Annotated in this window: 102 protein-coding genes, 2 tRNA genes, 1 pseudogene and 1 riboswitch (1 of these 106 only partly in view); of the genes and pseudogenes, 45 read left to right on the forward strand and 60 right to left on the reverse strand. The window is 68.5% G+C overall.

Going from position 1 to position 113457, the window contains the following annotated elements; all coding sequences use genetic code 11:
• The first annotated feature begins 351 nt into the window (after nucleotides 1-351).
• From ACFYRH_RS36130 to ACFYRH_RS36155, 6 genes are all read left to right on the forward strand, one after another.
• Nucleotides 352-1572 carry a PucR family transcriptional regulator gene (locus tag ACFYRH_RS36130; protein ID WP_387784569.1) on the forward strand — a complete coding sequence of 407 codons (1221 nt, stop codon included), beginning with the start codon at nucleotides 352-354 and terminating at the stop codon, nucleotides 1570-1572.
• Between the two features lie 78 nt (nucleotides 1573-1650).
• Complete coding sequence (locus ACFYRH_RS36135) at nucleotides 1651-2844, forward strand: acyltransferase domain-containing protein (RefSeq protein WP_387784571.1); 1194 nt, start codon at nucleotides 1651-1653, stop codon at nucleotides 2842-2844.
• A 121-nt stretch (nucleotides 2845-2965) separates the two neighbouring features.
• A complete protein-coding gene (locus tag ACFYRH_RS36140) occupies nucleotides 2966-3961 on the forward strand; it encodes a beta-ketoacyl-ACP synthase III (RefSeq protein ID WP_387784573.1) in 996 nt (331 codons plus the stop codon).
• Nucleotides 3962-4051: 90 nt separating this feature from the next.
• On the forward strand, nucleotides 4052-4300 hold the full coding sequence (locus ACFYRH_RS36145) for an acyl carrier protein (RefSeq protein ID WP_130446978.1): 249 nt from the start codon (nucleotides 4052-4054) through the stop codon (nucleotides 4298-4300).
• A gap of 136 nt (nucleotides 4301-4436) precedes the next feature.
• On the forward strand, nucleotides 4437-5672 hold the full coding sequence (locus tag ACFYRH_RS36150; protein WP_387784575.1) for a beta-ketoacyl-[acyl-carrier-protein] synthase family protein: 1236 nt from the start codon (nucleotides 4437-4439) through the stop codon (nucleotides 5670-5672).
• Between the two features lie 26 nt (nucleotides 5673-5698).
• Nucleotides 5699-7132 (forward strand): carboxyl transferase domain-containing protein, encoded by a 1434-nt coding sequence (locus ACFYRH_RS36155; protein WP_387784577.1) that lies wholly within the window; start codon nucleotides 5699-5701, stop codon nucleotides 7130-7132.
• 217 nt (nucleotides 7133-7349) lie between these two features.
• On the opposite strand, the gene ACFYRH_RS36160 is transcribed toward ACFYRH_RS36155, so the two are convergent.
• The 4 genes from ACFYRH_RS36160 to ACFYRH_RS36175 form a co-directional block, all read right to left on the reverse strand.
• On the reverse strand, nucleotides 7350-7847 hold the full coding sequence (locus ACFYRH_RS36160) for a DUF3145 domain-containing protein (protein ID WP_387784579.1): 498 nt from the start codon (nucleotides 7845-7847) through the stop codon (nucleotides 7350-7352).
• Nucleotides 7848-8066: 219 nt separating this feature from the next.
• On the reverse strand, nucleotides 8067-9020 hold the full coding sequence (locus ACFYRH_RS36165) for a VWA domain-containing protein (protein ID WP_387784581.1): 954 nt from the start codon (nucleotides 9018-9020) through the stop codon (nucleotides 8067-8069).
• Nucleotides 9020-9982 (reverse strand): DUF58 domain-containing protein, encoded by a 963-nt coding sequence (locus ACFYRH_RS36170; RefSeq protein ID WP_387784583.1) that lies wholly within the window; start codon nucleotides 9980-9982, stop codon nucleotides 9020-9022. The genes ACFYRH_RS36165 and ACFYRH_RS36170 overlap by 1 nt, the downstream gene beginning before the upstream one ends.
• A gap of 29 nt (nucleotides 9983-10011) precedes the next feature.
• Nucleotides 10012-11046, reverse strand: a complete 1035-nt coding sequence (locus ACFYRH_RS36175; protein ID WP_387784584.1) for an AAA family ATPase — start codon at nucleotides 11044-11046, stop codon at nucleotides 10012-10014.
• 273 nt (nucleotides 11047-11319) lie between these two features.
• Here ACFYRH_RS36175 and ACFYRH_RS36180 point away from each other — a divergent pair, with 273 nt between their 5' ends.
• Nucleotides 11320-12174 carry a hypothetical protein gene (locus tag ACFYRH_RS36180; RefSeq protein WP_387784586.1) on the forward strand — a complete coding sequence of 285 codons (855 nt, stop codon included), beginning with the start codon at nucleotides 11320-11322 and terminating at the stop codon, nucleotides 12172-12174.
• On the opposite strand, the gene ACFYRH_RS36185 is transcribed toward ACFYRH_RS36180, so the two are convergent.
• The 8 genes from ACFYRH_RS36185 to ACFYRH_RS36220 all read right to left on the reverse strand — a co-directional run bounded on the left by ACFYRH_RS36185 (nucleotide 12171) and on the right by ACFYRH_RS36220 (nucleotide 21727).
• Nucleotides 12171-12428, reverse strand: a complete 258-nt coding sequence (locus ACFYRH_RS36185) for a hypothetical protein (protein WP_387784587.1) — start codon at nucleotides 12426-12428, stop codon at nucleotides 12171-12173. The genes ACFYRH_RS36180 and ACFYRH_RS36185 overlap by 4 nt on opposite strands.
• Before the next feature lie 28 nt (nucleotides 12429-12456).
• Nucleotides 12457-12522: riboswitch (guanidine-III (ykkC-III) riboswitch) on the reverse strand.
• On the reverse strand, nucleotides 12522-13349 hold the full coding sequence (locus ACFYRH_RS36190; RefSeq protein ID WP_387784589.1) for an aldo/keto reductase: 828 nt from the start codon (nucleotides 13347-13349) through the stop codon (nucleotides 12522-12524). Its footprint overlaps the riboswitch before it by 1 nt.
• A gap of 70 nt (nucleotides 13350-13419) precedes the next feature.
• On the reverse strand, nucleotides 13420-15909 hold the full coding sequence (locus ACFYRH_RS36195) for a LamG-like jellyroll fold domain-containing protein (protein WP_387784591.1): 2490 nt from the start codon (nucleotides 15907-15909) through the stop codon (nucleotides 13420-13422).
• A gap of 82 nt (nucleotides 15910-15991) precedes the next feature.
• Nucleotides 15992-17068: a lactonase family protein gene (locus ACFYRH_RS36200; protein ID WP_387784592.1), complete on the reverse strand. Its 1077-nt coding sequence runs from the start codon at nucleotides 17066-17068 to the stop codon at nucleotides 15992-15994.
• Entirely contained in the window at nucleotides 17065-18654 is a 1590-nt protein-coding gene (locus tag ACFYRH_RS36205; RefSeq protein WP_387784594.1) for an alpha/beta fold hydrolase, read from the reverse strand. Before ACFYRH_RS36205 ends, ACFYRH_RS36200 begins: the two co-directional genes overlap by 4 nt.
• Nucleotides 18655-18711: 57 nt before the next feature.
• Nucleotides 18712-19647, reverse strand: a complete 936-nt coding sequence (locus tag ACFYRH_RS36210; RefSeq protein ID WP_387784596.1) for an oxidoreductase — start codon at nucleotides 19645-19647, stop codon at nucleotides 18712-18714.
• Between the two features lie 34 nt (nucleotides 19648-19681).
• Nucleotides 19682-21151 (reverse strand): M4 family metallopeptidase, encoded by a 1470-nt coding sequence (locus tag ACFYRH_RS36215; RefSeq protein WP_387784598.1) that lies wholly within the window; start codon nucleotides 21149-21151, stop codon nucleotides 19682-19684.
• Between the two features lie 120 nt (nucleotides 21152-21271).
• Complete coding sequence (locus tag ACFYRH_RS36220; protein WP_387784600.1) at nucleotides 21272-21727, reverse strand: Lrp/AsnC family transcriptional regulator; 456 nt, start codon at nucleotides 21725-21727, stop codon at nucleotides 21272-21274.
• An 82-nt stretch (nucleotides 21728-21809) separates the two neighbouring features.
• Here ACFYRH_RS36220 and ACFYRH_RS36225 point away from each other — a divergent pair, with 82 nt between their 5' ends.
• Nucleotides 21810-22361: an RBBP9/YdeN family alpha/beta hydrolase gene (locus ACFYRH_RS36225; RefSeq protein WP_387784601.1), complete on the forward strand. Its 552-nt coding sequence runs from the start codon at nucleotides 21810-21812 to the stop codon at nucleotides 22359-22361.
• A gap of 18 nt (nucleotides 22362-22379) precedes the next feature.
• A complete protein-coding gene (locus tag ACFYRH_RS36230) occupies nucleotides 22380-23495 on the forward strand; it encodes a winged helix DNA-binding domain-containing protein (RefSeq protein ID WP_387784603.1) in 1116 nt (371 codons plus the stop codon).
• Nucleotides 23496-23590: 95 nt separating this feature from the next.
• Here ACFYRH_RS36230 and ACFYRH_RS36235 read toward each other — a convergent pair whose 3' ends face one another.
• From ACFYRH_RS36235 to ACFYRH_RS36280, 10 genes are all read right to left on the reverse strand, one after another.
• The gene (locus ACFYRH_RS36235; RefSeq protein ID WP_387784605.1) at nucleotides 23591-23911 is read right to left on the reverse strand and encodes a hypothetical protein; all 321 of its coding nucleotides are present in this window, start codon (nucleotides 23909-23911) and stop codon (nucleotides 23591-23593) included.
• A 173-nt stretch (nucleotides 23912-24084) separates the two neighbouring features.
• Nucleotides 24085-25743, reverse strand: coding sequence for a type IV secretory system conjugative DNA transfer family protein (locus ACFYRH_RS36240; protein WP_387784607.1), 1659 nt, complete (start codon nucleotides 25741-25743; stop codon nucleotides 24085-24087).
• Nucleotides 25740-26624, reverse strand: coding sequence for a M48 family metalloprotease (locus tag ACFYRH_RS36245; RefSeq protein ID WP_387784609.1), 885 nt, complete (start codon nucleotides 26622-26624; stop codon nucleotides 25740-25742). The genes ACFYRH_RS36240 and ACFYRH_RS36245 overlap by 4 nt, the downstream gene beginning before the upstream one ends.
• 260 nt (nucleotides 26625-26884) lie before the next feature.
• Nucleotides 26885-27739 (reverse strand): hypothetical protein, encoded by an 855-nt coding sequence (locus tag ACFYRH_RS36250; protein ID WP_387784611.1) that lies wholly within the window; start codon nucleotides 27737-27739, stop codon nucleotides 26885-26887.
• A 315-nt stretch (nucleotides 27740-28054) separates the two neighbouring features.
• Nucleotides 28055-28447, reverse strand: coding sequence for a hypothetical protein (locus ACFYRH_RS36255; RefSeq protein ID WP_387784613.1), 393 nt, complete (start codon nucleotides 28445-28447; stop codon nucleotides 28055-28057).
• A gap of 417 nt (nucleotides 28448-28864) precedes the next feature.
• Nucleotides 28865-30883, reverse strand: coding sequence for a hypothetical protein (locus tag ACFYRH_RS36260; protein ID WP_387784614.1), 2019 nt, complete (start codon nucleotides 30881-30883; stop codon nucleotides 28865-28867).
• Nucleotides 30880-33960, reverse strand: coding sequence for an ATP-binding protein (locus tag ACFYRH_RS36265; protein WP_387784616.1), 3081 nt, complete (start codon nucleotides 33958-33960; stop codon nucleotides 30880-30882). The genes ACFYRH_RS36260 and ACFYRH_RS36265 overlap by 4 nt, the downstream gene beginning before the upstream one ends.
• Nucleotides 33957-34520 carry a hypothetical protein gene (locus ACFYRH_RS36270; protein WP_387784618.1) on the reverse strand — a complete coding sequence of 188 codons (564 nt, stop codon included), beginning with the start codon at nucleotides 34518-34520 and terminating at the stop codon, nucleotides 33957-33959. The genes ACFYRH_RS36265 and ACFYRH_RS36270 overlap by 4 nt, the downstream gene beginning before the upstream one ends.
• Nucleotides 34520-34807, reverse strand: coding sequence for a hypothetical protein (locus tag ACFYRH_RS36275; RefSeq protein WP_134118528.1), 288 nt, complete (start codon nucleotides 34805-34807; stop codon nucleotides 34520-34522). Before ACFYRH_RS36275 ends, ACFYRH_RS36270 begins: the two co-directional genes overlap by 1 nt.
• 49 nt (nucleotides 34808-34856) lie before the next feature.
• The gene (locus tag ACFYRH_RS36280) at nucleotides 34857-36122 is read right to left on the reverse strand and encodes a conjugal transfer protein (RefSeq protein WP_387784620.1); all 1266 of its coding nucleotides are present in this window, start codon (nucleotides 36120-36122) and stop codon (nucleotides 34857-34859) included.
• Nucleotides 36123-36566: 444 nt separating this feature from the next.
• On the opposite strand from ACFYRH_RS36280, the gene ACFYRH_RS36285 reads away from it, so the two are divergent.
• Both ACFYRH_RS36285 and trxA read left to right on the forward strand, forming a co-directional pair.
• Nucleotides 36567-37442 (forward strand): aldo/keto reductase, encoded by an 876-nt coding sequence (locus ACFYRH_RS36285; protein WP_387784622.1) that lies wholly within the window; start codon nucleotides 36567-36569, stop codon nucleotides 37440-37442.
• Nucleotides 37443-37637: 195 nt separating this feature from the next.
• Nucleotides 37638-38027 (forward strand): thioredoxin, encoded by a 390-nt coding sequence (gene trxA, locus ACFYRH_RS36290; protein ID WP_387784624.1) that lies wholly within the window; start codon nucleotides 37638-37640, stop codon nucleotides 38025-38027.
• 23 nt (nucleotides 38028-38050) lie between these two features.
• On the opposite strand, the gene ACFYRH_RS36295 is transcribed toward trxA, so the two are convergent.
• The 4 genes from ACFYRH_RS36295 to ACFYRH_RS36310 form a co-directional block, all read right to left on the reverse strand.
• Nucleotides 38051-38839, reverse strand: a complete 789-nt coding sequence (locus tag ACFYRH_RS36295; protein WP_387784626.1) for a hypothetical protein — start codon at nucleotides 38837-38839, stop codon at nucleotides 38051-38053.
• A 54-nt stretch (nucleotides 38840-38893) separates the two neighbouring features.
• A complete protein-coding gene (locus tag ACFYRH_RS36300) occupies nucleotides 38894-39346 on the reverse strand; it encodes a GNAT family N-acetyltransferase (RefSeq protein WP_387784628.1) in 453 nt (150 codons plus the stop codon).
• Nucleotides 39347-39748 (reverse strand): VOC family protein, encoded by a 402-nt coding sequence (locus tag ACFYRH_RS36305; RefSeq protein ID WP_387784629.1) that lies wholly within the window; start codon nucleotides 39746-39748, stop codon nucleotides 39347-39349. It abuts the gene before it with no gap.
• A 247-nt stretch (nucleotides 39749-39995) separates the two neighbouring features.
• Nucleotides 39996-41270, reverse strand: a complete 1275-nt coding sequence (locus ACFYRH_RS36310; RefSeq protein ID WP_387784631.1) for an NAD(P)/FAD-dependent oxidoreductase — start codon at nucleotides 41268-41270, stop codon at nucleotides 39996-39998.
• Between the two features lie 91 nt (nucleotides 41271-41361).
• On the opposite strand from ACFYRH_RS36310, the gene ACFYRH_RS36315 reads away from it, so the two are divergent.
• Nucleotides 41362-42900 carry a PucR family transcriptional regulator gene (locus ACFYRH_RS36315; RefSeq protein WP_387784632.1) on the forward strand — a complete coding sequence of 513 codons (1539 nt, stop codon included), beginning with the start codon at nucleotides 41362-41364 and terminating at the stop codon, nucleotides 42898-42900.
• A gap of 258 nt (nucleotides 42901-43158) precedes the next feature.
• Here ACFYRH_RS36315 and ACFYRH_RS36320 read toward each other — a convergent pair whose 3' ends face one another.
• From ACFYRH_RS36320 to ACFYRH_RS36330, 3 genes are read right to left on the reverse strand one after another with little or no spacing between them, the layout of a single operon-like run.
• Nucleotides 43159-44175, reverse strand: a complete 1017-nt coding sequence (locus ACFYRH_RS36320) for an NAD(P)/FAD-dependent oxidoreductase (protein WP_387784634.1) — start codon at nucleotides 44173-44175, stop codon at nucleotides 43159-43161.
• Nucleotides 44172-44684: an isoprenylcysteine carboxyl methyltransferase family protein gene (locus ACFYRH_RS36325; RefSeq protein WP_387784635.1), complete on the reverse strand. Its 513-nt coding sequence runs from the start codon at nucleotides 44682-44684 to the stop codon at nucleotides 44172-44174. The genes ACFYRH_RS36320 and ACFYRH_RS36325 overlap by 4 nt, the downstream gene beginning before the upstream one ends.
• Nucleotides 44684-45736: a type III polyketide synthase gene (locus tag ACFYRH_RS36330; protein WP_387784637.1), complete on the reverse strand. Its 1053-nt coding sequence runs from the start codon at nucleotides 45734-45736 to the stop codon at nucleotides 44684-44686. Before ACFYRH_RS36330 ends, ACFYRH_RS36325 begins: the two co-directional genes overlap by 1 nt.
• 18 nt (nucleotides 45737-45754) lie before the next feature.
• Here ACFYRH_RS36330 and ACFYRH_RS36335 point away from each other — a divergent pair, with 18 nt between their 5' ends.
• The gene (locus ACFYRH_RS36335; protein ID WP_387784638.1) at nucleotides 45755-46567 is read left to right on the forward strand and encodes a UbiA family prenyltransferase; all 813 of its coding nucleotides are present in this window, start codon (nucleotides 45755-45757) and stop codon (nucleotides 46565-46567) included.
• Between the two features lie 53 nt (nucleotides 46568-46620).
• Complete coding sequence (locus ACFYRH_RS36340) at nucleotides 46621-48105, forward strand: sulfatase (protein WP_387784640.1); 1485 nt, start codon at nucleotides 46621-46623, stop codon at nucleotides 48103-48105.
• On the opposite strand, the gene ACFYRH_RS36345 is transcribed toward ACFYRH_RS36340, so the two are convergent.
• Nucleotides 48102-48974, reverse strand: a complete 873-nt coding sequence (locus ACFYRH_RS36345) for a LysR family transcriptional regulator (protein WP_387784642.1) — start codon at nucleotides 48972-48974, stop codon at nucleotides 48102-48104. The two genes, ACFYRH_RS36340 and ACFYRH_RS36345, sit on opposite strands and share 4 nt — an antisense overlap.
• Before the next feature lie 124 nt (nucleotides 48975-49098).
• Here ACFYRH_RS36345 and ACFYRH_RS36350 point away from each other — a divergent pair, with 124 nt between their 5' ends.
• Nucleotides 49099-50628 carry an MFS transporter gene (locus ACFYRH_RS36350; protein WP_387784644.1) on the forward strand — a complete coding sequence of 510 codons (1530 nt, stop codon included), beginning with the start codon at nucleotides 49099-49101 and terminating at the stop codon, nucleotides 50626-50628.
• Nucleotides 50629-50774: 146 nt separating this feature from the next.
• Here the strand turns inward: ACFYRH_RS36350 and ACFYRH_RS36355 are convergent, their stop codons facing one another.
• From ACFYRH_RS36355 to ACFYRH_RS36365, 3 genes are all read right to left on the reverse strand, one after another.
• Nucleotides 50775-52184, reverse strand: a complete 1410-nt coding sequence (locus ACFYRH_RS36355; RefSeq protein WP_387784646.1) for a N,N-dimethylformamidase beta subunit family domain-containing protein — start codon at nucleotides 52182-52184, stop codon at nucleotides 50775-50777.
• Between the two features lie 181 nt (nucleotides 52185-52365).
• Nucleotides 52366-53928, reverse strand: coding sequence for a N,N-dimethylformamidase beta subunit family domain-containing protein (locus tag ACFYRH_RS36360; protein ID WP_387784648.1), 1563 nt, complete (start codon nucleotides 53926-53928; stop codon nucleotides 52366-52368).
• Between the two features lie 136 nt (nucleotides 53929-54064).
• Nucleotides 54065-55552, reverse strand: coding sequence for a lysyl oxidase family protein (locus tag ACFYRH_RS36365; RefSeq protein WP_387784650.1), 1488 nt, complete (start codon nucleotides 55550-55552; stop codon nucleotides 54065-54067).
• 207 nt (nucleotides 55553-55759) lie between these two features.
• On the opposite strand from ACFYRH_RS36365, the gene ACFYRH_RS36370 reads away from it, so the two are divergent.
• On the forward strand, nucleotides 55760-57805 hold the full coding sequence (locus tag ACFYRH_RS36370; RefSeq protein WP_387784652.1) for a fibronectin type III domain-containing protein: 2046 nt from the start codon (nucleotides 55760-55762) through the stop codon (nucleotides 57803-57805).
• A 60-nt stretch (nucleotides 57806-57865) separates the two neighbouring features.
• The gene (locus tag ACFYRH_RS36375; RefSeq protein ID WP_387784654.1) at nucleotides 57866-58633 is read left to right on the forward strand and encodes a DUF427 domain-containing protein; all 768 of its coding nucleotides are present in this window, start codon (nucleotides 57866-57868) and stop codon (nucleotides 58631-58633) included.
• Between the two features lie 4 nt (nucleotides 58634-58637).
• Here ACFYRH_RS36375 and ACFYRH_RS36380 read toward each other — a convergent pair whose 3' ends face one another.
• Entirely contained in the window at nucleotides 58638-59405 is a 768-nt protein-coding gene (locus tag ACFYRH_RS36380) for an SDR family oxidoreductase (RefSeq protein ID WP_387784656.1), read from the reverse strand.
• Between the two features lie 324 nt (nucleotides 59406-59729).
• On the opposite strand from ACFYRH_RS36380, the pseudogene ACFYRH_RS36385 reads away from it, so the two are divergent.
• Nucleotides 59730-61706: pseudogene (locus ACFYRH_RS36385) on the forward strand (SulP family inorganic anion transporter); the annotation flags it as partial.
• A gap of 14 nt (nucleotides 61707-61720) precedes the next feature.
• Here ACFYRH_RS36385 and ACFYRH_RS36390 read toward each other — a convergent pair.
• From ACFYRH_RS36390 to ACFYRH_RS36405, 4 genes are all read right to left on the reverse strand, one after another.
• Nucleotides 61721-62551, reverse strand: a complete 831-nt coding sequence (locus tag ACFYRH_RS36390; RefSeq protein WP_387784658.1) for a phosphatase PAP2 family protein — start codon at nucleotides 62549-62551, stop codon at nucleotides 61721-61723.
• A 251-nt stretch (nucleotides 62552-62802) separates the two neighbouring features.
• Nucleotides 62803-63204: an aconitase X swivel domain-containing protein gene (locus ACFYRH_RS36395; protein WP_387784660.1), complete on the reverse strand. Its 402-nt coding sequence runs from the start codon at nucleotides 63202-63204 to the stop codon at nucleotides 62803-62805.
• Entirely contained in the window at nucleotides 63201-64418 is a 1218-nt protein-coding gene (locus ACFYRH_RS36400) for an aconitase X (RefSeq protein ID WP_387784661.1), read from the reverse strand. Before ACFYRH_RS36400 ends, ACFYRH_RS36395 begins: the two co-directional genes overlap by 4 nt.
• 109 nt (nucleotides 64419-64527) lie before the next feature.
• A complete protein-coding gene (locus ACFYRH_RS36405; RefSeq protein ID WP_387784663.1) occupies nucleotides 64528-66564 on the reverse strand; it encodes a S41 family peptidase in 2037 nt (678 codons plus the stop codon).
• A gap of 134 nt (nucleotides 66565-66698) precedes the next feature.
• Between ACFYRH_RS36405 and ACFYRH_RS36410 the strand changes: the two genes are divergently transcribed.
• Genes ACFYRH_RS36410 through ACFYRH_RS36420 form a run of 3 tightly spaced genes read left to right on the forward strand, consistent with a single transcriptional unit; the run spans nucleotide 66699 to nucleotide 68606 of the window.
• Nucleotides 66699-67334 (forward strand): hypothetical protein, encoded by a 636-nt coding sequence (locus ACFYRH_RS36410; protein ID WP_387784664.1) that lies wholly within the window; start codon nucleotides 66699-66701, stop codon nucleotides 67332-67334.
• 26 nt (nucleotides 67335-67360) lie between these two features.
• Nucleotides 67361-67870, forward strand: coding sequence for a hypothetical protein (locus ACFYRH_RS36415; protein ID WP_387784665.1), 510 nt, complete (start codon nucleotides 67361-67363; stop codon nucleotides 67868-67870).
• A gap of 31 nt (nucleotides 67871-67901) precedes the next feature.
• A complete protein-coding gene (locus tag ACFYRH_RS36420) occupies nucleotides 67902-68606 on the forward strand; it encodes a M50 family metallopeptidase (protein WP_387784667.1) in 705 nt (234 codons plus the stop codon).
• On the opposite strand, the gene ACFYRH_RS36425 is transcribed toward ACFYRH_RS36420, so the two are convergent.
• Nucleotides 68603-69328 (reverse strand): DUF5995 family protein, encoded by a 726-nt coding sequence (locus tag ACFYRH_RS36425; protein ID WP_387784668.1) that lies wholly within the window; start codon nucleotides 69326-69328, stop codon nucleotides 68603-68605. The genes ACFYRH_RS36420 and ACFYRH_RS36425 overlap by 4 nt on opposite strands.
• A 25-nt stretch (nucleotides 69329-69353) precedes the next feature.
• Between ACFYRH_RS36425 and ACFYRH_RS36430 the strand changes: the two genes are divergently transcribed.
• Entirely contained in the window at nucleotides 69354-69941 is a 588-nt protein-coding gene (locus ACFYRH_RS36430; RefSeq protein ID WP_387784670.1) for a hypothetical protein, read from the forward strand.
• Nucleotides 69942-69945: 4 nt separating this feature from the next.
• Here ACFYRH_RS36430 and ACFYRH_RS36435 read toward each other — a convergent pair whose 3' ends face one another.
• Entirely contained in the window at nucleotides 69946-70977 is a 1032-nt protein-coding gene (locus ACFYRH_RS36435; protein ID WP_387784672.1) for an aldo/keto reductase, read from the reverse strand.
• 49 nt (nucleotides 70978-71026) lie between these two features.
• Between ACFYRH_RS36435 and ACFYRH_RS36440 the strand changes: the two genes are divergently transcribed.
• Entirely contained in the window at nucleotides 71027-71527 is a 501-nt protein-coding gene (locus ACFYRH_RS36440) for a DinB family protein (protein ID WP_387784674.1), read from the forward strand.
• Here ACFYRH_RS36440 and ACFYRH_RS36445 read toward each other — a convergent pair.
• From ACFYRH_RS36445 to ACFYRH_RS36455, 3 genes are read right to left on the reverse strand one after another with little or no spacing between them, the layout of a single operon-like run.
• Nucleotides 71520-72629 carry a hypothetical protein gene (locus tag ACFYRH_RS36445; RefSeq protein WP_387784676.1) on the reverse strand — a complete coding sequence of 370 codons (1110 nt, stop codon included), beginning with the start codon at nucleotides 72627-72629 and terminating at the stop codon, nucleotides 71520-71522. The genes ACFYRH_RS36440 and ACFYRH_RS36445 overlap by 8 nt on opposite strands.
• 1 nt (nucleotide 72630) lies before the next feature.
• Entirely contained in the window at nucleotides 72631-73500 is an 870-nt protein-coding gene (locus ACFYRH_RS36450; protein ID WP_387784677.1) for an exodeoxyribonuclease III, read from the reverse strand.
• A 31-nt stretch (nucleotides 73501-73531) separates the two neighbouring features.
• Complete coding sequence (locus ACFYRH_RS36455) at nucleotides 73532-74308, reverse strand: uracil-DNA glycosylase family protein (RefSeq protein WP_387784679.1); 777 nt, start codon at nucleotides 74306-74308, stop codon at nucleotides 73532-73534.
• 80 nt (nucleotides 74309-74388) lie between these two features.
• Between ACFYRH_RS36455 and ACFYRH_RS36460 the strand changes: the two genes are divergently transcribed.
• Nucleotides 74389-75951 (forward strand): amidohydrolase family protein, encoded by a 1563-nt coding sequence (locus ACFYRH_RS36460; RefSeq protein ID WP_387784681.1) that lies wholly within the window; start codon nucleotides 74389-74391, stop codon nucleotides 75949-75951.
• Nucleotides 75952-76022: 71 nt separating this feature from the next.
• Nucleotides 76023-76973 carry a hypothetical protein gene (locus tag ACFYRH_RS36465; protein ID WP_387784683.1) on the forward strand — a complete coding sequence of 317 codons (951 nt, stop codon included), beginning with the start codon at nucleotides 76023-76025 and terminating at the stop codon, nucleotides 76971-76973.
• A 39-nt stretch (nucleotides 76974-77012) separates the two neighbouring features.
• Here ACFYRH_RS36465 and ACFYRH_RS36470 read toward each other — a convergent pair whose 3' ends face one another.
• On the reverse strand, nucleotides 77013-80819 hold the full coding sequence (locus tag ACFYRH_RS36470; RefSeq protein WP_387784684.1) for a S8 family serine peptidase: 3807 nt from the start codon (nucleotides 80817-80819) through the stop codon (nucleotides 77013-77015).
• 241 nt (nucleotides 80820-81060) lie between these two features.
• On the opposite strand from ACFYRH_RS36470, the gene ACFYRH_RS36475 reads away from it, so the two are divergent.
• From ACFYRH_RS36475 to ACFYRH_RS36490, 4 genes are all read left to right on the forward strand, one after another.
• Nucleotides 81061-81945: an RNA polymerase sigma factor RpoD/SigA gene (locus ACFYRH_RS36475; RefSeq protein ID WP_387784686.1), complete on the forward strand. Its 885-nt coding sequence runs from the start codon at nucleotides 81061-81063 to the stop codon at nucleotides 81943-81945.
• A gap of 33 nt (nucleotides 81946-81978) precedes the next feature.
• Nucleotides 81979-82518 carry a hypothetical protein gene (locus ACFYRH_RS36480; RefSeq protein ID WP_387784687.1) on the forward strand — a complete coding sequence of 180 codons (540 nt, stop codon included), beginning with the start codon at nucleotides 81979-81981 and terminating at the stop codon, nucleotides 82516-82518.
• Nucleotides 82519-82610: 92 nt separating this feature from the next.
• A tRNA-Asn gene (locus ACFYRH_RS36485) sits at nucleotides 82611-82683 on the forward strand.
• A gap of 58 nt (nucleotides 82684-82741) precedes the next feature.
• A complete protein-coding gene (locus tag ACFYRH_RS36490) occupies nucleotides 82742-83335 on the forward strand; it encodes a DUF4232 domain-containing protein (protein WP_387784689.1) in 594 nt (197 codons plus the stop codon).
• 816 nt (nucleotides 83336-84151) lie between these two features.
• On the opposite strand, the gene ACFYRH_RS36495 is transcribed toward ACFYRH_RS36490, so the two are convergent.
• Nucleotides 84152-84289, reverse strand: a complete 138-nt coding sequence (locus ACFYRH_RS36495) for a hypothetical protein (protein ID WP_185759456.1) — start codon at nucleotides 84287-84289, stop codon at nucleotides 84152-84154.
• A gap of 128 nt (nucleotides 84290-84417) precedes the next feature.
• Here ACFYRH_RS36495 and ACFYRH_RS36500 point away from each other — a divergent pair.
• Nucleotides 84418-84491, forward strand: a tRNA-Ile gene (locus ACFYRH_RS36500).
• Between the two features lie 137 nt (nucleotides 84492-84628).
• On the opposite strand, the gene ACFYRH_RS36505 is transcribed toward ACFYRH_RS36500, so the two are convergent.
• The 4 genes from ACFYRH_RS36505 to ACFYRH_RS36520 all read right to left on the reverse strand — a co-directional run bounded on the left by ACFYRH_RS36505 (nucleotide 84629) and on the right by ACFYRH_RS36520 (nucleotide 88070).
• Nucleotides 84629-84955, reverse strand: coding sequence for a MerR family transcriptional regulator (locus ACFYRH_RS36505; protein ID WP_387784691.1), 327 nt, complete (start codon nucleotides 84953-84955; stop codon nucleotides 84629-84631).
• Nucleotides 84956-85631: 676 nt separating this feature from the next.
• Nucleotides 85632-85940, reverse strand: a complete 309-nt coding sequence (locus ACFYRH_RS36510) for a hypothetical protein (protein ID WP_387784693.1) — start codon at nucleotides 85938-85940, stop codon at nucleotides 85632-85634.
• A 37-nt stretch (nucleotides 85941-85977) separates the two neighbouring features.
• Nucleotides 85978-87483, reverse strand: a complete 1506-nt coding sequence (locus ACFYRH_RS36515) for a dihydrolipoyl dehydrogenase family protein (RefSeq protein ID WP_387784694.1) — start codon at nucleotides 87481-87483, stop codon at nucleotides 85978-85980.
• A 2-nt stretch (nucleotides 87484-87485) separates the two neighbouring features.
• Nucleotides 87486-88070: a hypothetical protein gene (locus ACFYRH_RS36520; protein WP_387784695.1), complete on the reverse strand. Its 585-nt coding sequence runs from the start codon at nucleotides 88068-88070 to the stop codon at nucleotides 87486-87488.
• A gap of 142 nt (nucleotides 88071-88212) precedes the next feature.
• Between ACFYRH_RS36520 and ACFYRH_RS36525 the strand changes: the two genes are divergently transcribed.
• Nucleotides 88213-88788, forward strand: coding sequence for a TetR/AcrR family transcriptional regulator (locus ACFYRH_RS36525; RefSeq protein ID WP_387784696.1), 576 nt, complete (start codon nucleotides 88213-88215; stop codon nucleotides 88786-88788).
• Between the two features lie 30 nt (nucleotides 88789-88818).
• Nucleotides 88819-90195 carry a DUF2252 domain-containing protein gene (locus tag ACFYRH_RS36530; protein ID WP_387784698.1) on the forward strand — a complete coding sequence of 459 codons (1377 nt, stop codon included), beginning with the start codon at nucleotides 88819-88821 and terminating at the stop codon, nucleotides 90193-90195.
• A 10-nt stretch (nucleotides 90196-90205) separates the two neighbouring features.
• Here ACFYRH_RS36530 and ACFYRH_RS36535 read toward each other — a convergent pair whose 3' ends face one another.
• The gene (locus ACFYRH_RS36535) at nucleotides 90206-90805 is read right to left on the reverse strand and encodes an HNH endonuclease family protein (RefSeq protein ID WP_387784699.1); all 600 of its coding nucleotides are present in this window, start codon (nucleotides 90803-90805) and stop codon (nucleotides 90206-90208) included.
• Between the two features lie 323 nt (nucleotides 90806-91128).
• On the opposite strand from ACFYRH_RS36535, the gene ACFYRH_RS36540 reads away from it, so the two are divergent.
• Together ACFYRH_RS36540 and ACFYRH_RS36545 are read left to right on the forward strand one after the other, a co-directional pair.
• On the forward strand, nucleotides 91129-93474 hold the full coding sequence (locus tag ACFYRH_RS36540; protein WP_387784701.1) for an arylsulfatase: 2346 nt from the start codon (nucleotides 91129-91131) through the stop codon (nucleotides 93472-93474).
• 36 nt (nucleotides 93475-93510) lie between these two features.
• Nucleotides 93511-94044, forward strand: coding sequence for a GNAT family N-acetyltransferase (locus ACFYRH_RS36545; protein WP_387784703.1), 534 nt, complete (start codon nucleotides 93511-93513; stop codon nucleotides 94042-94044).
• Here ACFYRH_RS36545 and ACFYRH_RS36550 read toward each other — a convergent pair.
• Nucleotides 93995-94276 carry a GNAT family N-acetyltransferase gene (locus ACFYRH_RS36550; RefSeq protein WP_387785110.1) on the reverse strand — a complete coding sequence of 94 codons (282 nt, stop codon included), beginning with the start codon at nucleotides 94274-94276 and terminating at the stop codon, nucleotides 93995-93997. The genes ACFYRH_RS36545 and ACFYRH_RS36550 overlap by 50 nt on opposite strands.
• Between ACFYRH_RS36550 and ACFYRH_RS36555 the strand changes: the two genes are divergently transcribed.
• Entirely contained in the window at nucleotides 94229-94399 is a 171-nt protein-coding gene (locus ACFYRH_RS36555) for a hypothetical protein (RefSeq protein ID WP_387785118.1), read from the forward strand. The genes ACFYRH_RS36550 and ACFYRH_RS36555 overlap by 48 nt on opposite strands.
• Nucleotides 94400-94556: 157 nt before the next feature.
• On the opposite strand, the gene ACFYRH_RS36560 is transcribed toward ACFYRH_RS36555, so the two are convergent.
• Entirely contained in the window at nucleotides 94557-94994 is a 438-nt protein-coding gene (locus ACFYRH_RS36560) for a MarR family winged helix-turn-helix transcriptional regulator (protein WP_387784705.1), read from the reverse strand.
• A gap of 100 nt (nucleotides 94995-95094) precedes the next feature.
• On the opposite strand from ACFYRH_RS36560, the gene ACFYRH_RS36565 reads away from it, so the two are divergent.
• The 3 genes from ACFYRH_RS36565 (at nucleotide 95095) to ACFYRH_RS36575 (ending at nucleotide 97211) form a co-directional block, all read left to right on the forward strand.
• A complete protein-coding gene (locus tag ACFYRH_RS36565; RefSeq protein WP_387784706.1) occupies nucleotides 95095-95538 on the forward strand; it encodes an OsmC family peroxiredoxin in 444 nt (147 codons plus the stop codon).
• Nucleotides 95539-95686: 148 nt separating this feature from the next.
• The gene (locus ACFYRH_RS36570; RefSeq protein ID WP_387784707.1) at nucleotides 95687-96223 is read left to right on the forward strand and encodes a DUF664 domain-containing protein; all 537 of its coding nucleotides are present in this window, start codon (nucleotides 95687-95689) and stop codon (nucleotides 96221-96223) included.
• 40 nt (nucleotides 96224-96263) lie between these two features.
• Entirely contained in the window at nucleotides 96264-97211 is a 948-nt protein-coding gene (locus ACFYRH_RS36575) for a phosphotransferase enzyme family protein (protein ID WP_387784709.1), read from the forward strand.
• On the opposite strand, the gene ACFYRH_RS36580 is transcribed toward ACFYRH_RS36575, so the two are convergent.
• Nucleotides 97156-98307: an FAD-dependent oxidoreductase gene (locus tag ACFYRH_RS36580; RefSeq protein ID WP_387784711.1), complete on the reverse strand. Its 1152-nt coding sequence runs from the start codon at nucleotides 98305-98307 to the stop codon at nucleotides 97156-97158. The genes ACFYRH_RS36575 and ACFYRH_RS36580 overlap by 56 nt on opposite strands.
• A gap of 90 nt (nucleotides 98308-98397) precedes the next feature.
• On the opposite strand from ACFYRH_RS36580, the gene ACFYRH_RS36585 reads away from it, so the two are divergent.
• Nucleotides 98398-98997 (forward strand): TetR/AcrR family transcriptional regulator, encoded by a 600-nt coding sequence (locus ACFYRH_RS36585; RefSeq protein ID WP_387784712.1) that lies wholly within the window; start codon nucleotides 98398-98400, stop codon nucleotides 98995-98997.
• On the opposite strand, the gene dnaG is transcribed toward ACFYRH_RS36585, so the two are convergent.
• On the reverse strand, nucleotides 98994-100877 hold the full coding sequence (gene dnaG, locus ACFYRH_RS36590; protein WP_387784714.1) for a DNA primase: 1884 nt from the start codon (nucleotides 100875-100877) through the stop codon (nucleotides 98994-98996). The two genes, ACFYRH_RS36585 and dnaG, sit on opposite strands and share 4 nt — an antisense overlap.
• A 61-nt stretch (nucleotides 100878-100938) precedes the next feature.
• On the opposite strand from dnaG, the gene ACFYRH_RS36595 reads away from it, so the two are divergent.
• Nucleotides 100939-101799 carry a TolB family protein gene (locus ACFYRH_RS36595; protein WP_387784715.1) on the forward strand — a complete coding sequence of 287 codons (861 nt, stop codon included), beginning with the start codon at nucleotides 100939-100941 and terminating at the stop codon, nucleotides 101797-101799.
• Between the two features lie 13 nt (nucleotides 101800-101812).
• Here ACFYRH_RS36595 and ACFYRH_RS36600 read toward each other — a convergent pair whose 3' ends face one another.
• Nucleotides 101813-103057: an NAD(P)/FAD-dependent oxidoreductase gene (locus ACFYRH_RS36600; RefSeq protein WP_387784716.1), complete on the reverse strand. Its 1245-nt coding sequence runs from the start codon at nucleotides 103055-103057 to the stop codon at nucleotides 101813-101815.
• 96 nt (nucleotides 103058-103153) lie between these two features.
• On the opposite strand from ACFYRH_RS36600, the gene ACFYRH_RS36605 reads away from it, so the two are divergent.
• Nucleotides 103154-105064 (forward strand): exo-alpha-sialidase, encoded by a 1911-nt coding sequence (locus ACFYRH_RS36605; RefSeq protein WP_387784717.1) that lies wholly within the window; start codon nucleotides 103154-103156, stop codon nucleotides 105062-105064.
• Here the strand turns inward: ACFYRH_RS36605 and ACFYRH_RS36610 are convergent.
• Together ACFYRH_RS36610 and ACFYRH_RS36615 are read right to left on the reverse strand one after the other, a co-directional pair.
• Entirely contained in the window at nucleotides 105020-106255 is a 1236-nt protein-coding gene (locus ACFYRH_RS36610) for a deoxyguanosinetriphosphate triphosphohydrolase (RefSeq protein WP_387784718.1), read from the reverse strand. The genes ACFYRH_RS36605 and ACFYRH_RS36610 overlap by 45 nt on opposite strands.
• Before the next feature lie 42 nt (nucleotides 106256-106297).
• Entirely contained in the window at nucleotides 106298-106972 is a 675-nt protein-coding gene (locus ACFYRH_RS36615) for a dihydrofolate reductase family protein (protein ID WP_387784719.1), read from the reverse strand.
• Between the two features lie 96 nt (nucleotides 106973-107068).
• Here ACFYRH_RS36615 and ACFYRH_RS36620 point away from each other — a divergent pair, with 96 nt between their 5' ends.
• Both ACFYRH_RS36620 and ACFYRH_RS36625 read left to right on the forward strand, forming a co-directional pair.
• Nucleotides 107069-107611 (forward strand): helix-turn-helix domain-containing protein, encoded by a 543-nt coding sequence (locus ACFYRH_RS36620; protein WP_387784720.1) that lies wholly within the window; start codon nucleotides 107069-107071, stop codon nucleotides 107609-107611.
• Complete coding sequence (locus tag ACFYRH_RS36625; protein WP_387784721.1) at nucleotides 107608-108861, forward strand: MFS transporter; 1254 nt, start codon at nucleotides 107608-107610, stop codon at nucleotides 108859-108861. Before ACFYRH_RS36620 ends, ACFYRH_RS36625 begins: the two co-directional genes overlap by 4 nt.
• On the opposite strand, the gene ACFYRH_RS36630 is transcribed toward ACFYRH_RS36625, so the two are convergent.
• A complete protein-coding gene (locus tag ACFYRH_RS36630; RefSeq protein WP_387784722.1) occupies nucleotides 108801-109427 on the reverse strand; it encodes a TetR/AcrR family transcriptional regulator in 627 nt (208 codons plus the stop codon). The genes ACFYRH_RS36625 and ACFYRH_RS36630 overlap by 61 nt on opposite strands.
• A gap of 85 nt (nucleotides 109428-109512) precedes the next feature.
• Here ACFYRH_RS36630 and ACFYRH_RS36635 point away from each other — a divergent pair, with 85 nt between their 5' ends.
• Nucleotides 109513-110385, forward strand: a complete 873-nt coding sequence (locus ACFYRH_RS36635; protein WP_387784723.1) for an alpha/beta hydrolase — start codon at nucleotides 109513-109515, stop codon at nucleotides 110383-110385.
• Here the strand turns inward: ACFYRH_RS36635 and ACFYRH_RS36640 are convergent.
• Entirely contained in the window at nucleotides 110350-111876 is a 1527-nt protein-coding gene (locus ACFYRH_RS36640; protein WP_387784724.1) for a helix-turn-helix domain-containing protein, read from the reverse strand. The two genes, ACFYRH_RS36635 and ACFYRH_RS36640, sit on opposite strands and share 36 nt — an antisense overlap.
• Nucleotides 111877-112050: 174 nt before the next feature.
• Here ACFYRH_RS36640 and ACFYRH_RS36645 point away from each other — a divergent pair, with 174 nt between their 5' ends.
• Nucleotides 112051-113271, forward strand: a complete 1221-nt coding sequence (locus tag ACFYRH_RS36645) for a hypothetical protein (protein ID WP_387784725.1) — start codon at nucleotides 112051-112053, stop codon at nucleotides 113269-113271.
• A gap of 27 nt (nucleotides 113272-113298) precedes the next feature.
• On the opposite strand, the gene ACFYRH_RS36650 is transcribed toward ACFYRH_RS36645, so the two are convergent.
• Nucleotides 113299-113457: the 3' portion of a YciI family protein gene (locus tag ACFYRH_RS36650; RefSeq protein WP_387784727.1), read on the reverse strand. Its footprint extends 123 nt past the window's final position; the window shows 159 of its 282 coding nt (coding positions 124-282); its start codon lies beyond the right edge, outside the window; its stop codon occupies nucleotides 113299-113301.

Consider the following 113457-nt stretch of genomic DNA (forward strand, 5'->3'; position numbering starts at 1 on the left):
GCGGGGCGCCCCCTCAGGTGCAAGGTTGCCCGTCCCGAATCTCGAGGGGCAACCCGCCACCTCGCGGGGCGCCCCCTCAGGTGCCGGGTTGCCCGACCCGAATCTCAAGGGGCAACCCGCCACCTCGCGGGGCGCCCCCTCAGGTGCCGGGTTGCCCGACCCGAATCTCAAGGGGCAACCCTCCAGCTCGCGGGGCGCCCCCTCAGGTGCCGGGTTGCCCGACCCGAATCTCAAGGGGCAACCCTCCAGCTCGCGGGGCGCCCCCTCAGGTGCCGGGTTGCCCGTCCCGAATCTCGAGGGGCAACCCTCCAGCTCGGGGGGCACCCCCGGAGGTGGGGTTAGGGTGCGAGCGTGGTCAAGGCGACGAGGGCGCATCTGGCGCGGGCGGAGCGGTTGCAGGGGGCGACCGGGGCGCTGGCGACGGCTGCGATGGCGGCGATGGACGCGGAACTGCCGTGGTTCGCCCAGCTGTCCGCGCAGGACCGGTCCTGGATCGGTCTGGTCGCGCAGTCCGGGATCTCGGCGTTCGTCGAGTGGTTCCGCGACCCCGAGGCGCATTCCTCGATGCCGACCCGGATCTTCGGTTCCGCGCCGCGTGAGTTCACCCGGGTGATCTCGCTGCACCAGACCGTCGACCTGGTCCGCACCACGATCGAGACCATCGAGAACACCATCGGCACTCTGCTGCCACCGGACGACGTACCGATCGTGCACGAGGCGATGCAGCGCTACGCCCGCGAGGTCGCGTTCGCCGCGGCGACCGTCTACGCGCAGGCCGCCGAGATGCGCGGCGCCTGGGACGCCCGCCTCGAAGCACTGCTCGTCGACTCGGTGATCCGCGGCGAGGCGGACGAGTCGGTCCGTTCGCGCGCCTCCGCCCTCGGCTGGACCGGAGCCGCCGGTACGACGGGATCCGCCGAAGTCGCCGTGGTGGTCGGGCGGGCCCCGGCCGCGGAAGGCCCGCAGATCGGCAACAACACCTCGAACGTGGCGGACATGGTCCGGCACGCCGCTCGCGAGGCGGGTGCTGACGCTCTGTGCGCGATCCAGGGCGATCGCCTGGTCGTGGTACTCGGTGGTACGAGCAAACCTGTCGAGATCGTACAAAAGCTCGCGCGCTGGTTCGGCCCCGGTCCGATCGTCGTCGGACCGGTCGTGAAGGACCTGATGTCGGCCGTGACGTCGGCGCGGGCCGCCGTCGCCGGCCTGCGCGCCGCAGCCGCGTGGCCAGGCGCGCCGCGACCGGTGCAGGCCGACGAGCTACTGCCCGAGCGGTCACTCTCCGGAGACGGCCACGCCCGCCGGCAGCTCGCGACAGAGGTCTACGGCCCCCTCACCGTGGGCGATGGGGTGCTCCTGGACACCGTCTCGGCGTACCTGGACTCCGGTGGCTCGATCGAGGCGACGGCCCGGGCGATGTTCATCCACGCCAATACCGTGCGGTACCGGCTGAAGCGTGTGGCGGACCTCACGGGGTACAACCCGCTGGATCCCCGCGACGCTTTCACAGTCCGTGTCGCACTGACCTTGGGTCGCCTGCTCAATCCCGAGCCGGGCAGCACCGTTTTGTAGGATCTCCACAAACCGGCCCCGAAGAATTCGTGCTCGCCTTTCCGCTCACGACGGGTCCGGCTGAGGGAGAGTTGTCACGTGCTCGTCATCGTCGCGCCCGGTCAGGGTGCCCAGACTCCAGGATTCCTCGAGCCGTGGCTGGCGGATCCCGTGTTCGAGAGCCGCTTGAACTGGCTCTCCGCGGTCGCCGGTCTCGACCTCGCCCACTACGGCACCCAGGCCGACGCGGACACGATCCGGGACACCGCGATCGCGCAGCCGCTGCTGGTCGCGTCCGGCATGCTGGCCGCGCTGGCGGTGTTCCCGCACCCGGCCGACGCCTTCGCCCAGGTCGGCGCGGTCGCCGGGCACAGCGTCGGTGAGCTCGCCGCCGCAGCCGGCACCGGTGTCCTGACCGCCGAGCAGGCGATGGTCCTGGTCCGTGAGCGCGGCAAGGCGATGGCCGCCGCGGCCGCGCTGACCCCGACCTCGATGACCGCCGTCCTGGGCGGCGACCGCGACGAGGTCCTCGCCAAGCTCGCCGAGCACGGCCTGACCCCGGCCAACGACAACGGCCCCGGCCAGATCGTTGCCGCCGGCACCGTCGAGCAGTTGGAGGCCTTGGCCGCCGACCCGCCGGCCAAGGCCCGGCTGATCCCGCTGTCGGTCGCGGGCGCCTTCCACACCAGCCACATGGAGCCCGCGGTCCAGACGCTCGCGAAGTACGCGACCGCGATCAGCACCCACGACCCGCGGACCCGCCTGATCTCGAACCGGGACGGCCACGTCGTGCACGACGGCCGCGAGGTCCTGCAGCGGCTCGTCAACCAGGTGAACGCCCCGGTCCGCTGGGACCTGTGCCTGCAGACGATGTCCGACCTCGAGGTCACCGGCATCCTCGAACTGCCGCCGGCGGGCACCCTGACCGGGATCGCGCGCCGCGCCCTGAAGGGTGTCGAGACGTTCGCGCTGAAGACACCGGACCAGCTCGACGACGCCCGCGCGTTCGTCGAGAAGCACGGCAGCCCGTCGGAGATCGACGCCTCCCCCACGTGGCGGCTGCTGGTTGCCCCGATCAAGGGCACCTTCACCCGCGAGGTCGCCGTACGCCGGGACTCCGGCGACACCGTCGCGGCCGGCGAGGTCGTGGCGAAGGTCGCGAGCCTGCGCGACGAGGTCGAGGTGACCGCCCCGCACGGCGGCATCGTCGTCGAGTGGCTCGCCGAGGAAGGCGACCCGGTCGCCCCCGGCCAGCCCCTGGTCCGCCTGCACCCCGCCGGGAGCTCATCATGATCACTGTGCTTTTGGCCGGGCCTTCGGCGCCGGCGGGGTCATGGGCCTCGACCTCCCGGTCTTCCCTCGTCGCTCCAGTCGCTTCGCTCCCTCCGCTCCTCAGTCCAGACCGGGAGGCCCGATGACCACGATCACTGCCTCGTCGGGGGCGACTCACGCCGGGATCCTCGGGATCGGCTCGTACCGGCCGCGGCGCGTCGTACCGAACTCGGAAATTCTCGAGCAGATCGATTCCAGCGACGAGTGGATCCAGACCCGGTCCGGGATCAAGGAACGCCGTTGGGCCGAGGACGACGAGACCGTGCTGATGATGTCGGTGCAGGCCGCGAAGGACGCCATCGCGGAGTCCGGGATCGACCCGGCCGACATCGGCTGCGTGATCGTCGCCACCGTCACGCACCTGTACCAGACGCCGGCGATCGCGACCCAGATCGCGGTCCAGGTCGGCGCCCCGACGGCGGCCGCGTTCGACATCTCGGCGGCCTGCGCGGGCTTCTGCTACGGGATCGCGATGGCCAACGACCTGGTCCGCGGCGGCAGCGCGAAATACGTGCTGGCGATCGGCGTCGAGCGACTCAGCGACATCACCGACCGGACCGACCGCGGTACGGCGTTCATCTTCGCCGACGGCGCCGGCGCGGCCGTGGTGGGCCCGGCCGACGAGCCGGGGATCGGGCCGGTGGTGTGGGGTTCGGACGGCACGCAGCACCAGGTGATCAGCCAGCGCGAGTCCTGGCAGGAGGTGTTCGGCAGCTACAACTGGCCGCACCTGACGATGGACGGCAACCCGGTGTTCCGCTGGGCGTCGTTCGAGATGGCCAAGACCGCGCAGCAGGCGCTGGACGTCGCCGGCGTGAAGGCGGAGCAGCTCGACCTGTTCGTGCCGCACCAGGCGAACATGCGGATCACCGACGCGATGCGCAAGGCGCTCAAACTGCCCGAACACGTCAAGGTCGCGCGCGACATCGAGCGCCAGGGGAACACCTCCGCGGCGTCGATCCCGCTCGCGATCACCGCGATGCGCGAGGCCGGCGAGGCGAACAGCGGCGACCTCGCCCTGATCATCGGCTTCGGCGCCGGGCTGGTGTACGCCGCCCAGGTGATCCGGCTGCCGTGAAGTAGCGATAGTCCATAGTTGTCCGGGGCAGCTCAGGTGGCTGCACCCGGCTGTCACGAGCCAGCAGAAATCCGAAAGGGAAGCAGAGAAATGGCCAGCACCGAAGAGATCCGTTCCAACCTCGCCGAGATCGTGAACGAGATCGCCGGCATCCCGGTCGAGGACGTCCAGCTGGACAAGTCCTTCACCGACGACCTCGACGTCGACTCGCTCTCCATGGTGGAGGTCGTGGTGGCCGCCGAGGAGAAGTTCGACGTGAAGATCCCCGACGACGAGGTCAAGAACCTGAAGACCGTCGGCGACGCGGTCGCGTTCATCGAGCGCGCCCAGAACGGCTGACGAACCCCGTCACCGTGCTGGCCGGTGCTCATCGGCCCCCGGCTCCGGTCGGGCCGGTGAGCACCACACCGGCAACCCGCAGTACCCACCCCTCGCTCCCAAACCGCAGATCGCAGATGTGAAGGATGAGGTAACCATGTCGAAGACCCGAGTCGTCATCACTGGGCTCGGAGCCACGACCCCGCTCGGGGGCGACGTGGCCAGCTCCTGGGAAGGGCTGCTGGCCGGGCGTTCCGGTGCCCGGCGGCTGACCGACGAGTGGGTGCAGAACCTGGCGGTCCAGATCGCCGCACCGGCCGCGGTCGACCCGACCGAGGTGATCGAGCGGGTGAAGGCCCGCCGCCTGGACCGTACGGCGCAACTCGCCGTGGTTGCCGCCCGCGAGGCCTGGGCCGACTCCGGCCTGGAGGACTCCGGGCTGGACAAGGAGCGGCTGGGTGTCGCGGTCGCTTCCGGTATCGGCGGCCTGCACACCACCCTGTCGAACTACGACGCCCTGCAGAGCAACCCGCGCCGGGTCTCGCCGCTGGCGATCCCGATGCTGATGCCGAACTCGTCGGCGGCGTACGTCGGCCTGGAGTTCGGCGCGAAGTCCGGCGTTCACACCCCGGTCTCGGCGTGTGCCTCCGGCAACGAAGCGATCTGGCTGGGTCTCGACCAGATCCGGCTCGGCCGCGCGGACGTGATCATCGCCGGCGGCGCCGAGGGCGCGATCATGGCGCTGCCGCTGGCCGCGTTCGGCATGATGCAGGCGCTCAGCCGCCGCAACGACGAGCCGGAGCGGGCGTCGCGTCCCTGGGACGTGGACCGGGACGGCTTCCTGCTCGGTGAGGGCGCCGGGATCCTGATCCTGGAGTCCTACGAGCACGCCAAGGCGCGCGGCGCGAAGATCTACGCCGAGCTCGCCGGTGCGGGCATCTCCGCCGACGGCCACGACATCGCGCAGCCCGACCCGACCGGTTCTGGTGCCCGGCGGGCGATGGAGCGGGCGCTGGCCGAGGGCGACCTCACCCCGGCCGACATCTTCCACATCAACGCGCACGCCACCTCGACCCCGCAGGGCGACATCGCCGAGTCGCTGGCGATCCGGCAGGCGCTCGGCAAGGACGCGGACCACGCGATCGCGACCGCGCCGAAGTCGATGATCGGCCACCTGCTCGGCGGCGCCGGCGCGGTCGAGTCGGTCGCGACGGTGCTCGCGATCCACAACCGGGTCTCACCGCCGACGATCAACGTGGACAAGCTCGACGACCAGATCGAGCTCGACGTCGCGACCGAGCAGCGCAAGCTGCCCGACGGCGACATCGCGGCCCTGAACAACTCGTTCGGATTCGGCGGCCACAACGCCGCCATCGCGTTCAAATCGGTGTAGTTCCTTCACCACCCCCGGAGGACACCATGACCGTCGCCCCGGCGAAACCCGCCAAGCTCCCCCGTGAGCACGACCCGCGCAACCCGGTCACCCGGCTGAGCAACCTGCTCGACCCGGACAGCCTGGAGCTGATCACCCCGGACAACCTGTCCGGGATGGTCGCGGCGCGGGGGCGGATCGCCGGCGCGGCGGTCGTCGCGTTCTGCTCCGACGCCACCGTGATGGGCGGCGCGATGGGCGACGAGGGCTGCAATGTCGTCGTCGAGGCGTACGACGTCGCACGCGCCGAACAGGTGCCGATCATCGGCCTGTGGCACTCCGGCGGCGCGCGACTGGCCGAGGGCGTGCTGAGCCTGCACGCGGTCGGCAAGATCTTCTACGCGATGACGCAGGCCTCCGGGAAGATCCCGCAGATCTCGGTCGTACTCGGGCCGGCGGCGGGCGGAGCGGCGTACGGTCCCGCACTGACCGACGTGGTCGTGCTCGGGCCGGAGGGCCGGATCTTCGTGACCGGGCCGGACGTGGTCCGCTCGGTCACCGGTGAGGACGTCGACATGCTGCGCCTGGGCGGCCCCGAGCCGCACGGCCGGCGGTCGGGCGTCGTCCACATCACCACCGACTCCGAAGCGGCCGCGCTCGAGCAGGCGCGCCGGCTGGCGGACCTGCTCGCCAACCAGGGCACGATCTCGACCGAGGTCCCGGACACCGATCTGTCCGGGTTCCTGCCGGAGTCGGCGAAACGCGCGTACGACGTACATCCGCTGGTCGGCGGTGTGCTCGACGCGGATGCTGGGTCTTCTGCCGTCGAGCTGCACCAGCGGTGGGCGCCGAACATCGTCACCACGCTCGGCCGGCTCGGCGGGCGTACGGTCGGCGTGATCGCGAACAACCCGCTCCGGCTCGGTGGTTGCCTGGACGCCCTGTCGGCGGAGAAGGCGTCCCGCTTCGTGCGGATGTGCGACGCGTTCGGCGTGCCCCTGGTCGTGCTGGTCGACGTACCGGGTTATCTGCCCGGAGTCGGTCAGGAATGGGACGGCGTCGTACGACGGGGCGCCAAGCTCCTGCACGCGTTCGCGGAGGCCGTCGTACCGCGGGTGACGCTGGTGACCCGGAAGACGTACGGCGGGGCGTACATCGCGATGAACGCCCGGTCGCTCGGCGCCACCCGGGTGTTCGCCTGGCCGCGCGCCGAGGTCGCCGTGATGGGCGCGGTCGCCGCCGTCCGCGTCCTGCACCGGCGCAAACTCGCCGAGGTCGACCCGGAGCTCCGCCCGCAGGTCGAGGCCGAGCTCGCCGCCGAACACGAGAAGATTGCCGGCGGCATCGATCGGGCCCGCGAGATCGGCGTCGTCGACGAGGTCGTCGAACCCACCCGCACCCGCACCGCGCTGGCCACCGCGCTCGCGAAGGCCGAGGCCGACGGCCCCGTCCGCGGCCGGCACGGAAACATCCCGCTGTAGACCCACAGCACGAAGGGCGCGAACCGCGAGGTTCGCGCCCTTCACGTGGTGCGGCCGCTGTTGTTCACAACCACCGGGGGTGTCCCGACACCCGGTGGCCCAGCGGCCACGGCCCCTCCCACCCTGTGCAACGTCTGATGCTCAGTCTCATCGAAAAGTTCGGGGAAGTCTGCGGACTTCACAGGTTTCTTCTGAAGTTCTCAGGATCGCCTCAGGCTCAGACGACTTGGTGCAGCCAGCGCACCGGGGCACCGTCACCGGCGTACCGGAACGGCTCCAGCTCGTCGTCCCACGGGCGGCCGAGCAGCCGCTCGACCTCCTCGGTCAGGTCCGCCTCGCCGCCGGCCGCCTTCAGCATCGCGGCCTTCAGCCGCTCCTCGGGGACCATGATGTCGCCGTGGACGCCGGTGGTCGCGTGGAAGACCCCGAGGTCGGGCGTGAACGAGTACCTCTCGCCCTCGGCGCCGTTGCTCGGCTCCTCGGTGACCTCGAACCGCAGCTTCTGCCATCCGCGCAGCGCGGACGCCAACTTGGCCGCGGTCCCGGCCTCGGCCTGCCAGGACAGCTCGGCCCGGTACGTGCCCTGGGCCGCGGGCTGCGGCGTCCAGTCCAGCTTCACGGGCACGCCAAGGATGCCGCCCGCGGCCCACTCGACATGCGGGCACAACGCTGACGGCACCGTGTGGACGTACAGAACGCCACGAGTTGTCGCCACCGGGACCTCCTGTGCTCGAGGGGCGCCTTCCCCAGCGTTCTCGAACAGTCCGTCGATCTCGGCGTACTCAGTACTTCAGTTCAGTCTCCCAGGGCACCACAAGGCGACCCGCGAAACACACGACCATCTTGCACCACCGCTACCACAAACACCAGCAGCCTCGCCGTTTCAACCCCATCACCGTCGTGTCGCGATCAGCATCACGCGACACGAGTGGGATCACGGGAACCGGGTGGCGAGAGCGATGCAGGCGCCGGCGGCCGCCAGCGTGAAGAGCATCGCGATGCCGGCGTACCGAGCGGTGACTTCCTTGTCCACCTCGTCGTACCCGACCGAGGAGCCGATGTCCTTGTAGACGTCCTCGAGCTCGCCGGCCGACTCCGCGGTGTACGCCTTGCCGCCGCTGATCTCGGCGACCGAGCGCAGCTCCGTGCGGTCCGGTGGGACGCGCTGGCGGATGCCGTCCATCTCGATGAAGCCCGAGTCGGTGCCGAAGCAGATCGTGTAGACCGGCGTGTTCTTCGCCTTCGCCGCCTGCGCGCCCTCCTGGGCGGTCCGGCCGACTGTCCGCTTCCCGTCGGACAGCAGCACGATCCGCGCCGGGGCGGGCTCGTTCGGGTGCTCGGGGTCCGGGGGGACCTGGGTGAGCGCCTGCAGCGAGGTGAAGATGCCCTCACCGGTCGCGGTCGACTCGGCCAGTTCGAGCCCGTCGATCGAGCGCAGTACCGTCGCCCGGTCGGTGGTCGGCGGCACGATGATGGAGGCCGTACCGGCGAAGTTGACCAGCGCGACGTTGAACTTGCCGGGCAGCTGGTTGACGAAGTTCTTCGCCGACTTCTTCGCCGCCTCCAGCCGGTTCGGGTCGATGTCGGTGGCCATCATCGACAGCGAGACGTCGATCGCGACCACGATCGTGGCCCGCTCGCGCGGCACCTTCACCTTGTCCTTCGGCTGCGCGAACGCCACGATGCAGGTGAACGCGGCCAGCAGCGCCAGCCCGACGGCGAGGTGCCGCCGCCACTGCGGCCGCCGTGGGGCGACCCGGTCCAGCAGCGCGATGTTGGTGAAGCGCAGCGCGTACTGCGAGCGCCGGTGCTGGAGAAAGATATATCCCGCGACGATCAGCGGGATGAGCAACAGGAACCACAACCGCCCCGGAGACAGGAACTCCATCAGCGAGCCACTCCCTTCGGCGGTTGGTGCAGGCGGGACGCCACGTGCCGGTAGGCGAGCACGAAGCGCACCGTGTCCGCGACCCAGTCACGGTCGGTGCGCAGCACGAGATGTCCCGCACCTACCCTACGCAGGGCGGCCCGGGTTCGTTCCCGCTGCGCCAGCGCGGCCACTCCGAACGCCTCCCGGACCTTGCGGCGCCGGGTGTCGATCTCACGGACCTCGCCGGTCTCCGGGTCGCCGATCGTGACCACACCGATGTTCGGCAGTTCGAGCTCGCGCGGGTCGACGATCTCGACCGCGAGCACCTGGTGCTGAGCGGTCAACTTGCGCATCGCGCGCTCCCAGGACGGCTCGATCCCGCTGGCCACCTCGCCGTCCTCGGGGGTGAGGAAGTCGGACACGATCACCCGGAGTCCACGCTTGCGCTGCGTCCGCGCCATCGACTCGAGCGCCGCGGCCAGGTCACTGCGGTGCGCTTCCTGGTCGGTGCCGAACTGCTCGGCGAGCAGCGCGCGCAGCAGTCCGTAGAGCGCCAGGCGTCCGGAGCGGGCCGGCCAGCGACGCAGCGCCGAGTCGCGCAGCATCAGCCCGCCGAAGCGGTCGCCGAGCCGATGGGTGAGGAACCCGACGGTCGCGACGGCCGCGACCGCCAACTCGCGCTTCTCGAGGGTCGACGTACCGAAGTCCATCGAGCCGGACAGGTCGACGAGCGCCCAGGTCTCCAGCTCACGGTCCGCGATCAGGTCGCGGACGTGCGGCACCGTGGTCCGGGCGGTGACCGCCCAGTCCATCCGCCGGACGTCGTCGCCGACCTGGTACTCGCGGGCCTCGGCGAGCTCGGTCCCGGGCCCGGGGAGCAGGCCGAGGTGTTCCCCGTGCAGGTAGCCCTCGAGCCGCCGTACGACGGTCAGCTCCAGCCGCCGCAACGCACGCTCGGGAGCGAGCTGCGAGATCGTCATCGCAGCTCGTGGATCGGGACGGTTGGGCACTAGACGAACTCCGGGCGGCCCGTGCCGTCGGTGCCGTCGCGCCAGACCGGCTGGGGCGGCGGGACGGTGGCCAGGATCCGCTCGATCACGGCCCGCGGGTCGATGTTGTCCGCGACCGCGTCGAAGGTCAGGCCGAGGCGGTGGCCCATCACGTCCAGCGCGACGGTCTGGATGTCGCTCGGCAGCAGGTAGTCGCGCCCGTGGATCAGCGCCAGCGCCCGGCCGGCCGAGATCAGGCCGAGGGTGGCCCGCGGGCTGACCCCGAGCTCGATGATCGGCTCCAGGTCGGGCAGGTGGAAGTCGGTCGGCGTCCGGGTCGCCATCACCAGGCGGACGGCGTACTCCGCGACGAGGTTGTGCACGAAGACCTGCTCGGCGGACCGCTGCAGCTCGAGGATCGTCTCCGGCTTCAGCACCTGTCGCGGCTCCGGGGGGTCCACGCTCATCCGGCGGAGGATCTCGAACTCCTCGTGCCCGCGCGGATGCGGTACGTCGATCTTCACCAGGAACCGGTCGCGCTGCGCCTCCGGCAGCGGGTACACGCCCTCGGACTCGATCGGGTTCTGGGTCGCGATCACGATGAACGGCTTCGGCATCGGGAACGTCTGGCCGCCGATCGACACCTGCCGCTCGGCCATCAGCTCCAGCATCGCCGACTGCACCTTGGCGGGCGCCCGGTTCACCTCGTCGGCGAGCACGAAGTTCACGAAGGTCGGGCCGAGCTCGATGTCGAACGTCTCGCGGGTCTGCCGGTAGATCCGGGTGCCGACGATGTCGGACGGGACCAGGTCGGGGGTGAACTGGATCCGGGCGAACGTGCCGCCGACCACGCTCGCGAAGGTGCGCACGGCGAGCGTCTTCGCGACGCCCGGAACACCCTCGAGCAGGCAGTGACCCTTGGCCAGCAGCGACACCATCAGCGTCTCGACCATGTGCTCCTGGCCGACGATCACCCGCTTGACCTCGCCGACGGCCTCGCCGATCAGCCGGGACTGCTGGGCCACCGTTCCCGCCGGCACCGTGGTTTCGGTCATGCCTGTCCTTCCGGGGCCCGCGCACGGGCCATGTCAAACACCGTCAATCCCCACTTCGCAACACCGGTCATTCCATCAGATCCCCGGGTTCAGCAGCCGCGGGCCCCGCCCGATCCCTCCCAATCCTCCCCCGCGCGACCAAATCCCGCCCGTCCAGCGCACTTTGTGCACCCAGCGACCATGTCCGGGCCGGATCCGTGGTCGGTGGGTGCACAAAGTGCTCGGTGGTGGGCGTGGCGACAGTGCTACCAGGGATGTGGTGGGATTGGGGTGATGACTGCGACCGATTCCCAGCCTGAGGTGCAGCCGGCGGATGCGCCGGAGGTGCGGCCTGCGCTGGAGATTCCGGACGCCCTGCCGCTGCAGCCCGAGGACCCGCCGCGGGTCGGTGAGTTCTGGCTGCGCGGCCGCCTCGGCGCGAACGCCGCCGGCTTCCTGTACGCCGCCTCCGACGACACCGGCCGCTCCGCCGTGGTCGCGATGATGACCGAAGGCTCCGCCGACGATGCCGCGGCCAGGGAACGGTTCGTACACTCCGTCGACGCTCTCCCCGAGGACGCCGTCCTCGCGCACAACGACTCCGATGACGACGACCTCGCGCTGTGGGTCGCGATCGGCCCGATCCGCGAGGACGACGGGTCGAGCGCCGTGTCCGACGAGCGGTTGCTGGCCGAGCGGCGTGGCGAGGAGGTGCTGTCCGCCGTACTGATGGACCGGATCCCGCAGATCGGGAAGCTCCGCGGGCCGGACTTCCGGCACTACTGGGAGAACCGTCGCCGCCCGGGCCTGTTCCGTATCTGGCCGCTGCCGTGGCCGGAAGCGCTGCGGCCGGCGTCCCGGTGGGCGCTGGCACTGGCACTGCTGACGATGGCCGTGATCATGGCGCTCGCGGTGTTCCTGGCGTGGCTGCTGTTCCGGCACGCCCAGCCGCTCGAGCCGGAGCCGGTGATCCCGACGCCGACCGGGACGGCGACCGTCACCGTCACACCGACCACACCGCCGCCCGGCACCGGGTCCGGGAGCCCGACCACCGGCGCGCCGACGACGGTGACGCCGACCACCGGCGTTCCGACGGTGGCGCCGACGGGTTCGCCGAACTCGCCGACGAACCCTGGCGACAAGTTCTAGCTGGGCTGGGGCGCTGGGCGGCTGCGGCGCAGGCCGATGAGGCCGATCAGGCTGATGATCGCCCAGGTGCCCTCCAGCAGGAGGAACCCCCACGACAGCTGGACGGCCGCGATCACCGCCAGCACTGCCGAGCCGAGCAGGTTCAGCAATTGGTAGGTGACGGTGCGCTGCAGCAGTCGTCCGGCCTGCGCGGCCGCGAAGGCGACCAGAATCGTGAGTGCGCCGACGATCTCGAGAACATCCAGAACGTGCATGAGGACGAACCCCCTCCAAGAACAGGGTGAGGCGTCGTCTTGTCAGACCGGGTACGGCGCCGCTCGTCCGGAGAGCCGCGGGATCGCGAACTCCTACTTCGAGGATAGCAAGCGCACGAAATCCGGATCCTTCCACAACCGGTCCGGCACCGGCTGCCGGACGAGTGCCGCGTCGGCCCGGATCTCCGCCGGCGACGAGGCCGCGATCAGCACCGAGGTCACGGCGGCATGCCTGCTGGGGAAGGCGAGCGCGGCCTGCGGCAGCGAGACGCCGTACCGCTCGCACACTGCCGAGATCCGGCGGGCCTTGATGGCCTGCGGGTCGCTCAGTTTCTCTGCCTGTAGGACTTGCGGGCTCAGGACGCCGGAGACGATCACCGATACTCCGCGCGCAAGGCAACGATCCAGCAGTGGCGTCGCGGAAATGTCGAGAAGCGAGTACTGCGCGGTCAGCAGCACGCAGTCCACCTCGATGTCACGCACCAGTTGATCCAGCTCCCGCCAGTCCCCCGACGCCGCGCCGACCGCCTTGATGACACCGTCGTGCCGCAGCCGATCGAGCATCGGGTACGCCGCCTCGTCCGCGGCGAACGCCAGATCCACCGCGAGCCCGAGCCGCTCGGCGCTCGCGCGCACCGAGGCCTCCGGATCCGCGCCGGCGGGCACCTCGGTCGAGACCAGGAACTCACCACGGGGGCGCCGCTGCAGCGCCGTACCGAGTCGTTGCTCGGAGTCTCCGTACGCCGGTGAGGTGTCGAAGAACCGAATGCCAGCCTGGTACGCCGCGTCCACGGTGGCGACCGCGGTCGCGGCGCCGTCCGGACCCGGCGGTTCGCCGAGATGCGAACCGCCGAGCCCGAACCGCGGTGGCCGGAACCGGACCGTCGAGCGCGGCGCGAGCACCTGGCTGGGTGCGGCCATCGCACTCACCTCCGCTGGTCGGCTGGGTACCTCCAGGATCGGCTCTCACCGAGACTTTCGCATCTCGAAACTAGGTTCCGGATTCGTAGAGTGTGCGCACCTCCGCGTCGGTGAGGGCGCGGTCGTAGAGGTGCACCTGGTCGACCGTTCCGTCCAGGAAGTCGACCTGGTTGCCGCCGAACTTCGCCCGTCCGATGACGGTGTTACCGGTCGAACCGGAGTCGAGGCTGCAGGCGGCCTTGGTGGCGACCAGGGCCCCGTCGACGTACAGCCGCAGTTCACCCTTCACGACGTCGCGTACGCCGGTGACGTGGTACCACTGCCCTGGGTTCGGCTTGGTCGGTGCCAGTGCGCGGATGCCCGGGAAGCTCATCGCGAACCGCTGGTCCTGGCCGGAGTACTGCAGGAAGAACGCGCTGTCCCGGGCGCCGTCCTGGCTGACGAACGTCTGGAACGAACCGTCCACCTTGTCGAGCTTCACCCAGGCACTGGCCGAGTAGTTGCCGCTCGTGTCGAGCAGTGCGGCGCCGGTGTCGACAAACTGGTTGTCGCCACTGAGTGCGACGCCCTGACCGTTCTTGCCTTCGGCAAACACCGCGCCGCCTTGGAGTGTGGCGTCATTGTTGCCTACGGCATCTTCTCCGGTTCCTTCCAGCGGATAGAAGTGGATGCCGTCGGCACCTGGCGTTCCAGGCCCTGGGTTCGGCGCACCGGTCCCGGTTCCGTCGGCGCCCGCGATGATTGCCTGGTTGACGGTCCGGACCTGGGCGAAGTTCATCTTCGGGACTCGGCGGTCGTAGGTGAAGAAGCCGTTCAGCTCGCCCTCGACATCGGTGATCTGGGTGTACACCGAGCCGCTGATCCCGCATTGCCTGGCCGATCTGAGCACGTCGTTCTGGTTCTCGACGTACCGTCGTGTCAGCGTCGCCGAGTCCGGCTCCATCTCGTACGCCGATCCGTCGCCGAACCACATGTGATCCGGAACCTTCAGCCCGAACCCGCCGTGCTCGCCGTCCACCGCCGCTCGATCACCTGCCGGTGCCGTCGTCGCCGGACCGAGGTACGCGTGGTTGTCGATCAGGTCGCCGCGGCCGGAGTCACCGTGCGAGTTGCAGCAGTTGACACCGCTGTGCGCGTTCACCAACCGGGACGGGTCCTGCGCCTTGACGGAGTCGGCGATCCGGCCGGTCTCGGCCTGGTCCCACTCGCCCCAGCCCTCGTTGAACGGGACCCAGACGGTGATCGCGGTGAAGCTCTTGTGCTCCTCGACCATCTCGTGCAGCTCGGACTTGAACTGCGTGCGCCACGGCTCGGGCATCGCGTCGGTCTTCGTCGCCGGCATGTCCTGCCAGACCATCAGGCCGAGCTTGTCGGCCCAGTAGTACCAGCGGTCCGGCTCGACCTTGATGTGCTTGCGGACCGTGTTGAAACCGAGTCGCTTGTGCTGCTCGAGATCGAACCGGAGCGCCGCGTCGGTCGGCGCCGCGTTCAGGCCGTCCGGCCAGAATCCCTGGTCGAGGGTCGAGAGGTTGAACAGGATCTTCCCGTTCAGCGCCATCCGAAGCTTGCCGTCAGCACCTTTCTGCAGGCCGACCGAGCGCATCCCGGCGTACGAGCCGATTTGGTCTACCATCTTGCCGCGATCGATCAGGCGGACCTTGAGGTCGTAGAGGAACGGGTTGTCCGGCGACCAGGTCTTCGGGTGCGGGATCGGCAACCGGAGCTCGGTGTCCGCCTTGCCTCGCACCTGACCGGCGACCTCACGCCCGTCGTACGCCGTGACTTCGACGTCGAGGCCCGCGGGACCGGTTGTCTCGGCGGTGACCTTCAGAGTCTGGTTCGGGAGATCGGGGGTCAGCTGGAGGCGGCTGATCGAGGAGGTGTTGACCGGCTCCATCCAGACGGTCCGCCAGATACCGGAGCTGCCCTGGTAGAAGATGCCGTGGTCGCTGACCTCACGTTGCTTGCCGATCGGCTGGTACGTCTCGTCGGTCAGGTCCTCGGCCCAGACGATCAGCTCCTGCGGGCCCTTGGCGTGCAGCGCGGCGGTGACGTCGACGTCGAAACCGTCGTACCCGCCGCGGTGGGTGGCGACCTGCCGGCCGTTGACCCAGACCTTCGCGTCGTAGTCGACCGCGCCGAAGTGCAGCAGGAGCTGCTTACCCTTCCAGTTGTCGGGGACGGTGAAGGTCCGGCGGTACCACATCCGGTCCTCGTGTCTCTGCAGGCCGGACAGGGCGGACTCGATCGGGTACGGGACGAGGACCTGTTCGGCGAGGGTTTTGCCGAAGGGCGGCAATTCACCGGGGGTGGCTGCGGACCATTGCCAGAGGCCGTTGAGGTTGCGCCAGTCGGGGCGGGTGAGCTGCGGCCGGGGGTAGTCCGGGAGCGCGTTCGTCGGCGAGACGTCGGCTGTCCAGGGAGTGGTGAGGGGTGGGGTCCCGGCGTGCCAGGCGGAGGCGGTTCGGTTGGCCTCCTGGGATGTCTGGGTGGCCGGCTGCGACGTGGGGGCGACGATCGCCGACGCGGCAAGGACGACCGCGGCGAGGACTTTGAGCATGGGCGGGATGCTCCTTTCGGGGCGGAGAAAGGCGATCCCATGACAACGCTCTCACCACAAAACCGCAAGAGCTCGCGCACGATCAAACATTCACGCAGACCGGGGTCGGGGTGCTGAAGTCACCGGCCTGGGTCAGCCCGCCGCTCGTTTGGTCTACCAAGAACGTCGCGATGTTGTTCGACTTCTGGTTCGCGACGAACAACAGCCGGCCACTCGGGTCGAACGCGCAATGCCGCGGCCAGTCGCCACCGCACCCCGGCGTACCGATCGGCTCGAGTTCGGCGCCGTTCGTCCGGAAGACCGCGATGGTGTTGTGGCCGCGGTTGGTCACGTAGACGAACGCACCGTCGGCCGACACGACGATCTCGCCGGGGTAGTTCTGCGGTCCGGCGGGTGCGGTCGGCTGGGTCGCGAGGGGCGTGACGACTCCGTCCGCGTAGCCGCAGACGGTCACCGTGCTGTCGAGCTCGTCGGCGACGTAGGCGTATCGCCCCGACGGATGGAATACCAAATGTCGCGGACCTGCGCCGGCTTGCACTTTCGCCTGGTGCTGCAGTGTGAGCTTCCCGCCCGCGAGCGTGTAGGTGTAGATCGAATCCGTACCGAGGTCGACCGCGAGGACATAGTCGCCCGCCTGCACCACCTGGTGCGCATGCGGCCCGGACCCCTCGTGCTTGACCAGATCAGTTTGTTGCCCGAGGCTCCCATCGGCGTTGATCGGGTGTACGGCGATGTCCCCGGATCCGTAGTTCGCAGTCAGCAGGTGGTCGCCGATCTTCGCGAGGTGACAGGGGCCGGATCCGTTGTTGGGCCGGCGATTCAGGATCTTTGGTATACCAGCGATGTCGATCGCGGTGACCTCGCCGACGTCCTGCTCGTTGACGGCATACAGAAAGTTGCCCGACCGGATGACGAACGACGGATCCGCGACGCCGGCGATGCTCCCGGTCGCGGTAATCGTGCCCCTCCCGTCGTAGGTAGCGATCCCGATCCCGTCACCGTAAGTCCCGACATACATCGTCCCGCCGACCTCGCGAGCCGCCCGCGTCTTGTGCGTAGCGGCTTGGTGAATCGGCGCGAGGGCCGCCGCGGTGAATTGGTGAATCGGCGCGAGGGCCGCCGCGGTGAAGCCGAAGAAACGCCGGCGACTGACGCTCATGCAGCCACCGGGACTCGGACCCACGACGGGTCGCCTGCCGGTGAGCTGAAGGTCACCGTGGAACCCACGGTGCTTCGACCGAGATAGCGCGGGTCCACCGTGTCCACAACCAGCGCGAGATGATGCCCTGCAGGCACCTCCCAGCTGGTGGCCTCCAGCGTCACATCGAGTGGCACCGCCTTGCCGGGCGTCGCCCCGCGCAACGTGTACGGCTTGTGCGAGATCAGCGACCCGACTCCCAGGGCGTCAACGTCATACAGATAGGCGAACAACGAGGTGTCGGCCGCCGACGGCTTCACGGTCACATGCAACTTCGGCGCACCGTTGACGACCGCAGCGCTTCCGAACGCCGGCCCCGACCAAACCCCCGCGAACGACCTGTCCACCAGCGGCGTCGCCACACCGGTCGGGATCGACAACAACCCCTGCAGCGCTCCCGAAACCAGCGCCATGCCACTGTCCGCGACGGTTGGTATACCAGCGCCGATCGCCCGGCTCCACCCACTCGACGCCGAGCCCTGCAACCCACCGGCCTTCGTGAGGTACGACGTACGCTCGGCTCCGACCGACGCCCAGTCGGCATACCCACGCCACACACCACGCTGCGACTTCAACTGCACCGGCGCCTCCGCATCGGCACCGTTGTCCGCGCCAGTCAGGTAATGGCGTAGCCAACCGGCCAACTCGTCCCAAGTCTCGCTTGGTAGACCAACCGCCCCGCTGGCCTCCGGGGTCGCGTGATCACCATGCGCGAGCAACAGCCGCTTCGGGCCGGTCAGCCGGGTGAAGAAGTCGATGTACTGCGACGGCGGGAAGATGGAGTCCTCGAACGCGTTCGCGAGGAACACCGCCGGTCGACGCGCGTTGATTTGGTCTACCATCGTCGCCGCCGACCGCACCGGCGACAGCTGTTTCGCCTCCGCGATCGCCCCGTCGAAGTCACCGGTGACGAACTTCGTCTGCAGCGACGCCATCTCCGGTCCGGGCCGTCCGGTGACGTTGCCCAACGCAAGCAGTCCGGCCACGGCCTGCAGCGCGACCGTCTCGTTCGGATCCAGCGACCGGATCAGATCGGCCCATCCGCTGAGCGCCCCGACCGCCTTGATGCGCGGGTCCTGCGCCGCCGCGAGCAGCGACACGCCCGCGCCGTACGAGATCCCGACGGCCGCGACCCGGCTGGTGTCCGCGGGCGTGTGGCTGCCGGCCCAGTCGATCACCTTGCTGACATCCGCGACGGTCGGCGGACCGGCGATGTCGATCCCGCCGCCGGTGTCCCAGAAGCCACGGCTCGAGTACGAGATCACCTGGAACCCGGCCGAGGCGAGCTTCGCGCCCTGCCCGACGTACTCCGCGTTTGGTATGCCCCAACTCGATGGCATCACCACGAGCGGGAACGGGCCGGCGCCCTGCCCGGTCGGCGTGAGCACGACGGCGCCGATCTCGATCCCGCCTGCGCCGGGGATGCGCTGGTACGCCGTACTGAAGCCGGGCGCGGCCTGGCTGGCGTCAGCAGACGAACCGACCCTGACCAAGGTCAGCGTGATCAGGGTCAGGGCGACTGCGAGGGCGGCGGCAAATCTGCGCACTGGGGCCTCCGGCGTTGGGAATTACCGGAGGGTAACCACAAAGTTGCCGCTCTGTCACTACTTCAGCACGGTGAGTGCCGGATCCACGCCGGTCGCCTCGACCGACCACGCCCAGAGCCGCTGCGCCAGTTCCGGATCCTGCGCGGTCCGGGTCGGCAACACGACCTTCGGCGTACCGCGGTACTCGAGGAAGCTCGGCCCGACGAACGAGCCCGGCCGCAGATCCGGGTACGTCGCGGCGTACAGACTCGGCCAGGCGCCGGCCGCGGCCGACTGTGCGACCAGCCGGGTGGCGGTGGCCCAGGCTCGCGCCTGGAACGCCCGCCCGGCGAGCTCCGGACCCGCCGCCTGCAGATGCGTCGAGGCGTACCCCGGGTGCGCTCCGACGCTCAGCAGCTCGGACCCGACGGCCCGCAGCCGCCGGTCGAGCTCGAGCATGAAGAGCAGGTTGGCGAGCTTCGACTTCCCGTACGCCTCCCACTTGCGGTAGCTGCCCGCCGACCGGCGCAGGTCGTCCTCGGAGATGCCCCGAACGGTCCTGTGCATGAACGAACTGACCGTCACGACGCGGCTCGCCGGCGTCTTGAGCAGCACCGGCAACAGCCGCCCGGTGAGCGCGAAATGCCCGAGATGGTTGGTCCCGAGCTGCAGCTCGAACCCGTCGACGGTCTGCCGGTACGGCGGTGCCATCACGCCGGCGTTGTTGACCAGGAGATCGAGCCGGTCGTACTTCTGGACGACCTCGCCGGCCGCCTGCGCGACACTCGCCAGATCGGCGAGGTCCAGTGCGAGCACGTCCGGCGCCCGGCCGGCCTGGTCCGTCAGCCGCTGCGCGGCCTGCGCCGTCTTCTCCGGGTTGCGCGCGGCAACGATCACGTCAGCGCCGTGCCGGAGCAGTTCGAGCGCGGTCTCGTACCCGAGTCCGCTCGTGGCACCGGTGACGAGCGCCCGTCGTCCGGTCAGGTCAGGAACGTCCGCCGTACTCCAGGTCATGCGCCCACAGTAGTGGGCGCATGACCGGAGTTCGTCACTTCAGGATCTTGCGGTCCTGGAAGGCCTTGGTGACCTGAGCGGCCGCCGCCTTGCCGTACAGCAGCCGGGCCGCCTGGACGGTGTCCTGGGCCGCGCCGGCGAACGAGGTGTCGGGGTCGTAGAAGAACGTCGCCTCGAGGATCAGCTTGTTCGCCTTGGTCCGGCCGAGCGTCTGGTGGATGTCCCACAGCGCGCGCGACCAGATCTCGCCGTCGTCGTGCACCTCACCGTCGATGTCGTCGGTGGTCTTGGTGCCGTCCGTACGACGCAGGCAGTGCGGCTCGTCCGTCGTGTACGACGTGGCGTCCCAGTCCATCACGCACGGCAGGTTGAAGCCCTTGCTGACCGGGATCGAGTTGGTCACGGCCCAGTAGTCGCCGAAACCCTCGCCGATCGCACCGGCCTGCTCGGACTCGCCGAAGCCCGGAACGACGTCGTCCTGGATCGCGTGCCCGTACTCGTGCCAGATGACCTCGGCGTCCTCGGCGTCGTCCACGCCACCCTCACCGGTGGTGATCATGTCGGTCGACGGGTCGTAGAACGAGTTGTCGTCGGCGTACGTGTCGACGGAGAAGTCCTGCGACTCGTTGTTCACGTCGGTGAAGCCGAGCTGCTGGATGTACTCCTGCGTCTGGTTGATGTGGTAGTACACCATCACCTGCTCGAACTTGTCGTTCGCACGCTGGTAGACGAAGGAGTTGGTCTTGCTCTGCGCGAGACCGCCCTTGGCTTCCTTGATGTTGACGTAGCTGCCGTTGAGCTTGCCGGACCCGTCCAGGTTGCGCAGGATCACGTTCTTCTGCGCCAGGAACAGGGCGTCCTGGTTCTTGTCGTTCTGGTCGGTCAGCTTCTCGTTCTGCTCGCTGACCACCGGGTTCGGGTCGAACACCGAGCCGCGCCCGTCGATGTTGTCGCTGATCACCTTCGACTCGACGACACTGCCGGTCTTGGCGTCGACCAGCGAGCGGCTGACGCCCTCGGTCGACCGGCTGGTGACGTTCCAGACCAGGCGGGCGTTCGGTCCGCCGATCACCGCGAGCTGCGCGGCACCGCTGGTCGCGGCCGGCTGCTTGACGAAGCTCTTCCCCGGCTCGCCCGACCGGGCCCGGTTCGCCCGGGCGGTGACCGTGGCGTTCGCGCTCTGCGTCGCGGACGCCGACGCGACCGTCGCGCTGACATCCAGGTTCGCCGGTACAGCGTCGCGTCCGTCGGCGACCTCCACCGAGCCGTCCTTCGCCACGTGCTTCGCGTAGTACCCGTTGACCACCGGCAGCCCCTTGAAGGTCTGCTGGTACCAGTAGTGCTTGCCGAGCAGCGACGTCTTGGTCTTGACCAGCTTCAGCCCGTTCGGGTTCGCCGTCGCTGCCTGCGGCGCGGCCCCCGCCGCACTGGTGAAGGACAACCCGAGCGACACCGTCGCCACCCCGGCGGTCACAGCCATCAGCGCCTTGCGGCGTTTCCTCATACGTTCCCTCCCACGCTCATGGTGCGTAACGCAACAACTACGATCCGTCGAACCCTAGTTCGGCGCGGCACACCGTGGGAAGCGATCGCCGTGGGAATCCCGGTGGCAAGGGAAATCCTGTCAACTGGCCGCGAGCGGTTTCGCCGGGTACTCGCGCAGTACCAACGAGGTGCTCACAGCACCCAGCCGGCCGATCATGTCGACCACCTGCTCGAGCTGCCCCGCGTCGGCCGTGTGGACGTCCAGGAGGAAGCAGTCCTCACCGGTCAGCCGGTACGTCGTAACGATCTCGGGCCGTGACGCGAAGAGCTCGAGCGCCTCGGGGATGCGGGCATGCGTCGTCCGGACCCGCACGACCGCATGGATGTTCAGCCCGACCCGCGCCGGCTCGACGACGGCCCGGTAACCGGTGATCACGCCAGACCGTTCGAGGCGCTGGATCCGCGCCGACACCGCGGGCTGCGACAGATTCACCCGGCGGCCGATGTCCGAGCCGCTCAGCCGGCCTTCGGTCTGCAGGATCGCCAGGATCTCGCGGTCGATCGCGTCCAATGATCCAGTCGTTGCCTCGCTCATCGACCTTCATTTCATCAGCTCAGGGCGCCGTACGGCGATAACACGCTCATCATGACAGCGAACCGATCCTTGAGGAGACTCCATGACCTTCGTGATCATCCCCGGCCTCGACGGCTCCGACGAGCAGCACTGGCAGACCCATTGGGAGTCCGGTTGGCTCGCAGACGCCGTACGGATCCAGCCGTCGTCCTGGACGTCGCCGGACCTCGCCGACTGGTCGGACGCGATCACGCGGGCCGTCGAGAACGCGTCCGGCGACATCGTGTTCGTCACGCACAGCCTCGGTTGTCACGCCCTCGCGCACTGGCTGGCCGCCGGCCCGAACTCCCGAGTCCGCGGGGCGTTCGTGGTCGCTCCTCCGGATCCACTCGCTCCGACTTTCCCCGTCGAACGGATGCCGTCGTTCGGCTCGCTGCCGGTACGGGCGCTCGGGGTTCCCGCCGTACTGATCGCTAGCACGGACGACCCGTACTGCACCGTCGACGCCGCCGCCCGCCTCGCCGCCGGCTGGGCGACACCGCTCATCACCCTCGCCAGGCTCGGCCACATCAACAGCCTCGGCCGCTGGCCTCAGGGGCGCTCACTCTTCACCGCCTACCTGGCCGGCCTCAACCTGGTACCGGACCAAACCTGACCGCTTCTCCTCCTATTTTTGGAGCTGCACCCAGGAGAGGAACGCGCGATTTCGAAGCTGAGCCTGCGAGCCCTCAACCGCGCCACGCTGCACCGCCAGTGGCTCCTCGAACGCCACGACGCGACCGCACTCGAGGCGATCGAACACCTCGTCGGCCTGCAGGCCCAATCCCCGCAAGCGCCGTACGTCGGCCTGTGGACCAGGCTCACGAACTTCGACCCGGCCGACCTCGTCACGCTCCTGGAGACCCGCCAGGCGGTCCGTGGATCGACGATGCGGGCAACCATCCACCTGATGTCGAGCCGCGACTTCCTGGCCTTCCGCCCGCTCATCCAGCCGCGGCTGGAACGCGAGGTCTTCCAGAACATCACCTACGGCCGGCACCGCCTCGAGGGCCTCGACATGAACGCCGTCCTCACCGCCGGCATCGCCCGCATGACCGAGAGCCCCGCGACCGCCGCCCAACTCCGCGATCACCTCGCGCCCCTCTACCCCGACCGCGACCCCGCCGCCCTGGCCCACGCCGTCCGCTGCCTACTCCCCACCATCCAGGTCCCACCAAGAGGCATCTGGAACAAGGGCGGCAACCCGACCATGTCCACCGCCGCCCTCTGGCTCAACTCCCCACCCGCCCCCAACCCGAGCGTCGACCCGAAATCCAACGTCGACCTGAAGGCCGACGTCGACACCATCGTCCTGCGCTACCTGGCCGCCTACGGCCCCGCGTCCGTCGCCGACGCCCAGACCTGGTCCGCCCCCACCCGCCTGAACGAGATCTTCGACCGTCTGGACCTCCGCACCTACACCGACCTCGAATCAGGCCGCACCCTCTACGACCTCCCCGACCTCTCCCTCCCCCACGAAGACACCGAGGCCCCCACCCGCTTCCTCCCCGAATACGACAACCTCCTCCTCTCCCACACCGACCGCACCCGCTTCCTGGACACCCCCACCCGTCAACGCCTAACCCACCGAGAAGTCCTCACCAAAGGCTCAGTCCTCCACCACGGCCACCCCAAAGCCCTCTGGAAACTAACCAAATCCAAATCCCAAGCCACCCTAGAAATAACCCCCCTCACCCCCTCCCCCGCCAAGCCTGGACCGCAATACAGTCCGAAGCCCAAAACCTCTTGACCTTCACCGGCCCAGTGGCATCCCGCGCAGTCGTCCGACTCGAGCGGTAATGCACAACAGCCCGACCACAAGGGTCGAGCTGTTGTGTCTCGCACTTACGCGCGCCGAATCTGCAGCAGCAGAGCCGATGCGGCAGCCACGAGCGGCAAAAGCCCCGGAGAGAACACCGCGATCACGGCAACCACGATCAGGACGACCCGAGCGATCTGCCGAAGCAGGCCGATCAAGGTGACCATCAACGAGGTCAACGCAACCAAGTTGGCATTCCAACGCTCGACTTTCTTTGTGAAAGTTGTGCGCTTAGGACGGGTGTTAGCTGCAACCATAGGACTCGACTCCTGGTTCAGGTGACGAATCGCCATAGGCTGCAGCAACAACCACGTGGCGAATCGATCACAAGTGAACGAAAGCACCACGTGGTACTTCTGTCTTTCGTACAGAGTAGCAACGGCTCGCGCTGCGTCGCGATACCTCTGAGTAGCTGATGACGTCCGGTACTCTGGTCGGGTCGGTGGAGGTGCAGCAACACCGTTGATCCCGATGAGACCGCGGCGCATCTTTGGACTCGACTCCGTGCGCCGCGGTCTGCTTATGCGCGCAGGTTGATCAGGACCGGGCCCACCCGTACGCCGTTTGATCTCGCCAGCGAGACAAGCGCGTGGCCAGTCGGTACTCCCGTGATGATGTCTGAGACCGTCCAGCGCGCACGCTCAACTCTACGAGCGCTGTAACCGGCTGTCCTACTCTCCGAGCGTCCGCCGACGGAGCCAAACTGGTCGTACTGAACTCCGGTCGTCGCGCTCCTGTTGATCGTCGTCTCGGTGACGTACTGCTCACCGAACCAACGGGAGAAGACGTCCGCGTCCAGTGGATCGATGCCGCCGAAGACCGCCTTGCAGCCTGTCGAGCCGAAAACGGTCGCGCGGACCTCCGGCGGGAAGTCCGACATGGTCTGCGACAGGAGCACAAGGCCGGCATTGTTGGACCGCAGTTTCTGTACGCCCCTGGCTACATAGTCATCGACGAATCTACCCGCCTCGTCGATGACAAGCCCTTTGAAGATCGATCTGTCCGTCTCGGAAGACGAGGTGATTTGCACGAACTGCGAGACCACCAACCGGGCCAGGATCCGCGACGCGTCCGGATACTCCGCCTCGGGCAACGCGACGCGCACTCGCACCGGACGATTCAGGTCACGCATCTGAAATGTCGGGCCGGCGTGGTCAAACAGGTTCCGCAGCGACGGGCGGTCGAGCAGTGCGAACCGCTCAACCAGGCTCGCAGCAGGATCCGCCGAGCGCTGAGTCTGTGCTTTGCGGCTGTCGAGCAACGTCTTCAACTCTTTCGATCCCGGGCCTTTGAGGCGCTCCTTCACCCGATCCATCGAGGATTGATCGGCGCGGAGAAGTCCAAGGAGTTCGGGAACCGTGGGCCATCGATGGTAGGCCTCTTCGAAAGGTGCCAGGCACGCATACAGCGCGTTCTTCGACGCGTCGATGAAATAGGCCTTGTCGTCGCTCACCCTCGGTGGGAGCAGAGCGGACGCCAGCCGGTCCGCCGCGATATCGGGCGTCCGGGATCCGCCGAAGAGGCTGAACCCACAGGTCGGATTCAGCGGATCGATCGTGACGTCGAACCACCCGTCGTATGCGAAGTCGGTCGATTTGGGATCGACAACGACCATGCTCGCCTTGCCGGTCAGAGCTGCCAGTGAGAGGTGCTCGACGATCGGCGTCGCGATACCTCGGGTCTTTCCCGAGCCTGGGGGCCCGATGACCAGGAGAGACGTCCGCAAGACGTCCAAATCGACACCGAAGTCTCCTGTGATCTCGAAATCGCTTCTGTGGTCGACCACGACCTCGCCAAGCCTAACCTGGCCAGCCAGGAGGTTATGGCGAGCGAACCGGACGCCCGGCAGATTCCGTTGTCGCGACGGATGTACAAGTGCCCCACTGCTGTCCCGCTCGACGGCAAGAGTCAACTTGTCGAGCTCCTGCGGATCGGCCATCGAGCGCTCGATGACGTGGGCGATGCGCGCTCGATCCACGTCGCTGAAATCAGCCGAGCGCGCGAGCGAATCCAACTGGCCCGCAAGGTGGGCATGCGATTCGCGGATCGGCTCCCACGGCTGGACGGTCGGACGCGGTTCGTCGGGGCGAGGTGATGGTGCGGCCGGGCCGTTGATGGTGGCTGCGACGGCGGCCAACTTCTCCCTGAGCGACTGAAGCCGTTCGCGTCGTTTGTTCATGAGCCAGTGACCTGAACGTAGCGCTCAAGCATCCGGATCCGGTCGGCTAGCGGTGGGTGCGTGGCGTAGACAGCGCCTCGCCACCCGGCAGCCCGCCGCGCCACATCCTCACCCTGTGCCTGCAGATCGTAGAAGAAGGCGATCGTGTCCCGCGCATAGCCGAGGTCCGCCGCCACTTGGTCAGCCACCAGCTCGGAGCGTCGGCTGAACCAGGCAAGCGGTATCGGCACAACGAACGGAAGGAGTGCGTAGAACGACCATCCCCAATCACCCCAGATCAAGGAATGCAGGAGAAGCCCCCCGATGGTGAGCCCAACGAAAGCGGTGATCAGGCAACCCAGCGCAGTAATTTGCGATCCCAGGCGCATCATCGACTGGATCAAGGAAAGCAATAAGCGAGCGGGCTGCGCGTACCAGAAAACGAGCAATGTTGCCCAGGGGTGGCCGCCTCGATGGTGTCCCAGCTCATGCGCGAGAACGGCTTGCAACTGACGCGGGGGCAGATTGTTCAACGCCCACCTGGTCACGGCAACTGAGCGGCCGGCGATCGATGCGCCGTTGACGCTGTCGGACTCCTCAACCCAGAGCTTGTAGTGAGCCGGATCGACACTGGCGCGCAGACATACAGCCCGCCAGGCAACCTCTAGTTTCTGCTGCTCCAGCAGCGTCGGCTTGCGCAATCGACACAGGTATTTGACGACGTAGTCCTCGGCAGCGGGCATCAGGATGATCAGTCCGGACAGGACCCACAACGTTACAACGAGAACGTCCCAGAAACCATCGAAGATCCACGACGAGACTGTCGAGACGACGCTGAGGCTCCAGATCGCCCAGGGAACGCCGAACAGAAGCTCGGCGGCGGAGGGCACCGAGAACCGCACAGCCCGCGGCGTAGGGCCACCTGCTGGAGGTTGATTGCCGACGCCGAACGAGCCTGGAGCGCTGTTGGGCGCATCAGGTGCCTGGCCTCCGCGGTTGGGTTGCCCCGTGGGCTCCCAATCATCCGCGGAGAACGAGCCCGGGCGACCATGATCGTCAGGCCCGCTCATGAGGCACCTCCGCGTTGTCCGGACAATCCACAGTTCAAGATCCCTTCACAGCATTCAACCGCTGTCGCCACGCACCGATCCCGCCGCTCGACTCAGTACATCGACACGTGGACGTGGTCGTAGTGTCCACCGGTCGCGTCGGTCGGATTGTAGACACCGCCACCGTTGTACGGGCGCCATTGGCCGGTGCGCGCACTCCAAATCTTCCCGTACCAGATGACGTACCGCATCCCGGTCTTGGCGGCGGTCTGGATCGCCCAGTTCGCATATCCGTCGCCCTTCGCACGCTCAGCTGGCGATTTCCGGGCGTCACCACCCACGAAGACGTCGCAGGCCTTGCCCTTCGGGTGATCACTTGTGGGATTCCAGGCATGCGCATCCCAGCAGGACATGCTCGGATTGTTCAGCGCCGTTCGTGCCGCCTGCACCCATGCGGCGGTCCGTGGCGTCAGGAGGCCCCCTGTACCGGTCGGATCAGGAACGCTTTGTACCTCGGCGGGCCATTGCCCAGCGATCGGGCGGCCGTTGATCAAGCCCCCGCCGCATTGATCGCCGCTCTGGACCCCGACTGAGGGTGTGCCTGACACAGCCGGATGCAGCCCGCGGCGCCCCGCGTAGGGATCGCCGGCGCGATTGAGATCGATGCCTGCCTCCTCCGCGATCGCTCGGGCCGTATTCTCCTGTCTCGCGTAGGCATCAGGAAAAGCCGAAACCTGCACTGCCTGAGCTGCCACCGTGTAGGGCATGGACACCCAGCCGGGGATATCGACCAGACCGCGTGGACTCGGTGGGTTCGCTCCACCGAAGAAGGCTTCAGCCGCATACACAGGGTCAAGGATCTGCTTGACCGTGCCCCATCCAGCTGATGGCCGCTGCTGGAAAAGGCCGACAGAGTCACGGTCACCGTAAGTCAGATTCTGTAGCTGAGATTCCTGCAACGCAGTCATGAGCGCAATCAGAGTTGCCTGGCCCGGCAACCCGCGCCGGACGGCAACGCTATCGATGATCTTCGCGTAGGAAACCTGAACGACTCGCAGCGATCCGTGGACTCGCGGATCGTCTGCACCCCCAGGCGCCCCGGGAGGACAAGCCGCGCTGACTTGATTACCTCCGGCGCCAAAGGGCGCGAGAATGACTACTGCCGTCAGCGCGAGCACTGCCCCCGCGGCGGCGAGCTTGGGACCGATACTCTTCGCGCCCGCGAACCCAGCGGCCTCTGCAAGGTCTCTCCCGCTAAACACCGTGACCGACCTTACGCCGGTTCACGGTCCAGTACCGCCGTCGACTGAGCTGACAAGCCAGCGCGCCCCGTCCGGGACAACGGTCACGAGCAGTGGCACTGCGAAGCGACCGGCGTCTTTGCCGGTCGTCTCGATGTTCACCGTCACGAGCCGGGTGATTCTGCTCGGTGTGTCGACAGGAGCGCTGTCAGGCATAGGCTTCGCGACCATCACCGAGAGGACCTTGGATGTGCCACCGCTGGTTCGCAAAGCGTCGTAGGTTGCATCGCCGGCGCCTGTGAAGCTGTCCGCGAGCTCGGGTGTTGTGAACTGCGACGCTCGCCCGACTAATTCGTTGTAGGTCTCTGTCGCGGGCGTGCGCTTGTAAAAGATGTTCGCCCAACTCCTCGTCACTTGATCTGCCTGCGCAGTCACCTCGGCACCGGGACGCTGAGTTTGCGGTGGCGGAGTCGACAGATCGGGAGTACTGCCGGCAGTCGACTCAGGAACCGTGGTTGCAGACGATCCGGAAATGAAAGTCGTCGTGTCGCCGGGCGTCAGCAACCCTGTGGGGCCTTGGTCGTCCGAGTGTCCGAAGAGGCGTGGCAGGCCGCCGCCGACTCCGAGAACCACTACGGCCAGGAGAACTACGACCGCGACGACTCCGGCCGGGCTTGCTGGTTCGTTGCGCCGTCGATCACGGAGTAACGCACGTTGCCTGGCGATGTCCTCCCGGCGTCGCTGACGCCGGCCTCGGTTCGGCACTGACTCACCGGAGGGGTCGGACGATTCCCACGCTTCATCGGTCGAGGACGATTCGTTCTCTCGCCTGCCACGGAATGCCACGGACGATCACCGCCCACCAACACGACGGGTCGTCGGGCCACTGCCGCGAGCCGCCGAGTACTCCCGGAAGTTCCGAGTCGTCGACGTCATCGTCTTCCGGGGAGCGCGACTGGCCTTCGGCGGGCCCTCCCGGAGGCTTGCTGATTGCACCAGTACCCGCCTCGGCTCGTACCCACCGTGCCTGAGCTGCGCGGCAGTCGTCGACGGCTTCATGTGACGGCCGGAGCTGAGCTCATTGGATCCGCGAGTACCGCTACCGACCGGCTTGCTGGACTCGACCGAGCCACCTTGGTAGATCGTCCCCTTGGCACGGCGACGTGAACCTACATCGTCTCGCTTGCCGGGCTTGATCTCGCCCATCGATGCGAGCACGACGCCACCTGTCTTGGAAGCATCAGGACCCGGTTTGCCAAGGCCAGGGCGAATACCGTGCGGACGCCCCTTCGAACCCCCGATACGCGAGCGTCCAGCTTCGGTCGACTGATCGCCGCCCGACGACGCCCGATCGTCTCCGCCCGCAGCCGGCTGCCGGATACCCGGCGGAGGCATGGTTCTGTAAGTGCGGCTGCTCTCTGCCCGCTCGTCCGCTGGCGCACTGCCCGGCGTACGGCCACCGGCGCCAGCTTTCGGCCGCTCCGGTGTGGGAGCCGCACCACGGCCACGAATCGCCGTGACGACACGTCGGACGGCCTGCACAGCACCTCGGCGCGCGAACGAACCCATCATCATGCTGCCGATGCCAGGTCGCATCATCGTGGTCAGTCCCTCGAGCAGCCTCCGAAGTCTGAAGGCCGCAACTAGAACGACAAGCGCCAGACAGGTAACAGGCAACCAGCCGAGGCTCTCGCTCAAGGTGAACACTGCCGTCAACATGGACAGCGCGATGCCGAAAATCAACATCGCCGCGACGGACTGGAGAACCAGACCCAGCAGTGACTCCAGCCAGTTCATGCCCCACTGTCGCGATCGGCCCGGAATGATGAACAGGCACGCGAAGACCACGCCGACGACAAGAAGCAACAGACAGCCGGCAAACGCCATCAGCGCAGTCGCTGCCAGAGCGATGATCAGGAACGCGAACATACCGGCAGCCACCGACGCAACGACAAGGACGCCGACACGGCCGAACGGGTTCTCACCCTTGGCCCACTTCACCGTGGGCGCGTCACCGCCGCCCTCGCCCTTGGCAACTTGATTGTTGATGTACTCGAGGCGCTTGTCGGAATCGATACCGGTATCGAGCATGCCCTTGCCGTATCGCTTGCAGGCCTCGATCGAGCCAAACTCCGCCACACACCACGGTGTCGCCGCGAAGCCCCTCCATGCAGCGTCTCCGGACTTACGTAGCATCGTGTCTCTGGATGACCCGGGAAAGGCCGGCTCAGGCATCTCGATGGGGGTCGTCATCGGCTTACCCAAGACCTGATCCGACGCGCCCATCACAGTCTGCGCGCCGACCTGTCGGGCACCGTCGACGCCCTTCAACCAGGTGGCGGCTCCGAACGCCAGACTGATGGCGAGCAGGCCCGCGGCGAACACCCAGACCAACTGCCCGAAGGCAGTACCGGTGGACCGACGATGGACGTACGCCGCGACGGCACCGAACGCGAGGGCCGACGGCAGCAGCCATCCCGTGAGCTGACTGCTGATCCCACCGATGGCCCCTGCGGTGGCGTCCATCAGAGGATGGATGTCCGTGAATGAGAACAACCACCATCCGACAGAGATCCCAGCACGCGTTGCGGCCACGATGAACAGCATCAGGAGTTGGGCGAACGAGTTGAAGATCGGCCTGAGCGGATCTCTCAAACTACCTTCGTAATCGAGGCTGAACGCCATCGGGTTGTACTGCTCGAACAGGGTCCTAGTGTCGCCGTGCGTGAGATCAGGCGTCGGCAGCAGGTCGCCGAATCCTGCCGGGGCCGTAGGCTGCTTCGGATCAGCGGCCAGCGCGACCTGCGTAGTGACGATCAACGAGATCGCGATAACGGTCAACGCCGTACGTGCACGGCGCTGCCACCTCATGCGACGTGTTCCTTGCCGTTGGGGCGATCGCCAGCTTGGGGAGTCTCCGGGACGGGCTCTTCGTTATCGTAGGCGGGATACATGGCCTCGTTATAGGCCGCTTCGTCTGCCTCTTGGTCGTAGACCTCGTCCGGGCCTATAGGGGACTCATGGCGAAGAGGGACGCGGAAGTTATCGCCGACGGGCGGATTGCCGTCTTGCTGGGCTGCCGCTGGGGCTGGATCGGGTGTCGGCTGACCGGCGCGTGGTGGTCCATACGATGCTGGCGCGGGCGCGGGTTGACCGTTCAAGGTGGGTGCCGCCTGAGAGGAGGGCCGGGCGTGGCCGTCTTGCGCAGCTGAAGGCGACGGCGGGGCCGCCACGGGCGAAGGCTGCACAGCTATGGCGCCTCCGCGTGGACCATGAGCCGCTGGAGGTGTGAGGCCGGATGGAGCTGCCGGCTTCGGACCAGTCTCGCGCTGCTCAGGCTGGTATGAGGTGGACGTTTCCTCAACAGCTGTCTGGTCCTGCGTGTGAGCCTCTGCTTGGGCGGTCAAGGCTGGCTCGAAGTCTTCTTCGTCTTCGGCGAAGGGGTCTTCGGGGGTGGGGGTGGGGAGCTCGGGGGTGGTGGAGTCTGTGGTGTGTTCGGATTCGGGGGTGGTGCGGAGGAGGGCGGCTACCTGTTGGCTGGGGATGTCGATCTGGACGGTGGCTACCTCGTCCCAACGGTCGCGCATGATGCAGTGGCCGTGGCGGATGGATTTGCCGTTGGCGGCCGTGTTGATGCCGCGGACCAGGGTCTGGTACGGCGGGGTTTGCGGCCGGCCGAGGAGCTCCAGGAGTGAGTCGACCTGTTCGCGGGAGCGGAGGCTGAACGCGAACAGGGTCGTGATCTGCTCGACCAGACCGGGGAGCTTCAGGATCGAGGCCGGGTCCTGGGTGTCGAGGACCAGGGACGCGCCGAGGGCACGGCCGACACGGGCGATGTAGTCCAGGAAGGACGCGCCGTCGGGGGTCTTCGTCAGCAGGTGGACCTCGGGGACGATGACGACCTTGGAGCGGCCGCGGAACTCGCGGCGGCCGGTCGTGCGGACCATCCAGGCGAGGCAGCCGCGCAGGCAGGCCATACCGACACGTTCGATCGGGGACCAGGACTCGGGGGCGGCCTCGGGTGACGGCAGCGTGAGCCCGGGCATCTGGACGACCCAGAGGCCGGGGTTGGTGGTCAGTGAGGACAGGCCGGAGGGCGGTCCGGCGACGACCGAACCGAGGCCGGTCTCGACCAGGTCGCGCAAGGCGAAACCGACCGTGCGGATGGTTTCCTGCTCGGAGTTGCACAGTCGCTGGATGACGCCCCACGAGGACGGATCCGGGGACTGGATCTCCGCACGCGTCGCGGCGACGACCGGCGCCTCGGCCGCGCCCCGCAGGTGCGGCGGCAGCAGGAGCATCAGCTGCGAAGGTGCCTGCAGCAACGCATCGTCGACGGGCAGCACCCGCAGCAGGTCCGCGGCACCCGAGAACTGTGCCGTGATCTCGATGACAGCAGTGGGTACGCCGTATTCGGCGGCGACCGCGGACACGCCCGCGGCGTCACCCTTCAGGTCCAGCAGCGGCACCCAGGCGCCGGCGAACGCGGAGTCCAGACCGCCGAGCATCGCGGCAGTCGTCTTCCCTCGACCCGACCGGCCGAGGAACAGCGTCGTCGTCGCGTCACCCAGTGCAGAACCGGCCGCCGCGTCGAAACGCACCAGACCGGGCGTCGAACCGGTCAGATAACCAATCGCCGGACCGGTGGCGTCACCAATGGACGCACCGCCCCAGAACCACGACCCGAAGAACGCCGTCGACTCGCGCACATGCCCGAGGTCAGGCACGCGCAACTGATCGCCCGGCAAGGACTCCAGCCACAGGTCACGCTGCTCGTCGGCGCCGACGGCGACCGTGATGCCGCGATCCGCATAGTGTGCGATGACCGCGTCGACGTACGCCTCGAGGTCCTCGCGGGTGTCCGCGCTGACCAGCAGCCGCGGGTGATCCTCGACCAGGGTCAGGCCGCTCCGGTTGATGTCGCGTTTGACCTCGCGCATCACGCGCTCGGTCTCGACGATCTCGTCGGCGGTCTCCTCCGCGGTGCCCTTCGCGGCCGATCGGCGCTGTTCCTTCGCGCTCTTCCGGGTCTCGTCGACCAGGTGGCGCGCGGTCTTCTTCGTCAGCACCCGGAACCGGACCGACGCCTCCACGGTGACGTCGATCTCGTCGCCGTCGTCGTCGATCGCCTTGATCTCGGACAGCGTCCGCAGCCACTCCCCCGCGCCCGGCGTCTCGAGCTCCTCGGGGAAGTCCGTCATCGCCAGGACGGTCGTGTACGCCGCGATCTGGCCGCGGGTGTCGTAGATGCGCAGGTGGTCGGTGTACGGCACCACCCGGCCCGACGTCAGCCGGGCCAGCGCAGCGCCGGTGATGAGACCACGACGCGGCGCCGCGACGGCGCCCCGGTGCATCTCACGGCTGATCAGCCACGAGATCACCTCGGCCGGCGCGGTGTGCGCCCGCCAGACCGTCGAGCCGAGCTGGCGAGCGAGCTTGCGCACCCGCTCGTCGAGGTGCGCGAGCTCCCGCGCACTGACCCGCCACGACGTCGTACCCAGGGCGTCGCTGATCGAGCCGCGGACCTGCGCGGTCGCCCGCGGGTCCCGGTCGCTGAGGTGTACGCCGAGCGCGACGTACCGCTCCGGCATCCGCATCTCGTCGATGCGGTCGGCCCGGGTCTGCGCCCACGCCTCGTGGTCGCCGAGCCGGTAGTGGCCGGCGACCGAGTCGATGTAGTCCTGGCCGGTGGAACGGCCCCAGACCACCTTGAGGTGGCTGAGCCGGTCGCCGAGGATCGTCGCGGCCGCGCTGACCGCTGCGTCCAGAGCGGCGTCCTGCTCGGCCTCGGTGGCCAGGTCGGTGTTCGCCACCGAGATCAGGAACCACGCCTCGGCACTTCGCTCGGTGACCAGCAGACCGTCGGCGATGGCCACCAGACGAGGTGGAGGCAGGCCGCGCTCGCGACCGACCCCCACCAGGTTCAGGAGCTTGTCAGCGATCTTCATCCAGGCCTCTTCCCTGATGACGTCCTGCGACTGACCCGTTGTACGTGATCCGAACCCAGCAGCCGGGCCCGCTGGTTGACGGTGATGTCCGCACCCGCGCGGACCATCGGGTCGAGCTCCACCACGACCTCGCGTTCCCACTCCGGCGTGACCCGCGCCTTGGCCAGGTCGGCGACCTTGCGGGTCGAGACGCGCTCACGCCAGGGCAGGTACTCCGACTTGTCCGCCGCCCGGGCACCGAGACCGATGATCGGCCGGTGCGCCCGCAACGCGTAGCGGACCGCGAGCGCCCACTCGGTCACCCGGCGGCGGCGTTCGTGGAACTTGCCCGGTCGCCAGCCGAACGCGGTGATCACGAACGGCGGCACGACGTACAGGCTGACGGTGGGTTTCTGCGGTACGCCGATGAACGGGAACAGCAATGCGACCCAGAGCACGATGACCACCGCACCGAAGATGATCATCCGGCGCCGGGCGCCTTCTCCGAGGTCGATCCCCAGCAGGTCGTACTGCCGGGTCTCGATCTCGAAGTGGTGGGTAAGGGTACGGCCGACGCGCATCAATTACCTCCGGACAGCAATCCCCAAAAGCCCTTGAGCACGTTGATGGTCTGGTTGTTGGCGTAGATCAGCCCGCCGACCAGCACCCCGGCCGCGATGTGGCCGAACAGCTCGCCCCACTCGCGCTTGAAGTAGTGGCCGATGGCCCGCAGTACGAGGATGGCGATGAAGATGTTCCCCGCGATGACCAGGACCCAGTCCTTGAAGTCCGCGCCGGTGGGGACGTTGGGGTCGGCCATCGGCACGGCAAGCTGAACCACGCTCGCAGCCAGTTCGTGCGTCGTCATTGCGGTGTCTCCCTTGTTGCCTCGGTCATCCGATGGCCAGTCGCTGGATTCATCCGACGGCAGCCACTTGCCATCGCTGTGCTCCGTCCGTGGCGACAGTACGCCTCAGCGTGAGCGTGTACGTCTGGTCGAGCGTGGTGTCACCCACGCCGTCCCAGGTGACGGCGGCGGTTGCCCGCCGCTCGTCGTCGTTGCCGGTGTAGACCTGCCAGTCCTTCAGCGCCCCGAACTTCACCGCACCGTTCAGGCTGCGGATGGTCGAGCCGGGGGCGGTCACGGCCGACACCTTGTTGTCCGACTCGGCGTACGCACTGAAGAAGGCCTCGGCGTCCTTCTGCGTCGCCGCGGTCAGGTCGTCGTCGGGCGCCCCCGCGCCCGGCATGTTGTCCGGCAGCGGCGCCCGCACGTCCGGCACGAACGTCGGCGGTCCACTGACCACCACGCGCGCCGACGTCCGGACCACCGGGACCGAAATGCGTTCCCAGGAGACCGGGCCTGCTGCCCAGCCCCTGCTGCCCTGTCTGGTGAAGGAGTGCACGCGCACTCGTACGTCGACGGTGCCGGTGAGCCCGTTGGAGTCGGGTTTGACCTCTCCCGGGTACGCCACGTCGGCAGTCTGCTTGCCGCGACCGTTCCAGCCCGAGCGGCTGTCCAGGCCGGCCGCGAGGTCGAGACCGATCTGGGCCGGGCGGGCGTCCGGTGCGTTCTCGTCCCAGGTCAGGTACGAGACGGCGTACCGCGTCGCGACCGCCCGGGCCTCGTCGGACGGGAAGCTGCTCTGCCCGCTGACCACCGTCTCGGGCGTCCGGTTCGGGCTGACCCAGGAGCGGATGCCACTGATCGCGGCCAGCAGCAGTACGACGACCACGAGCCCACGGAAGAACCGCCGGGCCCAGGTTGAGAACGACGACTCCGGCTCGGTCGACCACGGCGTCTGTCCGGGCCCCATTACCTCGCGGGCCGGGCCTGGCGCGGCATGGGCGCCCTGCGGGCCGTGCGGGGAACGCTGTTTCAAACGCTCGGGTGGACGGTGTCCGGGGTCCTGCTGCGCGCCGTCCGGGGTCCGGGCGGCGGGACGACGGGGAGGAGCCATCACACCGCCGGGTGGCGGTGGGGTCTTGCCCTGCGGAGCGGAGTACTGCGCGGCCACGCCCTGCGCCTGGCGAGGAGTGGGTGACACCGGGCCCCCGGGGTGGTCCCACCACTCCGGTGCGGTGTTCTGCGGGCGTCCCTTGCCCGGTTTCTTCGTCCGGCGCTGGTCCGACCAGTGCTCACCTTGTGGCGGCAGGTTCAGCAACGTTCGCCACCAACTCATCCCTACCCGCCCCTCAGACAGCAGTTACGCGGACAGTAGCCGCGAGGATACGGCACGCAACCATCCTCCGGGAGGCCTGAGCCCGGCATCCGGATGCTCCATCGCTCCCCGCAGCCATACTGTTACCCGACTCGCGCGCGGTGTCACCTTGAACGGCCAGGCGTGACACCTTCGGTACCGTCGTCATAGCTCCTCTCTCATGCCCACCCGGGGTCCGGGCAAGCAGCGCACACCATGCCACACGCCGCGGACAGGTTCGAAAATCCGTGCGAACAACATGGTAAAAGAACGCATCAACTGATCACGCATAGTAACCGATCCGGCGGTCCGCCTGTGGAAAACTCTCCCGTGGTGAAGGGTCAAAATCGGTGCCGGACAACCGCTTGCCGACAGGGCTTCCGGGCATAAGGTCGGAGTGACCCCTGCTACCCCTGGAGGACCAGGATGGAAACTCGCCGACTGGGCCGTCTCGGCCACGAGAGCTCGGTACTCATCTACGGCGCAGCGTCGCTCGGCGGCGTCGATCAGGACCGCGCCGACGCCTCGATCCAGGAGGCGCTCGATGCCGGCATCAACCATTTCGACGTGGCCGCCGACTACGGCGAGGCCGAACTGCGGCTCGGGCCCCGGATGCCGGAGATCAGGGACCGGATCTTTCTCGCCACGAAGACCGGCCGCCGGACCTTCGAGGAGGCCTGGAGCGAGATCAACCGGTCACTGGAGCGGCTGCAGACCGATCACGTCGACCTGATCCAGATGCACGCGGTCTGCGACCTGGAGAACCTGGATCTCGTCACCGGCAAGGGCGGTTCGCTGGAGGCGGCGGTCCGGGCCAAGGACGAGGGCATGGTCCGCGCGATCGGCATCACCGGCCACACCGCGCAGGCGCCGTCGGTGCACACCGAGGGCCTGCGCCGCTTCGACTTCGACAGCGTCCTGACGCCGCTCAACTACAAGCTGTCGACCGACCCGCGGTACGCCGCCGACTACGCCGCCCTGGTCGAGGCCGTGAAGGCCTCGGACGCGGCCCTGATGACGATCAAGATGATCGCCCGGCGGAACTGGGCCGACGGCGAGGAGAAGACGTACGACACGTGGTACCGGCCGTTCGACGAGCAGCGCTACATCACCGCCGCCACCGCCTGGCTGCTGAACGGGCATCCGGAGATCACCGGCCTGGCTACCGCGGGTGAGACGCGGCTGCTGCGCCAGATGGTCGTCGCGGAGCGCGAGCGGGCCGAGCTGTCTCCGGAGGCGGCCGCATCGATCCTCCAGGAGGTCCAGGACTACGCGTCACCCTTCGTGGACATGCCGATCTGACAAACGATTGACACCGTGGCCCAGGTCACATACGAGACTCCGCATTCCGGGCAGGTCGTACGGCGTACGGATACGGCCGGCCTGCCCTGAATCGGCCCTGAATCGGCCCTGAGTCCGGCCCGGGAGGGGTCCGGGAACAACTGACGGCCCGCTCGGTGTTGACTTCGGTGTACTCATCTACTTTCGGAGGTCGTAGTGGCAACGGTCGAGCTGACCCAGGACAACTTCAACGAGGTGGTCGGTGGCGACGGTCTCGTACTCGTGGATTTCTGGGCCGAGTGGTGTGGCCCGTGCAAGATGTTCGGACCGGTTTTCGAGAAGTCGTCCGAGACGCACGGCGACATCACCTTCGGCAAGGTCGACACCGAGGCTCAGGCAGAGCTCGCGCAGGCCTTCCAGATCTCGTCCATTCCGACCCTGATGGCGGTTCGCGACGGCGTCGTCCTGTACTCGCAGGCCGGTGCGCTGCCGGCGGCGAGCCTGGAGGACCTGATCGGGCAGCTGCGCGCGGTGGACATGGAAGAGGTCAAGGCCCAGATCGCCGCTCACGAGGCGGAGCACGGTACCGAGCCGCACACGCACTGATCTGACTCAGCAGGTCAAACGCTTCAACGGATCCGGGAGTTCGCGTCGAGCTCCCGGATCTGTTGTGCGACGGCGATCCGGTCCGGGCCCATCTGGAGTTTCGGGTTGTGGTCGAGGGCAGCGAGCAGCTGATTGCGATCGGCGGGCGTGAGCCGTCCCCAACCGTCGTACGCCAACTTCAGCGCGTGGTACTGCTCGTTGCCGCTCAGCGGACCGCGGATCGCCTCCAGCAGGACGTCGCTGTCGATCAGCGAACGGTCGCCCTCCATCAGGCCGAGGGCGAGCACCCGGACGACCGGTGACCCGGTGACGAACAGGTCCCGTACTTCGTCCTTGTCGAACTTCTCCACCGCGGCCGCGTTCGCGACCCGTCGCAGGATCCGGTCCATGAGCTGGCCGCGCAACGGGGTGAGTTGCTCGTCCCGAAGCTCGGAGTAGATCGTCGCGTACGCCGAGAGCTCGGGTCCCATCCCGAGTCGCTCGAGGGTTTCGGCGGCGTGCTTCGCGGTCTCGGCCATTTGGCGCAGCAGATCCACCTCGAACGCGCCGAGCTTCATCGAGCGGATCCGGTCGACGATCGACGGCATCACCAGGAGCAGCAGGCCGGCGGCGACCACCGTCACCAATTGCCCCTCGCTGACACCGGTGAACAGCCCGACGATGCCGGCGACGAGCAGGGCGCCACCCAGCACCAGACAGGCGATCCGCGCCGACACGTCCACCACCGGCCGCGCCTTGGTCGCCCACGTCGGCGTATCCCTCGCGGTCGCCCGCGCAGGCACAGCCGGCGGCGATCCGTTCCCGTCCGACATCCCGCCCCGCCTCCGTCCGTCGCTGCCAGGTTCTTGCTGATCGTGCCTGCCTCGTCAGGGTTCAGCAAGCGGTCGGGTGACGAGACGTTCGTCGGTCGATCGGCGCATCAGACGTGAGCCGCCGACCGCGTCGGTGAAACCCCACCGCCGGTAGAACGGCACGAGGTCCGGCTGACACACCAACTCGAGGCTCCGGACGCCGGTCAGCTCGGGATGGTTGACCACGGCATCCAGCAGTACGGCGCCGACGCCCGAACCGCGCTGCGACTCGTCGACGATCACGTCCAGCACCAATGCGACGTACGCATAGTCGGTGAGAACGCGCGCGAACCCGACAAGCGTGTCCCGGCGAGTCACCGTGATCACCAGATCCGAATGCTCGAGCAGCCCGGCGACGTCGCGCGGCGTACGGTCGCTCATCCACCACGCCGTACGCATCAGGTCGGTCAGCTCACCGATCCGTGCCGGGGCTACCGAGAACTCGAGTGTGGGGCCGGAGCCGGGCATCTAGAAGTCGCGGGAGCTGAGGACGCAGAATTCGTTGCCTTCGGGGTCGGTGAGGACGGTGAAGGTGGCGTCGGTGGGTTGGCCGACGTCGGCGCGACGGGCACCGAGGGCTTCCAGGCGGGCGATCTCGGCGTCGCGGTCCTGGCTGGTGTGTGGCGCGAAGTCGAGGTGCAGGCGGTTCTTCACGGTCTTGCCCTCGGGGACGGGGACAAAGACCATGCCGGGGCCGATGCGCTGCCACGGGATGTCCTTGACGGTCTCCGGTTCGACCCAGGCGGGGACGTTCACGCACTCGTCGTCGCTCTCGTGGATCGTCTTCCACCCGAATGCTTCGGCCCACCACGCGGCCTGTTTGCGGACGTCGTGACAGTCGATCACGACCGTGTACCAGCGCAGCACCATGAATGATCCTCCCCAGAACGTCGGAGAGCAGATCGTGGCACGAGCGACCGACAAAAACCGAGAGCGGGCCCTGGGCAGGGGATGTCAGCCAGGGCCCGCTCTCATTGCTGACCGGAGCGGCAACGTGGTGGCCTGAGGAGGCGCGGGCAGATGAGGCGCTGCGCGAGGAGGGTCACCGAAGGGGCTGCTCGAGGTGACGGTCAGCGGGATGGAGGGGCCACGTCATTGGAGCCCCTCCAAGCCGTCGTCAGCGAAGCGGGTCGAACGGACGCAACTCGGCGGGAGCGCGCCCCGTGGTGATGGTTTCCGCCAGCAACTGACCGGTGATCGGGCCGAGGGTGATCCCCCACATCCCGTGGCCGCCGGCGGCGAACACCCGCGGCGACGAGGTCGCACCGATCAGCGGCAGACCGTCCGGGGTGCACGGCCGCGGGCCGACCCACTCGAAGGTCCGGGCGTCCAGGTCGGCGTCCCGCAGCAGCGGCCGGGCGGCGTCGACGATCGCGTCGATCCGTCGCGGGTCGAGCTTCGCGTCGGGCTTGCGGAACTCCATCATCCCGGCGACCCGGAGCCGGTCACCCATCGGCGTGCAGGCGATCCGCTGCGCCGGGAAGTACACCGGGCCGGCCGGCACGTGCGCCATCGGCACGCTGAAGCTGTACCCGCGGCCTGCCTGCACGACAGTGCGAACACCGAACTGCCGCGCCAGGTCGCCCAACCACGCGCCGGTCGCCATCACCACCGCGTCGAACGGATCGGTCTCGCCGTCCCCGGTGAGCAGCCGGACGCCGCGGATCTCGTCGATCACGTCCTTGACCACGACACCGCTGATGATCTGCCCACCGCGGGCGACAACGGAGTCGGCGAGCAGCTGGACGTATTCACCGGGGTTGATGAAGCGCTGCCCGTGCAGCCGGATCGCCGCACCGATCTCGTCGGACAGCGACGGCTCGATCTCGCGGGCGTCGTCGCCACTGATCGCCTCGAACTCGATGCCCTGGCCGGCCGCGTGGATCTGCTCGATCTCCTCGAGCAGCACCGTGCGCTCCTCGACGGTGCGGTACGCGGCCAGGAACGACTTGGCCTCGTAGGTCTGCGCCTCGACGCCGGCCTTGGCCAGGAAGTCGAACGCGGTCAGCGACTGCCGGTTGATCGGGACCAGCGCCTCCATCGCGGTTTTCCAGCGTCCGGCGGTGCTGTTGCGAGCGAAGCGGGTGAGGAATTTGAGGAGCCGCGGGCTCGCGGTCGGTGGAACGTACACCGGTGAGGCAGGGCTCAGCACCGCACGGACGCCGTACTTGAGGACCGCTGGTTCGGGGAGCGGGGTGGCCAGGCCGGGGGTCAGCCACCCGGCGTTGCCCCAGGAAGCTCCCGCGGCGACGCCCTCACGATCGAGCACGGTCACCTCGACGCCGGCCTCCTGGAGGAACCAGGCGGTGGCCAGGCCGACCATGCCCGCGCCGACGACGGCGACGCGGTCCGGGACGATGTGCCCGTCAGAAACAGAACCAGCTGTGGTCATGTATCGATGGTGCGGCCGCTGCGCACCGCTGTCATGGTGCGATCACACCATTGACGGGACAAATAACTGTGCCCAGAGCACAATAACCTTCATGATCACCGCGTCTGACCTGTCTGCTGCCGTCGGCCCCGCGCTGTTCGAGGTCGTGGTCGCCGGCAAGGGTGACAGTGAGGTCCGTGACGTCTTCCTGGCTGACCCGCAGGAGCCTGCGACCGGCCAGCCCGGCGATCTGGTCCTGGGACTCGGCCTGCGCAATGCGGAGGACGCTGTCGAGCTGGTCGAGCGTTGCGCCGCCGGCAACGCCTCCGGAGTTGTACTGCGTACGGCGCTGGCGCACGAGCCGACCGTCGCGGCCGCAGCGGGGCGGGAGGTGCTGACACTCGTCGCTCTGCAGCCCAGCGTCACCTGGGCACATGTGGTCTGGCTGCTCCGCGGCGTGCTCGACCGAGCCGCCGCACCGGACTCCCCCGCCGCTGGAGACGCCGGCGTACACCAGGAACTGTTCGCACTGGCCGATGCCGCCGCTGCGATCGTCGACGCGCCGGTGACGATCGAGGACAACCAGTCCAGGGTTCTGGCGTACTCCTCCGGTCAGGACTTCACCGATCCGACGCGGGTGTCGACGATCGTCGGACGCCGCGTCCCGGCCGAGGTGATCGCGCATTTCCGGGCCCGAGGCATCTTCCGGCGGCTGGCCCGGTCCAGCGAGCCGTTCCTGGTGCCCGACGGACCGAACGGCATCCGCCCGCGCCTCGTCGTACCTGTGCGGGCTGGTGGTGAGTGGCTGGGGTCTATCTGGGCTGTTGTCGACGGTCCGGTGAGTGATGCGGTCACTACGGAGCTCAGCAACGCCGCGTCGGTACTGGCCTTGCACCTGTTGCGACTGCGGGCTCAGGCCGACGTAGCGCGCCGGAGTGCGATCGACCGGCTGCGGACGATCCTTCGGCAGTTCTCTCCGGACAACCCGGTCGACGTACGGCTGCCACGCCAGCCCTGGCGCGTCGTGGCGCTCGGTTCGCCGGAGGGGTACGACGTACCTCAGCAACTCGACCTCTGGGAGTCGACCGGTCGTCGGCACGGCTGGAGCGAGCCACAGCTCGCAGACCTCGACGGAACGGTGCTGGCCGTTGTCACCGACACCGACGGACCAGGGTCGTGGAACTGGCTGCAGAAGCTCGTCCTGGAGCAGACACCCGGCACGTACGCCGCCGCAGGTGGTCCGGCCCGCGGACCAGCCGATCTCCCGAGCTCCCGAGCCGAGGCCGTAGAACTGCTAGGTCTGGTACGCCGGGGACTCGCGCCCGGGCCCGTACTGAAAGTCGAGGACGCGTGGCACGTGCTGACGGTGCATCGGGCCGTCACGTCGCTTGACACCACCAAGATGGATGGTCCGCTCGCAACGCTGCTCCGGCACGATATCGAGCACGACACGGGCTACGTGGAGACGTTGCAGGCCTGGCTGGACTATCCGGGGCAACCGCAACGCGCGGCCCGCGAACTGCACCTGCACACGAACACCCTGCGGCACCGGATGAAACGGATCGGCGAGATCGCACACCTCGACCTGTCCGATCCGCGGGAGCGTCTCGCCCTGCAACTGCAGATCGCCGCGGTCCGCACGGAGCACTGACGCGGACACGTGACACTGACACTGACGACGGACACTGAGATCTTCGCCACAGCCCCATGTAACAAGGCTTCACATTCCGGCAACTGTTGAGCAACATCCGGCTGACAGAGTCTTCCTTGTCAGCCGGTCCGACGCTTCACCAGGGCGCCGGAACGGCGGACCAAGGTCCGAGCTTTTCACCAGGAAGCTCGGCCCACCGTGGGCCCGGCGATTGTCTGAGCGATCGCCGGGCCAACGGCATTTCACGACCCACGTTGCCTACGACAACCGGTTGACGATCGCCGAGTACACCCCAGGCAGCCGCGCCGCGGCAGGCACGATCCGCGGCGCGAGCACCGAGCGGTTGCGGGCCCAGAGCAACGTTGTGGTCAGCAGCCGGCACTCCCACGACACCCGGCGCCAGGCGGTCTCGTAATCCTGTGGACGGCCGGCCCGGACGCAGTCGACGAGTTCGGCCGATGTTCGCAGGGCCACGGCGATACCTTCGCCGGTCAGCGCGTCGACGTAGCCAGCGGCGTCGCCGACAAGCAGCACCCGCCCGGCCGTGCGAGCACGGACGCGTTGCCGGAGCGGTCCGGCGCCCATTACCGCACTGGCTGTTACCGCGCCCCGGAGTCGGCGCTTCAGCAGCGGGAACGCGTCGAGGTGCGAGCTGAAGCTGCCGCGAGCCGAGGTGAGGACCGCGACGCCGACCAGGTCGCCGGCGACCGGGGTGACATAGGCCTCGCCGAGAGGAGACCAGTAGACCTCTACGAGATCGGTCCACGGCGCGACCTGGAAGTGCTGTCGCAGACCGCGCCGGACCTCACCGGAGTTCTCGCTGCAGAGACCGAGTTGGCGACGGATCGGCGAGTGGAGGCCGTCGGCTGCCGCCAGATAGCGCGCGGTGATGCCGGCGGCGGTCACGGAGGCCAGGTTCTGCGTGATGGGCCCGACCCGGCCGTGGATCACCGGGATGTCGAGGGCGGCCAGGCGAGCGACCAGACCTGCGTGCAGAGTGGTACGGCGTACCCCGAGGCCAGGCCCCGCGGTGAACCGGGCGTCGACGGAGTGTGAGTCGTCGACGTACCGGATACCGTGGAACGGGCGGCCGGTGAGTTCCACGCCCAGGCGGTCGAGATACCCGACCGCGCTGTGCGCGATGCCCTCACCGCAGGCCTTGTCGACAGGCGCCGAGCGCGGCTCGACGACCGCGACCGACAGACCCGCCATCGCGGCGCGGATGGCGGTGGCCGCGCCGGCCGGCCCCGCACCGGCGACCAGCAGGTCGATCACGTCACCAGCGCCGACTTCAGTGCCGCCTCTTCGGAGCGGATCCGGACGGCCAGCAGCGGGATGTTCAGGACGGTGAAGACCAGCGCGGTGACCCACGCGGTGTGCACGAGCGGCAGCGCGATCCCCTCCGCGACGACCGCCACGTAGTTCGGATGCCGCAGGAACCGATACGGGCCCCGGGCAACCAGCTTCAACCCGGGTACGACGATCACGCGGGTGTTCCACTGATGTCCGAGCACCGTGATGCACCACCACCGCAGCCCCTGCGCGAGCAGCACGACCGCGAACATCGTCCACCCCAGCCACGGGATGAACGGCCGGTGCATCGCCTCCACCAGGCACGCCGCCAGCAGCAGGGTGTGCAGCGCGACCATGAACGGATAGTGCCCCCGCCCGTACTCCACCCCGCCCTGCGCGAAACTCCATTTGGCGTTGCGCAACGACACGACGAGCTCCGCCACGCGCTCGGCAGCGACGAGCAGGACCAGACCCACATACCAGCCGTACATCACCACTCCATCAGCACAAGCTCGGAACAGAACCCGGGACCCATCGCCAGCAACACCCCGGGTCCCTGGGGAGCAGGATCCATCTCGAGAGTGTCACCGAGCACGTGCAGCACCGATGACGACGACAGGTTGCCGACCGCATCGAGCGACTGCCACGTCAGATCCAGCGCGCCGGGCCGCAGCGCCAGCGTCTCCGCAACCGCCTCGAGCACCTTCGGCCCGCCCGGATGACTGACCCAGGTCCCGATCTCCGGCACCGTCAACGCGTACTCCCCCAGAAACCCGCGGACATCGCCACCCAGATACGTCCGCACCACCTCGGGTACGTCGGCCCCGAGCACGATCCGGAACCCGCCGGACCCGACGTCCCACCCCATCACCCGCTCCGAGTCCGGATACAACCGGCTGCGCGTCGCCACCACCGAAGGCCCGGACGCCAGCGGGTGCTCGGACCCCGTCATCACCACTGCCGCCGCGCCGTCCCCGAACAGTGCCCCACCGACCAGATTCGGTAACGAGGCATCGTCGCGCTGCAACGTCAGCGAACACAGCTCGACGGACAACAGTACGGCGACCTGCGTCGGCCACGCCGTCAGGTAGTCGTGCAGACGTGCGATCCCCGCCGCCCCGCCGACACACCCGAGCCCGAACAGCGGCAGGCGTTTCACGTCCTCCCGCAGTCCCAGCCGCAGGGCCACCCGCGCATCGATCGACGGCGCCGCCACTCCGGTCACCGTCGTGAACATCAGTACGTCGATATCGTCCAGCGTCAACCCGGCGTCGTGCACCGCTCCCGCGACCGCCTCCGCGCCGAGATCCACTGCCGTCGCGATCCACGCGTCGTTCGCCGCGCCGAAGTCCTTGAGTACGGCGTACTCCTCCAGCGGTAACGCCAGATGCCGGTACGACACCCCCGCGTTGGCGTGCAGCCGGCGCAACAACGCCGTACCCGCTCCGTCCGGAAGGCACATCGAGGCGAACGCATCCGTCAGCTCGGCCTGCGGATAGCGGTACGGCGGGAGCGCGGGCCGGACCGCTGCGATCCGCGTCATCGTGGCATCGTTACGTGGGTGGGGATCCTCAAGACGCTCCGCGGTCTGGCGCTCGCCTGCCATCCCGGTCCTACCGTTGCCGTCACCGCACTGGTCACGGCTGTCGCGTGGTCGGCCGGGCGCAGTCCGGCCGGGTGTCTCCTCGTCGCAGCAACGATCCTCACCGGCCACCTCTCGATCGGCTGGAGCAATGACGCGATAGATGCCGCCCGCGACACCATTGTGAACCGACGGGACAAGCCCGTGGTCCGTGGACTGGTGAGTCGGCGGACGCTCGCGATCAGTGCGGGCGTCATGCTGGTGATCACCATCCCCGTCTCCCTGGCCAACGGTCTCGCGGCCGGACTGGTTCATCTGCTGTTCGTCGCCTGCGCCTGGGCCTACAACCTGGGCCTGAAATCCACCGCGGTCTCCTGGCTCCCGTACGCCGTCGCGTTCGGCGCACTGCCGTCGTTCGTGACGCTCGGCACCGCGGATGTCTGGGCACCGTGGTGGGCCACCGCGGCGGGTGCCCTCCTGGGTATCGGTGCCCATCTGGCGAACGTCGTACCCGATCTGGACGACGATCTCGCGACCGGCGTCCGTGGCTGGCCGCAACGACTCGGCCGGTACGCCCGCCTGATCGCCCCGCTCCCGCTCGCCCTCGCGACCGGGCTGCTGGTGATCGCCCCGGCCGGCGCGATCGGTGTGATCGGCTGGGTCGCGCTGGCCCTGGTCGCGGCGCTGCTCGCCACGATCGTGCTCTGGCGGGACGCCCCGTTCCTGATCACGATCGCGATCGCCGCGGTCAGCGTCATCTCGCTGGTCCTGCGTGGCGACGCCCTCGTCTGACCTTCAGCGACTCTTCAGGTGCAGATCGTCGCCGCGTGTTTACGGTGGAACACATGCTCTTGCGACGAACGATCGCTGTGGTGCTCGCTCTGCTGGTCGCACTGGCCGGCTGTTCCCGGGCCGATCAGCAACCGACCTCCGTCAACACCGGCCCAGGCGCGGCCGACCGCCCGAACATGGTGTTCGTGCTCACCGACGACCTGTCGATGAACCTGTTGCAGTACATGCCACAGGTACAGAAGCTGGCCAAGGACGGCGCCTCGTTCGCGAACTACTCCGTGACGGACTCGCTGTGCTGCCCGTCGCGGTCGTCGATCTTCACCGGCAAGTTCCCGCACAACACCGGGGTGTTCACCAATGGCGGCGACGACGGCGGGTTCAAGACCTTCCACAAGCGCGAGAACGAGGACTCTACGTTCGCGACCGCGCTGCAGAAGGCCGGCTACCACACCGCGATGATGGGCAAGTACCTGAACGGCTACCAGCCGGACGGCACTGTCGACGGGCAGGACAACTACGTTCCGCCGGGCTGGGACGACTGGTTCGTCGCCGGCGACGGGTACAAGGAGTACAACTACACGCTGAACACGAACCACGAACTGGACAAGCACGGCAAGGAGCCGAGTGACTACCTGACCGACGTGGTGGCCGGGAAGGCGAGAGACGTGATCACGTCGTCGGCGGACGCCGGCAAGCCGTTCTTCGTCGAGGTCGCGACCTTCGCGCCGCACGGTCCGTACACACCGGCGCCGCAGGACAAGGACAAGTTCCCCGGGCTGACGGCTCCGCGCGACGCGTCGTACGACAAGCTGCCGGCCAACGCGCCGCCGTGGCTGGCCAAGCATCCGGCGCTCACCCCGAAGCAGCAGAAGGCTCTCGACGCCGCGTTCCGGAAGCGGGCGCAGGCCGTGCAGGCGGTGGACCGGATGGTCGGCTCACTGCGCGAGACGCTGGAGAAGGAAGGCGTCGCGAACAACACGGTCGTCGTGTTCAGCTCCGACAACGGGTACCACCTCGGCGAGCACCGGCTGACCGCGGGTAAACAGACCGCGTTCGAGACAGACATCCACGTGCCGTTGGTGATGACCGGTCCGGGGATCAAGGCCGGCAGCACCGTGCAGCAGCCCGCGCAGAACATCGACCTCGCGCCGACCTTCGAGACCCTCGCCGGGCTGACTCCCGCGAAGGACGTCGACGGCCGCTCGCTGACCTCGCTCTTCGGCGGTACGGCGCCCAACGACTGGCGTACGACGAGCCTCGTCGAGCACCACGGTCCGGACACCGACCCGACGGACCCGGATCATCCCCAGAAGGGCAGCGGCAACCCCACGACGTACGAGGCTCTGCGGACCGCGACGACGACGTACGTCGAATACTCGGACGGGACCGTCGAGTACTACGACCGCTCGAAGGACCCGCTCCAGCTGAACAACACGGCCTCCGCACTCCCGACGGCCCAGCGCGCCGCGCTGCACGCCAAGCTCATGGCGCTCAAGGCCTGCAAGGGCGAAGCTGCCTGCTGGAAGGCGGCCGGCTAGGCAGCGTCGGGCTTCAGCGGCGCGTTGCTGCCGAGGATCGCGGCCGTCAACGCCTCGGCCGGTTCCTTGGCGGCGCGCGGGTTGGTGATCAGCACCAGGTCGATCGGCGGCAGCTCCGGCAGCCCGGCGCTCGGCGGCGGCTCGACCAGGTCCGCGGGCATCAGCGACCGGGCGAAGATCGCGATCCCGAGCCCGGCCCGGACCGCCGCCAGTACGCCGTTGACGCCGCGCACGATGCACGTGATCCGGCAGGTGCGGCCGGCCTGCTCGAGCGACTGCACACCGAGCGACCGGCTCAGCGACGGCGCTTGGTAGGTGACCAGCGGGACCGGGCCGTCCGGCGCGATCCGGGTCCCCGAGATCCCGGCCCAGACGAGCGAGTCACGGCGTACCAGCCGGCCGTTCGGCTCGTAGCCGCCGCCCGCGCCGTGCTTGACGTAGGCGAGGTCGAGGTGGCCGGACTCGACCCGGCGGAGCAGGTTCGGGCTCTGGGCGACGGTCAGTTCGAGATCGATCCGCGGGTAGAGCTGGCGGAAGTCGCGCAGGATCTTCGGCAGCGGCGTCAGCGCCAGGTCGTCGGTGACGCCGAACCGCAGCCGGCCGCGGAGCTCCGAGCCGGTGAAGTATCCGGCCGCCTCCTCGTGCGCGGCCAGGATGGTGCGGGCGAAGCCGGCCATCGCCTCGCCGTCGGCGGTCAGCGTGACAGTGCGGGTGTCACGGACGAACAGCGGTCGCCCGACCGCCGTCTCGAGTTTGCGGACATGTTGACTCACCGTCGGCTGCCGGATGCCCAGCCGCTCGGCTGCCTGGGTGAAGCTGAGCGACTGCGCGACCGCGAGGAACGTCCGGAGCTGGTCCGGGTCGTACATCGATGCACCTCCCATTACGTCACGCAATAAGACTAATAGGAGTAATTCGTTGGGGGAATCCAGCGTCCACCCCTGAGGATGGAGGGGTCCTCCCCTGACCAGTCCAATCGCGTAGGGATCGCTCTTGACCACCCGGGCCACCGGTACTGTCCCGTCCACCGACTTCCACCTCCACCGCACCACCGACTCGACGAAACTCCGGGAAACGCAGGCGCGCCGCCCCGGTTTCAAGGACACCTTCAGCGCGCTGCGGGTCCGTAACTTCCGCCTCCTGGTCAGCGGTCTGCTGGTCAGTTCGACCGGCGGCTGGATCCAGCGCATCGCCCAGGACTGGCTGGTGCTCACGCTCACCGGCAGCGCCACCGCGGTCGGCATCACGACCGCGCTGCAGTTCCTCCCCACCCTCGTGCTCGGCCTGTTCGGCGGCGTGATCGCGGACCGCTTCCCGAAGCGGAAGATCCTGCTCGTCACCCAGATCACGATGGGCACCTGCGCCGGCATCCTCGCGCTGACCGCCTTCACCGGTCAGGTGCAGGTCTGGCACGTCTACACGATGGCGTTCGTCCTCGGCCTCGCCACGGCCGTCGACAACCCGACCCGGCAGTCGTTCGTCACCGAGCTGGTCCCCCGCGACACGGTCCGGAACGCGATCAGCATGGTGTCGTCGACGTTCCAGCTCGGCAGCCTGATCGGGCCCGCGCTCGGCGGCGTACTGCTCGGCACGATCGGCGCCGGCTGGTCGTTCGCGCTCAACGGCCTGACCTTCTTCGCCTCGATCAGCGCGCTGCTGCGGATGCGCGAGAGCGAGATGCCCGGGCTGCACGCGGCGCGGACGGCGAGCGCCGGGCTGCGGATCCGGGACGGGCTGCGCGACGGCGTGCGGTACGCGTTCCACGAGCCGGCCGTCCGCTGGGCGATCGCGCTGGTCGGGATCTACGGCATGTTCACGATCAGCCTGCCGGTGTCGCTGACCGCGTTCGCCGACCGGGTCTTCCACACCGGCGCGTCGGGGTACGGCGTCCTGAACTCGGTCGTCGCGGCCGGCGCGCTCGCCGGGGCGCTGCTCTCGGCCCGGCGGGTCCGGCCGACCCGGCTGCGGAACCTGATCGGCATCGCCTGCCTGCTGACCGTCACCGAGGTGCTCGCCGCGATCCAGCCGTCGCTGTGGACGTTCATCCCGGTGCTGGCGTCGATGGGGATGGCGACGCTGATGTTCCTGACCGCGGCCCAGTCGATGGTCCAGCTGACCACTCCGGACGGCCTGCGCGGCCGGGTCTCCGGGATCTACAACCTGGTCTTCATCGGGGGCGGCGCGATCGGCGGGCCGACGGTCGGGTACCTCGCACAGCACTTCGGGGCGCGCTCGGCGCTGGCCCTTGCCGGGCTGGTGCCGGCGATCGCGACGATCGCGATCGGTCTGCGGCTGCGGCGGGACGGGAAGTTCCGGCTGGTCCTTGTCCGGACCCGCTCCCCGTGGCACCAGGTCCCGCTGCGGCTCAACCTGCAGCAGACCGAGATCCAGCTGGCGGCACCGCAGAGCACTCCGCTGTGGAACCGCACGTCCCGCCCGTTCGCCCTCGGGCGCCGGCAGCACGCACGAATGGACTCACACGTCGGGCGCGTGCGCTCCCGCCGCCGCCCGCAACACCACTGAGTTCCCGGGGCAGGGCCGAGCGGCTGCCTTCCACCTCGCCCCTGCCCCGGGCCACTTTGTGCACCGAGCGCGTACTCCGGACGGCCGCGAATGCGCGCTGGGTGCACAAGGTGGCGTTGGCGCCAGGCCGGACCGCGTTGGAAGGCTCATCCGACCTGGCCGCCCGACCCTGTCGACGTGGAAGGTGAGGCGCCGAGGGTGGCGAGGTTTCCGCGGGCCGGGTAGGTGCGACCCATCGGGCCGGCGGCCATCGCGCGGATCAGGTTCGTCGTCACGGTCCGCGCGAACGCCACGCCCGCCGCGGTGAGTGAGAGTTTCGAGTTCGGCGCACGCAGGGCCGGGACCCACTCCATCGATCCGGTGTCGAAGACCCCGGCTCCGGACGCGACGGTGTAATACGTCGCGTCCGAGAACGTGTGCACTCCCGGTCCGCAGCTCACCGCCGAGTGCGCCACCGCCTGGAGGTTCGCGGGCGTCCCCGGGATCGGGTACGCCCGGTCGACCTCGGTCGAGACCAGCCCCGGGAACGACGTACCTCGCGTGCCGCTGAACAAGAAGAAGCCCCGGTCGTGCACCGTGAACGCACCGACCGCCGGGAAGCATTCGTACAGCATCCCGGTCAACGAGTTCTCGGGGCGCGGATCCGGCTTGCTGCGCCACTTCGCGGTCGTGTCCGGCCGGTTCTTCACCGGGTCCGCGGTCGCGTCCTTGTACCCGACCACCACCCGATCCGCCCCGAGCGGACTGTTCTCGTACCGGACCCGCCAGTAGACCGCGTTCGCGCCGAGAAACGCGACGTTCGTCCCTGCGTCCCGCGCCTTCGTCACCGCATTGCGCATGGCAACAGTCCAGTACTCGTCATGCCCCAGCGACACCACGCCACGTGCCCCGGCCAACGCGCCCGGCGCGGTGGCGAGATCCACACTCGTCAGATAAGCCAGCGGTACGCCGCTCCGCTCGGCCAACTGGATCAGCGGCATCTCCGACTGCACCAACGTGCGCGCGCCGTTACCGTCGTACGGCCGGTCGAACGTGACGCGGTGGGCACGACTCGCGAACGACTTGTCGGGACCGTTGTAGAGCGAGTAGCCGCCCCATTGGTTGTAGGCCTGGTACGTGTTCACCGCGTTCACGATCGCGACGGCGCCGCGGGTCGACTCCGAGCGGACGGTGATCGGGACGTACTTCTGCTTACCGTTGGCTGCCGTGAGGAGCAGCAGGTACGCACCGGGCGGCCAGCCTGTCGTCGGCACGGTGAGGGATGGTTGCCAGCTCGTGCTGACCATCCGGTCCGCCGGCCGCACGGTCGGCGCGGTTTGGGCGCGACCCGAGATCGTTGACGACGTCCACACGAGTCGGGCGCCCGTGCCGCCGTACCAGCCGACGCGGAAGGCCCGCACCGTGAAGGCGCCCGCGGTCGAGGTGACGAACAGGCGGAACGGTTGTCCGCCGCGGACGCTGACGTGATCGGCGTACCCGGCGAGCTCCATCGGCCCGGCGATCCGGTTCACCGCGATCCGCCAGGCGGTCGTCCCCGGCTTCGCGTTCTCGGCCACTAGCGCGGCGGTCGACGGCTTACCGGTGGATGGCTCACCAGTCGACGGCTGGCCGGACGATGGCTGACCGGTGGACGGCCGATCGGTGGTTGGTGACGGGTCCGAACCTGGTGTTCCCGAGCGGCACCCCGTTGCCGTCAACAGCAGGACAACACCCACCACGAACCATCGGCGCATACAGTCAGGCCCTCCCATTCACCGGCAGGTGGCTCGACGTACTCCCCACCGGCCCCCCTGTCCCACTCACCGTAGATGGTGACGCATGCAAGGTCGACAGGTCGCCGTGCGCGGGATGCGTCCGCCCCAATGGGCCGCCCGCCAGCGCCCGGAACACGTTGATCGTCACCTTCCGCGCGAACGCCACCGCCGCCGGACCCACCCCCGCCCTCGGGTCAGGTCCCGCCAGCGCCCGCACCCACTCGATCGAGCCGGTGGTGAACACGCCCGCCCCCGAGGCCGCCGTGTAGTACGACGCATCCGAGAACGTGTGGTGAGCCGGCCCACACGTCGTCGGCGAATGCGCCACCACCTGCAGGTTCGCCGGAGTCCCCGCGATCGGATAGGCCCGGTCCGCCTCGTCCCCGATCAGCCCGGGGTACGACGTCCCCGCGCGAACCCCGGTGCCCGCGAACAGGAAGAACCCGGGGTCCCGGATCGTGAACGCGCCGACCGCCGGAAAGCATTCGTACAGCATCCCGGTCAGGCTGTTCTCGGGCTCCGGGAACGGGTTGCTCCGCCACCGCACTGTCGTGTCCGACCGGTTCTTCACCGGATCCAGACGCGCGTCCTTGTACCCGATCAGCACCCGCCGCGGACCGAGCCGGCCGGCCGCGTACCGGACCCGCCAGAACACCGAGTTCGCGCCGAGGAACGCGAGGTTGGTCCCCGCGTCCCGCGCCTTCGTCACCGCGTCGCGCAGACCGGGCGTCCAGTACTCGTCGTGCCCGCCGAACACGATCCCGCGCGCGCCGGCCAGCAACCCCGGATCCGCGTCGAGATCCGCACTCGTCGCATAAGCCAGTCGTACGCCGCTCTGCTCCGCCTCCCGGATCACCGGCATCGCGTAGTCCATCAATCCGCGCGCGCCGCCGTCGTCGTAAGGCCGGTCGAAGGTCACCTCGAGCGAACGGCGCGCGGCCAGCTCGCGCGGACCGTGGTAGAGCGAGTAACCGCCCCATGCGTTGTACGCCTCCTCGGTGTTGACCGCGTCGACGATCAGCACCGCGTCCCGGGCGGAGTCCGACCGCACCACCATCGGCACGTACTTCTCCTTGCCGTTGGCCGCGCGCAACAGCAACAGGTACGCACCGGGCAGCCAGCCGGTGGTCCGGACCGTGAGCGACGGCCGCCAGTTCGTCGTCACCATTCGGAGCCTCGTCAACGTCGGCGCCGCCTGCCGCATGCCTCGTACGGCGGGTGACGTCCAGACGAGGTGGGCACCCGTTCCGCCGTACCAGCCGAGCCGGTAAGAGCGGACTGTGAAGTTGCCGTCGGACGAGGAGACGAAGAGCCGGAAAGGCTCACCGCTGCGGACGCTGGTGTGATCGGTGTAGCCGGCCAGGTCTGCGGGACCGGCCATCTGGCTCGTTCTGATGATCCAGCTGGTCGAGCCGGACCTGATGGTCTCCAGCGGACCTGGGACGGTGCCGGCCGCCGCGGCGGCGGGGTGCCTCGGGGTCGCCTGGCACCCGGAGATCAGAATCGTCGACAACGAGACCATGACAGCAAGGATCCCTGCGCGCACAGCCCCTCCTCTCGCCCTTTCGAAGGTTAGGAGCACGGAGCTTGGAACAGGCTGAGAGTGCGCGCGCCCCCGGCTGGATCAGGGCCGGGGGCGCGGGCTGCCGATGGCCCTGGTTCAGCCGGCCGGCGGGGCGTCATCAGGGAGCGGTGATGACGCCGACCGGGAGCACCTTGACGGTGCGGTGGTGCTTGGTGCCGCCGAGGACGACCTGCCGGAGTGCGACGTTGTTCTTCGTGCTCGACTCGTACAGCCGGTGCTCGGGGTTGGCGGTCACCTGGACGTAGTACGTGCCGTTGGCCAGGTTGGTGATGTCGAATGACTGGCCCGGCAGCGTCTGCACGTAGGTGTCGCCGGAGCCGACGTCCAGCACCTCGCGGACCGACAGCGAACTGTGGTCACCGCACGCGGTGTGCAGGTCGGTGTTGTCCGGGTGCCAGTTCGCGTTCTTGACCGTGTAGTCGATCGAGTCCGTCGCGGCCAGGCAGAACGCCTCCTTCTGGCTGCGGACCACCTCCGTCTGCTTCGCGTTCAGCAGGCTGTAGCGGGCGAAGTCGGTGAAGTGCCAGTGGTTGTGGCCCTCTCTGCCGTCCCACTCCAGCGTGCCCGTGTTCTGATACCCGACCTGCTTGCCGCGCGCGTCGTAGAAGTACTGGTACGCGTCCATCAAGTCTTTGCCCTGGCGACGGAATCCGTCGAGCACGAGCGGCGACGGGCCCGCGTTCCAGACGGTCGCGGAGAACTGCAGGAAGTCCTTGTTCGCATCCGGAGTACCGGCGTCACCCGGCGCGACTTCGATCCCCCACGCGGGCACCGGCCGCAGGTCCGGCTTCGGCCCGTTCGGCACGCTCGCCGTACCGGTCGGCCGGGCTGCATTCGGCTTCGGTGTCGCTGCACTCACCGCGCGCTTGGCACCAATGCAGCCTCGGACACAGGTGTCGCCCTTCTGCACCGTGACATTCAGGGTGACCGCGGCGTCCTTCGCAGGGATCTCGAAGAAATCCCGATACGCCTTGTTCACCGTCACCGTGGCCTTGTACTTGCCGACCGCGAGCTTCGCCGGAGCTCCGTCGTTGAACGTCTGCGCCGACCAGCCGGTCTGCAGTCCCCACACCGCCCCTTGCGTGAACGGGTTCGCCGTACAGCCGTCCGGGTACGGCGAGGTCGCCGGCGCATCCGGACGGGTCCGGGACCCGTCGCCGTTCAGGCAGACCGTCTGGTCCTTGTCCAGCACCTTCTTGCCCGCCGCGTTGGTGAGCGTGAGGTGCAGGAACTTCCCGAGCCCGGAGAAGTCCGTGACCATCCCCTTCGGCAGCTGCCGCACCGGCTTGCCGCGCACGTACTGCGTCGCGACCACCGGCGACGCGTACGACGCCCGCGTCGCGCGCACCTCGATCGGTGCGTTACCCGCCACCACATGGGTCCCGAGATCGAGGTCGACGCCGTAGTCCTCGACATCGGTCAACGTCACGTCGATGCTTCCGGCAACCAACTTCAGCGGTGGCCGCGCGGCCGTCGTACCCGACTGTCCACCGGTGGCCGCCGATGCGCCCGCGGCCGCGAGTGCGACCAGGCCCGCCGCCCCGGCCACGGCGACCGCCGTCCGGCCGAGTTTCTGTGCCTTCACGATGATGAAACCCCCTCCTGCACCCGGCCGGTTTCCTCACGAGACCGGCCTGTTGCTGGTACGACGACCCGGCGGCGGACCGAAGTTGATCAAGGTTCCATGGCAGTCGTGTCACGGGAAGTCACGACACCCGAATACTTGACTGTGTAAATTAAACGCACCTAGGCTCGGCGAGGTCCGCTCACTCCTCCCCCGGAGGACCATCACATGTCCTTGAGACACCGCACCACGTTCGTGCTGGCTGCCGTCGCCCTGGTGTCGACCGCAGCCGTCGCCACGACAGGCACCGCCCCGGCGTCCGCGGTCCAGAGCGCCGCCCCGACTCCCACCGCCCCTCGACAGATCGCCGCCAAGCCCTACATGGGCTGGAGCAGCTGGAGCCTGCAGTCCACCAACTACCCAGGCGTGAACCCTGACGGCCCGGGCAGTTTCATCAGCGAGAAGAACATCCTCACTCAGGCGAACGCCCTGGCCACCAAGCTCAAGCCGTACGGCTATGAGTACATCAACGTCGACGCCGGCTGGCAGGACGGCGGCGACGAGTACGGTCGCCCGGTCGCCAACCTGAAGCGGTTCCCGCGCGGCATGAAGGCTGTCGGCGACGACATCCACAAGCTCGGCCTGAAGTTCGGCATCTACACCGTCGTCGGACTCGGCACGGACGTGTACCGCGACGGCAACACCCCGATCTACGACGCGCCCGGCTGCTTCACCCGCGACATCGTGTATCCCGACCTGCGCAAGACCAACGGCTGGGACGCGGCGTACAAGATCGACTACGCGAGCCCGTGCGCGCAGAAGTACGCCGACTCGATCGCCAAGCTGTTCGCGTCCTGGGGCGTGGACTTCATCAAGATGGACGGCGTCGGCCCCGGCTCCTGGAAGGGCGCGCCGGACGATCCGAACCACAACAACACCGAGGACATCGAGGCGTGGTGGCGCGCGGTCCAGAACGCCGGCCGCCCGATGATGTACACGCTGTCCTGGTCGCTCAGCCATCGGTACGCCGACGTGTGGAAGGCGAACTCGAACGGCTGGCGGATCGATACCGACGTCGAGTGCTACTGCGACACGATCGTCAAGTGGGACAGCTCGGTGAAGGCCCGCTGGTGGGACCTGCCGCAGTGGATCGACGACGCCGGCCCCGGCCACTGGAACAACCTCGACGCGCTGAACGTCGGCGTCGGCGCGATGGACGGCCTGACCGACGCGGAACGCCAGAGCTACATGACGTTCTGGGCGATCAACTCGGCACCGCTGTTCGCCGGTGACGACCTGACCAAGCTCGACGCGTACGGTCTGAAGCTGCTGACGAACCGCGAGGTCATCGCCATCAACCAGTCCGGCAACCCGGCCCGTCCGCTGAACCAGGACCAGCTGCAGCAGGTCTGGTACGCGCAGAACGCCGACGGCAGCACCACGGTCGCGCTGTTCAACCTCGCCGACTCCCCCGCCACGGTGACCGGCAACTTCGACCAGCTCGGGATCGGTGGCACGGCGACCGTCCGCGACATCTGGGCGAACCGGAACATGCGTGACGTCAGCGGTTCGGTGAGCGCCGAGCTGCCCGCGCACGGGTCGAAGCTGTACAAGATCACGCCGGGCAACGTTCCGGTGAGCATTCCGGCGGACGTGACCGCGACCGACGTCAGCGATACGACGGTGTCCCTGGACTGGCGGCCGAGCGCCGGCGCCACGTCGTACCAGGTGTTTGCCAATGGCAAGCAGGTGGCGACGAGCACGAAGCCGAGCACCGTGGTGCGTGGGCTGACGGCGCAGACGCAGTACACGGTCACGGTGAAGGGCGTGAAGGGCGGTCGTACGTCGGAGGCGAGCGCCGCCGTGACGATGTACACCGCGGCGGCGGGCGGACCGGTGCGGTACGAGGCGGAAGCGCCGACGAGTACCCGGACCGGCGACGCGAGCGTCTCGGACTGCAAGCTGTGCTCGGGTGGCGCGAAGATCGGCAACATCGGGTACGGGTCGACGGTGACGCTGAACGACATCACGGTACCGGCGACCGGGACGTACCTGGTGAAGATCGCGTACACCGACGGCGACACCAGCCGGCAGAGCATGCTGACGGTCAATGGCGCCGACAGCTACTGGGTGAACTACCACGGCCTCGGCGACAACGACTGGGGTACGCCGCAGGTCACCTACCTCCCGGTGACGCTGGCGGCGGGCTCGAACTCGCTCAAGATCAGCAACCCGAACGGCTACATCGCCGACATCGACTGGATCAGCGTGTAACTGCGCCGCTGGACCGCGGGGCCGGCTCCACCAGGGCCGGCCCCGCGTTTTACTGGACGTATGAGCGCCTACCCCGAACCACTGATCCCGCCCGGTGGGACCGCACCGGTCCCGCGCCGGATCCGCGCGTTGCTCGACGATCGCGTCGTCCTGGACACCCACAACGCGATCTACCTCTGGGAGTTCCCGCCGTACCCGCAGTACTACGTCCCGCTCGCGGACGTCGCCGAAGGGGTACTGACCGACACCGGCGAGACCCGGACCTTCGAGCACGGTGTCGCCCGCGTCCACACGGCCGGTTCAGGCAAGGCCTGGGTGTACGACGACGGTGTCGCAAAGGACCGGGTCCGGTTCCAATGGGATGCGCTGGACAGCTGGTTCGAGGAAGACGAGGAAGTCTTCGTCCATCCCCGCAACCCGTACTCGCGGGTCGACGCGATCAAGTCGACGCGGCGCCACCAGGTGTCCGCGGACGGCGTACTGCTGGCGGACTCGTCGTCCGTCGTCATCGTCTTCGAGACCGGGTTGCCGCCGCGCTATTACTTCCCGCGCACGGCCGTCCACCTCGAACACCTGACCCCGACCGAAACCGTCACCGCATGCCCGTACAAGGGCCGGACCTCGGGCTACTGGTCGGTCCCGTCGGTGCCCGACGTCGCCTGGTCGTACGACTTCCCGACCGCGAACCTGTTACCGATCGCCAACCACATCGCGTTCTTCAACGAGAACGTCGACATCACCGTGGACGGCGTACCACAGGAGCGGCCGGTCACCCCGTTCTCGAACCCAGGTCAGCGACCAACCGATGGAACCGTGAACACTCGATGAAGCATCAGATGCCGGCGGTGGTGGCGCCGTCCATGGTGATGATCGACGCGGTGACGTAGCTGGCCAGTGGGGACGCGAGGAACACCGCGACGTTCGCGACCTCCTCGGGTTCGCCGACGCGCCCCATCGGGATGTCGCGGACCATCTCCGCGAGGAGGTCGTCCTTCGGCCGGCCGGTCGCCCGGACCGCGGCCTCGAGGCCTTCGTCCACGCGCGTCGTCCGGGTCGTGCCGGGGTTGATCACGTTCACCCGGACGCCCTGCCCCGCGTACGCCTTCGCGTACCCGACCGACGCCAGCATCAACGCCGCGTTCGCCGCGCCGCCGCCGATGTGCAACGGATTCGCGGCGCGACCGCCCTGACCCACGACGTTCACGATCGCGCCGCTCCCGCGCTCCGCCATCCCGCGAATGACGGCCTCGGTGGCGTGCATGTACGTGAAGTACTTCGCCTCCATCGCCGCATGCAGCGCCGTACTGTCCAGCTCGTCGACCGGCGTCCGCCGCGCCGCCCCGGCGCAGTTGATCAGGATGTCCGGTACGCCGATCCGCTCGAAGGCGGCCCTGGTGGCCTCGGCGTCGGTCAGGTCGACCGCCTCGACCCCGAACGTCACGTCCGCCAGTTGCTCCTGCGCTTTCGCAAGGTTGGCGGCGTCGCGGGAGATCCCGGTCACCGCCGCGCCTTCGCGCGCGAGCGCCGCCACACACGCGAGGCCGATGCCCTTACTGGCACCGGTCACCACGGCCGTCTTGCCCGAGAGTTGCAGGTCCACTCACTTCTCCTCGACGTCGATGTCTTTGGCAACGACTTGGAATTGTCGCTGTTCCGGCCTTGAACGGATCAGTACGATGGGTAACCAGATCGACACTCTTTGTTTCGACGCCTGATGCCCGAGCTGCAGGTCGGGTCTGGTGCTCCAGCGCCGTAGCGAGCAGGTGCTCGGTGCGGTAGCTCGGTGCGCGGGAGTGAAGGACTCGATGCGGAGCATCGTGGCCTTTGCTCACGTGCAGCGAGATGCCGTGCCGAGCGACGCGCAGTAGGTGCTGGAGCACCAGACCCGACCATTCCCTGAGCACCGACGCCGGAGGACTTTCCCGTGCCGACCACCCATTCCCCACCTGCTTCCAGTGAACGCTCTTCCTGGAAGGTAATACTCCATCACGACCTGCCGGCCTCGCTGGTGGTGTTCCTCATCGCGATACCGCTGTCGCTGGGGATCGCCGCCGCGTCCGGCGCCCCGCTGATCGCCGGCCTGGTGGCCGCTGTCGTCGGCGGTGTCGTCGCCGGCGCGCTCGGCGGCTCCCCACTCCAGGTCAGCGGCCCGGCGGCCGGCCTGACGGTCGTCGTCGCCGGACTGGTCAGCCAGTTCGGCTGGGCCGCGACCGCTGCCATCACCTGCGCCGCCGGCCTGCTGCAGATCCTGCTCGGCGTCACCCGCATCGGACGGCTGGCGCTCTCGCTGTCACCGGCCGTCGTCCACGGCATGCTCGCCGGGATCGGCGTCACGATCGCCGTCCAGCAACTGCACGTCGTGCTCGGCGGCAAGGCCCAGAGCTCGCTGATCGCGAACATCGCCGCGCTCCCCGCGCAACTGATCGCTCACCACGGGCACTCGGTCGTGGTCGGCGTACTGACCGTCGCGATCGTGCTCGCCTGGCCGCGGATCCCCAAGGTCAAAGCGGTTCCGGCACCACTGGTCGCCGTGGTCGCGGTGACCGCACTGGCGGCGGTCGCGATGCCCGACGTGACGCGGGTCGACCTGCCGGACAACCCGTTGCAGAGCCTGATCATGCCGGCGATGCCCGAGGGCACGCCGGTCGAGATCATCACCGCGGTGCTCACCGTGGCGCTCGTCGCCAGCGTCGAGTCACTGCTGTCGGCCGTTGCCGTCGACAAGCTTCATCGTGGCAGCCGCAGCAACCTCGACCGCGAGCTGATCGGCCAGGGGGCCGCGAACGCCGTCTCCGGCGCGCTCGGCGGGATGCCGGTCACCGGCGTCATCGTCCGCTCGTCGACCAACGTCGCGGCCGGCGCGCGGACCCGGGCCTCCTCGATCATGCACGGCCTGTGGATCGCGGCGTTCGTACTCGCCGCCGGATCGATGCTCGAACTCATCCCGATGGCCGCGCTGGCCGGCGTACTGCTGGTCACCGGTCTGCGCCTCGTGCAGCTCGCCCACATCCGCACGCTCCGCCGGCACGACGAGCTCCTCGTCTACGTCGTGACCGCGGTCGGCGTCGCCGCCCTGGGACTGGCCGAAGGCGTGCTGCTCGGTCTCGTACTGGCGCTCGTCCGGCTGCTCTACCGGCTCGCGCGAGCCACGGTGACGGCGACCGAGTCGAACGGCGTCTGGACGGTGCGGATCCGCGGAGCGCTCGTGTTCCTCGGCGTCGCGTCGCTCGTGCGCACGCTGCGATCGATCCCCACCGGTGCGCATGTCCGTGTCGTCCTCACCGTTGATCACCTCGACCATGCGGCCCACGAAGCGATCGAGGACTGGCAGCGCGGGCACATCGCGCGCGGCGGCTCGGTCGAGGTGCACCGGCCGGGATCGGGCCAGCAGGTCTCGATGCTGGACGGCGTCCGCGAGTTCGAGGCGACGGCCGACCAGATCCGGCCGCTGCTGGCGAAACTCGCGGCCGAAGGACAGCGACCGGAGCATCTGTTCATCACCTGCGCGGACTCGCGGATCGTCCCGACGATGATCACCACCAGCGGTCCGGGCGACCAGTTCTGCGTCCGGAACATCGGCAACCTGGTGCCGGCCAAGGGATCGAACAGCAGCTCCGTCGACGCCGCGATCGAGTACGCCGTCGACGTCCTCGGGGTGAAGTCGATCGTGGTCTGCGGACACTCCGCGTGCGGCGCCGCCGCGGCCGCGCTGGCCGCCGACGTCCCCGAGGGCTCGGGCCTGCGGAGCTGGCTCCGGCACCTCGAACCATCGGTACGACGGGCCTTCACCCTGCCGGACATCGTCGACCCCGCGAGCGGCGTGAAGCTGTCCCCCGCGGACAAGCTGTCGGTCGCGAATGTCGCCGTACAGCTGGAGAACCTGCGGAGTTTCGACTGTGTCCGCAAGGCCGAGGATCAAGGCCGGCTCGAGTTGATCGGGCTCTGGTTCGACATCGGCGCGGCCGCCGCGCGACTGGTCGTGGACCGCGCGCCCTTCCTGGTCCGGGCCGACGACGAACTGTCGAAGATCAGGAGCAACGGTACGGCGAGCGCGATCGCCACCAACCCGTCCAGCCAGTAGTGGTTGGCAGTGACCACGACGACCGTGAAGGTGAGCACCGGGTGTGCGATCCACAGCCACCGCCACCGTGAGCTCGTCGCCCGGATCAGGAAGACCGCGACCAGCAGCGACCAGCCGACGTGCAGGCTCGGCATCGCGGCGAACTGATTCGCGACACCGGAGTGCGTGCTCGGTCCGTAGACCGACTGGCCGAGCAGCACCCCGGTGTCGACCCAGCCCGGCATCATCCGCGGCGGGGCGAGCGGGAAGAACATGTGCCCGATCAACGCCAGCCCGGTCAGCGACGCCAGCGCCCAGCGCGCCTTCCCGTACGCGGCCGGGCGGCGGATCATCAGCCACAGCAGGACCGCCGCGGTCAGCGGGAAGTGCACGCTCGCGTAGAACACGTTCGCGACCCGGGCAAGTCCGTCGACCTGCAACGCGTGGTGCTGGAGCGTCGCCTCGCTCGGCAACCCGAGCCAGGCCTCCCACCGGATCAGCTCGTGCGCGTGTTTGAAAGCCGCGCCCGAATGCTCGGCCGAGAGAAACCGGCCCAGGTTGTAGACGCCGAAGAGCAGTGCGAGCAGCGCGATCTCCCGGACGATCCGCCACAAGCCGCCGTGCCCACTGTGCTGCTGCCCAAGCTCAGGCAGTTGCCCCACCCGGTCCAGAGTCACCTGCGCCATGCCGACCCCCAGCTCAAACCGAACGCTCGTTCTCTGAAAATCCACCCTGCGCCCGGGATCGCCCGCAGATCAAGAACGGTCATTCGTTTTCCGATGTGATCCTTGGCACTATTTCAAATTATCGCAATCTGCTGATAGTTGCGAAGAATATGAACCAACTCACACCGTGGGAACCTCGCTCTGGCCCTCACGGCTTGCGCGGTCCGCTTCGCGGCGACCGCCGTACTCAGGCGGTTCCCCTGTCTCCGCAGTCACCAGGTGATGGTTGCCTGCATTGCGTCGGCGGCGATGTGTACCTGCGCGCCGTCGGGAATCTCGTCGTACGACGCGACCGCGACCGGAAGGTGCAGGTCGTAGAGTTCGGCGGCGATCAGGGCGCCGAGCGGGATGATCGAATCCGGGCGGCTGAGGATGATCGCGGCAGGTGCTGTGTTGGCGCGGATCTGTTCGGCCAGGACGCTGGACGCGGAGCTCGAACCGCGACCGGACTCCATCAGCAGAACGCGTCCGGTGAGGATGGCACCGCACTGCGGATGATGGGCGTCCACGATCCGGCCCTGGCTGTCGGTCCCGCCCCAGAACGACAGCGGGGCGGTGAGCCGAATGGGTTCACCGGTCGCGGTCCCGGGGTGCAGCGTGCGGCCGACGATCATGCGAGCACCACGCGACCGGCGCGAGCAGACGCGACGCACTCGATAAGCGATCCGAGCACCGCGGACACGTTGAGGTTTCCGGGAGCGTAGTGCGCCCACTTGGCCGAATTCGTCATCACGTGTTTCCAGTCGGGCGACAGAATCGCCGTGACATAGGTGCAGGTGTCGACGACGACGGTCACGCCGGCGCTCTCCAGCAACTGCAGTACGCCGTCCGCAACCAGCCGGTCCCGCGTCAGGCGAGATGTCGACAAGTAGAACGGCACCTTGAACGGCGGCCCCACCACCAACTCGGCCAGGCGAACGCACTCGTCGTACGACGCATGCGGCGTACCGACACTCACCGCATCGAGCTCGGACCCGGCCGCCGACAGCTCTCGTCGTACACGCTGCAGCGTGTCGACGGCGACGACGCCGACCGGCAGCTCGTCGACAGTGGCGGGCGCCTCCGGTGTCACCCCGACCACGTGGAAGAGCGCAACTCCGCCGGCCGACGCCGCAGCCGCACCGAGAGCCTTCAATGCGTCCTCGCCGACATCGTTGGGGATCCCCACCAATACGGGGATCTCGGCGCCGACCACCGACCCGATGTGATGACCGAGCAGCGGATACGCGAGTTCGTCCCGCAGGAAGTCGCCCAGTGGGCGGCAGTCGAAGACCACGGTCCCGCGGCGAGCCTCGGGGGTCTGCAGTCCGGCGTACGGCGCTCGTCCGGTGATCGCCGCACAGACGTCGAGAAAGTCGCCGTACCGATCCGTGCGCGCGCCGAGCACCGAGTTCGCGAAGACGATCGCGTTGGATTCCGCCCAGGCGATGTGTTCGCCGAACGTGGGCCGCTGCGGCAACTGGTACGGCGCGCAGGTGAAGGTCGGCGTACCGCCGAGCGCGACGTAGGCCGCCATCAGTTCGCGCCCCGCCGCGGCGAGCTCCTGATCGCGGACGAGCCCAGGATGGATGAGGTCCATCGAGCCGACGTTCAAGGTGGTCGGGACGCGCACCGTCGCGCCCGACTCGACCAGGCGCTGCGCGAAATCCAGGCTGACCTGACCGTGATACAGGCAGGAATCGACATGGGCCGACGTGATCTCGACCAGCCGCGGCGCCTCCGAGATCCGCGCCTGACCGACGATCACCCGCATCGCGAGCGCCACGCCGTCCCCGTCCCGACCTCTGAGCATCGCCTGCTCCTCGACGGTCAGGTGGAGACTCTGCATACCTCGAAACTAGCGGACCTGCACCACTCACCAACCACCCTGGGCGCGGCACCGTCACGCTCAGCGGTCCGGCGCCAGGTGCGGTTGGTGAGTGGTGGCGGTCCGCTTCCTAGACCGACTGCCGTCGCGAGGCGACCAGGACGCCCGACTGGTAGCCGTCCGCGCGCAGCAGTTGGCCCGGGGTCACGTCGAGGATGTCGATGCTGAGCGTGGTGGTGAGGTCCTCGGAGCTGATCGGGCGGTCGTCGAGGTAGACGTCGACCCGATTGATGCCCTGGACATCGATCGCGACGGTGAGCGTCGTCCCGTCGAGCGACGTTTTCAGGTCCAGCCGGCGGACCGGCATCGCCGCGAGCAGCGCGCCCGCCTTGTTCAGCAGGTCGACGTTGCCCTCGAGCAGGTCGGCCCTGGTCATCCGATGGGTCTCCTGCGGTTTGACGCCGAGATCCTCGACCGGCGTCCCGGCCAGCTTGCCGACCCGCAGCGTACGCCGGATCGCGACCCGGAGATTCGCGCCGTTCGGCAACGCGACGTACGGCGAGGTCTCGTCGGGTGGCGGTGGTTCGTTGAGCAACTGCGCGAGCAGACCGTGCGTCCAGACGTTCGCGCCGCCCGCGCCGGTGTTGTCGTCGACGCCGAGGATGGTTCCGATCTCGTGGTCGGCGAAGCCGGCGCAGAAGATGTCCGTGGCCGAGTAGACGCGGGCGTCGGTGATCAGCACCACCGGCCCGTGATAGGTCTGGCCGAGGTCGTTCGCGCCGTCCTCGGGTGTGATCGGCTTCGCGGCGGAGTACTGCGCGCCGGTCTCGATCGCGAGATCCAGCGAGTCGAACCACGGGCCGAGGTCGATCCCGGACGGGTTGTCCTTGTGCCGCCGGCAGATCCGCAGGTTGAGCGGCGTACTGATGAACTGCACCGGCTCCGGCGCGATCCGCCGCGGCGTCATTGTCTGGAGGGTGAACTCGCTGGCGTAGATGTGCCCGCCGCCGTTGTCGCGGACGTCGACGATCAGGCCGTTCTGCGGCAGCGCCGTGGTCAGCCGGACGAACTCGTCCCGGAACGCGACCGGGTCCTGCACGCTGAACGTGAAGATCCGCAGATGCCCGAAGGTCCCGGACGGCGTCGCGACCTCGCGAGCCCGGAACACACCGGGCATCGTGGTCGGCAGGTCGGCGCCGGCGACCGCGGCCGGTGCGGCGAGTTCGACCGAGCTGCGGCCGCCTTCGAGTTCGACGACGTCACGGACGTACAGCGCCTTCTTCGCGCGGGACTTCTCGTCGGAGTCCAGGTCGAGACCCATCGACGCCGAGGCCACGCTGACCGCGTCCAGGTCCGTCATCGGTGGCAGGTTGGCGGTGACTTTCCACTGCTCGCGGAGTTCCTGGTTCGAGCCGTCGAGGCCGACGTACGTCAGCGTCACCCAGTCCTCGTCAGGCGGCGACTGGATGATCAGCGGCCGGAGCGTGAGCGACTCCAGACCGCGGGCGAGGTTCGCTGCCTGGTTGCTGCCCGCGAAGACCGACCCGTTCAGGGCGACGGCGCGAGCGATCGGCGTACCGTTCCAGTGCGTCACCTCGGCGCCCGGACCGAACTGCGGCGCCTGGTAGCCGGTGACCGTTCGGGCCACGAGGTAGTGCTCGGCGCCGGCCTCGTCGTAGCACTTCTCGATCAGGAACGGCAGGTACGCGACCATGCCGGCGAACGGGACCGGCAGCAGGTAGTTGGTGTGCAGGTCGCGGACCGAGTGGAAGATGCTCGACATCTCGCGATGGAACAGCCACTCGGTCTCCATCGTCTCGGGCGTCTGGCGCGCCAACCGGGCGCGCATCACGCGCAGCCGTTGCAGCGGGTTGACGGCGTGCATCGCGATCTTCAGCGGCAGGTGCACGTAGTTCTCGCTCAACAGCAGCAGCGCCTGGTCCACCAGCAGCCGGCGCTGGTCGAGTGTGAGCGTGCCGGCCGAGTCGAGGAAGTCGGCCAGCGGAACGGCAGCGACCGCATCCGCGGCCGACGGCTGGTGCGGCGCCGCCTCCTGTGCGGAAGCGCTCCGCCGTACCGCGCTCTTCCTCGCTGCAAGCTTCTTCGCCGCGGTTTTCTGCGCTGCGGTTTTCTGCGTGGTCTGCTTCATCGTGCGTGGTTGCGACATGGCTCCCCCAACGGCGGCGGACCCTCCCCGGCCCACGAATCCCTCCACGGTCGTCCGCGCCCCGAACGATGTCAACGGCCCGCCACGCCGTTCCACCAGGACATCCACCCCAGGCGTCAATCACTCTCGAAGACATGCGGATCAGTCGTTTGTTGTTAACGGCCGCCCTCCTGATCGGCGTTCTTCCCGCGCCGTCCGCGCAGGCCGCGGCCGCGTTCCCACGCATCGACGCGACCGGCTTCCAACTGGTCTCCGGCGACACGTTCACGACGTACGGCGAACGGGTCGCGCAGCTCGAGACGAAACCTCAACTCGCGCCGGTCGGCGTCACCGAAGTGCTCGCGGCGTCCAACCGGACCGGGCGGGCACTGTGCCATCCGACGTACCTGAACGCCGCCCTGAATCCCCAGGGGTTCTGCTGGCAGGACGGCGAGGACGACGACGAGAACGTGTGGATCCCGCAAGGGGTGAGTGGCTCCGGCGACGCGCAGCCGGCCGGTGGCGCGCGGCGGGTCGCGGTCGCGAGCTGGCACAACACCGACGACACGGCGATCCGGGTCTCGTTCCTCGACCTGGTGACGAACAAATACCGGCATGTGCTGCTCGTCGAGCCGACCGCGGACGGGGACTTCCAGGCGATCGCCGGCCACGGCCACGGGCTGTTCTGGTCGGGGAACCTGCTGGTGGTGGCCACCAGCGGATCCGTACTGCGCGTGTTCGACCTGCGGCACATCTGGCGCACCGACACCTCAACCGACTCAGGACACTAGGTGCCGACGGCAAGTATCACGCGCTTTTGGCACGCTTTCGCCCCCAGATCGGCGCCTACTGGTACGCCGGCGGCGGCTGTGCGAACACGAGCGGGACCAAGCCGTGCTTCGCGTCGCTCGGGATCGACCACGGTGGGACGGGCTCGTTCGTCGCGGCCGAGCACACCGAGCGCGGCGGCGGGCGCATCGTGCGGTGGCCGCTCGACGAATCGACCGGCCTGCCCCGCGCGGGCGTCGACGGTGTCGTCCATGCGGTCGAGGCCTTCGACTCACCCGTGTGGGGTATGCAGGGTGCTGTCTCGTACGACAACAACTTCGTGATCTCCGGCGTGTGTCCGGAGTACGCCGGGAACATCGGGGACGGCGTCGACTACCCGAGCTGTCTGCACCGTGGCATCGGCGGCGAGTCGACGACGAGCTGGACGCAAGCACCGAAGAACACCGAGAACCTGTCCTACTGGCCGGCGACCAAGGAGCTGTGGCTGATCAGCGAGCAACTCCGGGAACGGGTGACCGTGCACGTCCCGTTCCCCTGAGGGTTGACCACCCGCCTGCAAGGATGGGCGGGTGAGTGAGTTCTGGGACAGCGTCACGTCCGTCCAGCCCGAGCCGTCCCTGCGGTTGGTGATCGGGACCGGTGTGGTCGCACTGCTGCTGATCGCATGGCGCCCGTTCTGGCAGTTCACGCGGCAGGTCGTGACGATCGCGCACGAAGGCGCGCACGGTCTGATCGCCGCGTTGGTCGGACGGAAGCTGGCCGGGATCCGCCTGCACTCGGACACGTCCGGCGTGACGGTGTCCCGTGGACGCCCGACCGGCGCGGGCATGATCGCCGTACTGCTCGCCGGTTATCCCGGACCCGCCCTGTTCGGCCTCGCCGCCGCGTTCGTCCTGAGCCGCGGGTACGCCGTTGCGCTGCTCTGGGGACTGCTGCTCGCATTGGTGATCCTGCTGCTGCAGATCCGCAACCTGTACGGCCTGTGGTCGGTGCTCGTGTTCGGTGCCGTGGTCTTCGGCGTGTCGTGGTGGGGGTCGCCGTCGGTGCAGTCCGCGTTCGCGCACCTGCTGACGTGGTTCCTGCTGCTCGCCGCACCGCGAGCCGTCATCGAGCTTCAGCACTCACGCCGCCGCGGCCAGGGCCGTACGTCGGACGCCGACCAGTTGCGCCGTCTGACCGGCGTACCGGCATTGATGTGGGTCGGCGTGTTCGGGCTGGTGACACTCGCCTGCTTGGCGGTCGGCGTCGTGTGGTCCGGCGTACTGCCTAGCTAGGCAGGCGGCAGCATGACGCCGAAACCGGTGACAGCGAGCCGTAGCAGTACTTGCCCGGGCCGCAGCAGGTCAGCCACCTTCGCTGCGCTCAGCACCTCCAACTCGGCCAGCCGCTTCTCGTAGGTTCCGTCGAGGCGCGCCTGCTGCAGCTCCGTCGTGTTGTGCCAGACCTTCTGCCGCGCCTCGCGCAGGAAACGTTGTGAGGCCAGCCGGTTGAACGGCGTCAGGGCGCGATCGACCAGACTGCGCGCACCGGTCGCCGCGAGTTCGTCGTCCTCGGCCCCTACCCGCTCCGACAGCACACCGTCGATCCGCTCGTGGTCACGCCGGCGACGGTCCATCAGGTGCCGGTCCAGGAAGTCGTCGTCGCTGATCACCGCGAGCAACGCCTGCGGCAGGTCGTAGTTCACATGTGCGTTGATCCCGAGCAGCACGTGCACCAGCGGCGGCAGGTTCTCCGGCGCGTCGAACGCCAGCCGCCACGGCCGCGCCACCCGCTCCCCGTCATGAGCCTGCAGGTACAGCTCGGCGAACTTCACGTCCCAGACCTCGACCCAGTCCGGGTCCTCGAACCGGCCCTGGTCGATCGCCCGGCCGACCGCCTCGGTGGTCCGCAGATAGGTCCCGAGGAAGTACCTGCGGTGCTCGAGGCCGGGCGGCAGCTCGCCGAGGCGCAGCCGCATCCGCGCCACCACGTCTGCGATCGGATTACCATCTTTCATCGGATCTCCGCAGGGGGGAGGGATCATGTACGCCAGATCAGGACCACTGTCCTTCGACCCGGTGCTCGTCGGCAACCGTGAAGCCGATGCCTGGGCCGCGTACTACCGCCATGAATGGCGCACGTTCCTCACAGCCGCCGTCGGCATGGTGTCGGCCGGCTTCGGCATGCCGCCACATCGAACACTCCTCGGAGCCTGGTGTGTACTCCGGGCGAACCAGGTGTGGTCACCGTATCCCGACAACCAGCCGGACGCCGCGCGCGCCTACATGCGCCGCTTCTACGAACTCGTCCTGCTGTCCGGCGCGCTGGCCTTCGAGCCGGTCGAGGCGGCCCGCCTGGAGGTCGAGTGGTGGCGCGTTCACCGAGCGCACCAGCACTCGACCGAGGTCACCGAACCGGAACTGGTGTCCGCGCTCGTCGACCTGTATGCGTACGTGTTCTGCGCCCGCCGCGACGCGCTCGAGCCGGCCGCGCAGAAACGGGTCGACGCGATGAACCTGTCGGACCGCTGGGTCGAGGCCGGCTGCCACCGCGACGACCCGCTGCTCGCGGCCGAACGACGCGCCCTGGTCGCGTCGTACACCGCCCTCCGCGCCGCCGTAGAGCTCTAGCCCCTTACGAACGCCCGCCAGTGATCGGGCGGCCGCGCTGCGCGACACCCGGGCCGCCGTACGGGTAGTCCGCCGCCCCCGGGTCGCTCGCCGCGTCGAGCTTCGCGGTCTCGTCCGCGGTCAGGTGCAGGTCGGCCGCGGCCAGGTTGTCGTCGAGTTGCTCGAGCGTCCGGGCACCGAGGATCACCGACGTGATCGCCGGGCGGTCGACCAGCCAGGCAAGCGCGACCTGCGCCATCGAGATGCCCCGCGCCTCGGCGATCTCCCGGACCGCGTCGACGACGTCCTGGACCCGCTGGTTCGTACTGCGCCGGTACCACGACTCGACGCCACGGTCCGGGTTCTCGCCGAGCCGCGTACTGCCGGTCGGCTCGTCCTCGAACGAGTACTTGCCGGTCAGCCAGCCGCCACCGAGCGGCGACCACGGCAGCAGGCCGAGCCCGTTCTCCTGCGCGGCCGGGACGATCTCCCACTCGATCTCGCGGACCAGCAGGTTGTACTGCGGCTGCAGCGTGACGAGCCGCGACCAACCGCGGTGCGCGATCAGGTCACAGGCCTTCTGCAGCTGCCATCCGGTGAAGTTCGACAGGCCGCCGTACCCGATCTTGCCGGAGCGGACGGCGTCCTCGAGGAAGCTGAGGGTCTCCTCGAGTGGGGTGACCGGGTCCCACGCGTGCAGCTGGTACAGGTCGACGTGGTCGACGCCGAGGCGTTGCAGCGACGCGTCGAGCGCGCGTCGCAGGTGCCGGCGGGAGGTGCCGACATCGTTCGGGCCGTCGCCGGTCGGGAACCGGCCCTTGGTCGCGAGGACGACGTCGTCGCGCGCCGAGCTCTTCGCCAGCCAGCGGCCGACGATCTCCTCGGAGACGCCGGCCGAGTACACGTCCGCGGTGTCGACGAAGTTGCCGCCGGCCTCGACGTACCGGTCCAGTTGCGCGTGCGAGCCGGCCTCGTCGGTCTCGTTGCCGAACGTCATGGTGCCGAGCGCGTACGTCGAGACGACGGCGCCGCTCGCGCCGAGAGTGCGATATTCCACCATTGGTCCCTTCTCAGAACTGTCTCCAGGGCAGACTACGGTGGCTGTCATGAAGACGAGTGAACTGCTGATCGACGCACACAGCCGGATCCAGGAGGTCCTGCACGACGTCGTGGAGGGGCTCGACGACAAGACGCTCGCGACCCGGCCGGGTGACTCCGCCAACTCCATCGCGTGGCTGGTCTGGCACCTGACCCGGGTCCAGGACGACCACCTCGCGGACGCCGGTGGGTACGAGCAGGTGTACACAGCCGACGGGTGGTACGAGCGGCTCGCGCTGCCACTGGACGCGGCCGACACCGGCTACGCGCACACGTCGGAGCAGGTCGCGCAGGTCAAGCTCTCCGCAGACCAACTCCTCGGGTACTACGACGCCGTGCACGCGCGGACCGCTGAATTCCTGCGCACGGTGACCGACGAGGGCCTGGACCGGATCGTCGACCGCCGGTGGACCCCGCCGGTCACGCTCGGCGTGCGCCTGGTCAGCGTCATCGACGACTGCGCGCAGCACTCCGGCCAGGCGGCGTACGTGAAGGGTCTGCTCAGCTGAGCGTGGTCTGCCAGAGGGACGTGCCGGCGATCAGGTAGAGCTTGTGGCCCGGCAGCAGGACGGCGGCCGTCGGCGACCCCTCCGGCCCCTGTGAGTCCCGGACGGTCCAGTGACCGTCCTGACCGCTGATCACCTTCACCTTGTTGCCCTGGGCAACGACCTGGACGATCGTGTCGCCGTCGCGCACCGGCGGCGGCAGTTTGTCCTTGTCCCCCACCGGGACCGCCGGCAGGCCGTGCAGGCGCTTCGCCGTCCCGGAGGCGTCGAGCTGCCACATCGCGAGCTGGCCGTCGACGTAGCCCGAGATCAGGCAGTCCGTGGCGCAGGTCGCGGTGTTGGCCTGGCTGCGGTTGCCCGGCTCGGGCAGGACGATCCGGGTCCAGCCCGAGTTGAGTTCGGTGGAGCGCCAGACGGCGGCCTCCTGGGCGACCACGTTGGGCGCGAGCCGCACCTGCGAGCCGACGATCACGATGCGCTCGCCGAGCGTCGTACCGAAACCGGGGCCGACGAGGAGGGACGGCGTACTCTGCAGGACGGTCTTGGTCGGGTCCTGCCGGGTCCACTTGTCGCCGACGGGCAGCCAGACCATCGCGTCGTTGCCGGTCTGCACACCGCCCCACGAGCCGAGCAACGCGCGGCCGCTCGGTGTGATGACGGCGCTGTAGAGATCGCCGGCGGTTTGCCCGCCGAACGTGAAGAAGTCCTGCGGGCGTTCGATCAGACCGGTCTGTGGGGTGCCGCTCCAGACCGTCCAGCGGGTGTTGGAGTGCGCGCCACCGGCGGCGCCACCGAGCGCGAGGAGCTGCTTGCCGTCGTACGCGATCGAGTACCAGATGGCTTCGAACGCGTACGGACTGGCCGGGTTGGGTTTGACCGTGATCGACGTGCGCTTACCGGTGCCGTCGAGGAGCTGCAGCTCGGGGACGACCTTGGCGCCGCGATGGCGCAGGCCGATCAGCAGCTGGTCGTCGTGCGCGGTCAGGGTGACCGGCTCGGCCGGGGTGTCGACCTTGGTCCACGCGACCGTTTGCGGCTTGTCGTCGTCACTGCAGGCGGCGAGGGTCGCGAGCACGAGGATCGCGATCGCAGTGCGGCGGAACATGTCAGCGGCTCTGCGGGAGCTTGGTCGTCTTCTTCCGCCCGGTCCGCGGCGCGGACGGCGGTGGCACCATCGGGCCGATGTCACCGTCCGGCGCGGTGTCGAGATCGACCATCACCGGCGCGTGGTCACTCGGTCCGGTGCCCTTGCGCGCCTTCCGGTCGATCCAGGCGGCCTTGACCCGCTCGGCCACCGCATCGGTCGCCAGCATCAGGTCGATACGCATGCCGAGGTCCTGGTGGAACATGCCGGCGCGGTAGTCCCAGTAGCTGAAGACACGATCGTCCGGCCAGCGGTCGCGGACCACGTCGTGCAGGCCCTTCGCGGCCATCAGATCCGCCAGCGCCTGCCGTTCCGGCGGGGTCACGTGCGTCTGACCGACGTACGCCGCCGGGTCGAAGACGTCGGCGTCGGTCGGGGCGATGTTCATGTCACCGCAGACGATCTGGTCGGCCGGTCCGTCGGCGACAACCTTCGTCAGCGCCGCGAGCCAGGCGAGCTTGTAGTGGTAGTGGTCGGAGTCGGGGGTGCGGCCGTTCGGCACGTAGAGCGAATGGATCCGGATGCCGCCACAGGTCGCGGCGACCGCTCGGGCCTCCGGGTTCGGGAAGCCGGGCGCGCCGGCCACGCCGGTCACCACGTCCTCGAGGCCGACCTTCGAGAGCAGGGCGACCCCGTTCCACTGCGGTTCGCCGGACAGGCCGAACTCATAGCCGCGGCCGGTCAGCTCGTCGCCGAGCAGCGTGGTGAACGCGGCGTCGGCGAGCTTGGTCTCCTGCAGGCAGACGACATCCGGCTGCCGCTCGTCGAGCCAGTCGAGCAACCGCGGCATCCGCTGCTTGACCGAGTTCACATTCCACGTCGCCACTCGCATCCGACCAAGGTAGCCCCCGCCGGGGACCATTTCAGCCGAGCTTGGGCGCGCGCCACACCAGTGTGTTCAGGACGTCGGTGTCCGGCCGGTCGACGCTGTTGTTGTGCCGCGGTTTGTCATGGCGTCCCCACGCGTCGTCACCGAGCCACGAAGGTACGCCGAACGGCAGGTCGCGCGGCGGGATCGGTGCGTAGTCGGTCTCGAGGAACTTCGGGCCGTAGTTGGGCACCGTGGCGTCACCGTCCGGGTCCGGCGTCACGATCGTGCGCAACTCGATGATGGCGGCACGCCAGCTGTCGATCAGAATCTTCGGCTTGTGACTCGACGGATGCGGCACCTCGAACACCGGCACGTTCGGCTTGCTCGTCCACAGCTCGACAGCTGAGCGTGCCTGGACGCCGAACGCCACGATCGCCTGCAACTCCGGGCCGGTGATCAACTCCAGCAAGGTGTTGCGCCAGGTCAGTTGATCGGGTCTGGAGAGCAACGGTGCCGCCTGCTGGGCGCGCGCCGGGATGAGTGCGTAGGAGTAGGCGTTGACGAGCGCGTAGCTGCGCGTCAGCCCGAGCTTCGTCAGGAAGCCCTGCACCCGTTGACCGGCGTCGCCCACGAGCGTCCGGCCGGCGATGCGTTCGGTCGGTCCGGGGTCGGACGCGATCGCCAGCAGCCGGGCGCTGCGGTTCAGCCGGCCGCGGTAGAACACCGGGCCCCAGTCGTACCAGAACAAATCCCGCAACTCCGCGTAACTCGGAACTTTCGCGAAGTGCCGCGCGACAGTGGCCGGCGGTCCGGGATCGAAATCGGCCATCGAAGTCCTCCCCCTCGACGATCCGTGACCTTACGCTCGTGACCAGGGGCGGCACCGGGAATTCTACGGGAGGCAAAGCCATGTTTGTACTGCGTGGAACCGTGGTCACGATGCGGCCGGGCGGGGAGGTTCTCCCGGGTGCTGCGGTGTATGTCGGCGACGACGGATTGATCGCGGCGGTCACCCCGCTGGACGCCGTACCGCCGGGATTCGAGAACGCGCCGCGAATCCGCGCGGGTGGATTGATCTGTCCCGGACTGATCGATCTACACAATCATTTGATGTACAACAGCCTGCCGTTGTGGACGGAGCCTTCGCGCCTCGTTCCGTGGACGTCGCACAACCAGTGGGGACGCGCGCCGACGTACAGCACGCAGATCAGCCAACCGGCCCGTCTCCTCGGAGCGGCCGCGGGCCGAGCCCTCCTCCGGTACGTCGAGACGCGCGCGATCGTCGGCGGCACGACGTCCATCCAGGGGAACCCGCGCGGCGCCGTACCGCCGGACAACGAACTGATCCGGAACGTCGACTCCGAGAAACTCGGGACGCCCGAGGATTTCATCCGGGTCAGCACGCTGGTTGCCGACAGCAAGGATGCGCTGGCGCCTTATGTCGCGGCCGTCGCGGCCGGGCGAGGATTCATCGCGCACTCCGCGGAAGGATCGGACCCGAAACTGCGCGCGGAGTTCCGGTTGCTCGCCGATGTGGGCGTGGTGACGCCGCAACTCGTGGCGATTCACGGTGCCGCGCTGAATGCCGACGACTTCGCGACGATGAAGGCCGGGAATTCGACGCTGGTGTGGTCGCCGTTCTCGAACCTGTGGTTGTACGGAGCGACCGCGGACGTGAAAACCGCGCAGGCCACCGGTGTGCGCCTGTGCCTCGGGTCCGACTGGGGTCCGTCGGGGACCAGGAATGTGTTGTGGGAGCTGAAGGTCGCGGACCTGTGGAATCAGGCGGAATCGGTCTTCACCGACGAAGAACTCGTGCGGATGGTGACCTCGAACCCGGGCGACGCGTTGACCGAGGTCTGGCCGCGTCCCGTCGGTCGTTTGGAGACCGGGGCCCTCGCCGACCTCCTCGTACTGCGTCGCACCGACGCGGACGTCTATCGGAGCATCATCTCAGCGACCGAGTCCGACGTCCGCCTGGTCGTCATCGGCGGCAAGGCCCGCTACGGCGTGCACTCGTTGATGAAGTCGCTCGCACCGTCGGCCACCCCGATCAAGGTCGGCAGGCTCGCCCGCGAGATCGACTACGGCGACCCGAACATCACCTGGGACGCCGTCGTCGCCGACCTGGAAGAGGTCCGCGCCGATCCACCGGGCGCATCGGCGCGCGTCAACGCCACCTTCGCAAGACTCGCCGCCGCGTTCCCCGCTGCCTTCACCCCGGACCTCGACGGGAGCGCGGACGGCTTCGCGGCTGCCGCCTCGCAGCCCGGCTCCTTCGTTCTCCTGCCCGACATGCCGGCGCCCGAACTCGACGACGAACTCCGCCGCCGCGGTCCGGCCGCCGCCACCCCGATTCCGGTCGTCATCCCGCCACTCGAACCCCTCACCACCGGCACCGCCTGGTTCGACGCGGTCGACGCCAACCCCTTCCATGGCGGGCTCCTGAGCGGACTCCGCGCCTACGCCTGAGACAACACGTCGCAACCCCCGCCGGCCGATGTAGCGTCCAGCGACAACGTCGTGAAGGCAGGGGTGGGCGAATGCTGCATGGTCTCGGAATAGGTCAGCAGGACGAGCTGGTCTACGTGGAGCTGCTCCGCCGGCGCCGCGCGACCATCGCTGATCTGACGGCGGCTGTGCAGTTACCGTCCGAGGCCGTGACCGACGCCCTCGCCAGGCTCGCCGGGCTCGGGTTGGTGACCGGTGACGAGGCGGGCCGGCACAACGCCGTACCTCCAGACGTCGGGCTCGGGACGCTGATCGTTCAGCACCAGACGACGCTGCAGCAGGTGCAGCACCGGCTGACCGAACTGGTCGACGTGTACCGCACCGGCGCGGCGTCGACGATGAGTGAGGTGGAGGCGCTCACGACGCCGGAGGAGCTCGCCACCTGGGTGGACAACATCGAGCGGGGTGCCAAACACGAACTGCTCGCGTTCTTCAAGCCGCCGTACGTGCTGGACGGCGATCTCGAGGTCACCACCGAGGTGCCGTCGTACCGGTACGTGTACGAGCGGGCCGCTCTCGACGATCCGCGGACACCGGCCGAGATCAGCCGGTTCCTGGACGGCGGCTACCAGATCCGGATCGTCAACGAACTGCCGAGCAAGATGATCATCATGGACCGGACGATCGTGCTGCTGCCGATGCTGCCGGACCAGACCGGGATCGAACCCGGCTTCCTGCTCGTGCGTGGTCAGTCGCTGGTCCGCCTGCTGGTGGACCTGTTCGAGCGCGTCTGGCAGGTCGCGACGCCGCTCCGGCTGAGCGCCGCGAGCCTGGTCGAGGGCGGTCCGGCCTGGGACGACTTCGACATCAAGCTGCTGACCTACCTGCTGTCCGGGATGCCGGACAAGACAGCAGCCGGCCGGCTCGGCACCAGCGAGCGGACTGTCCAGCGCCGCATCCGGCGACTGATGGAACTGTCCGGCACCGACAGCCGCATGCAGCTGGCCTGGTACGCCGCCCGCTCCGGCCTGATCGCGCCGTGACCGCAAGGGGTGCCCCCGGGTGAGGGCACCCCTAACGGATCACCGCACTACGTACGCCCGCGTGACGGTCTGCTCGACCGCGGTGCCGTCAGCGTCGGTGGCTTCGACCTTCAGCGCGACGAATCCGTTGGTCGTCCGCGGCGCCTTCACGACTCCGCTTGCGGTCGCTCCCCCGGACGTGGTCACCGCGACGGGCGTCCAGGTCGCGCCGTCGTCGTACGAGGCCGACAGCTTGACGTCCTTGAGCTTCGGAGCGGCCAGCCCCTTCGGGTACCGGAAGCTCAGGCCGACGGGGACCGCCTGGCCCGCTCGCACACTGCTGTCGACGGCAACGTTCAGGTCGTAGTCGATCGACATCACCGGTAGCAGGCTGCGGTCGGTGTGTGCGGAGACGAACGTCCAGGCGGTGTTGATCTTGTTCGACGTTACCTGCTGCTTGCTGACGTCGAGCACCACCTTGTACGTCGCCTGCTGCGGCACCATCGGCCACGACACCGAACTGGCGGGCGCCGACCCGAGCAGCTGACCGTCGCGATACACGGTCGTCTTCTTCTGCTCCAGGCTGCTCGGCAGACCGACCCACTGGCTGGGGTTCTCGTCCAGCAATGCGGTCACGTCCATCCCACCGAGCTCACCGACGCGTACGGCGCCGTCGGGGTGGTTCGGTGTGATGGCAGAGCGAACCACCGGCTTGTTCCACGCCTGGCTGGTGCGCTGACCGGGCTTGAGAACCCGCGGGACGGTCTGCACGGCACCGCCCATCGGCTCCCAGATACCTGACGGCGACATCAGCTCGAACGTCCGCAGACCGGCACTGACGTATTCGGTCAGCTTCCGCGGCATGGTCGTCCGCTTCAGCGTCATCACGATGAACGTCTGCTGGTCCGACAGCAGCATCCGCGCGTAGGCACCCGGCGCGGCCGGCGTCGCCGAATAGAAGCTGCTGTCGACGGTCGCCAGCTCCCGCGGGTCGACGCGGTACCGCTGTGCCATGGAGATGCCCTGCTGGGTCTTGAGTACCTCGTAGGTGTACGCCGGCACCGCAGTACCGCGGAAGAGCAGTTTGGTGGTGCCACGAGCCGCCAGTCCGGCGAGCTTGGCTCCCTGCTCGCCCGACAGTGTCAGCGCCGGAATCGCGGTCGGCGTGGTCTTGAGGACCATCGCCCCCCAGTCGCCAGGTGTGTCGCTGTAGATGACGACCACGCCGGCACCTGCCGCCGCTGCGTTCGTGATGACCTGGTTGATCGAGACGGCATCACTCCGCTTGACCAGGGCCACGTTGCCGCGGACCGGCGTACCAGCGAAGTCCTCTGGTCGACCTGTGCCAGTGTTGACCACTCGGAGCAGGTGCGTGCCGTCGATGCGGGCGGAGCCCGCCCAGCCGTCGATGTACTCCGGTGCGAGGCTGTAGACGCTTCGGCCGATCACCTGAGTCGACAGCTCCGGTGCGCTGGTCGAGAAGTGCAGCCGGTGCTCGAGCAACTCCTTCTTACCGGTGGACGGAATCGCCCAGAGCTTCGTGTAGCCGGGTGCGTCGGACTGCAGCTCGTACCGCAGGGGTTTGTCGTTGCTGAGGAACGACAGGCTCATCCGGACCTGGTTGGTCTGACTCGGATTCGGCGTCTGCAGGCCAACCTGGTGCGCCTTGGTGCCGTCGAAGGTGAGCGCGCGGTCCTGGTCGAGTACGACGCCGGACTCCGCGCCGTACACGGTCTCGCGGACCTGCATGTAGTCGGGAGTGAACCGATAGGTCATCGACTCGAAGGCGTACTCACCACGCGGCAGGCTGAGCTTCACCGTGCCGTCGGTACCCGGGAAGTAGTACATGTCGGCCGGCTTCGGGTTCTTGAGGTCGAACACGTAGACCGTGCCGTACGACGACGCGGGTGCGTTCTCGTCGCGGTCGTTCACGTTGATCGTGACGTTGAACCGCTCCACGTCCTGCACGAAGCCGACGGCCGTCGTCACGACGGTCTTGCCGTCTGCGGACGTCGCGACCACGTGCTCGCCGTACGAGCCGGTGGGCATCGTGCCACCGGTCAGCGTCACCAGTACGCCGGCGGTGCCGTGCGCCGGGACCGTGACGGAGTCCGCACCGAGCTGCAGGGCTCCGGCCGGGACCGCCGTACCAGCTGACTTCCAGGCCAGCGCGAGCGTGACCGCCTCGTCGCCGTTGTTGGTGTAGGTGAGCTGCTTGACGTCCGGGTCGGACGAGCCGAACGGACGCATCCCGAAGTCGACGACACCATCTGCGGACACGGTCTGCTTGAACGCGCGGCTGACGTCGACCCGCCCGGCACCCTGCAGGTAGACCGAGGTGTCGGCGGTGGTCTTCGAGGTGCTGACCAGCTGGTTCTTCAGCTGGGCGGGCGTCCAGTCCGGGTGTTCCTCCGCCAGGATCGCGGCGGCGCCGGCGACGTGCGGAGTCGCCATCGACGTACCGCTGGCCGCGGTGTAGTTGGCATCCACCGGGTGGCCCATGGCGGTGCCGGCCGCGCGGGCGGCGACGATCTCCGAGCCGGGCGCGGTGATCTCGGGCTTGAGGCCGCCGTCGGCGAGCGGGCCGCGGCTGGAGAAGTACGTGACCGCGTCGGCGTGGTCGACAGCGCCGACCGTCAGCGCGGACTGCGCGTCACCTGGCGAGCCGACCGTCGAGTCGGCGGGGCCCGAGTTGCCGGCCGCGATCGTGAACAGGACGCCGGTCTGCGCGGTCAGGGTGTCGACGGCGTCGACCAGCGGGTCCTCCTCCTTCGGGCGGGCCGGTCCACCCAGGCTCATCGACACGACCTTGGCGCCGGAGTGCGCGGCCCAGTCCATGCCGGCGAGGATGTCGGACTCGGCGCCGCTGCCCTCGTTCGAGAGGACCTTGCCGATGACCAGTTCGGCGCCTGGCGCGACGCCTTTGTACTTGCCGCCCGACGCCGCGCCGCTGCCGGCGACCGTCGAGGCGACATGGGTGCCGTGGCCGTGGCCGTCCTGGACGGACTGGCCCGGGACGAAGCTCTGGCTGGCGGCGATCTTGCCGGCGAGGTCCGGGTGGTTCAGGTCGACACCGGTGTCCAGGATCGCGACCTTGACGCCGGTGCCGTCGTACCCGGCCTGCCAGGCGTCGGGCGCGCCGATCTGCGGGACGCTCTTGTCCAGCAGGGCGTGCATCTTGGTGTCCAGCCAGACGTGGTCGATACCGCCGGCCAGCGTGGTCTTGGCGCCCGGCGCCACCGAGTCCCAGAACGCGGCGGTCTTCGTCTTGTCCGCGGTCAGCGCCGCGCCGCTGATGCTCGGCAAACCACGCTTCACCCGGGTGCCGACGGGCGCGGTCGGGGCGACGCCGCGTGCGGCGGGGGCGCGACCGGCGTACCGGACGATCAGCGGGATCGAGCCGCTGTGCGCGTCGTCGTACCCCTGCGCGACGAGTCCGGTGACGTTGAACAACTGCCGGTCGAGCTTTCCGGACGCGATCATCGGCTCGGCCTCCGCCGGGATCACGTAGATGTCCTTGCCGACCGCGTAGCTGCGGAAGTTGCCCGCCGAGCCGGCGTGCGGGGTCACCGCGACCGACGGCTTCCCGCCGGACGTCGTCAGCGTGGCGACGTCGCCGGTCACCAACGTGACCCTGGACGCGGGTTGCTGCGACTGTGCCGTGGCGGCGGGGGTCACTGCGGCCGCGGTCGGTGTGACGCCGGCGGGTGCGGCGCCGGGGGTCGCCGCGGCGGCGGGGGTCGGTGCGGCGCCGAGGGTCGGTGCGGTGGCGGGGGTCGGTGGCTCGGCGGCGGCGATCGCGGTTCCCGGCACCACGAGGGTGGCGGCGAGCGCGACGCCGAGCAGCATCGATCTTCTGGTTGCCATCTGGCTGGCCCTCCTTCTTGCCGGATTCCTTTCCGGTGGCGGATCCGGTGGCGGAAAGCCTCGCCGCGGCGAGTGGGGTGAAGCTACGGATCGGTCTGGCGATCACCCGACATGACGGGTCGCCGCCATCACCTGCGACTCTCGCGCTGGGTAGTTATCCACATACTTGAAGTCACCGGGATTTCGAGGGCTCGATCGCGGCACTCTCTTGGGCAAGGAGATCGGCGGCGAAAGGGACGGGATGGGAGAGCTGGACTGTGAACCGGCCGACGTGACGGCGCTGGTGGCGTACCTGCGCGACATCGGGAAGCACGAGCTACTGACCTTGGAGGAGGTGAACGAGCTCTCGCAGGCGATCGAGGCCGGGCTGCTCGCGGCGGAGCGGCTCGGCGGCGATCCGGGGCGGCATGATCCGGGCGACCTGCGGGCGGTGGTCGCCCTCGGGCGGCGCTCGTGGCAGCGGATGATCGAGGGCAACCTGCGGCTCGTCGTGTCCCTGGCCCGGCGGTACGGCGGGAAGGGCATCTCGCTGCTGGACCTGATCCAGGAGGGCAACATCGGGTTGATGCGGGCGGTCGAGCGGTTCGACCACCGGCTCGGGCACCGGTTCTCGACGTACGCGATCTGGTGGATCCGGCAGTCGATCGGCCGGGCGATCTCGGACCGTTCCCGCCTCGTCCGGATGCCCGCCCAGGCGTACGCCGACGCGTCGCGACTCGCTGCCACCCGGCACGAGCTGATCCAGGAGCTGGGCCGCGAGCCGAGTACGCCGGAGCTCGCGCGGGCGACCGACCTGACCATCGCGCGGATCGAGCGGGCGCAGGCTTGGCGGATGCATCCCGAGACGCTGAACCTCGACGACGCGGATCCGGTGATCGACGACGACCCGATCGTGCTCCGCGCCGCCCTACGACGTGATCTCGCACACCATCTGCAGTTCCTCGACGACCTGCACCAGTCCGTGCTGCACCACCGGTACGGGCTGCTCGACCACATCCCCTGCACCGTGGAGGAAACCGCGGCACACCTCGGAATCACCCCGGGCAGGGTCCGCACGCTGGAACGCGAAGCGCTCCGGCACCTGCGTCGGCGCGCGCTGCCGCAGCTGCGTGACTACGTCGCCTGAGAGCCGACTTGGAGGGACTGGAATGATGTGGGTGTGAGACTTCTGCGTACGGCCTGGCCGCGTGAGTTGACCGATGCCGTCGCGGCGAAGGCGCGTGCGGTGACCGGCCGCAAGGAAGACATCCTCGCGGCCGTGCAGCTGGCCAACGGACGCTGGGCCGCCGGCACCCGAGCCGCCGTGTACCTGCCGTCGGACACCGCGGACGCCGACCGCCGGGTCGGTTGGGAGACGATCGAGCGCGCCAACTGGGACTCCGAGGCGTCGGTCCTGCACATCTTCGAGACGACTGCCTTCGGCACCCCGTTGCGAGCGACCGAGCTCAAGGTCGAGGACCCGGCGCGGTTCGGACAGCTGCTACGCGAGCGGGTCGACGCGAGCATCGTCGTACAGCGCCATGTCCCCCTCGCCGGCAAGCGCGGCGTACGGATCGTCGCGCGGCGCAGCCCGGCATCCACGGACGCCGAGGTCATCTGGAACGCCGTTCTGGACAAGGGATTGGAGCCCGATCAGCCGGGTGTCCTGGACGCCGCCGACGCCGCGCTCCGAGAGGTCCGCGAGGAGTTCGGAATCTGACCTCGCAGGCAGCCGAATCCCGTTTTTGTAGTTCGTCACCTGCCTGCTAACCTACTCAGGTCCTCGGGATTCGGGGCCAAGCAACACCACGATCCCGCGTAGCTCAATTGGCAGAGCAGCCGGCTGTTAACCGGCAGGTTACTGGTTCGAGTCCAGTCGCGGGAGCAACACACCAGCCGGTCTCCTCCCCGAGGAGCCCGGCTTTCTCATGTCGAGGTGCTCAATGTTCCGGCAAGCCTGGCCGATCCTGCTCAGCGGCCTGCTCCTCCTGAGCGGCTGCGGCACAGAGACCGCGGCCACTGGAGCAGCACGTCCCGCACCGCGACCGGTGCCGAGCGCGCAACCGACTGCTTTGCCTACCCCCGCACCGACCCCTTCGCCGACTCCCCCGCGGCCGACCTGCCCGGACTCCGGCGCCTCCGTCACCGTCGGGCCAGTGGAGGCCGCGCTAGGACACCGAGCCGTGGTGGTGAAACTGACGAACTGCCGCTCCACACCGATCGCACTGAACGGCTACCCCGAGATCGCCGTCCTCGACGCCCGGCGCCGGACAATGAACGTGAAGGTAACCCGCGGATCGTCGTACATGGCCCTCGACCGCGGACCCACGCGGATCCTCCTCCACAAAGGACAATCGGCCCTCGCCGCCGTCTCCTGGTCGAACACCGTGGAGGTTGCCGAGGACAAGATCTCCGGCACCTACCTGGCCATCACCGCCCGCACGACCGACCACCCGATCATCTGGCCGGTCGACACCGATCTAGGCACAACGAGCAAGCTAACGCTCACCGCCTGGGGCTTAACGTTCAAAAACTGACATCCGCGTGACAACGAATGGCCTAGACCAGCCCAGGCCATAGCTGCTGTGCGAGCCAAGATCTCGCCCGCGAAGGCCCGCGAACTCACCGAGTCCACCGTGAAGGTCGTGCCCGTCGACACTCGGGACTGGAGACAACCAACGATGGGTGAGAACAGGAAATAACAGATCCCCACACACCATTTATTGTCCCCAGTCACCACATGCCGCCAGCGCAGGCGCCGTACCACCACTCGCGCGACACAGATCACCCCGCACGCCAACTCGCGCCGTACCGCATGCCCGCCGCACCTCAACTGGCGCGGCGGCTCGGCGCTGCCCCAGCGACAGCACCCGGGACTGGAGACAGCCAACGATGGGTGAGAACAGGAAATAACAGGTCCCCACACACCATTTATTGTCCCCAGTCACCACGAGCCGCCAGCACAGGCGCCGTACCACCACTCGCGCGACACAGATCACGCCGTACGCCGACTCGTGGCGCACCCCAGCTCGCGCGGCGACCGCATGTGCCGCACGGCTCACCCCGGGATGACCCGCCGCCGGGCTGCACTCGCTGCCGGGCCGTCAACCACCAACTGCACCCGCCGCGACGACGCCGGCACCGGCGAGATCGCCGCCTCCGCATCGGTCACCGCAGTCCTCGTCGGCTGAGTCCAGCACCTCGCGACTCGCGACCAGCCAGCTGAGACTCCCGACCAGCGGTAGCAGAAGGCCCTGACCGCCCACAGCGGTCAGGGCCTCCGTACGTTTGGACGCCTCCCGGGACCCGTTGGCCCCGGGCACGTCATGCTTCGGGAGGAAGCCGGCCGACGCCTACTTCCCCTTCTTCCGGTCGATTGCCCGCTGAATACGGTGCTCAGGCTGACCGAGGATCTTCGCCAGCAGCGGCACCCGGTACTTGTACGCCGCGATCGCGCCGACCACGATCACCAGGAAAATGAACCAGCCCATCGGTGTTCCCTTCGTCCGGACCTGCCTCCATCATGCCCGGTCCACCCCAACCACCCCTCAGTCAAACCCCTGACCGACCCCTGGTTTCACACCCCACCCCTACCGACCGGATACGATCTCCCGCACACGGGGCGGTAGCTCAGCTGGTTAGAGCAGGGGACTCATAATCCCTGGGTCACGGGTTCGAGTCCCGTCCGCCCTACTCGGGGTCACGCCGGTCAGAGGAACATTCTTGCCCGGCTGTGGCGCGGGGCCGGCGAGTTGGCGCGAGGCGGCGACGACCAACGGCGGCAGCACATTGCCATCGTCGCCGCGTTGCCGGTTCGGCTGTACGTCGCGCTAGTCGTCGCTGGCGCCCTGGTTCTTCAGTTGTTCGTTGATCCGCAGGGCTTCGGCTAGCTGGTCTTCCAAGATGATGATCCGGCACGCGGCCTCGAGCGCCGTGCCCTGGTCGACGAGCTCGCGAGCCCGGGCCGCGAGCCGCAGCTGGTAGCGGGAGTAGCGGCGGTGGCCGCCCTCGGAGCGTTGCGGGGTAATCAGTTTCGCCTCGTCCAGGCTCCGCAAGAATCCTGGCGTGGTGCCGAGCATCTCCGCGGCCCGCCCCATCGTGAAAGCGGGGTAATCCTCGTCGTCGAAGTTGGCCGGGCCGGCCGGGGGTGAACTCATCAGTGGTCTCCTCAGTGTTTCCGTGTGCCGGTCTGGGGTCATCGAACCTCCATGCCGAAGGGCCCCGATGCCGAAGCATCGGGGCCCAGGGGTTGTTGGATTGTCACCATCAACCGGCCGTGAAGCCGGTCTTACTCTTCCGCAGCACGCCACGTGGAGGCCGTCGCTGCGGGGATCGCTGAATACGTAACCGAAGACCACCTTCCCATCCGATGGAACTACGGCACCCGCCCGGCGAACTACTGGCACTGGCGGGCGATCCGACGGTGTAATCCCCTTCCCTTCTCTCTCGAACAACAACTACCTACTACTGCTACCTCAACTGCTAACAGCGACTACAACTTCAACTACTTACTGCGACTACTGAAAACTGCGAACTGCAACAACTAACAACTAACAACTACTTTTCTCCGTCGGCCCCGGAAGCCCTCTTCGACCACTGGCTCCGGCGACCCTGATCGGATCGTGGCGGAAACCCGGGCCCCTTCACTGACCGGCCCGGCGGAGTCCGCCGTCTTGCCTACTACTTACTGCTGCACAGTCACGCTTGGACAGAACGGTAGCTGTCCACGTCAGCTTCACTGTTCTTCTCTGTTGACATGCGAAACACTACACACGCCAGCTCGCAATGTCTACTCCCGTGAGAAGAGATTTTATTCGACACCGATCGCCTTGGTCAGGACTCCTCGACGTCGGCGAAGACCACTCGGACTCCTCCGGTGGCTTGCTCGAGGGCGTAGGGGAACAGGGTGCCCATTTCGGGGGTGGTGACGGCCGCGTTGGCTGCGTCGTAGTCGGGGAAGTACAAGTCGATCAGGCGGTACGCCGGGGTGGGGGTGCCGTCTTCCTTCGGCCAGACCTTGGACGTCTCCAGCTTCAGCACCCCCGGGACCTTCCGGGCACGCTGGAGCAGATCGGCGTACGACGACTCGAACGCGGCCGGGTCGACGGGGTTGTCGAAGATGAAGGTGATCTTGGTGGTCATGGCTAACTCCTCAGATTGTTTGGTGAGTGTGGATGGGTCAGTGATCCCGGCCGTCGGTCTCGAGGAGGCGGAGCCAGATCTCGCTGACCGTCGGATAGGCGGGTACGGCGTGCCACAGCCGTTCCAGCGGTACTTCGCCGGCGATGGCGATCGTGGCGGCATGGAGCAGTTCGGCGACATCGGGACCGACCGCGGTGAACCCGATCACCGTGTTGCGGTCGGCGTCGATGACGAGGCGGGCCTGGCCGCGATAGCCGTCGGCATGTAGCGCGGCACCGGAGACCGCGGCGAGGTCGTAGTCGACGACCCGGGTCTTCTTCCCGGCTACCTCGGCCTCCTGTGCGGTGAGGCCGACGGTCGCGACCTCGGGATCGGTGAAGATCACCTGGGCGCGAGCCAGTTCGTCTGCGGTCGCGGCGTGCCGTCCCCACGGCTGCAGGTCGGCCGTTGCGCCGTTGGCTCGCGCAGCGATCGCATCGCCCAGAGCACGGGCCTGGTACTTGCCGTGGTGGGTCAGCGGCGCGCGGCGATTGACATCGCCGGCCGCAAAGAGCCAGCCGGTGCCGGGTTCGGCGCCGGTGTCGTCGCCGATCGGCTTCCCGTTGCCATCGAGTACGGCGAGGGCGTCGTCGACCGTCAGCCAACTGCCGGGCTCGAGACCGAGCCGATCGAGGCCGATGTCCTTCGTGTTGGCCGTCCGGCCGGTGGCAACGAGAACCTCGTCCGCCTCCACCGTGCTGCCGTCGGACAGGTCAATCTCGACGGCGCCGGAATCGTTGCGCTTGGCACCGATAGCGTCGACGTTCAGATGCAGCGCGACTCCCGCCGTACGGAGGGCGTCGGCCACCTGTTCGCCGGCGAACGGCTCGACCGCCGGCAGCAAACGCGTCTGGGAGATCAGCGATACCTGAGACCCGAGCGCACTGAAGGCGGTCGCGATCTCGGAGCCGACGACTCCGCCACCGATGATCGCCAACCGGACCGGAATGCTCTGCACGGCCGCCGCTTCCCGGTTCGTCCACGGCTTGACGTCGGCCAGCCCCTCGATCGGCGGCACGTGTGCGCTGCTTCCGGTCGCGATGACCACGGCATGACGTGCCCGCAGCGTGGTCGTCGTACCGGCGCCGTTGTGGTCGGTGACAGTCACGGTACGGGCGCCTGTGATGCGACCGTGTCCGCGGACCAGGGTGATGCCGGCGCTGGTCAGCCATTCGACCTGCCCGGAGTCGTTCCAGTCCGCGGCGAACCGATCCCGGCGAGCGAGGACCGCGGCCGGGTCCAGCGCACCCGTTACGGCCTGCCCGGCAGCGGGAAGCGCACGGGCGGCGCGCAGGGCAGCGGCGTCGCGAAGGAGCGCTTTGGTCGGCATGCAGGCCCAGTAGGAGCACTCCCCACCGACCAGTTCGCGTTCGACGACGGCCGCGGTCAGACCACCCTGGACGACCCGGTCGGCGACGTTCTCGCCGACCGGTCCCGCGCCGATGATGATCACGTCGACGACGGAATCCACGTCCGTCTCGGAGCTCGGGTTCAGCCCGGTCATAGTCACTTCGCCGCCTTCCGGATGACGACGTGCAACCGGATCGCGGAGATCAGGAAGAAGATGCCACCGAGGATCGCGTACCCGCCGACGCCGCTCAGCGAGGGGTTCGCGCCACCGGCCATCGCGAAGAACGCCGTACCGGCCAGGACGGAGATCCCGCCGCTGAGGACCATCGCCAGCTGGCCACCGAGGCGCCAGCGCAGGATCGCGACGATCAGCTGCACGATGCCGGCGGTGATCGCCCAGACACCCCACACCCGCAGCACATTCGGGATGCCGGAGGCAAGAGCGACGGCGAGGCCGATCGTGGTCAGCAGGCTCAGAGCGATGTTGACGTAGAGCGGCGCTTTCGGCCGGCTCGAACCGGACGAGCGGTAGTCGCTGATCGCTGCCGCGACGTCGAACAGCGGGTAGACGATGATCAGGGCGGCGGCGCCTGGGTTGATCGACTTCGCGATCGCCATCACCAGGATCGCCCAGACGATGGCGAACCCGAAGCGTACGAAGTACAGGTTGCGCAGGGCGGTGGTGGCCGTGGGGTCGGCGACAGCAGTCGCTCGCAGTGAATCGTGGGTTGAAGCGGACATGAAATCCTTCTTCGCAATGAGTAGATAGAACGATCGGTACACCTGAGCTTGCAGCAGGGTGCGGCGGATGTCAAGACCGATCGTTCTATCTACCTGCTACGATCGACAGCGAACACTCCACGAGGTCAGGAACGAGGAACACATGTCGGAGGCCCGCGCTCGACTGCTCAACACCGCCACTCGGCTCTTCTACGCCGACGGCCTGCACGCTGTGGGTGTCGACCGCGTCATCGCCGAAGCACAGGTGACCCGGGCGACGCTCTACCGGCACTTCCCCAGTAAGGACGACCTCCTCGTCGCCTACCTCACACAGGCCGACGACGCGATCCGTGCCCGGACCGACGCCACCCGTTCTTCAGGCGCCGACCCCGATGACATCATCCGTGCGGTCGCGCAGGCCATCGCCGACGACATCCGGGGCCCAGGCTTCCGGGGATGCGCGTTTCTGAACGCCGCGGCCGAGTACCCCGACCCCGCACATCCGGTCCACCAGGCGGTCCTCAAGCATCGGGAATGGTTCCTGACCACGATGATCGAGCTCTTCTCCACCACCGCGAAGACCGATGCGGAACCCGCGGCGCGGCACTTCGTGATGCTGCGGGACGGCGCCATGACCGCCGGCTGCCTCACCGACCCGGAACGGATCTGCACGACCTTCCTGCGCGGGGTCGAAGGGCTGCTGACGTACCGCAGCGGCCTGGACTCCGACCCCAGCTAAGGCGTCGGCCCCGCTAGTGTGGTTGAGATCATGACCTCCCTGGAAGAGGGTGCAACGGCTCGTTCGTTGGAGCCGGTTCCGGCGCGTGACTGGCGATCGCGTCGCGCTGCGGGTCGCGCGGGCAGAAAGCGCGCCCCTCGGCGTGACTTGGGTCGGTGGGACCCGATCGCCCGCGGGCATGATGCGATGGACATTCTGCTGGCTCAGAACACGATCCGCGCAGAAGAGCTGCTACCGATGCGCACTGGCCGGATGGCGGCCACCCCGTGGACCTACTACCGCGGAGCCGCCGCGGTCATGGCGGCGGACCTGGGTTCTCGTCCACACAGCGGGCTGATCGTGCAGCTCTGTGGCGACGCGCACCTGCTCAACTTCGGGCTGTGGGCGACGCCGGAACGGAATCTGTCGTTCGACCTGCGGGATTTCGACGAGACTCTGCCCGGTCCGTTCGAGTGGGACGTCGCTCGGCTGGTGGCCAGCATCGTGGTGTTGGCGCGCACGTACGACGTACCTGCGGACCGCGCGGAGAGCGCGGTTACGGCCTGCCTGCGCGCATACAGGCAGCGGATGGCGAGTTACAGCAACGCCCGCTGGCTCGACATCTGGTACGACCTGATCACCGTCGACCAGTTCCTCGACGTGTTCGCCGACCCGGACAAGATCCGCGCCGCCGCGCACATCGAGCGCAAGGCACGGAAGCGGACCCACCTGGGCGCGTTCAAGAAGCTCACCGAGCAGCGCGGAGGGCATCTGCGGATCACCGAGGACCCGCCGGTCCGGCAACATCGCGACGACGGCTTGGCGGAGGAGCTGTTTGGTTCGTACCGCGAATCCCTGCCCGACGAGCGCCGCCACCTGCTGGACCGGTTCGAGCTCGTCGACACCGTCCGCCAGGTGGTCGGGGTGGGCAGCGTCGGCATGCGGGTGCACCTAATCTTGCTCGAAGGCCGCGACCGGAAAGATCCGCTGTTCCTGCAGATCAAGCAGGCAGGCCCATCGGTGTACGAGTCCTGCTGCGGGCCGAGCCGCTACGACAATCACGGGCGGCGGGTCGTCGAGGGTAAGCGGTTGGTGCAAAGCGCCACGGACATCTTCGTCGGCTGGACCGAAGGTCGCGGCCACGACTACTACGTGCGCCAGTTCCGGGACATGAAGATCATCGCCAACGGCGAGCTGATCGCCCCGCGGCTCGCAGCCTTCGCGTTTGCCTGCGGCAAAGTGCTGGCCCGCTCCCACGCGCGCACCGGCGATCCGGTCGCGATCGCCGCGTACATCGGCAAAGGCCGGGCGTTCGACGAGGCCATGGGCGCGTTCGCGCACGCCTATGCTGACCAGACCGCACGCGATCACCGCCAATGGGTCGATGCCATCGCATCAGGACTGCTGCCCAGCGCACCCGGGTGGTGACCCTCGCCGCTCAGGGACACGATTGGATGATCGCCTGTGCCGCGCCGCGATCGGCGGCGGTGATCGGCAGTTTGTACTTGCGCGCGACCAGGAGGTATCGCAGAACGTACGTGCACCGGTAGCCGCGGTTGAGCGGCAACCACTCGCCGGGTCCATCGTCATTCTTGGAGGCATTGGCCGGGCCGTCGACAGCCAACAGGTTCGCTGCCTGGTCGTTTGCGAAGTCGACGCGCCGTTGGAGCGGCCAGCGCGCCGCGCCCATGTCCCACGCTCGGGCCAGTGGGTACACGTGATCGATCTGCACCCTGGACGCGGCTGCTTTCCGGAACTCGATCCTGCGACCTGTGTAAGGGTCGACGAGCAGGACGCCCGCGATCACGACGCATCTGGATCGACCGCGATACTCGACCGCGGTCAGCTGGGCAGCGAGTACGTCGTTGCGGGTATCGCAGCCGTTGTGGCCGCCACGCCCTGCGTGATCGTCGGTCCAGGTCTGCCCGAACTGATCCCGCTTGTAGCCAGGCGTGTCGGGCCGGGTAGCGATGACGCGGAGATCGCGGAGCTCGGCAGAGATCAGCTTGGCCGTTCCAGCCGCCGGCTGAACGGTCACGGGAGCGCTCGCGCGTGTGCTCCCGGGCGGCGGGCTCGACCCGGCCGGATCACCGCCGGCCTCTGGATAGGTGCACCCCGCGGCAACGCAGCCGACCACGGTCAGAACTACAAGGAGAGCGCGCATCACGCGACCCTAAGTCCACGGCCCGAGTCTCGCCCGCTCCACCCGAGGCGTGTCCGACGGTTTGCCGATCCTCGCTCTCCCCCTCGGAGGATGACGACGGGTACCGAGGCCGTCGGAAGACTGGCGGCAGCAGGGCGCGGCTGCCCGCGCCGGGCCGTCGCCGTCGTCGTCAGGCGTTCTCGAGGGGGTGGGTCGGTGTGAGCAAGCCGTTCCGAGGCAAGATCGACATCGACATCAAGGATTCTGTCCCGGATTGGGGACCGTACACGCAGCCGATCGCGCCGGCCGGCGCGCCGAACGTGTTGTACGTCGTACTGGACGATGTGGGTTTCTCGGCGATGGAGCCGTTCGGAGGGGTGATCGAGACTCCGAACGTCGGCCGGCTCGCTCAGCGTGGACTGACGTACACGAACTTCCACACGACGGCGCTCTGCTCGCCGACTCGCGCCTGCCTGGTGACAGGACGCAACCACACGACCAACGGCATGGGCTGCATCACCGAGGCGACGTCAGGCTTCCCGAACGCGAACGGTCATATCCCGTTCGAGTGTGCGAACGTCGCCGAGGTGCTGGGTGAGAACGGCTGGAACACGTTCATGGTCGGCAAGTGGCACCTGTGCGCCGAGGACGAGATGAACCTCGCCTCGTCCAAACGGCAGTGGCCGCTCGGCCGGGGTTTCGAGCGGTACTACGGGTTCCTCGGCGGCGAAACGAACCAGTGGTACCCCGACCTGATCTACGACAACCACCCGGTGCCGCAGCCGGCACTGCCGGAAGACGGCTACCACTTGACCGTCGACCTGACCGACAAGGCGATCGAGTTCGTTCAGGACTCGAAGGCGATCGCGCCAGACAAGCCGTTCTTCCTGTACTACTGCCCCGGCGCGGCGCACGCGCCGCATCATGTGTCGAAGGAGTGGGCCGACAAGTACAAGGGCCGCTTCGACAGGGGATACGAGGCGTACCGCGAAGGCGTGCTCGAGCGCCAGAAGGCCTTGGGCATCGCAGCACAGAGCGCCGAGCTGTCACCGATCAACCCGTACGTCGAGACGACGAGCCACGACGGCAAACCCTGGTCGGAAATCGACCGGGTGCGGCCGTGGACCTCGCTGTCCGAGGACGAACGGCGGCTGTTCGCCCGGATGGCGGAGGTGTACGCCGGTTTCCTCAGTCATGCGGACCACGAGCTAGGCAGGCTGCTCGACTACCTGGAGCACACCGACCAGCTCGACAACACCATCGTCGTCCTCGTCTCCGACAACGGCGCCTCGGGCGAGGGTGGCCCGAACGGCTCGGTCAACGAGAACAAGTTCTTCAACGGTCTTGCCGACACGATCGAGGAGAACCTGAATGCGCTGGACCAGCTCGGCGGGCCGCAGACGTACAACCACTATCCGACCGGTTGGGCCTGGGCGTTCAACACGCCGTACAAGATGTGGAAGCGCTACGCGAACTACGAGGGCGGCACCGCCGACCCGCTCATCGTGTCATGGCCGCGCGGGTTCGCGGCGACCGGCGAGATGCGCCGTCAGTACACGCACGCCGTCGACATCGTGCCCACGCTGTACGAATGCCTCGGAGTCGAGCTTCCCGACGTCGTCAACGGGTACACGCAGAAACCGCTGGAGGGCATCAGTTTCAAGTACACCTTCGACGACGCCTCCGCACGGACCCGGAAGGAAACGCAGTTCTACTCAATGCTCGGAACACGCGCGATATGGCACCAAGGCTGGAAGGCCGCTACCGCGGTCCCGGCCGCGCCCGAGTCCTGGGGCGACTTCCACCTCCAACGGTGGGAGCTGTTCGACACCGAGGCGGATCCGAGCGAATGCGTGGATCTCGCCGCCGAACACCCTGAGAAGCTGCAGCAGCTGGTCGCACTGTGGTGGGCCGAAGCCGGACGCCTCCAGGCCCTCCCGCTGGAGTCGCGCGACGCCGTGGAGATCCTCACCACCGAGCGCCCCCAGCTGTCCAAGCCGCGCACCCGCTCCGTCTACTACCCCGGTGGCGCGGAGATCCCCGAGTCGGTCGCACCGAACATCCGCAACCGCTCGTACACCATCGCGGCCGAACTCGAAGTCGCGACACCGGAGGCCGGTGGAGTGATCTTCTCGCAGGGTTCGAAATTCGGCGGCCACGCGCTCTATCTCGACGAAGGAAGACTCCGCTACGTCTACAACTTCGTCGGCGACCTTGTGCAGACGATCGAATCCGACGAACTGGTCCCGACCGGTCACGTCGTCGTGTCAGCCTCCTTCGACCGGGAAGGCGACACGATGCCCGCCGAAGGCGTTCTCAGTCTGCACATCCTCGACTGCAAGGTCGGCGAGGACCGGATCCGGACCCAGCCCGGAAAGTTCGGTCTCGGTGGCGGAGGACTCGTCGTGGGCCGGGCGGGAGCCGAGCCCGTCAGCGCGGACTTCCCCGGAGAGCGCCCCTGGACCTTGGCCGGCGCAACCGTGAAACGCGTCGTCATCGACGTCAGCGGAACACCTTTCGCAGACCTCGCCCTCGAGGCAAGAGCCGCCTTCGCCCGCCAGTAGCAGCCAACCACAGGGTGACTGGCCGGCCTTCGTACGATGGCGCGTGTGACGCTTGCTCTGGTTCGGCCTGCAGTGGAGTTGTACGACGCTTGGCTCGAGGCGCATGTGGAGTGGGGGCCGGGGGTTCATGAGGATGGGTTCGGGATCGGGCCGGACGACGAGGTCGGGTCGGTTGAGGGGTTTGCGGCTTGGGTTGCGCGGGTCAATGGCGCGGCGGATCGAAGTACCTGCCGGTGGATTGTCGAGGACGGACGGGTTCAGGGCGGAATTGCCTTGCGGCATCAGCTGAATGAGCGGACCGGGCACATCGGGTACGGCGTTCGCCCGTCCGCTCGTGGGCGGGGACTCGCGACGTGGGCCTTGACGCGGATGCTTCGCGAGGCGGGCGAGCTCGGGATCGGGCGGGTGTTGATCGTGTGCGCTGACGTGAATGTGGCGTCGGCGAAGGCGATTGAGCGGTGTGGCGGAGTGCTTGAGGAGATTCGGAGTACCGAGCACGGCGCCGTACGGCGGTATTGGGTCAGCGTTGGCCAGGAACGGTCAGCTGGTAGGCGTGGAGCTGACTCGTGAGCTGGAAGCCGTGTCGTAGGTAGAGGCGGTGGGCGCCGGTTGGGCTTTCGCCGTCTACGGTCAAGGTGATCGCGGTGGGGCGTGTCGCACTGCAACGAGTGAGGGTTGATGCGAGCAGGGCTGACGAGACACCGCGGCCGCGCCACGGTGGGATGGTGCCGATGGGGCCCAGCTCGATGCCCCCGTGCTGGTCGGTGAAGGCAAGGACGAAGCCGGCGACCGCGCCGTCCAGGGAGAGGGCTCGGAGTCCACGGTGATCTGCAGGATCCGCGCAGTCGCCAGCTGGATCAGCCGGGCGATGGCTTCGGAGTCCAACGAGCGGCGCGACCACCAGGCCCCGTACGCGCGGTGGTGACCGGTGGGTGGTGGCAGTACGGCGACAACGGCGCCGGCGGCCTCGGCGATTTCCACATGCCAGGTCTGCAGGAAGACAAGGGCTTCGGCTGGGGTGACCCGCGGGGATGCCAGCTCGGCCAGGAGGGGCGCGTCGGCGGGGACGGCTGGGCGCCAGTTCATTGGCGGCCGGGGTCCAGGCGGTCGGTTAGTTCGTGGAGCGTGGATTGCAGGCGCTGGACCTCGGCGTCGGTCATGCCCAGGGATTCGCCCACGTGGCAGTAGGCCTCGTGGAGGACGGGGCGGAGGGCGTCGCCGTCCTCGGTCAGCGAGACGGTGACCGAGCGGGCATCGGTGGTCGAGCGGTCGAGCGTGATGAGGCCGCGGTCTGCGAGGCGGCGGAGGAGCGGCGTGAGGGTGCCGTGGTCGAGCCGGGTGGCGCGGCCGATGTCTCCGATCGAGCAGGTGCCGAGCCGCGTCAGCGACGTCAGGACCAGGTACTGCGGGTAGGTCAGCCCATGCGGCTCGAGGACCGGGCGGTAGAGCGCGGTGACGAGACGGGACAACGAGTACAGGTCGAAGCAGAGCAGGTCGTGCAGGACCCGGTCCTCGGTCATTGGTGCTCCTGTGGTCGGCGTCGCAGGGCGGTGGACTTGACGAAAGGATATCTTGTGCACAAATATCTTGTACACAAGACAACCCCCAAGGAGAGCCGATATGCCGACTCGTACTGCGCGGACCGCCTGGAACGGGACCCTCGAGCAGGGTTCCGGGCAAGTGGAGCTGACCAGCTCGAAGGTGGGGACGTACGACGTCTCGTTCCCGAAGCGTGCCGCGGACGACGCGGACGGGACCACAAGCCCCGAGGAGCTGATCGCGGCGGCACACACCGCCTGTTACGCGATGGCGTTGAGCGCGGAGATCGCCGGGCGCGGCGGCGTACCGCAGGGTCACGAGGTGACCGCGGCGGTGACGCTCGGGCCGGACCAGGCGGCCGGCGGCTTCAAGCTGACCGGGATCAAGCTGACGGTGCGGGCCGAGGTGGACGGTCTGGACGAGGCCGGCTTCCTGGAGGCGGCGCAGGCCGCGAAGGCGAACTGCCCGATCAGCAAGGCCCTCGCCGGTGTCGACATCACGCTGGACGCCGCACTCGAGAGCTGACCAGACGTACCGCTCGATGAGCGGTGCAACCATCGGGGTCGCGCACTGCCCGGAGACCGGCGAGTCTCCGGGCAGTGCTCGTTGCGCGCGGAGGATCGAGCGTTGTCGGTAGCGTCCGGCATGCTGGGACACCGAAGGAGGCGACTTCATGGACTGGAGAGACCTGCCGCACACCCATTGCCCGCGCGGCGGCGAGGTGGAGACGCTGCGGTTTGCGCTGGATCGGGTGCGGCAGCAGTTCGCCTGGAAGACCGGTGGGCTGACAGCCGAGCAGCTGCGCCGGCAGCATCCGCCGTCGACGATGACGTTGGCCGGCCTGGTCAAACACATGGCATTCGTGGACGACGGGTTCACCGCGCGGGCGGCGGGTCAACCACTCGCAGCGCCGTGGGATACCCGCACCTGGGTCGAGAACGATCGGTGGGGCTGGGCGTCCGCGGTCACCGACGAGCCTGAGGAGCTTTACGAGCTCTGGTACGCCGCCGCCGCGCGCTCCCGCGCCAGCTGGGAGCAGCTCAGTGCGAACGGCGGCCTCGACGTGGCAGTCGAAGACCCGGATCCGGAGTGGACGACCAACCGGAGACGCGTCCTCATCGACCTCCTCGAGGAGTATCTGAAGCACACCGGCCATGCCGACGTACTGCGGGAGGCCGTCGACGGTGTGAGAGGCAACGATCCTGCCTGACACCCAACAGCTCGCCGACACCCTCGCGCAGGCGTACGGCGTGCACGCGGTCGAACTGACCCGGATCCACGCCGGCACGGCAACCATCAACTTCCGCGTCGTCGACGAGAGCGGACGACGATGGTTCGCGAAGATCTACCGTGGCGAGCTCGACCGGGAACGCGTGGCGATCGAGCTGACGGCGTACGCCGGACTCGGGAAGGTGCCGGTTCCAGCGGTACGCCGGACGCTCGCGGGCGACCTCATCGACGAGCGGATGCCGATGTCGTTGTGGGAGTTCGTCGACGGCGAGACGGCCGAAGGTGGACTCACGGGACGGCGGTGGGCAGCGGTCGGGACAGTGCTCGGCCGACTGCACAAGCGCTTGTCCGAGCATCCCGCGGCGACGCCGACGCTGCGGCCCGCCCGCGACGTCCGTGATGTCGAGCGATCGGCGCGGAACTTCGACCAACTGATCGCGAGCTTCCGATCACGTGCGTCCTTGAGCCCGTTCGAGGAATGGGCCTGCGAGGCGGCGCAGGAGCGACGGGCACTGCTCGACCGGGCCGGCGCGATCCTCACCGACCTGCCCGAGCTGACCGTGCAGGTGATTCACGGCGACCTCGCCTCGCCGAACCTGATGCTGCGGGGCGACACCGTGGCCGCGGTCATCGACTTCCAGCCGCCGATTCCGGGCTTCCTCGCCTGGGAGATCGCTCGGATCGGCTGCGACCCACGGACCGTGGTTCTCGGCGACCAGTGGATCGACGGGCTCGCCGTACTGATCGATGCCTACCGCAACGAATACCCGGAGGTCCGCCCCGACGACCTGCTGTCGGCGGTCGCCGTCGGCTGCGCCCACACCTTGGGCTCGACCTTCCCACTGGCCGAGCCGGCCCCGGTCCCGCCGTCACTCGAGCTCTACGCCCGAGCGCGGCACAAGGCGGCGATCATCATGCTGGAGCGGTTGACCGATGTGCGGGAGTTCCTGCGGAGATCGACACGTTGAACATCCGCTCGGCGTTCTGCAGCGACTCCGTCACCATCGCCTGTCCGTTGGCAACCATCTCGCGCTGATACGCCGCCGGCCCCTCCCCCGACACCAGCGCTTGCGTCAGCCGCGCCGCGTCCCACAGCGCGGTGTTGGCCCCGGCGCCCGCGGCCGGCGTCATCGGATGCACAGCGTCCCCGAGCATCGTCACCCGCTCCGACGACCAGGTCGGTACGTCGATGCAGGTCCGCAACGTGATCGGGAACGCCGCCTCGACCTCGGCCGCCGCGATCAACGCTCCGATGGCCGGATGCCAGCTGTCGACAAGACCCGCCACGTTCCCCCACAACTCGGACGGACTCATCGAGAACAGCTCGTCATCGGACACACCGAGCCGCTCGTTCGTCCCGGTGAGCACGGCCATCAGATAGTCGCCGTACTCCGCCGGCGGCTCGCGGAAGATGACGGGCGCGAATGCCGAGCCGATCCCCGCACCGTCGCTCGCGAAACAGAAGCCGCGCAGGAACGCGGGCGGGGCCAGCTCGCGCACGGCCGGCGTCAACGGCACCTTCCCGTAGATGCACCGCACGCCGATATCCACAACCTCCATCGACGGCACGAGCTGACCGCGCACCCGCGACCCCACACCATCCGCGCCGACCAGTACGTCGGCGAACACAGAAGTCCCGTCCGCGAAGGCGATCTCGACACCGTCCCGAGTCTCGGCGTACGACGTGAACTGCTTGCCGAACCGCAGTACGTCGTCCAGCCCGGTCATCAGTGCCCGCCGGAACGCGTACCGATCCACCGACGTCACCATGTCCGGCCCGGCGACCGGGTATACCTCCTCGAACTGCGGAGTCAGCTGATCGTCGAACCCCGCCACCAGATCCCCTGGCCGCGTCGCGGTCGCGATCACGCGGCGGCGTACCGCGTCCGGCAGGACGGCCGCCAGCGCCGCCTCCCCCACCTGGCTGATGTGGATCCGATAGCCCTGCTTGCGGTACTGCGGGGACGGGTCGCGCTCGTACACCGCCACCTCCACGCCCGCTGCCAGCAACCCCTGCGCCAGGGCCAGCCCACCGATCCCGGCCCCCATGATCGCGACCTTCATCACCGACTCCAATCATCCACACGTTGAACTTTATCATCCATCTGGATGATAAAGTTAGCACGGCGGATGGTAGTCCGCTAGGATGCGGATGTGCGGAGATCACCAGGACCGGACGAGCGGCAGCGGGACGCCGAGCGCAGCAAGCAGCAGCTGCTCGACGCGGCGGTCGTCGAGTTCGGCGCGCGCGGCTTCAGCGGTGCGCGGGTCAGCGAGATCGCAGCCCGGGCCGGCGTCAACAAGCAACTGATCTCGTACTACTTCGGCGGCAAGGAGGGCCTCTACCGCGCCGTCGCGGACGGTTGGCGGGCCGGCGAGCCGACCATCACGGCCGAGGCGGAAACACTCGGCGAGGTCGTCGGCGCCTACGCCCGGGCGACGATCGAGCAGCCCGACCTGCTCCGGCTGCTGATCCGCGAAGGCGTCGACCGCGACACCGGTGGCAACGACGAGGAAGCGCAGTACGCACGGTTCCAGAACATGCTCGCCGACTTCCGCCGCCGGCAGGCCGAGGGCGAGCTCGCCTCCGACCTGGACCCGGCCTACGCCGGTCTCGCCCTGTTCGGCCTCGCCGCGGCGCCGGTCGTCTTCCCGCAGATCGCCCGGGCCCTCGGTCTCGACCCGGACGACGAGGACTTCAGAGCGAAGTACGGCGAGCAGGTCGCTCGCTTGGTGTCACATTTGAAGGACTAGAGAGCACCCGAGATGGCCCGGTTGCGGAGCTCGGCCTTGTAGGCCTCGAGCGCGATCAGTTCGCCGAACATCCGGTTGTATTCGTCCGGGCGGTCGATCGGGTTGGTCCGCTGCAACTTCGACTTCAGGTCCGCGATCCGGCGCGCGCAGGTCAGCTCCTGCAACCGCGCCAACAACGCCTGCGCGTACTGCTCGTCGGGCTCCCGGCCGAGACGCAACGGGTCCACGGCCAGCGCGCCGACCACCGCGGCGGCCGGGTCGTTGCCGACGGCGTCGCGAACGGCGACCACCCACGCCTCACCGGGCGGCGCGGCGGCCGGGCCGCCGGCCTTCGCCATCGCACCCCGGACCGCGGCGAGCCACGGGTGGGTGAAGTCCTGGTCGTCGAGCTCGTCGAACGCGACCCCGACGAGCGCCGGGTACTGCATCGCGACCTTGAGCGCGTCCCACTCGATCACGAACCGCTGGTCGCGGGGCGACGGGACATCGGTACGACGGACCGGTTGCGCCGCATCGCCCGACGGCGTCGCGGGCTGCGCGTTCGCCCGGGACGCGGCGCGGTAGACCTCCGAGCGCACCTTGTCCTCGTCCATCCCGAGATGACCGGCGAGCTCACGCGTGAAGGCGTCGACCTTCGAGCGGTCCCGGATGCTGATCACCAGCTTCGCCGCCTCGCGGAGCGCGTCGACCCGGGTGTCCGCCCGGTCCAGGTCGTACTTCGACAGCACGTTGCCGAGCACGAACCGGTACAGCGGGACGCGCCGCCCGATCAGCTCGCGAACCGCCGCGTCACCCTTCTGCAACCGCAGGTCACACGGATCCAGACCGTCCGGCTCGACCGCGACGTACGTCTGCGAGGCGAACGCCTGATCCCCCGCGAACGCCTTCAACGCCGCCCGCTGACCCGCCTCGTCACCGTCGAAGGTGAAGATCACCTCGCCGCGGAACTGGTCGTGGTCGAGCAGCAGCTGCCGCAGGACGCGGGCGTGGTCGTCGCCGAACGACGTACCGCAGGTGGCGACCGCGGTCTGTACGCCGGCCAGATGACAGGCCATCACGTCGGTGTAGCCCTCGACGACGACCGCCTGGCGGCCCTTCGCGATCTCGCGGCGGGCGAGATCGACGCCGTACAGGACCTTGGACTTCTTGTAGATCGGCGTCTCGGGGGTGTTCAGGTACTTCGCTTCGATCCGGTCGTCGTCGAACAGCCGGCGCGCGCCGAACCCGATCACGTCCGAGGACGCGTCCCGGATCGGCCACATCAGCCGGCCGCGGAAACGGTCGTACAGCCCGCGCTGACCCTCGGCGGACAGGCCGGAGGCGACCAGCTCGGCGTTCGTGAAGCCGCGGCCGCGCAGGTGGTTGGTCAGCGCCTCGCCGCCGCGCGGCGCGAACCCGACGCCGAAGTGCACCGCCGCGTCCTTGTCGAAGCCGCGCTTGTCGAGGAACTGCCGTCCGATCGACGCCTCGGCGGCGCCGAACAGGTTGTCGACGTAGTACTCGGCGGCGACCCGGTGCGCCTCGACGAGCCGCGGGCGCTGGTTACCCGGGCCGCGCTGGACGGGCGCGCCTGAGTCGTCGTACCGGAGCTGGATGCCGACCTTCGAGGCCAGCGTCTCGACCGCCTCGGAGAAGCTGATCTGATCGACCTTCTGGATGAAGTCGATCACGTCGCCGCCCTCCTGGCAGCCGAAGCAGTAGAAGAACCCGCGCGACGGGGTGACGTTGAACGACGGTGACTTCTCGTCGTGGAACGGGCACAGCCCCTTCAGGTTGCCACCGCCGGCGTTCTTCAAGGTCACGTACGAACCGACGACGTCGTCGATCCGCGCACGCTCGCGCACCAGCGCGATGTCCTCTTCCTTGATCCGGCCTGCCACCCCGCGAGTCTAGCCTGCCACCCCGCGAGTCCAGCCGGGCCGATCACGTAGGTTAACGGGTATGCCACGTACCCTTCGCCCAGGTCAGCGCTCCGAGCTGTACGTCGTCGACGTCGCGACAGGTGACCGCCGCTCGGTGTTCGGCTCGGCGGAGGTCCTGTTCGAGGCGCCGAACTGGCTGCCCGACGGGACTTTGGTTGTCAACGGCAATGGATTGCTGTTCCGGGTCGGCGACGGTCTCGAGGAGATCAAGCTCGGCGGGGTGCCCGCGATCAACAACGATCACGTGGTCGGCCCGGACGGGCAGACGGTCTACGTGTCGGCCGAGGACGGTCACATCTACGCGGTGCCGATCGCGGGCGGGACCGGGCGGCGGGTGACCAACGATCGCGGGCCGCGGTTCCACCACTACCTGCACGGGGTGTCGCCGGACGGCTCGACCCTCGCCTACATCGGCCTCGAGTGGGTTGGTGAGCGGCGGGTCACCAACGTCTGGACGATCCCCAGCGGCGGCGGGGCCGACGTACAGGTGACGAACGACGAGTTCGCCGACGACGGTGCGGAGTACAGCCCGGACGGCGAGTGGATCTACTTCAACTCCGAGCGCGCCGCGCGGGTGCCTGGGCACGCGCAGCTGTTCCGCGTCCCGGTCCGGGGTGGTGCGGCCGAGCAACTGACGTTCGACGACCGCGTCAACTGGTTCCCGCACCCGGCTCCGGACGGGTCGGCGATCGCCTACGTGAGCTTCCCGCCGGGGGTCGAGGGGCATCCCGCCGACGTGGCCGACGTACGTCTGCGGCTGCTCACCGCGACCGGCGAGATCCGCGAGCTCACGGCGCTGTTCGGCGGCCAGGGCACGATGAACGTGCCGAGCTGGTCCCCGGACAGCACCGCGATCGCGTACGTCGCCTACCCGATCTAGACGCTTACTCGGTCTAGACCTCGCCGAGGTCCACCGAGGGGTCGCCGAGCCGGGCCGGGTCCACCTGCTTGCCGGACCGGATCAGGTCGCGGACCGCGTCGAGGCCGATGTCCCACTCGTTCACGTGCATGCCGGCGAGGACCCGATGCTCCGCGTCCAGCCAGAAGACGAAGTACGCGCCGGATTTCGGGTCGCCGCGGAAGACGACCTCGGCCGAGACACCGTGCGGGACCTCACCGACGTACTCCATGCCGAGGTCGAACTGATCGGTGAAGAAGTACGGGATCGCGTCGTGTGACACGTCCTGGCCGATCATCGCCTTCGCGGCCGACTTGCCGGTGTCGATCGCGTTCTGCCAGTGCTCGACCCGGACCGAGCGGTCGAACAGCGGGTGATCCCACCGCACGACGTCACCGGCGGCGTACACATCGGCGACCGAGGTGCGCAGATCCGCACCCGTGACGATGCCGGACCCGTTGTCCGGTGTGGCGACCTCGATCCCGGCCTCCTCGGCGATCTCGGTGTTCGGCCGTACGCCGACGCCGACGACCACCAGGTCAGCGGGAATCACCTCGCCGCCCGACAGCTTCACACCGGTGACCTTGCCGGTCCCCTCGAAGCCGTCGACGCCGACTCCGAACCGGAACTGGACCCCGTGCTGCCGGTGGAACTCGGCGAACACCTCGCCGACCTCCTCGCCCAGCACCGAGGCCAACGCCGTCGGCTGCGGCTCGACCACGGTCACTTCGCAGCCCCGCTCCTTCGCGGCGGAGGCAGTCTCGAGCCCGATCCAGCCGGCGCCCACCACGACCACCCGCGGCTTGGCGGCGTAGGCATCGGTCAGCGCCTGCGAGTCCTCGACCGTCCGCAGGTAGTGCACTCCCGGCAGGTCGTTCCCCGGTACGTCGAGTTTGCGCACCCGGCTGCCCGTCGCGATCAGGAGCTTGGCGTAGGACACCTGTGATCCGTCGTCCAGCGTGACCGTGTGCGCGGCCGGGTCGATCGCGGTTGCCGTCGTCCCGAGGCGGAGCTCGATGGAGTTGTCGTCGTACCACTGCTGGTCGTGGAGTTGCGCGGACCCGGTCTCCTTCTTGCCGAGCAGGACGTCCTTCGACAACGGAGGCCGCTCGTACGGCAGCGACTGCTCGCTGCCGATCAGCACGATGCCGCCGCTCCAGCCCTCCTTGCGCAGGGTCTCGGCCGCCTTCGCACCCGCGAGGCTCGCTCCGACGATCACGATCTGCTCTGCATCAGCCATGAAACGACCTTAGTACCCGGCGAACCCTTGCCGCGCACGGCACGGATGGCTATTTTTCGCTGGACATCATACGTCCTATGTCCTCCTGGGAGAGTCATGCGCGTACTCACGCCGGGCCGCCTCGCGGTGGCCGCCCTACTGGTGTCCGGAAGTCTCCTCACCCCCACTGCCCAGGCCGTCGGGACGGTCCCGGCCGATCGCGGCGATCCGGCTGCGCCGTTCGTAGCCGACAGCGTGTTGTTCCAGCAGAAGACCGGGGGCTACTCGTGCTTCCGGATCCCGGCCGTGGTCCGGGCCGCCGACGGCGAGGTGCTCGCGTTCGCCGAGGGCCGGGTCGCGGACTGCGGCGACGACGGCGACATCGACATCGTGCTGCGCCGGTCGGCGGACGGCGGCAAGACCTGGGGTCCGCTGCAGGTCGTCTCGGACGGCAACGGCGGCACCCACGGAAACCCCGTCCCGATCGTCGACCGGCGGACGGGCCGGATTGTCCTGGTGACGACCCACAACGGCCCGCAGCCGTGCACCAACGGCTGCGACCGGGATCCGTACGTCCAGACCAGCGACGACAACGGGACCACCTGGACCGCGCCGCGCGAACTGACCGACGCGAAACTGCCGAGCTGGAACTTCTGGTACGCGACCGGACCGATGCACGGCATCCAGCTCGAGCACGGCCCGCACGCCGGCCGCCTGATCGTCGGCGCCAGCTTCGAGACGTACGACGGAGTCGGCCCACACGTCTACGGCACCCACCTCCTGTACTCCGACGACTCCGGCGTCACCTGGCACATCGGCGCGACCACCTCCCGCGACGACGGCTCGGTGATCGCCGGCGAAGTCACCGTCGTCGAACTCACCGACGGCCGCATCTACGCACTGGCCCGTGAGCGCGGCACCGACCCGGGCAACCGCGCGTACGCGATCAGCAGCGACGGCGGCGCGACGTTCGACGCACCGTTCCGGACCATCCCGCAGCTGGTGATGCCCGACGTCCAGGGCTCGCTGCTCCGCTTCAGCGCCCGAAACCACGGCGATCAGCGCAACCGGATCCTGTTCTCGGCACCGGCCCACCCGGCCGCGCGCGAGGTGATGACAGTCAGGTCGTCGTACGACGAGGCGCGGTCGTTCGGCACCTGGCAGCAAGGGAAGGTCTTCTACTGGGGCCCGTCGGCGTACTCCGACATGGTCCGGCTGGCCGGTGATCAGGCCGGGCTGCTCTACGAAGCCGGGGTGGCGGGTCCGTACGAGACGATCCGCTGGGCACGGTTCAACGAGGCGTACCTGTCGACGCCGAACGGCACGCCACCCGGCATCCCCGGTCCGCCGGCGCCGGGTCCGGCAACGCCTGACACCGGTCCGGCGCACAATCCGGCGTACGTCCGCGGCGGCGCGACCGTTGCCGAAGGCAAGTTCGGGAACGGGCTGGTTTTGGACGGCGTAGACGACTACGTCGAGGTGCCGTTCGACCGGTCGATCGATCTCGGCGCCGGCGACTTCACGATGATGGCGTGGATCAAGTACGGCGCGACGACAGGATCACGCGCGATCCTGTGGGCCTATCGCACCGGCTCGGGCACGACACCACAGGTCTGGCTCCGGGCCGAGCCGGAGAGCAATCGCATCCGGGCGTTGCTCTCGGTCGACCGGTACAACGTGACGGTGCAGTCCACCTCGGCGTACAACGACAACCAGTGGCATCACGTCGTACTGCAACGGGCCAACGGCAAGCTGCGGCTGGTGATCGACGGCGCTGAGGCCGGCTCGGCGACTGCACCCGCCGGCTCGGTCACGGCCGGCAAGGAATTCGGCGTTCAGGGCATTCACGTCGGGCAGCGAGTGGATGGCGCCAACCGGTTCCAGGGCACGCTCGACGAGGTCCGGGTCTACCGGCGGGCGCTGTCGGACAGCGAACTGCAGCAGATCCGCGAGACCAACCGGCCCGTCCGGCCGCGGTTGGGGCTAGACCTGCCCTTCGACCAGGTTGGCATGCCAGGCCTGCGCTGACGGGTCGGTCAGGGACGCGACCTGATCGACGATCACGCGCAGGCGGGCATCGTCGTCGCTCGCCTCCGCGAAGTCGGAGCGGAACGGGACGTCGAGGTGCCGTGGCGCGGTCTTCCAGAGCGCCTCGACGAGCTCGGTGAGCAGCTCGCGCTGCGTCGCCCGGCGGGCCTGGCGCTCGGGTGAGTTGAGGACGTGGAACATCCCGACGCCTTTCAGCAGACCGATCTCGGTGCGAACACCGTCGGGGACCACCAGGTCGGCTTCGTACCGGATCAGGCGGGAGCGGCCGAAGACGGCATGCGTGGCCTGCTCGGCGGCGGTCGCGAACCGGCCGATCAACTGGCTGGTCAGATCCTTCAGGCCGCCGAGCGCCCGGCGGCTGTCGTCGAACGCGACCGCCGGCCAGTAGTTCAGCGCCTTCAGCCGCTCCCAGCTTTCGTCCAGCTCGGCATCGCTCGCCTCCGGCAAATACATCTGCCGGACGGTCTCCCAGTACGGCGCCCGTTCGGCGTCGACCCTGGCGAGGTCGATGTGATGCGCGACGATCCCGTCCTCGACATCGTGCACGGAGTACGCCACGTCGTCGGCGAAGTCCATCACCTGGGCCTCGAGACAGCGCCGCTCCCCCACCCCCGGACGCAACCAGGTGAACACCGCGAGGTCGTCGTCGTACACCCCGAACTTCCGCTCGCCGGCGCGCCGGGCCCACGGGTACTTCGTCGCGGCGTCGAGGGTCGCGCGGCTCAGGTTGAGGCCGACACTGCGCCCGTCGGCGTCGAACGTCTTGGACTCCAGCCGGGTCAGCAGCCGCAGGGTCTGCGCGTTCCCCTCGAAACCACCGATCCCGGCCGCGACCTGGTCGAGCGCGCGCTCGCCGTTGTGCCCGAACGGCGGATGACCGAGGTCGTGCGAGAGGCAGGCCGCGTCCACGATGTCCGGGTCGCAGCCGAGGGTCGCGGCCAGTTCGCGGCCGATCTGCGCGACCTCCAGACTGTGCGTCAGCCGGTTCCGGACGAAGTCGTCGCTGCCCGCCGTCACGACCTGCGTCTTGGCCGCCAGCCGTCGTAAGGCGGCGCTGTGCAGCACGCGGGCGCGATCCCGCGCGAACGCCGTCCGCCCCGGCCGCTTGACCGGCTCGGCGACCCACCGCTCGGCATCGTGCTCGTCGTAACCCTCATGCTGCTTCCTCATCACCACTCACAGTACTGACGAGGACCGACAATTCGGCGACGTTCAGATGTCTCTGCAGTTATCTGTGCAGTTGTCTCTGCAGTTATCTGTGCAGTTGTCTCTGCAGTTGTCTCTGCAGTTGTCTATGCAGTAGCGCATCCAGAGCACGCCGTCGGTGAACGCCTCGGTGCCGGCATGCCGCAGGTTGAGCCGGCGAGTGTCGTACCAGCGCTCGCCCCCGACCAGCACCGGATGCACCAGCAGCGCCAGCTCGTCGACCAGATCGAGCGCCAGACAAGCACGCAGCAACGCGCCGGCCGAGTCGACCCGGACGGTCCGCACACCCCGTCGGCCGAGCACATCGAGCACCTCACCGAGATCCACTTGGTCGTACCCGGTCACCAGCTCGCGAGTCGTGGCATCGAGTGGGCGAGCCGGCGTCTGATCGGCGTACAACGCCAGTACGTCGGACCAGTAACCGAGCTCGCGTAGCGACGCCCAGCTCCGCACTCGCGCCCGGCTGTCTACCACCGCGAGCAGCGGGCCGTCCGCGCGTGGTGCGCGCCGCGGCGCGGCGCGCACCGCGGACTCCTGAGCGAGGATCGTGTCCGCGCCGATCATGGTCACGTCCTCCTGCCACAGCGTCGCCAGCGCATAGAACCGCGCGAGGTCGACGTCGAACCCCGACGCCACCCCGTCCAGCGAGACCGCCAGCTGAGCCACCACATGAGGCCGCATGCCGCCCAACCTAGGGAAGCCCACCGACAAAACCGCTCCTCCCCCAGGCGCCTGCGATAGTTGCAGAGACTTCTCTGCAGAGATTACTCTGCAACTATGCGAAGGATCGACGCGCGGAGTCTGCGCGGGCTCGCCCACCCGCTCCGGATGCGCATCCTGGAGGCGATCGAGCTCGACGGACCGGCGACGTCCAGCACGCTGGCGGCGCGGCTCGGCGAGAACACCGGCACGATCAGCTGGCACCTCCGACTGCTCGCGGACCACGGGTACCTCGAGGAGGACCCCGACCGCGGTACGAAGCGCGAGCGCTGGTGGCGGCTCCCGCAGGGACCGACCGTGCTCGACCCGGCCGAGTTCCTCGACGACCCGGAGACTCGGCGCGCCCTCGACGTCTACCTGCGGGATCTCGTCGAGCGCTACTACGACCGTGTCCGCGCGTACGTCGACGAGGACTGGCCGGCGCAGTGGCAGCACGCGGCCGGACTCTCGGACTGGCGCGACCTCCGCCTGTCCCCCGAACAACTGCACAACCTCAACGAAGAGATCGCCGGCGTCATCAACCGCTACACCGACGCCGAGCCGGCGGACGGAGCCGAACGGGTGATCGTCCAGCTGCAGTCGTTCCCGCGCCGCTCATGAGCCTGCTGCGCACGCATCGCGACTTCAGACTGTTCTGGATCGGCGAGACGATCAATCGTTTCGGCAGTTCGGTCTCCGCGGTCGCGCTCCCGCTGGTTGCGATTTCGATGCTCGACGCAACAACTTTCGAGGTCGGTCTGCTGACCGCGGCGGCGTGGGCACCGTGGCTGCTGATCGGCCTGCCGACCGGCGCATGGATCGACCGGGTCCGTCGCCGTCCGGTGATGCTGGTGTCGTCGGCCGCCTCAGGCCTGCTGTTGCTGACCATCCCGCTGGCCGGAACTGTACTGACGATCGAGTTGCTGCTGGTGATCGCGGGACTCGTCGGTGCCGCCGCGGTCGTCTTCCAGACGGCGTACACCGCTTATCTCCCGACGCTTCTGGACCCGGCCGACCACGCCGAGGGGAACGCGAAGCTGCACGGAAGTGCCTCGGCCGCGCAGATCGCGGGACTCGGATGCGGCGGGCTGCTGGTCCAACTCGCCGGTGCGGCGAACGCGCTGATCGTCGACGCGGCGAGCTTCCTGATCGCCCTCGGCTGTCTCGCCGCGATCCGTTTCCGGGAACGCCGTACGACGAACCCCCGGCGGGCCGGCGCGATCCGGGAGGGCATCCGGCTCGTCGTCCACGACGTCTGGCTGCGGACGTTGACGATCTTCGGAGCCGTCTCGAACCTTGCGCTGATGGGATATCAGGCGATCGTCGTCGTCTTCCTGGTCCGCGAGGCCGGGCTCACCGCGGGCGCGGTCGGCACCCTGATCGCGGCGGCGTCGAGCGGCGGCGTCCTCGGAGCGATTGCCGGCCGGCAGACCATCCGATTCGGTACGGCGCGGGCGCTGCTGCTGTGCGAACTCGGACTGCCGACGCTGGCGTTGCTGATCCCGTTGAGCGACGCGAGCCCGTGGTTCTACCTGGCCGGCGCATTCGGAGTCAGCCTGGGCGTGGTCGGCGGCAACGTCGTGAAGGCGACCTTCCTGCAGTCGTACTGCCCACCGGATCTGTTCGGTCGCCTCACCGCGACCACCGCGTTCGTCAACTACGGGACGATCCCGCTCGGCGCGCTGCTCGGCGGGACACTCGGCCAGACGGTCGGCCTGACTCCGGCGCTCTGGATCACGACCGCCGGCGTACCGCTGGCCGGCCTGGTCCTCCTCGCGTCACCGATCAGCCGCTGCCGCGATCTGCCGACTCACCACGGCACCGGCGCGCCCGGAACCACAGCCGACTCCAGCCGGGTCCGCACAGCCTGACGCGCCTGCTCGTACGTCGCGTCGTCGTTGTGCAGGATCGACGCCAGATTCGCGGCCTCGTAGTACGCGTTCAGGTCGAACGCGAACTGCTTCGGGTCCCCCGCCAACTCCCCGCGCTCGACGGCCTCGCCGATCGTGGTCTCGATCAGGTCCATCCACTCGCGGTGCACGGCGGCGAGCATCTGCTGTACGGCGCCGTCGCGCCCGGAGTACTCGTGCGAGACCTTCTGGAAGAAGCAGCCGCCCGGGAACACGCGGCTCCGCGAATACTCGAGCCAGTGCCGGCTCAACGCCCACACCCGCCCGAGACCGGGCTCGACCTCGAACGCCGGGAGCACCACGTTGTCGGCATAGATCCGGCGCGCGGCGCGGATCGTCGACAACTGCAGCTCCTGCTTCGAGCCGAAATGCGCGAACAGCCCGCTCTTGCTGATCCCGAGCTCGGTCGCGAGCCGCCCGATCGACAGCCCCTCGAGCCCGTCCACCGACGCGATGTCCACCGACCGGCGCAGGACCGCGCGGCGGGTCTGATCACCGCGCACCAGCCGTCCGTCCACCTTCTCCACGAGTCCCGATCCTAGAGGCCGATTGACGCCACGTTCCTGACAAACTAATAATACGACCGTTCGTATAGTTTGCGGGAGGGGCGTCATGCAGAAGCAAGTAGTCGGTACCGGATTGCAGATCATCGGAAGGCTGTCACCGCGGCTTGCCGGACGGCTCGCGTTCGGGCTCTGGCGCCGGCCGCTCGCCCGCGGCCGGGTGCGCTCCGCGGAACAGGCCGTCCACGACGCTGCGCGGGCCGAAACCGTCGACGGCGTGGCCACGTACGCGTGGGGCGACGGCCGCCGGCCGGTCCTCCTCGTCCACGGCTGGCGCTCCCGAGCTTCGCGGTATGCCGGATTCGTGACCCGCCTGCTCGAGCTCGGGTACAGCCCGGTCTCGTACGACGCCCCCGCACACGGCGACTCCGAGGGCGACGTCGTGTCGATCCTCGGTCACCAGCGGATCATTCGCGCGCTCGAGGAGCGGCACGGCCCGTTCGAGGGCGTGATCGCGCATTCGCTCGGCGTACCGTTCGCGCTCTACGCGGTCCGCGAGGGCGTGGCGGCGAAGCGAATGGTGATGATCAGCGGGGTGGCCGACTTCGGGTACCTCGCCGACGCGTTCTGCGCCGAGCTCGGGCTGGGACCGAAGATCAACCGGGAGCTGCGGCGGTCGATCGAGCGCGGCTACTTCGACGGCGACGACCAGGTCTGGACGCGCTTCTCGGTCACCACCGGGGAGATCGAGCTGCTGGTGATCCACAACGACGAGGACGAGGTCGTGGATCCGGGGCAGGCGCGGGTGCTGCTGCGGAACTACGGTCCGCGGGCGCATTTCCTGCCGACCACCGGCCTCGGCCACCGCCGGATCCTCGCGGACCCGGCGGTGATCACCGAGGCGGTGGCGTTCCTACAAGACGCAGACGTCCCTTCAGATGTCCCTTCAGATATCCCTGAAGGTCTCGATCTGAGCGCCTAGCGAGTTCAGCCGGGCGGCGAGGTCCTCGTAGCCGCGGTTGATCACGTAGATGCTGCGCATCACCGAAGTACCCTTCGCGGCCAGCATCGCGATCAGTGTGACCACGGCCGGGCGGAGCGCCGGCGGGCACATGATCTCGGCGCCGGAGAAGTGCGTCGGCCCCTCGACCATCACCCGGTGCGGGTCGAGCAGCTTGACCCGGCCGCCGAGCTTGTTCAGGTCGGTCAGGTAGATCGCGCGGTTCTCGTACACCCAGTCGTGGATCAGCGTCTGCCCGGTCGCGGTCGCCGCGATCACCGCGAAGAACGGCAGGTTGTCGATGTTCAGGCCCGGGAACGGCATCGGGTGGATCTTGTCGATCGGCGCGTGCAGCTTCGACGGGCGGGTGGTCAGGTCGACCAGCCGGGTCCGGCCGTTCTCGGCCAGGTACTCCGCGCTGCGGTTGTAGTCGAGACCCATCTCCTCGAGCAGCGCGAGCTCGATCTCCAGGAACTCCACCGGCGCCCGGCGGATGGTGATCTCGGACTTGGTGACGATCGCCGCGGTGAGCAGGCTCATCGCCTCGATCGGGTCCTCGGACGGGGCATAGTCGACATCGACGTCGATATCCGCCTTGCCGTGCACGGTGAGCGTCGTCGTACCGATGCCGTCGATCTTCACGCCGAGCAGGTCGAGGTAGAAGCAGAGGTCCTGGACCATGTAGTTCGGGCTGGCGTTGCGGATCACGGTGACGCCGTCGAACCGGGCGGCGGCCATGATCGCGTTCTCGGTCACGGTGTCGCCGCGCTCGGTCAGCACGATCGGCTTGCCCGGCGCGATCGCCCGGTTCACCAGCGCGTGGTACTGCCCGCCGGTCGCCTTCACCTCGAGACCGAACGGGCGGAGCGCGGTCATGTGCGGCTCGACCGTCCGCGTACCGAGGTCGCAACCGCCGGCGTACGGGAGTTCGAAGGCGTCCTCGCGGTGCAGCAGCGGGCCGAGGAACATGATGATCGAGCGGGTCCGGCGAGCCGCCTCGGCGTCCATCGAGCCGAGGTCGAGCTGCGCCGGCGGCACGATCTCCAGGTCACCCGCGTCGTTCAGCCAGGTGGTCCGGACACCGATCGAGTTCAGGACCTCGAGTAGGCGGTTGACCTCTTCGATCCGCGCGACCTTGCGCAGCGTCGTACGGCCCTTGTTCAGCAGGCTCGCGCAGAGCAGCGCGACGCCGGCGTTCTTGCTCGACTTGACGTCGATGGCACCGGACAACCGGCGTCCACCGACGACGCGAAGGTGGACCGGGCCGCCGCCGAGAGAGACAATTTCGGAGTCGAGCGCCTCGCCGATCCGGGCGAGCATCTCGAGGGTGAGGTTCTGATGACCCTTCTCGATCCTGTTCACCGCACTCTGGCTGGTGTTCAGCACTTCCGCCAGCTGCGTCTGCGTCCAGCCGCGATGCTTACGGGCGTCCCGGATGAGGTTTCCGATCCGGCTCAGGTAGTCATCGGTCATGGGCCGGACCTTATCTCACATGTGAGATACCGCTGCACCGACCCGCCGGTGTCAGCGTAGCGAATGTCACGCAGCCGCCTCCGCCAGGGTCGCCCAGGACCCGTGTGACCTGGTGAAACACCCGCCGCCTACAGTTACTCCAACTCCCGCCGCCCTCCGGAGAGGACCCAGCAGATGCCCGATCAGAACTCCGCCGCGGTGGTCAACGAGTTCGAGGCGGAGTCGTGGCCGCTGGAAGCGGCTGCGGACAGCCTGCACCAGGTGATCGAGGGCTTCCACAACGGCGACACCCGGCCACTGGTGATCGGCGACGGCGACCAGCCGGTGCTCGTGGTGCTGGCGATCTCCGACCTGGCCGACTTCCGCGCCCGGATCGCCGAACTGCTCGGGAACCCGGTCGACGCCGGCTGGCTGCGGTATTACCTGCGGTCGAACTTCGACATGAGCTCGGAGCGGCTGGTCGAGCTGCTCGGAGTGGACGCCGACCACGGTCTGTCGTCGCTCGCGAGTCAGGTGAACGTCGAGCAGGCCGCGACGTTGATGCCCGACCACGTCCGCCGTACCGAGGCCGGCGGGAACCCGCTGATGCTGATCGGCGACGGCACGATGGCGACCGCCGCGCTGCTCGCGTTCCAGGCGTTCCAGGTACTGCTCGCGATGGAGAGCGAGGGGAAGACCGACGACGACTCGTGCGCGCACGACGACGAGGAGAAACCGACCACGCCGCTCGAGGTGCTCGCCGAGCGGATCGGTCCGGTGTCGACGCAGCTGGTCGCGCAGATCAACGCGGGCCGCGAGCCGGGCCTGCCACGGTACGAGCTGCATTTCGAGGACGACCTGATCGCACACCTCCGGGACCTCGAGACCCGCGCGCAGAAGACGCCGGGCGGCGGTGCGTACGACGAGTTGAACGGGCTGCTGCACCAGTTCGACCAGATGCGCAGCGGGCTGGTCGCGGCCGAGGTCGACGAGGAGCCGGACGAAGCGCCGTACCTGGAGGCGACGGATCTCCGGGCCGCGCTGCCGGACATCCGCGACGCGTTCCGCGACGGCGCCGACGACCCGTACCTGGTAGGTCTCGACGGTCGTCCGATCGCCGGACTGATCTCGTACGACCTCTACGAGGAGCTGCAGAAGGTCTCGGTCGAGCTGGACGGCACCGACGACGCCCCGGTCCTCCCCCTCCCCGCGCCGCGCTGGGAGAACGGCCCGCGACTGGTCTCCTTCGAGCTCGCGCTCGAGATGTGCGAGGCGGTCATCGAGGACCTCACCAACGGCGAGGCCTCGATGCTGTTCATCGCCGACGAGGACGAGGAACCAGAGCTCGTGCTGGCGCCACTCCAGTGGCTGTGGGCATACGTCGACCACCTCGACCTGGAAGGCGCCGAAGCCTGAACGACGCTCCGGCGCCGGTCGGCGGTATCAGCTGCTGAACGGGAAGAGGGACTGCCACTCGGCGAGGGTGGCGATCTCGTAGACGTCGGCCGGGGTGTACGGGTCCTTGGCGAGGATGTCGCGGAGCTCGGCCTCGTCGGCGACGTCGTAGACGAGCAGTGCGCCGGTCTGGTCGGCGAACGGTCC

The organism is Kribbella sp. NPDC004875, from assembly GCF_042873375.1.
GTDB lineage: Bacteria > Actinomycetota > Actinomycetes > Propionibacteriales > Kribbellaceae > Kribbella.

What these genes read in the sequence shown, in the direction of transcription:
- ACFYRH_RS36140 (WP_387784573.1), top strand. Translation starts at nt 2,966, where the DNA reads ATGACCACGATCACTGCCTCGTCGGGGGCGACTCACGCCGGGATCCTC.
- ACFYRH_RS36145 (WP_130446978.1), top strand. Translation starts at nt 4,052, where the DNA reads ATGGCCAGCACCGAAGAGATCCGTTCCAACCTCGCCGAGATCGTGAAC.
- ACFYRH_RS36150 (WP_387784575.1), top strand. Translation starts at nt 4,437, where the DNA reads ATGTCGAAGACCCGAGTCGTCATCACTGGGCTCGGAGCCACGACCCCG.
- ACFYRH_RS36155 (WP_387784577.1), top strand. Translation starts at nt 5,699, where the DNA reads ATGACCGTCGCCCCGGCGAAACCCGCCAAGCTCCCCCGTGAGCACGAC.
- ACFYRH_RS36165 (WP_387784581.1), bottom strand. Translation starts at nt 9,020, where the DNA reads ATGGAGTTCCTGTCTCCGGGGCGGTTGTGGTTCCTGTTGCTCATCCCG.
- ACFYRH_RS36170 (WP_387784583.1), bottom strand. Translation starts at nt 9,982, where the DNA reads ATGACGATCTCGCAGCTCGCTCCCGAGCGTGCGTTGCGGCGGCTGGAG.
- ACFYRH_RS36175 (WP_387784584.1), bottom strand. Translation starts at nt 11,046, where the DNA reads ATGACCGAAACCACGGTGCCGGCGGGAACGGTGGCCCAGCAGTCCCGG.
- ACFYRH_RS36180 (WP_387784586.1), top strand. Translation starts at nt 11,320, where the DNA reads ATGACTGCGACCGATTCCCAGCCTGAGGTGCAGCCGGCGGATGCGCCG.
- ACFYRH_RS36185 (WP_387784587.1), bottom strand. Translation starts at nt 12,428, where the DNA reads ATGCACGTTCTGGATGTTCTCGAGATCGTCGGCGCACTCACGATTCTG.
- ACFYRH_RS36190 (WP_387784589.1), bottom strand. Translation starts at nt 13,349, where the DNA reads ATGGCCGCACCCAGCCAGGTGCTCGCGCCGCGCTCGACGGTCCGGTTC.
- ACFYRH_RS36195 (WP_387784591.1), bottom strand. Translation starts at nt 15,909, where the DNA reads ATGCTCAAAGTCCTCGCCGCGGTCGTCCTTGCCGCGTCGGCGATCGTC.
- ACFYRH_RS36200 (WP_387784592.1), bottom strand. Translation starts at nt 17,068, where the DNA reads ATGAGCGTCAGTCGCCGGCGTTTCTTCGGCTTCACCGCGGCGGCCCTC.
- ACFYRH_RS36210 (WP_387784596.1), bottom strand. Translation starts at nt 19,647, where the DNA reads ATGACCTGGAGTACGGCGGACGTTCCTGACCTGACCGGACGACGGGCG.
- ACFYRH_RS36215 (WP_387784598.1), bottom strand. Translation starts at nt 21,151, where the DNA reads ATGAGGAAACGCCGCAAGGCGCTGATGGCTGTGACCGCCGGGGTGGCG.
- ACFYRH_RS36220 (WP_387784600.1), bottom strand. Translation starts at nt 21,727, where the DNA reads ATGAGCGAGGCAACGACTGGATCATTGGACGCGATCGACCGCGAGATC.
- ACFYRH_RS36225 (WP_387784601.1), top strand. Translation starts at nt 21,810, where the DNA reads ATGACCTTCGTGATCATCCCCGGCCTCGACGGCTCCGACGAGCAGCAC.
- ACFYRH_RS36240 (WP_387784607.1), bottom strand. Translation starts at nt 25,743, where the DNA reads ATGAACAAACGACGCGAACGGCTTCAGTCGCTCAGGGAGAAGTTGGCC.
- ACFYRH_RS36250 (WP_387784611.1), bottom strand. Translation starts at nt 27,739, where the DNA reads ATGACTGCGTTGCAGGAATCTCAGCTACAGAATCTGACTTACGGTGAC.
- ACFYRH_RS36260 (WP_387784614.1), bottom strand. Translation starts at nt 30,883, where the DNA reads ATGAGGTGGCAGCGCCGTGCACGTACGGCGTTGACCGTTATCGCGATC.
- ACFYRH_RS36265 (WP_387784616.1), bottom strand. Translation starts at nt 33,960, where the DNA reads ATGAAGATCGCTGACAAGCTCCTGAACCTGGTGGGGGTCGGTCGCGAG.
- ACFYRH_RS36270 (WP_387784618.1), bottom strand. Translation starts at nt 34,520, where the DNA reads ATGCGCGTCGGCCGTACCCTTACCCACCACTTCGAGATCGAGACCCGG.
- ACFYRH_RS36275 (WP_134118528.1), bottom strand. Translation starts at nt 34,807, where the DNA reads ATGACGACGCACGAACTGGCTGCGAGCGTGGTTCAGCTTGCCGTGCCG.
- ACFYRH_RS36280 (WP_387784620.1), bottom strand. Translation starts at nt 36,122, where the DNA reads ATGAGTTGGTGGCGAACGTTGCTGAACCTGCCGCCACAAGGTGAGCAC.
- ACFYRH_RS36285 (WP_387784622.1), top strand. Translation starts at nt 36,567, where the DNA reads ATGGAAACTCGCCGACTGGGCCGTCTCGGCCACGAGAGCTCGGTACTC.
- ACFYRH_RS36295 (WP_387784626.1), bottom strand. Translation starts at nt 38,839, where the DNA reads ATGTCGGACGGGAACGGATCGCCGCCGGCTGTGCCTGCGCGGGCGACC.
- ACFYRH_RS36300 (WP_387784628.1), bottom strand. Translation starts at nt 39,346, where the DNA reads ATGCCCGGCTCCGGCCCCACACTCGAGTTCTCGGTAGCCCCGGCACGG.
- ACFYRH_RS36305 (WP_387784629.1), bottom strand. Translation starts at nt 39,748, where the DNA reads ATGGTGCTGCGCTGGTACACGGTCGTGATCGACTGTCACGACGTCCGC.
- ACFYRH_RS36310 (WP_387784631.1), bottom strand. Translation starts at nt 41,270, where the DNA reads ATGACCACAGCTGGTTCTGTTTCTGACGGGCACATCGTCCCGGACCGC.
- ACFYRH_RS36315 (WP_387784632.1), top strand. Translation starts at nt 41,362, where the DNA reads ATGATCACCGCGTCTGACCTGTCTGCTGCCGTCGGCCCCGCGCTGTTC.
- ACFYRH_RS36325 (WP_387784635.1), bottom strand. Translation starts at nt 44,684, where the DNA reads ATGTACGGCTGGTATGTGGGTCTGGTCCTGCTCGTCGCTGCCGAGCGC.
- ACFYRH_RS36330 (WP_387784637.1), bottom strand. Translation starts at nt 45,736, where the DNA reads ATGACGCGGATCGCAGCGGTCCGGCCCGCGCTCCCGCCGTACCGCTAT.
- ACFYRH_RS36340 (WP_387784640.1), top strand. Translation starts at nt 46,621, where the DNA reads ATGCTCTTGCGACGAACGATCGCTGTGGTGCTCGCTCTGCTGGTCGCA.
- ACFYRH_RS36345 (WP_387784642.1), bottom strand. Translation starts at nt 48,974, where the DNA reads ATGTACGACCCGGACCAGCTCCGGACGTTCCTCGCGGTCGCGCAGTCG.
- ACFYRH_RS36370 (WP_387784652.1), top strand. Translation starts at nt 55,760, where the DNA reads ATGTCCTTGAGACACCGCACCACGTTCGTGCTGGCTGCCGTCGCCCTG.
- ACFYRH_RS36375 (WP_387784654.1), top strand. Translation starts at nt 57,866, where the DNA reads ATGAGCGCCTACCCCGAACCACTGATCCCGCCCGGTGGGACCGCACCG.
- ACFYRH_RS36390 (WP_387784658.1), bottom strand. Translation starts at nt 62,551, where the DNA reads ATGGCGCAGGTGACTCTGGACCGGGTGGGGCAACTGCCTGAGCTTGGG.
- ACFYRH_RS36395 (WP_387784660.1), bottom strand. Translation starts at nt 63,204, where the DNA reads ATGATCGTCGGCCGCACGCTGCACCCCGGGACCGCGACCGGTGAACCC.
- ACFYRH_RS36400 (WP_387784661.1), bottom strand. Translation starts at nt 64,418, where the DNA reads ATGCAGAGTCTCCACCTGACCGTCGAGGAGCAGGCGATGCTCAGAGGT.
- ACFYRH_RS36405 (WP_387784663.1), bottom strand. Translation starts at nt 66,564, where the DNA reads ATGTCGCAACCACGCACGATGAAGCAGACCACGCAGAAAACCGCAGCG.
- ACFYRH_RS36410 (WP_387784664.1), top strand. Translation starts at nt 66,699, where the DNA reads ATGCGGATCAGTCGTTTGTTGTTAACGGCCGCCCTCCTGATCGGCGTT.
- ACFYRH_RS36425 (WP_387784668.1), bottom strand. Translation starts at nt 69,328, where the DNA reads ATGAAAGATGGTAATCCGATCGCAGACGTGGTGGCGCGGATGCGGCTG.
- ACFYRH_RS36430 (WP_387784670.1), top strand. Translation starts at nt 69,354, where the DNA reads ATGTACGCCAGATCAGGACCACTGTCCTTCGACCCGGTGCTCGTCGGC.
- ACFYRH_RS36440 (WP_387784674.1), top strand. Translation starts at nt 71,027, where the DNA reads ATGAAGACGAGTGAACTGCTGATCGACGCACACAGCCGGATCCAGGAG.
- ACFYRH_RS36445 (WP_387784676.1), bottom strand. Translation starts at nt 72,629, where the DNA reads ATGTTCCGCCGCACTGCGATCGCGATCCTCGTGCTCGCGACCCTCGCC.
- ACFYRH_RS36450 (WP_387784677.1), bottom strand. Translation starts at nt 73,500, where the DNA reads ATGCGAGTGGCGACGTGGAATGTGAACTCGGTCAAGCAGCGGATGCCG.
- ACFYRH_RS36455 (WP_387784679.1), bottom strand. Translation starts at nt 74,308, where the DNA reads ATGGCCGATTTCGATCCCGGACCGCCGGCCACTGTCGCGCGGCACTTC.
- ACFYRH_RS36460 (WP_387784681.1), top strand. Translation starts at nt 74,389, where the DNA reads ATGTTTGTACTGCGTGGAACCGTGGTCACGATGCGGCCGGGCGGGGAG.
- ACFYRH_RS36465 (WP_387784683.1), top strand. Translation starts at nt 76,023, where the DNA reads ATGCTGCATGGTCTCGGAATAGGTCAGCAGGACGAGCTGGTCTACGTG.
- ACFYRH_RS36470 (WP_387784684.1), bottom strand. Translation starts at nt 80,819, where the DNA reads ATGGCAACCAGAAGATCGATGCTGCTCGGCGTCGCGCTCGCCGCCACC.
- ACFYRH_RS36475 (WP_387784686.1), top strand. Translation starts at nt 81,061, where the DNA reads ATGGGAGAGCTGGACTGTGAACCGGCCGACGTGACGGCGCTGGTGGCG.
- ACFYRH_RS36490 (WP_387784689.1), top strand. Translation starts at nt 82,742, where the DNA reads ATGTTCCGGCAAGCCTGGCCGATCCTGCTCAGCGGCCTGCTCCTCCTG.
- ACFYRH_RS36495 (WP_185759456.1), bottom strand. Translation starts at nt 84,289, where the DNA reads ATGGGCTGGTTCATTTTCCTGGTGATCGTGGTCGGCGCGATCGCGGCG.
- ACFYRH_RS36505 (WP_387784691.1), bottom strand. Translation starts at nt 84,955, where the DNA reads ATGAGTTCACCCCCGGCCGGCCCGGCCAACTTCGACGACGAGGATTAC.
- ACFYRH_RS36510 (WP_387784693.1), bottom strand. Translation starts at nt 85,940, where the DNA reads ATGACCACCAAGATCACCTTCATCTTCGACAACCCCGTCGACCCGGCC.
- ACFYRH_RS36515 (WP_387784694.1), bottom strand. Translation starts at nt 87,483, where the DNA reads ATGACCGGGCTGAACCCGAGCTCCGAGACGGACGTGGATTCCGTCGTC.
- ACFYRH_RS36520 (WP_387784695.1), bottom strand. Translation starts at nt 88,070, where the DNA reads ATGTCCGCTTCAACCCACGATTCACTGCGAGCGACTGCTGTCGCCGAC.
- ACFYRH_RS36525 (WP_387784696.1), top strand. Translation starts at nt 88,213, where the DNA reads ATGTCGGAGGCCCGCGCTCGACTGCTCAACACCGCCACTCGGCTCTTC.
- ACFYRH_RS36530 (WP_387784698.1), top strand. Translation starts at nt 88,819, where the DNA reads ATGACCTCCCTGGAAGAGGGTGCAACGGCTCGTTCGTTGGAGCCGGTT.
- ACFYRH_RS36545 (WP_387784703.1), top strand. Translation starts at nt 93,511, where the DNA reads ATGGCGCGTGTGACGCTTGCTCTGGTTCGGCCTGCAGTGGAGTTGTAC.
- ACFYRH_RS36560 (WP_387784705.1), bottom strand. Translation starts at nt 94,994, where the DNA reads ATGACCGAGGACCGGGTCCTGCACGACCTGCTCTGCTTCGACCTGTAC.
- ACFYRH_RS36565 (WP_387784706.1), top strand. Translation starts at nt 95,095, where the DNA reads ATGCCGACTCGTACTGCGCGGACCGCCTGGAACGGGACCCTCGAGCAG.
- ACFYRH_RS36570 (WP_387784707.1), top strand. Translation starts at nt 95,687, where the DNA reads ATGGACTGGAGAGACCTGCCGCACACCCATTGCCCGCGCGGCGGCGAG.
- ACFYRH_RS36580 (WP_387784711.1), bottom strand. Translation starts at nt 98,307, where the DNA reads ATGAAGGTCGCGATCATGGGGGCCGGGATCGGTGGGCTGGCCCTGGCG.
- ACFYRH_RS36595 (WP_387784715.1), top strand. Translation starts at nt 100,939, where the DNA reads ATGCCACGTACCCTTCGCCCAGGTCAGCGCTCCGAGCTGTACGTCGTC.
- ACFYRH_RS36600 (WP_387784716.1), bottom strand. Translation starts at nt 103,057, where the DNA reads ATGGCTGATGCAGAGCAGATCGTGATCGTCGGAGCGAGCCTCGCGGGT.
- ACFYRH_RS36605 (WP_387784717.1), top strand. Translation starts at nt 103,154, where the DNA reads ATGCGCGTACTCACGCCGGGCCGCCTCGCGGTGGCCGCCCTACTGGTG.
- ACFYRH_RS36610 (WP_387784718.1), bottom strand. Translation starts at nt 106,255, where the DNA reads ATGAGGAAGCAGCATGAGGGTTACGACGAGCACGATGCCGAGCGGTGG.
- ACFYRH_RS36615 (WP_387784719.1), bottom strand. Translation starts at nt 106,972, where the DNA reads ATGCGGCCTCATGTGGTGGCTCAGCTGGCGGTCTCGCTGGACGGGGTG.
- ACFYRH_RS36620 (WP_387784720.1), top strand. Translation starts at nt 107,069, where the DNA reads ATGCGAAGGATCGACGCGCGGAGTCTGCGCGGGCTCGCCCACCCGCTC.
- ACFYRH_RS36625 (WP_387784721.1), top strand. Translation starts at nt 107,608, where the DNA reads ATGAGCCTGCTGCGCACGCATCGCGACTTCAGACTGTTCTGGATCGGC.
- ACFYRH_RS36635 (WP_387784723.1), top strand. Translation starts at nt 109,513, where the DNA reads ATGCAGAAGCAAGTAGTCGGTACCGGATTGCAGATCATCGGAAGGCTG.
- ACFYRH_RS36640 (WP_387784724.1), bottom strand. Translation starts at nt 111,876, where the DNA reads ATGACCGATGACTACCTGAGCCGGATCGGAAACCTCATCCGGGACGCC.
- ACFYRH_RS36645 (WP_387784725.1), top strand. Translation starts at nt 112,051, where the DNA reads ATGCCCGATCAGAACTCCGCCGCGGTGGTCAACGAGTTCGAGGCGGAG.